At 45.2% G+C, this 115,343-nt stretch carries 88 protein-coding genes (1 of these 88 running past the window's edge); 68 read left to right on the top strand and 20 right to left on the bottom strand.

The window, feature by feature from the left end:
• From PCH02S_RS20850 to PCH02S_RS20705, 30 genes are all read left to right on the top strand, one after another.
• On the top strand, positions 1 to 4,870 hold the 3' portion of the coding sequence (locus PCH02S_RS20850) for a DUF4430 domain-containing protein (protein ID WP_127455876.1). It extends 1,109 nt beyond the left edge of the window; the window shows 4,870 of its 5,979 coding nt (coding positions 1,110-5,979); the start codon falls outside the window, past its left edge; the stop codon is at positions 4,868 to 4,870.
• Positions 4,871 to 5,095: 225 nt separating this feature from the next.
• The gene (locus PCH02S_RS20845) at positions 5,096 to 6,073 is read left to right on the top strand and encodes a sugar-binding protein (protein WP_127455875.1); all 978 of its coding nucleotides are present in this window, start codon (positions 5,096 to 5,098) and stop codon (positions 6,071 to 6,073) included.
• Positions 6,074 to 6,078: 5 nt separating this feature from the next.
• Positions 6,079 to 7,515, top strand: a complete 1,437-nt coding sequence (locus PCH02S_RS20840; protein ID WP_127455874.1) for a sensor histidine kinase — start codon at positions 6,079 to 6,081, stop codon at positions 7,513 to 7,515.
• A 22-nt stretch (positions 7,516 to 7,537) separates the two neighbouring features.
• The gene (locus PCH02S_RS20835; RefSeq protein WP_127455873.1) at positions 7,538 to 9,106 is read left to right on the top strand and encodes a response regulator; all 1,569 of its coding nucleotides are present in this window, start codon (positions 7,538 to 7,540) and stop codon (positions 9,104 to 9,106) included.
• Between the two features lie 215 nt (positions 9,107 to 9,321).
• Positions 9,322 to 10,437, top strand: coding sequence for a D-xylose ABC transporter substrate-binding protein (gene xylF / locus PCH02S_RS20830; RefSeq protein WP_218033170.1), 1,116 nt, complete (start codon positions 9,322 to 9,324; stop codon positions 10,435 to 10,437).
• Between the two features lie 84 nt (positions 10,438 to 10,521).
• Complete coding sequence (locus PCH02S_RS20825; protein ID WP_127455872.1) at positions 10,522 to 12,033, top strand: xylose ABC transporter ATP-binding protein; 1,512 nt, start codon at positions 10,522 to 10,524, stop codon at positions 12,031 to 12,033.
• An 83-nt stretch (positions 12,034 to 12,116) separates the two neighbouring features.
• Positions 12,117 to 13,232: a sugar ABC transporter permease gene (locus tag PCH02S_RS20820; protein WP_246069191.1), complete on the top strand. Its 1,116-nt coding sequence runs from the start codon at positions 12,117 to 12,119 to the stop codon at positions 13,230 to 13,232.
• A 401-nt stretch (positions 13,233 to 13,633) separates the two neighbouring features.
• On the top strand, positions 13,634 to 19,909 hold the full coding sequence (locus PCH02S_RS20815; RefSeq protein ID WP_127455870.1) for a glycoside hydrolase family 3 N-terminal domain-containing protein: 6,276 nt from the start codon (positions 13,634 to 13,636) through the stop codon (positions 19,907 to 19,909).
• 504 nt (positions 19,910 to 20,413) lie between these two features.
• Entirely contained in the window at positions 20,414 to 22,867 is a 2,454-nt protein-coding gene (locus tag PCH02S_RS20810) for an endo-1,4-beta-xylanase (RefSeq protein ID WP_127455869.1), read from the top strand.
• A 659-nt stretch (positions 22,868 to 23,526) separates the two neighbouring features.
• Positions 23,527 to 23,739, top strand: coding sequence for a hypothetical protein (locus tag PCH02S_RS20805; RefSeq protein ID WP_127455868.1), 213 nt, complete (start codon positions 23,527 to 23,529; stop codon positions 23,737 to 23,739).
• A 51-nt stretch (positions 23,740 to 23,790) separates the two neighbouring features.
• On the top strand, positions 23,791 to 30,099 hold the full coding sequence (locus PCH02S_RS20800; RefSeq protein WP_127455867.1) for a glycoside hydrolase family 9 protein: 6,309 nt from the start codon (positions 23,791 to 23,793) through the stop codon (positions 30,097 to 30,099).
• A gap of 137 nt (positions 30,100 to 30,236) precedes the next feature.
• Positions 30,237 to 30,461, top strand: a complete 225-nt coding sequence (locus PCH02S_RS20795) for a hypothetical protein (protein ID WP_127455866.1) — start codon at positions 30,237 to 30,239, stop codon at positions 30,459 to 30,461.
• Positions 30,462 to 30,771: 310 nt separating this feature from the next.
• A complete protein-coding gene (locus PCH02S_RS20790; protein ID WP_127455865.1) occupies positions 30,772 to 32,568 on the top strand; it encodes a sensor histidine kinase in 1,797 nt (598 codons plus the stop codon).
• Positions 32,540 to 34,138, top strand: coding sequence for a response regulator (locus PCH02S_RS20785; protein ID WP_164819652.1), 1,599 nt, complete (start codon positions 32,540 to 32,542; stop codon positions 34,136 to 34,138). Before PCH02S_RS20790 ends, PCH02S_RS20785 begins: the two co-directional genes overlap by 29 nt.
• 211 nt (positions 34,139 to 34,349) lie before the next feature.
• Entirely contained in the window at positions 34,350 to 35,246 is an 897-nt protein-coding gene (locus PCH02S_RS20780; protein WP_127455863.1) for a carbohydrate ABC transporter permease, read from the top strand.
• A 13-nt stretch (positions 35,247 to 35,259) separates the two neighbouring features.
• On the top strand, positions 35,260 to 36,090 hold the full coding sequence (locus PCH02S_RS20775) for a carbohydrate ABC transporter permease (RefSeq protein WP_127455862.1): 831 nt from the start codon (positions 35,260 to 35,262) through the stop codon (positions 36,088 to 36,090).
• 111 nt (positions 36,091 to 36,201) lie between these two features.
• The gene (locus PCH02S_RS20770; protein ID WP_127455861.1) at positions 36,202 to 37,530 is read left to right on the top strand and encodes an ABC transporter substrate-binding protein; all 1,329 of its coding nucleotides are present in this window, start codon (positions 36,202 to 36,204) and stop codon (positions 37,528 to 37,530) included.
• 88 nt (positions 37,531 to 37,618) lie between these two features.
• Positions 37,619 to 38,536, top strand: coding sequence for a dihydrodipicolinate synthase family protein (locus tag PCH02S_RS20765; protein WP_127455860.1), 918 nt, complete (start codon positions 37,619 to 37,621; stop codon positions 38,534 to 38,536).
• 37 nt (positions 38,537 to 38,573) lie between these two features.
• Positions 38,574 to 39,269, top strand: coding sequence for an N-acetylmannosamine-6-phosphate 2-epimerase (locus PCH02S_RS20760; RefSeq protein ID WP_127455900.1), 696 nt, complete (start codon positions 38,574 to 38,576; stop codon positions 39,267 to 39,269).
• Complete coding sequence (locus tag PCH02S_RS20755) at positions 39,266 to 40,246, top strand: ROK family protein (protein ID WP_127455859.1); 981 nt, start codon at positions 39,266 to 39,268, stop codon at positions 40,244 to 40,246. Before PCH02S_RS20760 ends, PCH02S_RS20755 begins: the two co-directional genes overlap by 4 nt.
• A complete protein-coding gene (locus PCH02S_RS20750) occupies positions 40,243 to 40,728 on the top strand; it encodes a YhcH/YjgK/YiaL family protein (RefSeq protein ID WP_127455858.1) in 486 nt (161 codons plus the stop codon). Before PCH02S_RS20755 ends, PCH02S_RS20750 begins: the two co-directional genes overlap by 4 nt.
• Positions 40,729 to 40,734: 6 nt before the next feature.
• Entirely contained in the window at positions 40,735 to 41,697 is a 963-nt protein-coding gene (locus PCH02S_RS20745) for an acetylxylan esterase (protein WP_127455857.1), read from the top strand.
• 24 nt (positions 41,698 to 41,721) lie between these two features.
• On the top strand, positions 41,722 to 42,810 hold the full coding sequence (locus tag PCH02S_RS20740) for a Gfo/Idh/MocA family protein (protein ID WP_127455856.1): 1,089 nt from the start codon (positions 41,722 to 41,724) through the stop codon (positions 42,808 to 42,810).
• 19 nt (positions 42,811 to 42,829) lie between these two features.
• On the top strand, positions 42,830 to 43,930 hold the full coding sequence (locus tag PCH02S_RS20735) for a Gfo/Idh/MocA family protein (protein ID WP_164819651.1): 1,101 nt from the start codon (positions 42,830 to 42,832) through the stop codon (positions 43,928 to 43,930).
• Positions 43,931 to 44,019: 89 nt separating this feature from the next.
• Complete coding sequence (locus PCH02S_RS20730) at positions 44,020 to 45,606, top strand: response regulator transcription factor (RefSeq protein WP_164819650.1); 1,587 nt, start codon at positions 44,020 to 44,022, stop codon at positions 45,604 to 45,606.
• Positions 45,606 to 48,284, top strand: a complete 2,679-nt coding sequence (locus tag PCH02S_RS20725; RefSeq protein ID WP_164819649.1) for a sensor histidine kinase — start codon at positions 45,606 to 45,608, stop codon at positions 48,282 to 48,284. Before PCH02S_RS20730 ends, PCH02S_RS20725 begins: the two co-directional genes overlap by 1 nt.
• Positions 48,285 to 48,416: 132 nt before the next feature.
• Positions 48,417 to 49,367 carry an ABC transporter permease gene (locus tag PCH02S_RS20720; RefSeq protein ID WP_127455852.1) on the top strand — a complete coding sequence of 317 codons (951 nt, stop codon included), beginning with the start codon at positions 48,417 to 48,419 and terminating at the stop codon, positions 49,365 to 49,367.
• A gap of 16 nt (positions 49,368 to 49,383) precedes the next feature.
• Positions 49,384 to 50,256 carry a carbohydrate ABC transporter permease gene (locus PCH02S_RS20715; protein WP_246069187.1) on the top strand — a complete coding sequence of 291 codons (873 nt, stop codon included), beginning with the start codon at positions 49,384 to 49,386 and terminating at the stop codon, positions 50,254 to 50,256.
• A gap of 39 nt (positions 50,257 to 50,295) precedes the next feature.
• The gene (locus tag PCH02S_RS20710) at positions 50,296 to 52,017 is read left to right on the top strand and encodes a type 2 periplasmic-binding domain-containing protein (protein ID WP_127455851.1); all 1,722 of its coding nucleotides are present in this window, start codon (positions 50,296 to 50,298) and stop codon (positions 52,015 to 52,017) included.
• A gap of 19 nt (positions 52,018 to 52,036) precedes the next feature.
• Positions 52,037 to 53,374, top strand: a complete 1,338-nt coding sequence (locus PCH02S_RS20705; protein WP_127455850.1) for a sialidase family protein — start codon at positions 52,037 to 52,039, stop codon at positions 53,372 to 53,374.
• Between the two features lie 57 nt (positions 53,375 to 53,431).
• Here the strand turns inward: PCH02S_RS20705 and PCH02S_RS20700 are convergent, their stop codons facing one another.
• The gene (locus PCH02S_RS20700) at positions 53,432 to 53,911 is read right to left on the bottom strand and encodes a TspO/MBR family protein (RefSeq protein WP_127455849.1); all 480 of its coding nucleotides are present in this window, start codon (positions 53,909 to 53,911) and stop codon (positions 53,432 to 53,434) included.
• A gap of 97 nt (positions 53,912 to 54,008) precedes the next feature.
• Here PCH02S_RS20700 and PCH02S_RS20695 point away from each other — a divergent pair, with 97 nt between their 5' ends.
• Positions 54,009 to 55,574, top strand: coding sequence for a glycoside hydrolase family 43 protein (locus PCH02S_RS20695; RefSeq protein WP_218033169.1), 1,566 nt, complete (start codon positions 54,009 to 54,011; stop codon positions 55,572 to 55,574).
• Between the two features lie 97 nt (positions 55,575 to 55,671).
• Entirely contained in the window at positions 55,672 to 56,235 is a 564-nt protein-coding gene (locus PCH02S_RS20690; RefSeq protein ID WP_127455897.1) for a beta-class carbonic anhydrase, read from the top strand.
• A 165-nt stretch (positions 56,236 to 56,400) separates the two neighbouring features.
• Here PCH02S_RS20690 and PCH02S_RS20685 read toward each other — a convergent pair whose 3' ends face one another.
• On the bottom strand, positions 56,401 to 57,126 hold the full coding sequence (locus PCH02S_RS20685; RefSeq protein ID WP_127455896.1) for a response regulator: 726 nt from the start codon (positions 57,124 to 57,126) through the stop codon (positions 56,401 to 56,403).
• The gene (locus tag PCH02S_RS20680) at positions 57,098 to 58,735 is read right to left on the bottom strand and encodes an ATP-binding protein (protein WP_127455848.1); all 1,638 of its coding nucleotides are present in this window, start codon (positions 58,733 to 58,735) and stop codon (positions 57,098 to 57,100) included. The genes PCH02S_RS20685 and PCH02S_RS20680 overlap by 29 nt, the downstream gene beginning before the upstream one ends.
• A gap of 228 nt (positions 58,736 to 58,963) precedes the next feature.
• On the opposite strand from PCH02S_RS20680, the gene PCH02S_RS20675 reads away from it, so the two are divergent.
• From PCH02S_RS20675 to PCH02S_RS20650, 6 genes are all read left to right on the top strand, one after another.
• Complete coding sequence (locus tag PCH02S_RS20675) at positions 58,964 to 60,040, top strand: Bug family tripartite tricarboxylate transporter substrate binding protein (RefSeq protein WP_127455847.1); 1,077 nt, start codon at positions 58,964 to 58,966, stop codon at positions 60,038 to 60,040.
• Between the two features lie 64 nt (positions 60,041 to 60,104).
• Positions 60,105 to 60,566, top strand: coding sequence for a tripartite tricarboxylate transporter TctB family protein (locus tag PCH02S_RS20670; protein WP_127455846.1), 462 nt, complete (start codon positions 60,105 to 60,107; stop codon positions 60,564 to 60,566).
• Position 60,567: 1 nt separating this feature from the next.
• The gene (locus tag PCH02S_RS20665; protein WP_127455845.1) at positions 60,568 to 62,094 is read left to right on the top strand and encodes a tripartite tricarboxylate transporter permease; all 1,527 of its coding nucleotides are present in this window, start codon (positions 60,568 to 60,570) and stop codon (positions 62,092 to 62,094) included.
• Between the two features lie 6 nt (positions 62,095 to 62,100).
• Entirely contained in the window at positions 62,101 to 63,537 is a 1,437-nt protein-coding gene (locus tag PCH02S_RS20660) for an NAD-dependent malic enzyme (protein WP_127455844.1), read from the top strand.
• A 31-nt stretch (positions 63,538 to 63,568) separates the two neighbouring features.
• Positions 63,569 to 63,811, top strand: coding sequence for an HPr family phosphocarrier protein (locus PCH02S_RS20655; RefSeq protein ID WP_127455843.1), 243 nt, complete (start codon positions 63,569 to 63,571; stop codon positions 63,809 to 63,811).
• A gap of 56 nt (positions 63,812 to 63,867) precedes the next feature.
• On the top strand, positions 63,868 to 64,002 hold the full coding sequence (locus PCH02S_RS20650) for a glycine betaine ABC transporter substrate-binding protein (RefSeq protein ID WP_307719943.1): 135 nt from the start codon (positions 63,868 to 63,870) through the stop codon (positions 64,000 to 64,002).
• A 150-nt stretch (positions 64,003 to 64,152) separates the two neighbouring features.
• Here PCH02S_RS20650 and PCH02S_RS37025 read toward each other — a convergent pair whose 3' ends face one another.
• Complete coding sequence (locus PCH02S_RS37025) at positions 64,153 to 64,341, bottom strand: YetF domain-containing protein (RefSeq protein WP_407670112.1); 189 nt, start codon at positions 64,339 to 64,341, stop codon at positions 64,153 to 64,155.
• Positions 64,342 to 64,478: 137 nt separating this feature from the next.
• Positions 64,479 to 64,943 (bottom strand): helix-turn-helix domain-containing protein, encoded by a 465-nt coding sequence (locus PCH02S_RS20640; protein WP_164819648.1) that lies wholly within the window; start codon positions 64,941 to 64,943, stop codon positions 64,479 to 64,481.
• A gap of 38 nt (positions 64,944 to 64,981) precedes the next feature.
• Here PCH02S_RS20640 and PCH02S_RS20635 point away from each other — a divergent pair, with 38 nt between their 5' ends.
• Complete coding sequence (locus PCH02S_RS20635; protein ID WP_246069186.1) at positions 64,982 to 65,701, top strand: zinc-binding dehydrogenase; 720 nt, start codon at positions 64,982 to 64,984, stop codon at positions 65,699 to 65,701.
• 383 nt (positions 65,702 to 66,084) lie between these two features.
• Here the strand turns inward: PCH02S_RS20635 and PCH02S_RS20630 are convergent, their stop codons facing one another.
• Positions 66,085 to 66,432 carry a winged helix-turn-helix transcriptional regulator gene (locus PCH02S_RS20630; protein ID WP_127455840.1) on the bottom strand — a complete coding sequence of 116 codons (348 nt, stop codon included), beginning with the start codon at positions 66,430 to 66,432 and terminating at the stop codon, positions 66,085 to 66,087.
• A 134-nt stretch (positions 66,433 to 66,566) separates the two neighbouring features.
• On the opposite strand from PCH02S_RS20630, the gene PCH02S_RS20625 reads away from it, so the two are divergent.
• Entirely contained in the window at positions 66,567 to 67,199 is a 633-nt protein-coding gene (locus tag PCH02S_RS20625) for an FMN-dependent NADH-azoreductase (protein ID WP_127455839.1), read from the top strand.
• Positions 67,200 to 67,676: 477 nt separating this feature from the next.
• Here the strand turns inward: PCH02S_RS20625 and PCH02S_RS20620 are convergent, their stop codons facing one another.
• A complete protein-coding gene (locus PCH02S_RS20620; protein ID WP_127455838.1) occupies positions 67,677 to 68,417 on the bottom strand; it encodes an SDR family oxidoreductase in 741 nt (246 codons plus the stop codon).
• 265 nt (positions 68,418 to 68,682) lie between these two features.
• On the opposite strand from PCH02S_RS20620, the gene PCH02S_RS20615 reads away from it, so the two are divergent.
• Entirely contained in the window at positions 68,683 to 70,440 is a 1,758-nt protein-coding gene (locus tag PCH02S_RS20615; protein WP_127455837.1) for a Rieske (2Fe-2S) protein, read from the top strand.
• A gap of 65 nt (positions 70,441 to 70,505) precedes the next feature.
• On the opposite strand, the gene pdxR is transcribed toward PCH02S_RS20615, so the two are convergent.
• A complete protein-coding gene (pdxR, locus tag PCH02S_RS20610; protein WP_127455836.1) occupies positions 70,506 to 71,942 on the bottom strand; it encodes a MocR-like pyridoxine biosynthesis transcription factor PdxR in 1,437 nt (478 codons plus the stop codon).
• Between the two features lie 235 nt (positions 71,943 to 72,177).
• Between pdxR and PCH02S_RS36745 the strand changes: the two genes are divergently transcribed.
• Complete coding sequence (locus PCH02S_RS36745) at positions 72,178 to 72,303, top strand: hypothetical protein (protein WP_268597060.1); 126 nt, start codon at positions 72,178 to 72,180, stop codon at positions 72,301 to 72,303.
• A 160-nt stretch (positions 72,304 to 72,463) separates the two neighbouring features.
• On the opposite strand, the gene PCH02S_RS20605 is transcribed toward PCH02S_RS36745, so the two are convergent.
• Positions 72,464 to 73,069, bottom strand: a complete 606-nt coding sequence (locus tag PCH02S_RS20605; protein WP_127455835.1) for a manganese efflux pump — start codon at positions 73,067 to 73,069, stop codon at positions 72,464 to 72,466.
• Positions 73,070 to 73,308: 239 nt separating this feature from the next.
• Here PCH02S_RS20605 and PCH02S_RS20600 point away from each other — a divergent pair, with 239 nt between their 5' ends.
• A complete protein-coding gene (locus tag PCH02S_RS20600) occupies positions 73,309 to 73,815 on the top strand; it encodes a DUF3189 family protein (protein WP_127455834.1) in 507 nt (168 codons plus the stop codon).
• Between the two features lie 53 nt (positions 73,816 to 73,868).
• On the opposite strand, the gene PCH02S_RS20595 is transcribed toward PCH02S_RS20600, so the two are convergent.
• Positions 73,869 to 74,048 carry an H-type small acid-soluble spore protein gene (locus PCH02S_RS20595; RefSeq protein WP_127455833.1) on the bottom strand — a complete coding sequence of 60 codons (180 nt, stop codon included), beginning with the start codon at positions 74,046 to 74,048 and terminating at the stop codon, positions 73,869 to 73,871.
• 149 nt (positions 74,049 to 74,197) lie between these two features.
• On the opposite strand from PCH02S_RS20595, the gene PCH02S_RS20590 reads away from it, so the two are divergent.
• On the top strand, positions 74,198 to 74,686 hold the full coding sequence (locus tag PCH02S_RS20590) for a PCYCGC motif-containing (lipo)protein (RefSeq protein ID WP_127455832.1): 489 nt from the start codon (positions 74,198 to 74,200) through the stop codon (positions 74,684 to 74,686).
• A 6-nt stretch (positions 74,687 to 74,692) separates the two neighbouring features.
• Here PCH02S_RS20590 and arsC read toward each other — a convergent pair whose 3' ends face one another.
• The 4 genes from arsC to PCH02S_RS20570 are packed head-to-tail and all read right to left on the bottom strand — an operon-like array spanning position 74,693 to position 77,113.
• The gene (gene arsC / locus PCH02S_RS20585) at positions 74,693 to 75,121 is read right to left on the bottom strand and encodes an arsenate reductase (thioredoxin) (protein ID WP_127455831.1); all 429 of its coding nucleotides are present in this window, start codon (positions 75,119 to 75,121) and stop codon (positions 74,693 to 74,695) included.
• Positions 75,100 to 76,506 carry an arsenic transporter gene (locus PCH02S_RS20580; RefSeq protein WP_127455830.1) on the bottom strand — a complete coding sequence of 469 codons (1,407 nt, stop codon included), beginning with the start codon at positions 76,504 to 76,506 and terminating at the stop codon, positions 75,100 to 75,102. Before PCH02S_RS20580 ends, arsC begins: the two co-directional genes overlap by 22 nt.
• A gap of 8 nt (positions 76,507 to 76,514) precedes the next feature.
• Complete coding sequence (locus PCH02S_RS20575; RefSeq protein WP_127455829.1) at positions 76,515 to 76,838, bottom strand: ArsR/SmtB family transcription factor; 324 nt, start codon at positions 76,836 to 76,838, stop codon at positions 76,515 to 76,517.
• Between the two features lie 14 nt (positions 76,839 to 76,852).
• A complete protein-coding gene (locus PCH02S_RS20570; protein ID WP_127455828.1) occupies positions 76,853 to 77,113 on the bottom strand; it encodes a low molecular weight phosphatase family protein in 261 nt (86 codons plus the stop codon).
• 187 nt (positions 77,114 to 77,300) lie between these two features.
• Between PCH02S_RS20570 and PCH02S_RS35790 the strand changes: the two genes are divergently transcribed.
• The 3 genes from PCH02S_RS35790 (at position 77,301) to PCH02S_RS20560 (ending at position 78,706) form a co-directional block, all read left to right on the top strand.
• A complete protein-coding gene (locus PCH02S_RS35790; RefSeq protein WP_164819647.1) occupies positions 77,301 to 77,474 on the top strand; it encodes a hypothetical protein in 174 nt (57 codons plus the stop codon).
• A 32-nt stretch (positions 77,475 to 77,506) separates the two neighbouring features.
• Positions 77,507 to 77,839 carry an ArsR/SmtB family transcription factor gene (locus PCH02S_RS20565; RefSeq protein WP_246069190.1) on the top strand — a complete coding sequence of 111 codons (333 nt, stop codon included), beginning with the start codon at positions 77,507 to 77,509 and terminating at the stop codon, positions 77,837 to 77,839.
• A gap of 69 nt (positions 77,840 to 77,908) precedes the next feature.
• Positions 77,909 to 78,706: an arsenite methyltransferase gene (locus tag PCH02S_RS20560; RefSeq protein WP_127455827.1), complete on the top strand. Its 798-nt coding sequence runs from the start codon at positions 77,909 to 77,911 to the stop codon at positions 78,704 to 78,706.
• 229 nt (positions 78,707 to 78,935) lie between these two features.
• Here the strand turns inward: PCH02S_RS20560 and PCH02S_RS20555 are convergent, their stop codons facing one another.
• A complete protein-coding gene (locus tag PCH02S_RS20555; RefSeq protein ID WP_127455826.1) occupies positions 78,936 to 79,655 on the bottom strand; it encodes a DUF421 domain-containing protein in 720 nt (239 codons plus the stop codon).
• Between the two features lie 298 nt (positions 79,656 to 79,953).
• On the opposite strand from PCH02S_RS20555, the gene PCH02S_RS20550 reads away from it, so the two are divergent.
• From PCH02S_RS20550 to PCH02S_RS20540, 3 genes are all read left to right on the top strand, one after another.
• On the top strand, positions 79,954 to 80,922 hold the full coding sequence (locus PCH02S_RS20550; protein WP_127455825.1) for an aldo/keto reductase: 969 nt from the start codon (positions 79,954 to 79,956) through the stop codon (positions 80,920 to 80,922).
• Between the two features lie 201 nt (positions 80,923 to 81,123).
• Complete coding sequence (locus PCH02S_RS20545) at positions 81,124 to 81,372, top strand: GNAT family N-acetyltransferase (RefSeq protein ID WP_127455824.1); 249 nt, start codon at positions 81,124 to 81,126, stop codon at positions 81,370 to 81,372.
• Positions 81,373 to 81,516: 144 nt separating this feature from the next.
• On the top strand, positions 81,517 to 82,185 hold the full coding sequence (locus PCH02S_RS20540; RefSeq protein ID WP_127455823.1) for a hypothetical protein: 669 nt from the start codon (positions 81,517 to 81,519) through the stop codon (positions 82,183 to 82,185).
• On the opposite strand, the gene PCH02S_RS37020 is transcribed toward PCH02S_RS20540, so the two are convergent.
• A complete protein-coding gene (locus PCH02S_RS37020) occupies positions 82,112 to 82,264 on the bottom strand; it encodes an IS3 family transposase (RefSeq protein WP_407670111.1) in 153 nt (50 codons plus the stop codon). The genes PCH02S_RS20540 and PCH02S_RS37020 overlap by 74 nt on opposite strands.
• Positions 82,265 to 82,272: 8 nt before the next feature.
• Entirely contained in the window at positions 82,273 to 82,806 is a 534-nt protein-coding gene (locus PCH02S_RS20535) for a GNAT family N-acetyltransferase (protein ID WP_127455822.1), read from the bottom strand.
• A gap of 403 nt (positions 82,807 to 83,209) precedes the next feature.
• Between PCH02S_RS20535 and PCH02S_RS20530 the strand changes: the two genes are divergently transcribed.
• On the top strand, positions 83,210 to 83,581 hold the full coding sequence (locus tag PCH02S_RS20530) for a winged helix-turn-helix transcriptional regulator (RefSeq protein ID WP_127455821.1): 372 nt from the start codon (positions 83,210 to 83,212) through the stop codon (positions 83,579 to 83,581).
• 48 nt (positions 83,582 to 83,629) lie between these two features.
• Here PCH02S_RS20530 and PCH02S_RS20525 read toward each other — a convergent pair whose 3' ends face one another.
• Entirely contained in the window at positions 83,630 to 84,700 is a 1,071-nt protein-coding gene (locus tag PCH02S_RS20525) for an SDR family oxidoreductase (RefSeq protein WP_127455820.1), read from the bottom strand.
• Positions 84,701 to 85,182: 482 nt separating this feature from the next.
• Here PCH02S_RS20525 and PCH02S_RS20520 point away from each other — a divergent pair, with 482 nt between their 5' ends.
• A complete protein-coding gene (locus tag PCH02S_RS20520) occupies positions 85,183 to 86,343 on the top strand; it encodes an FtsW/RodA/SpoVE family cell cycle protein (protein ID WP_164819646.1) in 1,161 nt (386 codons plus the stop codon).
• On the opposite strand, the gene PCH02S_RS20515 is transcribed toward PCH02S_RS20520, so the two are convergent.
• On the bottom strand, positions 86,301 to 87,020 hold the full coding sequence (locus tag PCH02S_RS20515) for a hypothetical protein (protein ID WP_127455818.1): 720 nt from the start codon (positions 87,018 to 87,020) through the stop codon (positions 86,301 to 86,303). The genes PCH02S_RS20520 and PCH02S_RS20515 overlap by 43 nt on opposite strands.
• A 262-nt stretch (positions 87,021 to 87,282) precedes the next feature.
• Here PCH02S_RS20515 and PCH02S_RS20510 point away from each other — a divergent pair, with 262 nt between their 5' ends.
• The 15 genes from PCH02S_RS20510 to PCH02S_RS20440 all read left to right on the top strand — a co-directional run bounded on the left by PCH02S_RS20510 (position 87,283) and on the right by PCH02S_RS20440 (position 111,561).
• Positions 87,283 to 88,230 (top strand): ABC transporter permease, encoded by a 948-nt coding sequence (locus tag PCH02S_RS20510; RefSeq protein ID WP_127455817.1) that lies wholly within the window; start codon positions 87,283 to 87,285, stop codon positions 88,228 to 88,230.
• A 13-nt stretch (positions 88,231 to 88,243) separates the two neighbouring features.
• Positions 88,244 to 89,113: a carbohydrate ABC transporter permease gene (locus PCH02S_RS20505; RefSeq protein ID WP_127455816.1), complete on the top strand. Its 870-nt coding sequence runs from the start codon at positions 88,244 to 88,246 to the stop codon at positions 89,111 to 89,113.
• A 71-nt stretch (positions 89,114 to 89,184) separates the two neighbouring features.
• A complete protein-coding gene (locus PCH02S_RS20500; protein WP_127455815.1) occupies positions 89,185 to 90,771 on the top strand; it encodes an extracellular solute-binding protein in 1,587 nt (528 codons plus the stop codon).
• A gap of 89 nt (positions 90,772 to 90,860) precedes the next feature.
• Positions 90,861 to 92,606, top strand: coding sequence for a sensor histidine kinase (locus tag PCH02S_RS20495; protein WP_127455814.1), 1,746 nt, complete (start codon positions 90,861 to 90,863; stop codon positions 92,604 to 92,606).
• Entirely contained in the window at positions 92,603 to 94,222 is a 1,620-nt protein-coding gene (locus tag PCH02S_RS20490) for a response regulator (RefSeq protein WP_246069185.1), read from the top strand. Before PCH02S_RS20495 ends, PCH02S_RS20490 begins: the two co-directional genes overlap by 4 nt.
• 100 nt (positions 94,223 to 94,322) lie before the next feature.
• Positions 94,323 to 96,539: an FAD-dependent oxidoreductase gene (locus PCH02S_RS20485; RefSeq protein ID WP_127455812.1), complete on the top strand. Its 2,217-nt coding sequence runs from the start codon at positions 94,323 to 94,325 to the stop codon at positions 96,537 to 96,539.
• 17 nt (positions 96,540 to 96,556) lie between these two features.
• Positions 96,557 to 97,774, top strand: coding sequence for a GDSL-type esterase/lipase family protein (locus PCH02S_RS20480; protein ID WP_127455811.1), 1,218 nt, complete (start codon positions 96,557 to 96,559; stop codon positions 97,772 to 97,774).
• Positions 97,775 to 97,969: 195 nt separating this feature from the next.
• Positions 97,970 to 102,967 (top strand): golvesin C-terminal-like domain-containing protein, encoded by a 4,998-nt coding sequence (locus PCH02S_RS20475; protein WP_127455810.1) that lies wholly within the window; start codon positions 97,970 to 97,972, stop codon positions 102,965 to 102,967.
• Between the two features lie 166 nt (positions 102,968 to 103,133).
• Positions 103,134 to 104,870, top strand: coding sequence for a sensor histidine kinase (locus tag PCH02S_RS20470; protein WP_127455809.1), 1,737 nt, complete (start codon positions 103,134 to 103,136; stop codon positions 104,868 to 104,870).
• Between the two features lie 2 nt (positions 104,871 to 104,872).
• On the top strand, positions 104,873 to 106,183 hold the full coding sequence (locus PCH02S_RS20465) for a response regulator transcription factor (RefSeq protein WP_127455808.1): 1,311 nt from the start codon (positions 104,873 to 104,875) through the stop codon (positions 106,181 to 106,183).
• Between the two features lie 135 nt (positions 106,184 to 106,318).
• Complete coding sequence (locus PCH02S_RS20460; RefSeq protein ID WP_127455807.1) at positions 106,319 to 108,037, top strand: extracellular solute-binding protein; 1,719 nt, start codon at positions 106,319 to 106,321, stop codon at positions 108,035 to 108,037.
• 87 nt (positions 108,038 to 108,124) lie between these two features.
• Positions 108,125 to 109,015, top strand: coding sequence for an ABC transporter permease (locus PCH02S_RS20455; protein WP_127455806.1), 891 nt, complete (start codon positions 108,125 to 108,127; stop codon positions 109,013 to 109,015).
• Between the two features lie 18 nt (positions 109,016 to 109,033).
• Entirely contained in the window at positions 109,034 to 109,924 is an 891-nt protein-coding gene (locus PCH02S_RS20450; protein WP_127455805.1) for a carbohydrate ABC transporter permease, read from the top strand.
• Positions 109,925 to 109,955: 31 nt separating this feature from the next.
• Positions 109,956 to 111,218 (top strand): Gfo/Idh/MocA family protein, encoded by a 1,263-nt coding sequence (locus tag PCH02S_RS20445; RefSeq protein WP_127455804.1) that lies wholly within the window; start codon positions 109,956 to 109,958, stop codon positions 111,216 to 111,218.
• Between the two features lie 106 nt (positions 111,219 to 111,324).
• Positions 111,325 to 111,561 (top strand): spore germination protein, encoded by a 237-nt coding sequence (locus tag PCH02S_RS20440; RefSeq protein WP_164819645.1) that lies wholly within the window; start codon positions 111,325 to 111,327, stop codon positions 111,559 to 111,561.
• A gap of 95 nt (positions 111,562 to 111,656) precedes the next feature.
• Here PCH02S_RS20440 and PCH02S_RS20435 read toward each other — a convergent pair whose 3' ends face one another.
• Positions 111,657 to 113,555 (bottom strand): TOMM precursor leader peptide-binding protein, encoded by a 1,899-nt coding sequence (locus PCH02S_RS20435; RefSeq protein ID WP_127455802.1) that lies wholly within the window; start codon positions 113,553 to 113,555, stop codon positions 111,657 to 111,659.
• A 172-nt stretch (positions 113,556 to 113,727) separates the two neighbouring features.
• Between PCH02S_RS20435 and PCH02S_RS20430 the strand changes: the two genes are divergently transcribed.
• Positions 113,728 to 115,284: a bacteriocin maturation protein gene (locus PCH02S_RS20430; RefSeq protein WP_127455801.1), complete on the top strand. Its 1,557-nt coding sequence runs from the start codon at positions 113,728 to 113,730 to the stop codon at positions 115,282 to 115,284.
• Positions 115,285 to 115,343 lie beyond the last annotated feature (59 nt).

Below are 115,343 nucleotides of genomic sequence, written 5' to 3'. Positions count from 1 at the left end.
TGGGGATGTCGTTCGAACTCAGTTCACGGTGTATGGTTTTGGAGCATCGCTGGGGGGCGACGAGTGGAGTCCGGGCTTTATACAAACAGCTAACAAGGATGCACTGACGGCTAGGATCGCAGAGATAAACAGTGATCCGAATAAAGCGGCGATTCTATCGAATGCAGTTGTTAAGTCCCTATATGATCAAGCGTATTCGCTGCTTACCAACATGGAAAGTAAGCAGGAAGACGTCGATAGTGCGCTAGCCAGTCTGAATGGTAATGTTAAACCCACATTAAAAGTGACCGGGTTGACGGATAAGCAAGAAGTATCCCAGGCAAATATTAGCTTTAACGTGGAAGCGACGGATAACACCTCATCTGTCATAACACCGGAAGTGAAGCTGAACGGAACTGTTATTTCGAAGACAGCTGGAGCGTACAATGCCGTTCTAAACTTGGGTGTAAACACAATCGCAATCACCGCCAAAGGTGTATTCGGAAATACGGCAGAGCAAATTTTCACCATAACGTACAAAGCTAGCGCTGCAAGCAATGCGAAAGAACAGTTGAATAAAAACCTGGCCTATATTCTAAAAACGGTAGATAAACCGAAGTTTGGAACAGGCGGGGGAGAATGGTCTGTCCTTTCATTGGCCAGAGCTAACTATTCTGTACCTGATGGCTATTATCAATCGTATTATGACAATGTAGTTAGTACAGTAAAAGATAAAATGATTGCCAATGCCGGCGTATTGGATAAATCAAAAGGTACAGAGCATTCAAGAGTCATCCTTGGGCTAACATCTATTGGAAAAGAACCTAAAGATGTAGGCGGCTATGATCTTTTACAGGCACTTTCGGATTATGATTATGTCATTAAACAGGGCATGAATGGTCCAATCTTCGCCCTTCTTGCATTCGATTCTAAAAACTATGCAATTCCTTCTGCCGCAGAAGGAAAAGTGCAAACAACAAGAGATAAACTAATTAAGTATTTGATAGATGGAGAATCAAATAAAGGCAACGCCGATCAAGGAGGCTGGGGGCTATCTCCCGGCGGTAAACCCGATGTCGATATTACCGGAATGACGATGCAAGCACTTGCTCCGTATGCTCAGTCTAATGAAGATGTAAAAGCAGCGATAGCTCGAGCTGTTAATTGGCTTTCCAAATCTCAAAATAGTGAAGGAAGCTATACAAGCTTCGGAAGTACAAGCAGCGAGAGCCTGTCACAGGTGGTAACCGCGTTATCGGCAGTCGGCATAGATTCAAGATCAGACACTAGATTTATTAAAAATGGTAATTCTGCTCTGGATGCTTTAATGTCATTTGCGGTAGCCGATGGCGGCTTTAAACATGTTAAAACAGGAAAAGTAGATGCTATGGCAACTGATCAAGGCACGTATGCACTTGTAGCCTATGATCGATTCGTAAATGGAAGCAACCGTCTTTATGATATGACGGATGTTGATACAGAAAAACCAACCATAACCGTAACCGGGCTAACGAATAACCAAGAAGTATCAGAGCCAAATCTTAGCTTTAGTGTTAGCGTAACAGATAACAGCGCTGAAGTTATAGCACCGGAAGTGAAGCTGAACGGAACAGTCACACCTAAGGTTGCCGATAAATACAGCGTTGTTCTTAACGTCGGAGCCAACACGATCACTGTTACAGCTACTGATTCCTCAGGGAATTCTGCTGAGCAATCGTTTACTATTACTTACAAAGTTAGTAGTGTAAGCAACCCGAAACAACTCTTAAATAAGAATTTAGCCTATATTGTGAAAACGGTAGATAAACCTGTTTTTGGAACGGGTGACGGGGATTGGTCCGTGCTTTCCTTGGCTAGAGCTAATTATTCCGTCCCAGAGGGCTATTACCAGTTTTATTACAATAATGTAGAACAAGAAGTAAAAGAGTTAATGGCTGAAAACTCAGGAGTTTTGGATAAATCCAAAGGAACAGAGCACTCAAGAGCCATTCTTGGACTAACATCTATTGGAAAAAATCCAAGAGAAGTTGCGGGCTATGATCTTACGCAGGCACTTTCGGACTATGATTATGTCATCAAGCAAGGCATAAATGGCCCTATATTTGCCCTCATTGCGTTTGATACCAAAAAATTGAATATTCCAGTCGTACCGGCAGGGAAAAATCAAGTTACAAGAAAAAATCTGATCGATTATATTTTAGAAAAAGAAGTAAGTAAAGGAACAGCGAATGCCGGCGGATGGGCGTTAATCCCAGGTAAAGCTGATGTCGATATAACGTCAATGGCGCTGCAATCTCTTGCACCTTATTATTCTACCCGACCAGATGTAAAAAGTGCTGGAGAGCGTGCAATTGCTTGGTTGGCAAAAACGCAGGGCAGCGATGGCGGATTTGGCGAAAGCAGCGAAAGTATCGCGCAAGTCATTACGGCGTTAACTGCATTAGGCATTGATCCAAACACCGACGAAAGGTTTATTAAAAACGGAAAATCTGCTTTAGATGCCTTAATGTCATTTGCAGCAGAAGATGGCGGCTTTAAGCATATTAAATCGGGAGCCGTCGATGGCATGGCAACGGATCAAGGCACATATGCCTTAGTAGCCTATGATCGATTCGTGAATGGAAACAATCGTCTGTATGATATGACGGATGTCGTCGATGTCCCTACTCCAGGCGATAATGAGCTCCCGTTACCGAGTGGTGATCAACCTAAAATTGTGATCCCGTCCGATAATAAAGACTACATCATCCCTGTAACGAGTGCAGATGCAAATAAAGAATTAACGATAGAAATTCCAAGTAATTCCAATTCGAAAATTCAAGTCAATTTGCCTTCGAACAGCAGCTTGCCACACATCGCGGCAGTTAAAGGCAACATCTCCATGGTCATCCCTAAGGGAGCCCAAATTGTTAGTGGGGATTCATCCGGACTGGAGTTAATCACAACCAATGATGCGGCAAGTTCTGCATTAAAAGATAAAATTAACACGATTATTGCGAACGGCAAGAAACTGGATACCGTTCATCAGGCTATCACGCTAGGCGGTACTAATCGAGTAGAGTTCAATCAATTCGTCACTTTGACTTTCACTGGCATGCAGGGCAAAGAAGCTGCCTTTATCGAGAATGGAACTCCGCATGCGATTCAGAAGTTTGCAAGTGATGAGGCAGGCCAAGCAAGTGGCAATAATGAATACGCCTACGACAGTGGGAACGATTTGATTGTCAAAACTAAGCATTTTACCGACTTTATCGCTTACGCTTCAAGCACGGTTGAAATACCGCCAATTGGTGGAGGCGGAGGCGGAGGAATTCCTCAACCGACGAAGCATGCTACCATTTCCGTTGATAAGCGTACGATCAGCAAGGGTGATGTTATCTCTGCAACGAGCGTAGAGCTTCAATCGGGAGATACGGCTTGGAGCTTGCTTAAGAGAGCATTAGATAGCCGCGGGATTAGCTATGAATATGAGTGGTCAGAGAAATATGACAGCGTATATGTGCAATCCATTGCAGGTGACGGCGAATTCGACCACGGCAGCAACAGCGGTTGGATGTACAATGTAAATGGCGACTATCCGAACTTTGGCGCAAGCAAATATACGCTTCAGGATGGCGACAGTCTGCAATGGCGTTATACGACTAATTTGGGAGAAGATCTAGGACAAAAATATACAGGCGATCCCGTACAAACAGGTAAATCATCGGATAAAAAGACGGTTATTGATGTTCCGGCAACGATTACCGAAAATTACAACGTAAATATCACTAAGGAATTAAAGGACAAAGAGCTTATTACGATTAACATTCCTAATGTGAAAGCCAAGGTCATTCTTAACTTGGATGAAGTGAAAGACAACATCCCAATGATCACCGCCATCAAAGGCGATATCACCGTTTCGATCAACAAGGGCACTGTTTTGAAGTCAGGGGAGCCTAGTGTTGAACTGCTAACCTCTTTGAATACGGATGACACAAATCTGCAGAATCTCGTCAAAGGCAGTTTAAAAAGCGCGAAAACGAAGATTGTGAAGCTGGCTTATGCTTTTGCCATGGGGAATGCGGATCAATCCGTCATTTTCGATAAGCCGCTTACTTTTGTCATCAAAGGTGCTAAAGATCAAAGTGTAGGATTTATCGAAGGGAATACCTTCACACCGATTGAGGTTTATGAGTCGGATGCCAAAGGTGCCGAGGCGACAAAAGGGAATGAAAAAATTACCTACGCATTTGTAAAAGACAAAGATCTAATTATTAAAACAAATCATTTCACGAATTTCGTTTCCTATTCCGTAAGTCAGCAGGAGACGGTGAAGCCGTTTGATCTGAAAAATCTGTATGCCGACACCCAGTTAATTTCAAATTGGGCAATGGAGGCCATTACAGAAGCATCTCAGAAAGCATTTATTGACGGCAGCAATGGTAAATTTAATCCTCAAGCCACTATTACAAGAGCAGAGTTCACTAAGATTCTAGTGAGCATCCTCGGAATAGATGTAAAGACAAGCAGCATCATTAACTTCAAAGACGTCTCTCAGAAGGATTGGTTCTATCCTTATGTGAATGCAGCGTATAAAGAAGGCTTTATTACAGGCTTCACGAACGATCAATTTAATCCGGACGAGAAGCTGACACGAGAGCAAATGGCGGTTATCATCGTCAAAGCGCTGGGCATTCAAGCCGGTGGGCAAACGCCAGCCATTGAAGATCTAGACCAAGTGTCCGATTGGGCGAAAGCTGATGTACAAACGATTATGGCACGTCAGCTTATGTCCGGGTGGGACAACCGTTTCCAACCTAGCAATGAGGTAACGAGGGAAATGGCAGCCGTTGTGGCTATGAGAGCTTACCACTATAAGAATGATGCTCAAAAAGAAACAACTCAGCCCTAACTGCTTAAAAAAGCGCTAATATGAAACAAAATAAACGGAGCGCCGCTGGTTTGCGGGCTCCGTTTTCTAATTAATTCTGAAGGGCGATTATTTTGCTTTTTTGTTTTTCTCAAAAACAAAGTCTTGACGTCGTATGTTACAAACATGCTAACAAATTTTTCCTGGTACCAATTGTATCCGCTTTCTTTTTCCGCTATGATAAATGGTAAGTTGAGAGGTGGAAACATGACGGATAAAAAGTGGCTGGTCAGCATCGCGCTAATCATATCGGTGTTCGGCTTCTTATTGATCCGCTTTGCTTCGGAGTCCAGCAAAATCCAGTATATTGTCGATGAACTGAAGGGGGAAAAGGAACAAGCCTTCAAGCGGCGGCATATCGTACTGATTGAGCAGGAGCAGGGGCATCCCTATTGGCAGCTGGTGGAGAAGGGGGCGACGGAGGCGGCGCAGGCCGACAATATCGCCATCGAATGCATCGGACCGGTACGTAACAGCATGGAGGAGCAGATTAAATTGCTGGAGAAAGCCATCGCTTCCAAGGTGGACGGGATCATCGTACAGGGGCTGAATGACAGCCTATTTACGCCCGTGATCAATAAGGCGGTGGAGCGGGGCATACCGGTGCTGACCATCGATACGGATGCTCCAACCAGCAAGCGGCTGGCTTATATCGGAACGGACAATGTAGAAGCGGGCCGGCGTCTCGGGGAAATCGTGGTGCAAACGACCGGCGGAACGGGCAAAATTGGCGTCATTGTCGGCAGCGAATCGGCTGAGAGCCAGCTGCAGCGATTAAGCGGGTTAAGAAGTGTCATCGACGAGTACAAAGGGCTGCAAATTGTGGATGTGCGGGCTTCCAACATCTCCATGATGGAGGCGATCCAGCAGGCGGCGGACATGCTGCAGCTGCATCCGGACATCGGCATGATGGTCGGAACAAGCGCTACGGACGCCTTCGGCATCCTCCAAGCGCAAAAGAGCTTGAAGCGGGATGATATCCGGATCGCCGGCTTTGACGATTTGCAGGAAACGCTGGATGCCATCCGCAAGGGCGAGATTGAAGCGACTGTCGTTCAGCAGCCGTACGGTATGGGGGAGATGTCCGTCCATCTGTTTAATGATTACTTCCAAGGCCGCACGCTTCCTTCCACACAGTTTACCAAGGTGGAGGTCATCGACAAAAGCCAATTGAAAGCGGAGTGATCCTCATGAGCATTCGTTCGAAATTGTTTATTTTTATCCCCCTGCTTGTGTTGCTGATGAGCTTTGTTTCCTATTTTTTGTTCGAAAGCGGCAAGAACGTCCAGGAAAGCTATTACCTGATGATGGACCGCATTCTGCTCTATAAGCAGGTTTCCAAAGAGAGCAAGGAGGTTATGCGGTACTTGAACCGGTACGTTATCCAGATCGATGAGGAGAGCTACCCGGATCTGAGGAAGCATTTGGAGGCGCTGAAAGGCTTGAGAGAGCAGTTGGCGAATATGGAAAAAAATGAAGTGAATGCGCTCCCGATTCTAAATTATCAGAATATGATCGATACGTTCCAGGAACAGACACGGAGCATGATCGGCGGTGAGGAGGGGGATTCCAACGCAAAAGCCGGGGCTTATCTGCAGGCGGAGCGGATCTCCCGTTATATTGGTGAGGACGGTCAGGCGCTAGTGGATTTGGAGCTGGAGCATTACCGGCCGGTTTACGAGAACATCATACTGACCACTGCCAAGATGAACAATCTTGGCGTGTATCTGGTTTTTACAGTCGCGCTGCTCAGTATTGTTTTCTCGCTATGGCTGTCAAGCAGCATTAGCGGTCCGATCCGTCGTCTCGTTCTTACGGCCAAGCAAATTTCCAAGGGCAAGCTGGATACGAAGGCTCCGGAGCTTTCGACAGGCGATGAAATCGGTATCCTGTGCCAAACCTTCAATCGCATGCTCGACAATATTCAGGAACTAATGGATAAAAACATGAAGGGGCTGGAGAAGGACCGGCTGGTGAAGGAGCTGGAGCTGAAAGCGCTGCAAAGCCAAATCAACCCGCATTTTCTGTTCAACACACTGAATGCGATCGCGAAGCTCGCCTACATTGAAGGAGCGGAGAAAACGAGCGATTTAACGGTATCCGTCTCGCGCCTGCTGCGCTACAACCTGCAGAAACTGGACCATCCGGTAACGCTTCGGGATGAGGTGCAGAATGCGCTGGAATATTTGGCGATTCAGAAGGCACGGTTCCGCGACCGGATCCAGTTTGTAACGGAGATTGACGAAAGGGCTATGGAGCAGATCGTTCCTTGTTTGACGCTGCAGCCAATTTTGGAAAATGCTCTCGTGCACGGCATCGAAGGTATGGAGGAAGGTGCGCTATTAAAGCTGGGCATCGCCTGCCGGGAAGGCCGGGTGCTCATCGAAATCGCCGATAACGGAGCCGGCATGAGCGAGGACATCAGAACCATGCTGCTTCAATCCATCGTGAAGGATGTTCCGCGGCCGCATAGAGGGAAGGAACAATCGACGGGGCTTGGGACGGTGAATGTCTTCAAGAGGCTGCAATTGTTTTACGACGGAATGCAGAGCATCGAGATTATCAGCGCTGAAGGAGAGGGTACGACAATCAGGTTTTATCTGCCGCTGTCTACAGGTGTGGCTTGAACCGGAAAAGGGGAAATGAACGATGTACAGATTGCTGATTGCCGATGATGAAGCTTTGGAGCGGGAGGGCCTCGAAATGATGGTCAGCCGCATGCTGCCGGGCCAGTTTGAGTTTATTCATGCGGAAAACGGGCGCAAGGCGATTCAAATGGCGGACGAGAAGCGCCCCGACTTTATTTTTATGGATATCAAAATGCCGGGAATACAGGGCTTGGAGGCCGTACGCGAGATTATGTCACGTCATCAGGAGGTGCGGATCATTCTGGTGACGGCTCACGATTATTTCGCTTACGCGAAGGAAGCGCTGTCGCTCGGTGTGAAGGATTACATCCTGAAGCCCGCCAAGCGCGATGAGCTGATAGAGGTGTTGCGTAAGCAGGCAGCCGAACTGGAGGAAGAGAAGCGCAGACGCGGGGAGGAGCTTGAGATTCGCGAGAAGCTGACCCGGCTGCTGCCGCTGGCGGAGAATGAGCTGACGATGATGCTGATGATGGACTGCATCCAGGAGTTTGATTTGCGGTATCTTGTGGAGCTGCTGAATATAAGCTGGGAGCAGGGCTATGCGATGGTGCTGTCCTTTCCTTTCGGAGAACGGAAGGATTGGGAACACCTGCAAAGCGTCCGAAAGGTCCTGCACGAAGATCTCAAGCAGTACGCCAAGCTGCAGCTTGCCTGCATGGTCTCTCCTATGATCGGCAACCGGATGGCGGTTTTCGTCCCGGTTCCGTCTTCTGGTGCGGGCTTTACAAACCGAGTGGATGCCCTTGTGTTTGGGGAACGGCTGCAGGCCTTCGCCGAACACCGATTCAAGCTGCCCCTGTCCATCGGGATCGGCACGGTCGGGGAAGGGATGGAGGGGCTTCGCCGCTCCTATCAGGAAGCGGCCGCCGCCTCGGCGGACTCCACGGATGTCGTACGCATTCGGCATTATGAAGATATTTGCCAGCGCGACGGTATGCCGGGTATCGCGCTCGATGAGGAAAGAAAGCTGCTGGACGCGCTGCAGCGGCAGCATAAGGAAGAAGCGCGTATCCGCTTCTTGGATGTGCTGGAACGTCTGATCGCCGGCTCCGGGGCTGACGACCGTGTATGCCGGGATGAGGTCGTTGGGTTATTGATCTCCTTGGCCCGGCAAATATCGCATCGGTCCCCGGCGGAAATCGTCTCCCACTTCGCCGGGGTGGCGGGGATGGCCTCTCTGCGCCAGGCCGCGGCAGAGCAGCTGGAGCGGATGCTCGAGGATATGACCGAGGAGCGGGAGCACCGCCAATTCCGCGTGATCGAGCGGGCGAAGTCGTATATCGGCGAGCACTACAAGTCCGATATCTCCATGGAGCAGACGGCGGAATACGTAAATCTGAGCCCGTATTATTTCAGCAAAACATTCAAGCTGCATACGGGGGAAACGTTCATCGATTACGTAACCCGGCTGCGGATTGATGAAGCCAAGCGGCTGCTGGAAAGTGAAGAGCTCAGCTTCAAAGAGATATGCTATATGGCCGGCTACAACGATCCGAACTATTTCAGCCGCATTTTCAAAAAAACGACGGGAGTCACGCCGACGGAATTCCGTCAGCATCTCAGCCCTTGAAGTCCTTGCTCCGGCAAGGACTTTTTTGCTTCTTCCACAAAATGGTGCTGGAAACTGAAAATATTTGAATCCGTTTTCATATTCGATCAAATGAATGCTGTTAAAGGACAAAGGAGTGCGGACCGCCGATGTAGCGAGTCCGCTTTTGGTGCTGATACAATAAATTGTGTAAGCGGAATCAATTCGTTTAACCAATTAGAGGGGGAAACCTGGACATGAACAAATGGTTGAAAAGATCGGGTTTTGGCATGGTGACGCTGGTGCTGGCCGCTTCCGTAGCGGGCTGCGGCATCGTATCGGACAACAGCAAGGAGACGAAGGGTGCGGCGGCATCACCTAGCCAGACCGCTGCAGGAGCTAAAAATAGCGGCAAGATCGTCATCGGCATGTCGATGGACACATTGAAGGAAGAGCGCTGGCAGAAAGACCGCGACATCTTTACGGAAAAAGTGAAAGAGCTCGGCGGGGAAGTCAAGGCGCTGGCGGCCAACGGAGATGACGCCACGCAGATGAGCCAGGCGGAGCAGTTGATTTCGCAGGGCGTTAACGTGTTGGTCGTTATTCCGCATAATGCGGAAGCGACGGCTCAGATTGTGGAAAAAGCCCACAAGGAGGGAATCAAGGTCATCTCCTACGACCGTCTGATCAAAAATTCCGATGTAGATTATTACATCTCCTTTGATAATGTTAGGGTTGGCGAAATGCAGGCTAAAGCGGTGACCGACAAAGTAGGGAAGGGCAATTTTGTCTACATCGGCGGTGCGGATACGGACAATAACGCCCACATGTTTAAAGAAGGAGCAATGAAAATCCTCAACCCGTTGAAGGAAAAGGGCGACATCAAGATCGTGTACGACCAGTTCTCCAAGGATTGGAAGCCTGAAGAGGCACTGAAAAATATGGAGAATGCGTTAACTGCCAACAACAACAACATCCAAGCGGTGGTTGCGGCTAACGACGGTACGGCGGGTGGAGTCATTCAGGCGCTTACGGCGCAAGGGCTGGCAGGTAAAGTCCCCGTATCCGGACAGGATGCCGATTTAGCGGCTGTTCAGCGCATCGCCCAAGGAACGCAAACGATGACGGTGTACAAACCGATTAAAGCGATCGCCACGAAGGCGGCGGAAATGGCTGTAGCGCTGGCGAAGCAAGGCCAAGTCGCAGATGCCGGGAAAAAGGTTAACAACGGAAAAATCGATGTTCCTTCCGTCCTGCTGGATCCGATCTCCGTTGACAAATCAAACCTGGCGGACACGGTCATCAAGGACGGCTTCCACAAGGTGGAGGATGTTTACAAGAACGTGCCGAAGGACCAATGGCCAAAGCAATAACGGGATTCGAATTCGGGGTAAGGCGCCGTCACCTGGCCGTCTTGCCCCTTCCTCAAAAGTAACGATCCGATAGGAGCTGGGAAGATGCACGTATTGGAAATGATCGATATCTCGAAGGAATTTCCCGGCGTCAAAGCCTTGAGCGGCGTAAATTTTAAGGTGCGTCAGGGAGAAATCCACGCGCTCTGCGGTGAGAACGGAGCAGGCAAATCTACTCTGATGAAGGTACTGAGTGGACTTTATCCAGCCGGCACATATACGGGTGAAATCCGGGTCAACGGCGTGAAGCAGGAGTTCCGTTCCATCGCCGATGCCGAGAAGGCCGGTATCGGCATCATCCATCAGGAGCTTGCGCTTGTGAAGGATATGACGATCGGGGAGAACATTTTTCTGGGGGCTGAGCCTACCAAGCGAGGTGTCATTCAATGGGATGATCTGTATTACAATGCCGCACTTTGGCTGAAGCGCGTCGGTCTCCATGTCAGACCGGATACGCGGGTCGGCTCGCTCGGCATCGGCCAGCAGCAGCTTGTCGAAATTGCCAAGGCGCTGTCCAAGCATACGAGGATCCTCATTCTGGATGAACCGACCGCCGCTCTGACGGAGAGCGAGGTCGAGATTCTGATGGGCATTCTCCATCAGCTCCGCGAGAATGGGGTTTCCTGCATTTACATTTCGCACAAAATGCCCGAGGTGTTCCGTCTTGCCGACAGCATTACGATTCTGCGGGACGGTCGGACTATAGCGACGCTGGACAGGTGCGACACGAATGACGATGAAGTCGTCTCTTTGATGGTGGGGCGCGAACTGACCGAGCGATACCCCCGCGTCGCGCACACCCCCAAGGAAACGGTGCTTGAAGTGAGCAACTATTCCGTTTGGCATAAGGAAAAAGCCGGCCACCGCGTCATCCGCAACGTCAGCTTCGCTTTGCGCAAGGGGGAGATCTTAGGGATCGCCGGCTTGATGGGAACGGGAAGGACGGAGCTCGTTACGAGCTTGTTCGGGGCCTATGAAGGAAGGGCCGAAGGGGAAGTGAAGATTGACGGCGAACCGGCGAGGATCCGCTCGGTAGCCGACGCCATCTCGGCCGGAATAGGGCTAGTGACCGAGGACCGCAAACGTCAGGGGCTCGTATTGTCTATGGACGTGAAAACCAACACGACCTTAGCTACGATGGATCGAGTATCCAGGTACGGCGTGATCAACGATAACGAAGAGATCAAGTGGGGCCAGAAGTATGTACAGGAATTAAAGACAAAGACGTCGTCGTTGGACACTCCGGTGGGCACCTTGTCCGGGGGCAACCAGCAAAAGGTCGTCATCGGAAAATGGCTCATGTCCAATCCGAAAATTTTGATCATGGACGAACCGACACGAGGGATCGATGTCGGAGCAAAGTATGAAATTTACAACCTGATGAACCGGCTGGTCGATCAGGGCGTGGCCATCATCATGATTTCCTCGGAGCTGCCGGAGATACTCGGGATGAGCGACAGGATACTTGTCATGAGCGAAGGACAATTCGTCCGCGAGCTGGATTATCGAGAAGCGACCCAGGAAAATATTATGCTGGCCGCTACAGGAGGGAAATAACGATGCAACCTGCCACACACACTACAGAAACGACGAGCTCCGTCAGCCCTAACCGGCCGGCATGGAAAAGCTTGTTCGGCAACATGGATGCGCGCGCTTATACGATGGTAGGCGCTTTGATTTTGATTTGGCTGCTTTTCGGTTTATTGAACGATACCTTTCTCACTCCTCGGAACTTGTCCAATCTGTTCACGCAGATGTCTGTAACCGCCATCCTCGCGATCGGCATGGTGCTTGTCATCGTCGCCGGCCATATCGATTTGTCGGTAGGCTCCATCGTCGGGCTGACCGGTGGGATCGCCGCCATACTCAGCAATTGGTGGGGCATGCCGGCAGGCGTCGTCATCTTGGGGACGCTGGTGGCCGGGGCGATTCTCGGTATCTTCCAAGGGTGGCTCGTCGCTTACAAGGCAGTGCCCGCCTTTATTGTCACGCTAGGGGGCATGCTCGTCTTTCGCGGGGCCTTGATGGGCGTGACGAAATCGACGACGATCTCGGTGTCCGATCCGGCTTTGGCGTTAATGGGCAACGCCTACTTCGCCAAAGGCTTCGGCTTGATTCTCGCCGTATTGGCCATCGCCGCCATCGTCTGGTCGACGTTCAGCAGGCGGAGATCCCAGCTTAAATACGGCTTCGGCGTGCAGCCTCTGGGAGTGGATATCTTGAAGGCGGCTGGTTATAGCCTGCTGGTGGTTTTGTTCGTGCTCGTCGTGAACAGCTACAAGGGCATCCCGTTTCCGATTATTTTCGTCATCGTGTTAGCCTTCTTGTTTTCCTTCATAGCTACGAGGACGACTTTCGGCAGGCACATATACGCACTTGGCGGCAACGTGGAGGCAGCGCGTCTGTCCGGCATCAATATCAAAAAGAAAACCATGACTGTCTTCATGTTCAGCGGTCTGCTGGCCGCTATCGCCTCGATCGTGCTGACATCCCGCTTATCCTCGGCCACCATCTCGGCGGGCAACATGGCGGAGATGGATGCGATCGCCGCCTGCGTCATCGGGGGGACCTCATTGATGGGAGGCTCGGGCAAGGTGTCTGGAGCGATCATCGGTGCCCTCGTGATGACATCTCTCGACAACGGCATGTCACTCATGGGGTTGGAATCGTTCTGGCAGTACGTCGTGAAGGGAAGCATTCTCGTATTCGCCGTATGGCTGGACATTTCAAATAGAAATAAAAAAGCGGCTAAATAAGAGCACCGCCCGTCATTTTCCGATGGCGGGTTTGGGCGTTGCCTTTTGCGTTACTGGGGTAGAGAGCGACATTTGCAAGATTATGTTGTATACAATGTTACTTTGACGCTGATACAATAGATCATGTAAGCGGAATCATTTTGTTTAACTAATAAGAGGGGGAAACCGGAAATGTAGTATGGTGGCAGAAGGCGGGCCTTGGGGCAATGGCAAGGCGCAATCTGAATAGGGGGATGTGTGCATGTGTTGATACGAAATGTATCCAAATCAAAGGAAAGTACTACTTGTGCCCCCCTTTTTGGAAATTACTTTCGAACTTGCATGTTTAGGAAAAAGGTAGGATAAGTTTTAGCTTGTAGGTAGCTATCATCGAATCAGTAGTCATAGGGGGAAAGGAAAAAATGCTGAAAAAGTGGAAACGGGTTATTTCTAGTACATTATGTGGTGCTATATGTGCAACACCACTATTAGCAGGGCTGGCTCCTCAAAGAAGTTATGCAGCTGAGCCTGCACCACAGACATTGCCGATTTATATGGATTCTGAGCACTATTCCTTTAAGGAAAGGGCAGCAGACATGATTTCAAAGATGTCTATTTCACAGAAGGCATCTCAAATGAACGGAAGCGCATCGCCATCAATCACCCTTTCCGACGGCAAAGTAATTCCTTCATATGGCTGGTGGAATGAGGCGCTGCACGGTGTATCCCGGTATCAGCTTAATGCTTCTGGTAACGCGACAACCATCAATAATGCAACTTCATATCCGATTGGGCTTTCCATGGGAAGTTCATGGGATCCAGAGCTTATGCACAAAGTAGCAACGGCTATTAGTGATGAAGCTCGTGAAACAGCTCCTGATAGTGACCGTATGTTAACCTTTTACTCACCAACAATTAATCTAGCTCGTGATACGCGTTGGGGACGCACGGATGAAACCTTTTCTGAAGATCCCTTGTTAACAGCTGGAATTGCCGGGCAGTTTGTAAATGGCCTGGAAGGTAAGAATATGGACGGTAGCCTAATTGATCCCAATGGGTACTTAAAGACTGTAAGTACCATAAAGCATTATACTGCGAATAATTCTGAAGTAAACCGTCTGAATGGCAGCTCTGATGTAACAGGTCGGGAGCTCAGAGAGTTCTATACTAAACCTTATAGAGAGATTATTAAAAATACGGATGTTACCTCTATCATGAGCTCTTATAATAGTGTTAATGGTACACCGGTTACATTAGACCGAAATTTAATGGAAACATTTCTTCGTCAAACCTTTGGGTTCTCCGGTTATGTAACAACGGACTGCGATAGTATAGCGATGGCTGTGTCACCATCCAGACAGAACTATATGTATCCCGGAATGACCAGGGCCATGACTACGCAAGAAGGATACGCATGGGCCGCAATGTTTGGTACGAATCTAGTATGTAATGCAGGCTATGCCGGCTCTAGCTATGGCGCAGAACTTCCTGGAGCAGCAGCAGCAAAACTTCCTACTCCTTCAGGCATATTCACAGAGAATGCGATAGATGTAGATATGCTTGATTTGTATACTACTCGAATGAAACTGGGCGAGTTTGATGATACGGTTAGAAATGCAGCAGGCATCATTCAATCATCGACAAACAAAGTTTCCTGGTATGATGATGCAATTGCTAGAAGAACTGCTTTAGGAAATGGAAGCTTGTGGACGTTTAATTCGGGTACCGGCGGTGACGGTAAGAACATAACTCAAGAAAGATCTGATATTGCTCGTCAAGCAGCAGCAGAATCCTTGATCTTGTTAAGAAACAATCCAGTCGCATCAAATGGTAACAAACCAGTGCTTCCAATCAATGTGCCTTCAACTGGTGAATTTAAAGTTGTCGTGTATGGTCTTAATGCTAACTACAATACAACGAATAACAGCTTTTTCTTAGGTGGTTATTCTTCAGGTTCCGGCGCTAGCGGCATCGCTAAAATGGTAAACCCTTACAACGGTATCAAAGCAGAAATTCAAAAAATCAATCCCAATGCTGTGGTTGACTGGAAAAAGGGCTTCACCAATACGGGTACAACTTATGCAGGTATGACGACACTTGATAATGCAGCGATTGATCTTGCATCAGGTTATGATTTAGCTATCGTTGCTCTTGGCACAGAACAAGCAACTGCTGCAGAGGATAGTGATCGAGGCGGCAATACAAACCCTAATAACACATTACCAGGAGCGCAGCTGGCGCTGGCTAATGCTGTTGCCGTCAAAAATCCTAAAACAGTCACCGTTATTGAAAGTACCAGCCCAGACGACCTATCAACTTTATCTGCAGATGTTCCTTCCCTGTTATGGAGTGGATACAACGGTCAAGTTAAGGGATTGGGACTAGCAGATGTTTTGCTAGGTAAATATAACCCGAGTGGGCGTACATCAACCCTTTGGTTCAAGAATGACCAATTCCCTAGCATAAGAAGTTACAGAATTACACCTGGACCTGATACCTATAAAACAGGTAATAATACAAGTGCATCCACAACGGTTACTTCCCCTGGTCGCACATATATGTATTATGATGGATCAAAAGGAGCTCCTCTCTACAGTTTTGGATATGGAATGAGCTATTCAAACTTCGCATATTCCAATATGACAGTAACAGGTTTAGGCGCAGGGAATTCTGTTGATGCTAACGATACGATCAATGTCTCTATGAATATTACGAATACAAGTGATAGAGACGGAAATGATATTGTAGAGCTTTATGCTTCAACACCAGACTCTACCCAAACAGGTGTTAATCAACGTCCTATCAAACGTCTTATTGGATTCAAGAAAGTAATGGTAAATGCAGGGCAAACAGTTCCAGTTACCATAACCGTTAAAGTGCCAGATTTACGTTTTTATGATGAAGCAGCAGGCAAATGGGTTATGGATACAGGGAGACACAATTTGCAGTTCAGCACATCGAGTGCAGATGCGGACATTAAACTTAACAAGGATATTTTTGTTACAGGCTCATTAGCTCCTAAGTTAAGTGTTGTAACAGCTAAACCTCGTCAGGACAGCGACGTGGCATTAGATATCCCAACTCGGGTATTCTTCGACAAAGGTAAGACTGTACTTCCACAAGTCACAGTGGCAATGAATGATGATTCGCTGTATGGATATATTGCCAAGGGTTCCAGCAAAGCTATGCCAGCTGGAATGACCGTCACCTATAGCAGCAATAGACCTGGGGTGGTCTCAGTAGCTGGCGACCAAATCACTACTGTCGCAGCTGGCGTCGCAACGATTACCGCAACCGTTAGTTACGCAGGAGAACAACGTTCAACTGACTTTATAGTCTATGTTAATCCTGCTACCACTCTTAAAGACCTCAAGATTAACGGGACTACAGTTAGCGGTTTTGATCCTTCCATAAATCAGTATAATGTAGTAGTTCCTTTCGAACAGAGTGCAACTCCAGTGGTAGCGGCTGCTTCTGCTAACGCTGATAGCGTTGTAACAATCGTGCAAGCAAATGGTATTCCTGGAACAGCAAATATTACAGTAACTGATTCAACATTTAGTAAGGTTTATACAGTTAACTTTGGTCGGCCACCGGTAAGTGCTGAGTTCAAAGGAGCAACAGCTTTAGATAGTCACTACTCCGTCGTACGACAAGATTCGAATTATTCTTTCGACACGAATAATGGAGTGACTATCAGAACAAAACAGGCAGCAGTAAATGCAGTTCAGAACTTAGTTATGCAGCCAGCGATTGGCGATTTCGTATCTCAGACTGCTATGAATTTTTCAGCCACTCCTACTGTTAACAATCAGCAAGGCGGGTTGATCTATTATCAAGATGACTCTAATTACGTAAAACTTGTTTATGAACGTTCTACGGGAACTACAAACCGAATTGCATTGTATAAAGTCGTCAATGGGACAGCAACCGTAGTTACGGGCAACACAAATTCAGCAGGAAACACAAAGATGTATTTACGTCTGATTAGAAGCAATGGAACGATTTCAGCACAATGGTCCGCTGACGGTGTCACTTGGTCTAATTACTCCGGAACAGCTGCAGTGAATTTCGCTGCGCCACAATTAGGCCTAATTGCAACTAATGGTAATGTAAGCGCGGATGCACTCAATGTATCTTTTGAATACTTGAGAATTGGAAGCCTTGATGCATTAAATCCTGTGGCGGATAAAATCCAAAAGGGTGGAGTAGATATTCCAGGGTTTGATCCGCGTATTACAACCTATGATGTAGTTGTACCAGAGGATGCATTGCCTGAAGATTACGAGTACTCAGTAGAGTGTGGAGATGGTTTAACGTGTGTCGTGAACCAAGCAACAACCATTCCAGGCAATGCCACTGCTGTTATAACAAGTCCTTTCGGCACAACAACATATAGCTTTAAGCTTAATTATCGGGCTGAAAGCTTCAACTTTGTTAATACAACCTCTGAGAATTTGTCAAACTTCTGGACAATTCTTAAACAAGATGCTGCTAATTACTCATTAGTACAAGGTAAGGGACTACGTCTTCCTACATTAACGGGGGATATCTATCAAACAAATGCCGCTTGGAATAACGTATTTACAGCCCCAGCCGGTGGTGATTGGGATATTGTTACTAAGGTTCACTATCCTGTAGCACCATCTGCAACCTATCAACAATTTGCGTTCTTAGCATGGCAGGATGAGGATAACTATGTTAAGCTGGATGCCGAAAACAACGGAAGTGGTATTCTAGTCCAATCTGGACGTGAAATCAATAAGGTATTCGCTTCATCTGGAACAAATGCTGTTAATGCCAATGGAGACGCTGCTTTAACCGTTTATCTAAGAATGGCCAAGACCGGAAATAGTTACCAGTGCTCATATTCGTTGGATGGTATTAATTATACTAATGTAGGTACAGCAATTAATTTAAGCCTTAACAATATCAAAATGGGACTATTCGCAACGAAGAACACAGCTAGTAGCCCAGTGATAGATACCTATGTAGAATATGTTCAGGTACTGAATACAAATGATGCACTACCGGTCACTCCAGCTCAAATGAAAATTAATGCTGCAACCAAAGTTTCTGAATATGTTAGAACGCTATTACCCGAAAGCGTACAATTTAGTGAAGGATCAAACACTGTACAACTCGTTAATAGCATCACTCCAACGTATACCATCAGCTACGGTTCAAGTGATGCGAGTATTCTCTCTGCAACAGGTAGTGTTACTCAATCTGTCTACACAAGAGAAATCACGTACACGTATACGATTTCTGATGGAACTAACAATGTAGTAAGTACTCCTATTCACTTAAGCGTACCTGGATCGGAAGGATCAGCACCTCAAGTTGGTGCAAAGGCCAGCATTAGTGGCCCTTCATCGCCAGTGGTTGTGGGTCAGTCGGTTAACCTTCCAATTGGCGTTACTGGATTGACTCATAATTTTAATATTCTAAGTGTGGAGTTAAAGTACGATCCGGCTATGATTGAGTTTGCTACTTCACTGAATAATGGTGTCAACGTCTTGCAAGCAGGTTCAGTTACTTCTACACGGAATGGACTCCAAGTTCTTGAGACAGCTGTGAAACCGGAAACTGGAGAAATCCTGATTATTATGGGAGTCACAGGCAAATTCTTAACAGGTGATGGGGAATTATTCGTTCTTCACGGCAAAGCCAAGGGTGATGCTGCTGCTGGGACTACAAATGTTGCTGTAACCAAGCAGGAAATCGTCGGTGACGAGAACCATTATTCATTACCCGACACATCTCAGGCTACGGTTAACATACAAGTTGTGCAGGCAGATAAGATGGCATTGATTGCTTCAGTTGCAGCTGCGCAAGCACTTCTTCAAGCAGCGGTTGAAGGAAATCAAGAGGGCCAATATCCAGCAGGTTCCAAAGCAATCTTACAAGCTGCAATTGATAGTGCATCAGTAGTGGTGCACAATGGAGCTTCGACACCATCTGACGTTGCTAATGCACTTGTTACATTGAATAATGCAGTTACAAGCTTCACTGGTTCGATTATCCATATCAATAAGGAGGCATTGAATACAGCAATTACAGATGCTCAGCAAGTGTTGAACTCTGCAGTGGAAGGATCAGCGCCGGGTGAATATCCAACGGGTACGAAGGCTGTACTTCAAGCTGCGATTGATGCTGCAATCGGTGTCCGTGATAGTATTACGGTAACGCAATCTGAGGTGAACTTAGCAGTGACGACATTAACGACAGCAGAGAGCACATTCAGAGCTAGCGTGAATTCAACGACTTCACCTTCTGTTGATTTAGAAGCATTAAATCAAGCGATTGCTGCAGCTCAAGCTAAGGTTTCTAAAGCTACAGTGGGCAACAAAATCGGTCAATATCCAGAAGTTGCAATCATGAACCTTCAAGCAGCTATTGATGCAGCGAACAACGTGAAGGTCAACAGTGGAACTACACAGTCGATGGTTGATGCAGCGGTAGTAACATTGAATGATGCTACAACAACATTCACAACGAAGATTGTGACTCTTGTACCTGGTGCTACCTCCATTACGATCCAGGATCTGTCGATACTTGCTAAATATTACGGTGTTAAGAAAGATCAACCTGATTGGGATAAGGTAGAGAAGGCTGATTTGTTCGATAATCATGAGATTACGATTCTTGAATTAGCAGCAGTAGCACGTATGATTGTAGCGAATTGGCTTCAGTAATAAACAATTGATGAAAGTGGAGTAAAGAGGGGGGCGCTTCTGCGCCCTCCTCTTCAGTTAATGAAGGGAACAGTAAATTTTTGGCGAGCGCAGAATAATGCTAGAAACTGTAAAAATATTGTGTTCGTTTTCATATTGGGTTAAATGAATGCTGATAGGGGGCAAAGGAATGCGGGCCGCCGCCATAGCAGCCCGCTTTTGACGCTGATACAATAAATGATGTAAGCGTAATCAATATGTTTAACCAATAGAGGGGGAAGGCAGAACATGAACAAATGGTAGACAAGATCATGAATTGAAAGTTATGGGGACATTTACTTGAAGGCACTTGGAGGATAACCAATGATAGCCACTGAATTGGAGGGGATATGCAGTTTATGATACAAAATGTATCAAGATGATAAGTGGTGCTATTTTTAGTCTTCTTTTGAGAGTTACTATCGGATGATAGGGTGAAGAAACAGATTGCAGTAATGAATTTCATATAGGAGGAAGGAAATCACGATGAGAAATAAGATAGTAGCATTATCACTTATGGTTACCATGCTGATGACTTTTTTAGTTCAGCCTGCTTCGGCAACCTATCAGCCTGAGCTTCCATCGCTTTACCAGACTTTTGAAAACTATTTTAAGTTCGGTTCATTTAATGGGATGAACAGCTTTTTTGGGGGCGGCGATCCGCAAAGCATGCTGCAGCACCACTATAACAGCTGGTCCCCGGCTAATGAATTAAAGCCGCAATCTCTGTTTGGCTCCAGCCAGTCGGCTGCAGCATATAACAGCGCTTTAAACGCAGCCTATTCCAGCGATGAAGAGCGTGCGGCTGCGATTGATAAGGCAAATAAGACCGCCATACTTGCCTCAACAACTTCTCAAGAGACTTTCTTGAACAATGTCAGGAATTTGAACAAAAACCGGGGGCCTAACGATCAGGTCAAGATCAAAGGTCATACGCTCCTTTGGCACAACCAGACGCCGGAAGCTTTCTTCCATGAAGGATTTTCAACCACTAAGCCCTGGGCAAGCAGGGAGGTTATGCTGGCTAGAATCGATTCCTATATCAAAGCTGTATTTGAAAAATTCTCCCCTTACAACGATGTCATCTACTCGTGGGATGTGGTCAACGAGGCTATTGATGACTATACAGGCTATATCCGTAATGAAAGCGATTACCAGGTCAGCAATTGGGGTCGCATTTTCAAAAAAACGGATCTGACCGGTGAAGACAGGCTCCTGGCAGAGAGTGAGTATATCAGGCAGGCTTTTGCATCAGCCTCGAAATACAACAAAGCATTGGGAGCAAACTGGACGTTTGTATACAATGACTTTTACGACGCCGATAAACCCTATGAGCCAAAGCGCAGCGCCACCATCACCATGTTGAAACCTATCTATCAGCAGATGAAGCAAGACGGTACAACCTTCGTCGTGGGTATGCAGAACAGGAACGCGGTTTCACTCGACCTGAACGTGTTTAAAGAGACCTTCAATAAGTTCGCCGCCATCTGCGATGAAATCCAATTTACCGAATCCGACACACGTTCCGATCTTGTGGCCAATCCGAATTATGATCCGAACGCACTGCCGTACTATTTGCCGGACGGCTCGAAGAATCCGAACTGGACGAAAACGAATTGGGATAACACGCCCAACGCACATGTGGCACTGGTTAGAAACGGCTGGACGGCTGCCATGGCGAATTTACCTGAAATCCAAAGGGAACAGGCTGATTGGCAGGCGGATCAATTCGATTTCCTGCTCGAGAACAGCAAGGGCAATGGCGGCAAGCTGAGCGTGTACGCCTTTGATGGAGTCAGCGATACAAGCACCTTCAACGCCAGAAAGGGTGCGCATATCTTCATGTCGGCCGACAGCAATGGAAATACGAACTACACGGCTAAGATGTCCTACTATGCGATGATAGGCAGCGTGGCCCGGATTGAATTGAAAAAGATGCTGAGTAATCTTCCTCAGGATTCCTCCAAGGATAAGTACACTCCTGATAGCTGGAACAAATTTGTTGCGGCCCGCAAAGCAGCCAATGATGTTCTGGGCGTAAGAATCTATGATATTAATGGCGTAAATAACGTGAAGGACGCCGCAAACGCTTTGACGGCAGCAGTACCTGTATTGAAACCGGGCGCTGTTCTTGAAGGCCCAGCGGAAGCTTCTAAAGAAGCAGCCTTTGATCTGAATTATGGCTTGAGCGGCATGGATCAAAATATTTATGCCCAGGACTTAACGTTTACTTATGATCCGAGTCAGTTGGAATACGTATCGGCCGAATCCGTGAAGCCGACTGAAGTTGTGATCGTTGACAAGACTCAGAAGCGAGGAGAAGTTCGGTTCCTTGTAGCAACAACTGGGAAAAACGCCCATCTTGACGGTAGTCTTCTGAAGCTTTCTTGGAAACCAAAATTCGACACGCAGGCTGCAGCAGCTACGATTTCCTTGTCCAAGGCTGTCGTTGCCAATGAAGTCGGCGTCGAAAAAGAACTGCAGAGCACGTCTTATACGGTTCAGCTGAACAGTGTGGTCGTTGATAAAACAGTCCTCAATACCTTAATCGCCGATGCACAAAGCAAGCATGACGCTGCCGTTGTGGGAACCCAGGTAGGTCAGTATCCGGTGGGCTCCAAAGCAACGCTGCAGGCAGCTATCAATCAGGCGAAGGCTGTAGCGAATAACGCTGCGGCAACCCAGTATCAGGTTGAGCAGGCCGTAATCGCGTTGAATGCAGCCCTGCAGACATTTAACGATGCAGTGATTCGCACGCAGCCTGGCGATACGAACGGCGACGGCCGTTATTCCGTGGGTGACCTGGCAATTGTTGCGGCAGCCTACGGCAAAACCTCCGCTGATCCGGACTGGTCCAGCTACAAGAATGCCGATTTGAATAACGACGGTAAGATCGACATCTTGGACCTTGCATCTTTGGCTAGAAAAATACTTAAATAAGTAGCACTCAGCAGCAATAGAGAGGGAGGCTCGCTTCCCTCTCTATGATTCATTTCTTTAGCAAATAGGGAATGTTAGAAGGGTAATGAGTTTGATGATGACCTAGGCAGAGCATATTGTTTGGTATCAGTAAGAGGTTAGCCATTGAATGGTTAGCCTCTTTTTAATGAGCCATAGTTGAGGATAGCTACATCTTGCGCCGAATTTGGGGTGTTCAATCCACGCAACCCAACGATTTCTCATACAACTCATAAACGGTGAGTAGATGCTCTGCAAGGCCTTTTTGAAATCCAATCTCGCAAGGAACGCACCTTCTATCACACCAACCTTAAGATGAATGCTTCAACCTAAACAGACAGATGCTGATGTTTAAATTTCGCCGTTAGACCCAGCGGAAGTCATGTGCGAATTTACCATGAATTAACTTGAAGTGCATGAATAGGTAGCATGAAAGGACTCATTTACTAAAGGTATAAAATAATGCTAGAAACTGAAAAAATATTGTATCCGTTTTCATATCGGATTAAATGAATGCTGATAGGGAGCAAAAGAATGCAGACTGCCGCTGTAGCGGGCTCGCCTTTAACGCTGATAGAATAGATCGTGTAAGCAGAATCATTTCGTTTAACTAATTAAAGGGGGAAACCGGAAATGAACCAATGGCGGGAAGCTCGGGTGAAGGCGACCCTGCCAAACAAGCGAAACAGGAAGCCAAAGTGAAAAAGATTCAAATCCTGAATGAAGGGAACCAAAGAGACTTCGCACAAGCCTCTTTCCTGAAGTTGTTCACGCATTTATTTGATGCAATGACAAGGCACAATCTGAATAGGGGGGATGTGTGCAAGTTTAGATACAAAATGTATCAGAATTAAAGGAGAGGGTAAGAGCAAGCAAGCGAATTAAATCAATGATGCTTAGAACTTTTGACTGCCCAGAATCTTATTTCAAAAAAATTTTTGAAAGGAAGTGCAGTTATCATTAACTCTTTAAAGAAAAAAATCGTGTCGATAGCTCTGAGCGCTAGCATGGTTTTAGGTTTAGCGCCTATCGGAGCCATTCCTCCCGTACAAGCTGCTGGCAGCTATGACAATAACTTCTCTATGGTTCTCAGCAGCTCAACCGACGCAAACAGATATCTCACAACGGCAAACTCTAATGCTTTCAACGTAGTTATGTACAACAACACCTATTCCGGTGTCTTCGGCGACCAGCACATGGGGGGAATCGAACTGTTCCTCCATGGGAATCGTATAGCTACCAATGGTGACATTCACTATATGCCCACTCCCGAGCAGTGGGACGCGACTCCAGCGCCTACCCGTGGTACCAAAATATTTGACATGACGACTAACAAAATCACCAGCCCGATGACTTTCAACGGAGCCACGGACGGAACTCTCAAGTATGATCTGATCGCTACCCCAGAGGAAGGCGGCGCATTGCTCTCAGTTGTACTTACCTCGGATTTACCAGCAAGCCTTGCTGGCAAGGCCAGGTTCAACATGGAGTTCATCCCCTCAAAATTTGAGAACAAGACATTTCAGGCCATCTCCGTAGAAAACGGACCTTATGACACCTTCGGAGTATTCCCGCTCCATCCACAGAGCACAATGTCAGAAGTTGAGCGTCCCAACTTTCCGACCCAGTCATGGTACGTACAAGATTGGAACACGGATAGGGGCAATTCTCAGCCGCTTCCGTTTGTCGAGGGATATGGCTTTACATTTGCCGCTGAGGACGAGCTGAATAATATCAGTATTACCTCTGATACCGGCAAACTCCAGCTGTATGACGCTCGCGACCGCGCGCAGAATGGTTGGTATGTGCTCAGTAACTTGATCACTGATGGCAAGAAAGGCGACACTGTTGCAAAATGGCATATTCGTCCCAAGGTAGTTCAGAACTGGGTGCGAGAGCCAAATATAGCTTTCAGCCAGGTTGGTTATTCTCCCAACCAGGAGAAGTTTGCAGTTATTGAATTAGACAAGTATGAAAATAATTATCCCTCGTCGGCGTCCCTGCTCCATGTAAACGCAGACGGTTCTAAGGAAGTGGTATACACTGCCAACGTATCTGCTCCCGTATCATGGCAACGGTATAAATATGTGAATTTTGACTTTACAAGCGAAATCAAGACTGGTATGTACGTCATAAAGTATGGCGATAAGGAAAGCGATGTATTCCCGATTGCGAACGACGTATATAATAAATCCTGGCAATCGGCTCTGAGTGGCTTCCTTGCGGTTCAAATGGACCATATCGAGGTTCGCGACGGCGACCGCATCTGGCATGGAGCAGCGCATATGGATGACGGTAGCATAGGACCTCTAGGTGCTTCCTGGTTTGACGGTATGAGCATGCCAGCAACGATGCCGGATTCAATCACTGCGAAAGGCATCAAACCGGGGCAGCATATTCCTGGATTGAATGTCGGCGGCTGGTATGACGCTGGTGATTTTGACCTTCAGGGTTCCAGAGAAATCGAAGTGCTTCAGGACCTTATTTTTGCGGCCGAGGCTTTCAACAATATGGACAACAGCGATACGTTATCTGTTAAGTGGGATGACAAAACAGGCGGTGTGGTACAGATGCACAAGCCTGACGGAATTCCTGATATTGTGCAGCAGGTTGCACATGGAATCAAGTATGTCCTTGCACAGATCGATAATCTCGGCGGCTACGGCGGAACAATGGAATTACGTACTCTGCGCCAGTACACTCATCTAGGCGATGTTTCTTCCGATACCGACGGTTATATATACGACTCCACCCTTGGTCCAAATGAAATCGTTGAGCGCAACGGTCTCGTATATTCTGGCAAACCTGACGATCGAGTATTATTGCTCGGCGGCGGCGGCGGAAACTTTACCAGCACTCTTACCAGCAACACCTCAGCGGATATCGCAGGAGCTGCATACTTACTGTATGATTATTATCCTGAGCTTGCGATCAAATCCCTGAACACTGCACTCGCCATATGGGACAAAGAAAGAGCATCCCAGCCGGCAAACTTGGGCACCGAATGGAATACGCTGGTTCAGCTGATGCTTGCGACCAAAAAGATGGGCGACAGCAGCAGGTTTGAATATTTTAAGAACCGTCTTTCATCACTAACATCCACTGCATTTAACTCAAACGGTATAAGTTCAAGATACAACTCCTTGTTCATCATGGATCTTATGGACGAGGCCTTTAGAACTCAGGTGGAAAATGCTGTAACTCAATACGCGGCCACGGTTAGTTATCCTACCATAACCAGCCCGTTCGGAGTGCAGTTTACCACAGGAGCAGGTTGGGGCGGATCACCGACCATAATTGGCTTTGGTCAGCGCCTGGCCATTATGTATAAATACTTCCCAACTATCGATTCCTTGAAAATGTATACTCTACGCTCTGCGAACTATATCCTGGGCAGACACCCTGCCAACAACAATTCGTGGGTGTCAGGTGTGGGCACGAAGTCCCAATTGAAACCCTATAACAGCAACCGTGCGGACCAGTCCTTCATTCCCGGTTCCATTCTGCCTGGTCACATCACTTTTGCGCCAGATTTCGTGGAATCACTTGGTGACTTTAACTTCCTGTGGTTTGAAAACGAGTCGATCATCAACTACCAGTCTAAGTGGATTTCTGTAGGTATGGCTGCGAGTATGATCGCCAATGAGTCTTCCACTGAGACTCAAGCACCAACCAAGGACTTCAAAAATAACTTCATGATGGGTATTAAGAAGACGAGTTCAACAGATGGATATCTGCAGACCCCAGGCTTCAACCTGTTCATGTATGATAACACCTTTGACGCTGCACTCGGCGACAAGAAGAATGCGGGCATCGAGCTTATCCAGTCCGGACGCCGTATCGCCACCAACGGCGACATCAGCCTGCTGAATGCTCCGGATAAGTCGGATAGTACTATCCCTCCAGTACGCAACAGCCGAACGGTTGACGATGTGAATAATACCCTCAGCGCGAGCTTGACTATTCCATCAGATTCAAAGGGCAACCCTGCGGTTAGTTACAACCTGAAGGCAGAACCCGAAGCTGGCGGTATCAAGCTTACGGTTAAGCTAGACAATCCTCTGCCAGCAGATCTTATAGGCAAAGCGGGCTTCAGCTTACAATTTGCTCCATCACAGTTCATCAGCAAGAGCTTCCAGGCTGATACTAACGGCGATGGCAATTATGATTCCTTCGGCGTATTCCCTCTCGTTCCTCAGGACGATATGGTGAGTGCTGAGAGAGCTAGGACCGAGGCAAGTGATAAAGACAACATGCAACCGCTGCCTTTTGCAACCGGCAAGAAGATGACCTTTGCCGCCGAGGATAAGGAAAACCGTATTCGCATTTCGTCGGACAACGGTGATCTCTCGCTCTACGACGGACGTAACAATACACAGGACGGCTGGTTTATACTTCGCACCATGATTCCAGCAAACGCCACCGAAATCACATGGCACATCAGCCCTGACGTTAAGCAGGATTGGACACGCAAACCCAATGTTGCTCACAGCCAGGTTGGATATGCGATGGATTTATCAAAGGCTGCTGTAATCGAACTTGATCCTAACTTCAACGCACCAACGACAGCCTATGTTGACCGTTTGAATATGAATGGCACCTATACGGAAGTATTCTCCGGTGAGCTTGGCGCACCTACTTCATTGGCACGTTATACTTATAGAAATTTTGACTTCTCCTCAGTCAAAGATCCTGGTATGTACGTAATCCGTTACGCTGGAGAACGCACTGATCCGTTCCCGATAAAAAAGAACGTTTATGACAGATCATGGCAGTCATCCCTCAGTGGCTTCCTCGCTGTCCATATGGATCATATGACTGTTCGCGAGAGTTACCGCATCTGGCATAATCAGACATTTAAAGACGACGCGCTTCAAGCTCCGCTCAATATGAAGTCGTTTGGTGGATGGAACATGGGAACTGTAACGGATTCTACCTATGCACCCTATGAGCATATTCCTGGATTGGCCGTTGGTGGATGGTACAATCCAAGCGGTTATGAACTTGATACTGCGAGCAACCTTAGTGTGATCCAGGATCTCGCTTTGGCATTTAAAGAGTTAGGTGTAGACTATGACACATTCACAATGGATAATGCATCTAGCTTCGTTGAGATGCACAGAATGGACGGAATTAATGATATTCAGCAGCAAGTGAAGCAGGGAATCCTGCAGATATTAGGCCAAATTGAAAATGTCGGCTTCGTATTCAAGGGTATGAAGGTTCCAACCCTAAAGCAATATTCACAGTCAGGTGACGCCTCGAAGGCTTCAGACGGATTCGTTTACGACAGTGCTCTCGCGTCGGACGCTAGATATGGCTTAAAATCTGGCAGGCTGGACGACAGACTTGCTTTTGTCGGTACCAAGAACGTGGAAATGCAGTATGACGCAGCAGGCGCACTAGCATCGGCAGCCTATGCTCTCAAAGGTTTTGACGACGCACTTGCCGCTCGCTGCCTGGCAACAGCGGAAAACATCTGGAATAAAGAGACCCTTGTCACTAGCGGAACGCAGGTTGCTGCTGAGTGGAGGGCCGCTGTGCAGCTCCTGATCGCCACCAATGGCAACAAGGAAACATATAAACAGTTCATTAAGGAAGTTTCGGCACTTGAGCTGAGTACTTCAAACTTCGGAATGGACGGCTGGAAAGCAGCGCGTGTCCTTACTTATATGGATCAAGGGTTCAAGAAGGAATTTAAGCAAGCCCTAACAAATTATATCCCTGTATTGGACAGCGAGATCTCGAACCCGTTTGGCGTGCCGGTAACTGGCGGCAATGTCAGCGTTCTCAACATGGGCGTTAGCATGAGCATCCTGAACAAGTATTTTCCTGAGATTGTGAGCGAGAAATATACGCTCAGCGCAGCGAACTATATCTTGGGCACACATATGTATAACGACACCTCTTGGGTGTCTGGAGTGGGCACCAAGTCGTCGAAACACGGGTATGGCAGCAACCGTGCCGACCGTTACTTCATCGCAGGTGGTATCGTTGCCGGTTCTGCCAACGTTCTGTCGGACTTCCCTGAAGCCGTTGACGATTACAACTATCTGCCAGACGAAACAGGTTACAGTATCGAAACCGCTGCCAAATGGATTGTAGTTGGAAAAGCAGCCGACACAATTTCAACTGCTCCAGTAGTTGATCTAACTAAACCTAGAGTAAACATATCGGCAGCAAGCCATGTACAGCCTGAAAGTAGCTTTATTGTAAAAATCAGTATGGATAATGTGTCACAAAGCGTTTATGCTCAGGATATTTCACTTGGATATGACCCTAATATCTTCGAGTATGTATCTGTGGAAGGTGCAAATGACAAAATCATGGTAGTAGACTCTAGAACCACTCCCGGCGCTGTAAGAATTATTTCTGCGGCCACAAATGGTTTGACTACGCCAAGCGCGGAAATACTCAACGTCACCTTCAAGGCAAAAACAAATGCTTCCGGAAGTATTGCAGTTACCCAAGCGGTCCTTGGTACTATGCCTGATGGAATAGAAATTGAGGCGGTATTGAGCAGTAAAACAATTGTAGTAGGCACTACATCTGAAGTTGATAAGGCTCAACTTGTAGCATCTATAAGTAGCGCAGAGACCCTTTATGCCAATGCGGTAGTAGGCACACAGACTGGCCAATACCCGCAATCAGCCAAGGATATCTTTAAGACAGCTATAGATGCAGCAAAAGCTGTGAATGACAACACCAGTGCAACACAGGCACAGGTAGACAGTCAAGTAATCGCTTTGAATAATTCGAAAAATATCTTCCTTTCTTCAGTGATAACTGGACAAAGTGTTGATAAGACAGCCCTAGGAGTTGCTATTACTAATGCTGAAAGCCTTTATGCAGAGGCAGTAGTTGGAACACAGCTTGGACAATATCCGCAGGAAGCAAAAGATATCTTCGGTGTGGCTATAGATGCGGCCAAGTCAGTGTACAATAACTATAATGCAACACAATCCCAGGTAGACAGCTCCGTTGCGGCACTGAATAGTGCAGTGATTGTCTTTATGAACAAAGTAGCTTATGCAGACATAAACAATGACGGAATCATCAGCATAGGAGACCTTGCGATTGTAGCTTACTATTATGGAAAGGATTCTACCGACATCGATTGGGAGAAGGCTAAGGGGTCAGATGTGAATAGGGACAACAAAGTAGATATTTATGACCTTTCTTATGTTGCGTATAATTTACTGGATAATAAATAACTAAATAGTAAATTTGAGCTCCAATAATAAGAATGAAGTTATTCTTGTTATTGGGGCTAACTTTTTATTACTATTCACAGTCTCAGCATCTCTTTATGGATATGGATGAGGAGTCCGGGTTCGAAGACGAGTTTAAGATGATAAAGATACTATCTCGCGTATTGAAGAGTGGGCAGAGAAGTGGCGTGTGGAATAACTTTTTGACGCTAACGGAAACAGGTCAGATGTCCATTTTGAATAAAGCTTTGGGGACCTACATGCCAAATACATGGTATCGGGTGAAAGCAATCATCGATCAAACTGGGCAAAAAGCGGACGTATTGCTTAACGATGTGCAGGTCGTAACCGGGGGCGCCGGATGACTTCGTCATCTGGGGGGACTACTTCTACATGGAAGCGCTGATGCGGCTTGTTCATGATGTGCCAGGGTACTGGTACGAAAGAGATTTAGAGTAATGAAGAGGCTGTCCCAAAAGTCATAGAAATGACTTCTGGGACAGCCTCTCATTTCTTTATATATGTCAATGGTCTAAATTGTGCCTTTGCGCATAGTGTGGTAGACTTCACCTAAAAGTTGCTCTTCGTTTTCGTTCTCAAATTGGAGAATGGAGGAGAAGGGCAGATAAATTTTAAGCAGAGTGGGGTCGCGCCATGCAATGGGTGAAAAAATCAATGCAACGCTGGAATTCTATTCACAACCAGATTCTTTTTTTCATTCTATTGTTTCTCATTATTCCCCTATTTATTAGCGCTTTCTGGATCGATAAGCCTCTGGAGCGCGTGATTGAGAATAAAATCGGCAATGCGACTTCTGAAGCTTTGTACCAAATCGATTTCAACATTGAGTTATTGCTGCAGGATATGCTGAAATCAGCGGTAGATATCTCAACGAACCCCAATATCACCTCCCTGCTGAAACAGCCGAATTCCGTTACGTATTATGAAAAGCTGCGGCTTGCAGATAATGCAATGAATAAGCTTTATTCTTCTTATTTTTCGGAAAGTTATGTAACTTTGCTTGATATGCACGGCAATTGGTTAAGCAACAAAATTGTCCAACAAGATTTATATGACGAGTATATTCAATCGGACTGGTATAAAGAGATGTTAAAAGAACCATTTGGCATTAGCTGGATGGCGAATGACAGCCGCAATTATATTTATTATGACAAGAGTCAGCTCGTTACGCTGATTAAAACCATTACAGATGTGCAAACCAATCAAAACATCGGGATCGAGCTTTTTAGCGTAAGTGAAAGCGATTTTCGCAAGTACATGTCGAAATTGGACGGCAATGTCATGATCATGGACCAACAGGGGAAGATCATTTCCAGCTCCATGAAAGCGGGTATGGATCCCATAGAGGTTTTACCAGAAGATGTCTCCAAAATATGGGACTCCTCCAAAGGGCAGCTGATTGTGGAAAAAAATCATCAGAAATGGATTGCCAGCTATGACACCATTGGGTTAACCGGCTGGAAATTAATACAGTTTATTCCTTACGATACGGTGTTTAAAGAAATATTTGATTTACGCAGAACGAATATGATCACGGTAGGGATCATTGTCATCGTGTTTATGCTCCTCGCGTTCAGCATATCTTACCGAGTATCCAAGCCGGTTAAACTTTTAAATAAGCGAATGAAAGAAATAGAGAAAAACGACTTTAACAGCTCCTTGGCGCTTTCGGGTCCCAATGAAATTGCTACGCTGATCGATACCTATAACCACATGGCCAGACAAATCCGGGACCTGCTTCAAAGGCTGAAGGAGGAATATGTGCAGAAAGAAGAAATGCGTTTTCGAGCGCTTCAGGCGCAGATTAACCCGCATTTTATTTTGAATACGTTGAACAATATCAAATGGATGGCATACATCCGCAATGACCGGGAAGTTGGGGAGATGTTGTCCAGCCTGGGAAGTATGATGGAAGCGAGTATTGGAAGAGGAGAAACGTTGATTTCGCTTAAAGAGGAAATGGACTATGTTCAGCATTATATTACTCTAATGAAATTGAGATATAACGATAAATTGAGTGTCGAATTTCATATTCCCGAGCCGTTAATGAAGCAGGAAGCCATCAAATTTATGCTTCAGCCCATTATAGAGAATAGCATTCACCATGGCATTGAGCCGATGGAAGGGAGAGGGGTTATTACCATTAAGGCTGTGGCCGACCAAGAGCATAATCAAATGATTTTAACCGTGACAGACAATGGTACAGGGATCCAGCCGGACAAAATTGATGATATCAATCTGATCTTGTTGCAAGGATATGGACAAGGACATGGTGCATCGCAAAGTATAGGTATCAGGAATGTGCATGAGCGCATCCGGCTTCAATACGGGGAAGGGTACGGTTTGCATATTCAAAGTAAGGCGAATGAGACGACGGTCGCGTTCAAATTGCCGCTCAAAACGATCGAAGAAGGGAATGCTTATGCCTCTGAAAGTACTGCTCGTAGATGACGAATTTTTGGTTCGATTAGGTATAAAATCATTGATTGACTGGGAGCAGCATCAGCTGACCTATGTCGGGGATGCACAGGATGGTTTGGAAGCGTTGGAGATTATCGAAAAGACGAGGCCTGATATCGTACTGACCGACATTGTCATGCCTAGAATGAACGGTATTGAGCTGATTGAGAAAGTGAAGAGCGAGTATCCGGATACGCATATCATTGTGCTCAGTTCTCATAATGATTATGAATATGTGCGGAAAGCGATGAAATTGGGTGTAGAGGACTATATTTTGAAAGCGTCATTAAAACCTGAAGAGCTTTTGCAAATGCTGCTCGAGGTATCGAAGAAAATTTCATCAAGCCGGGAGGTTCGGCAGCGCCAAATCGAAACAAAGCCTGCGGTGGAAATGAGTGAAAATGGAGGTTCGCGGCGGCTGAAGCAGTGGATTTTTCAGGGGAATGCTACGGCGGAAGATTCGCATGTTACGGAAAAAGATAGCGCATTCTTCCTGAATGGGTATGTTTTTGTACTGATAACCATTCATCGTGATCAGCGTCGAACGGATAGCTCGGACAAGATGAAGTTCATGAATCTTATTTCCTTACAGCTGGACAAGAGCACAGAGGGCATATTTCAAGATGTGAATGAGGAAGAAATCGTCCTGCTTTTTCCCAAAAAGGCGGGAGTGCATACAGTTGACGAAGCGATCAGGTTCGGCAAGGAGATCATGGAGGCCGCAAGAAGATTTATTAATCTATCTCTTAGCATAGGGATCAGTGAAGGGTCTCAAGGCATAGAGAGTCTGCCAGACGTATACTCGAGGGCGAAACGCGCACTCCAAAATTATTTTTATGAAGGAAAAGAAAAGGTTTATTTCTATGGGGAGCACTTGGAGAATATTCCGGCGGGGAATGTGATACCGCAAGAGGATGAGACGGTCTTGAAAGTCGAATTGGACCGTATGAACGCGGCGGAGATCAAGCAAGTATTGGACAGAATCTTCGAACGGATGGAAATGTGGAAGGGTCCTGTCGAGAAGTGTATCCAATTGTGTTTACATCTGCTGCATACGATTCAGAACGGCCTAAAACCTTATCAGGAAGACCTGTTCAAAGAGCTTGAGCAGGAGGAGCCCCTATATAAACAAGTCCTTAAGTTTGATGAATTGAGCAAGGCGAAGCAATGGTTCGAACAACTCATTGATGACTGCTGCGGTCAGGGGAAAGCATTTGGGAGAGGAAACTTCCGGGAAGATATTCAACAACTCATTCTTTACATGAAATCCAATTATACAGAGGACATCTCTTTGAGGCATGCTGCTGAACGAGTCAGAATGAGTGAAAATTATTTGAGTTATTTGTTTAAAAAAGAAACGCAGGTCGGTTTTTCGGAATATCTCAATCAAATTCGTATAGGAAAAGCAGCGGAATTATTGCTTGAATCCAAGCTGCCTGTGTATGCGATTGCAGAAAAGGTAGGCTATGAGAACTTCAATTATTTTGGCCGAATCTTTAAGAAAACGATGGGTGTAAGCCCTCAACAATACCGTGTAAAATTCAAATCCTCCTTATCCTAAGGGGGATTTGTTGTTTTTGTTTGCTCATTCGTAAAAAAGTGAACAATGATCGTGGAAAAGTGAACAGCCGTAAAAACTCCTTATTTTTATGAACAAAACCGATAGATACGTTCCTGTTTTATAAAGTTTCCGTAAACTATAATCATTTCTGTAAGCGCTATACAAAAAGAAAAACAACTAGAATAACAGATTATGATTTGGAGGGGTGAAGATGACGACCAGAGTTGCTAAGGCGTCGCAGCGGTCTATTCGAGGTGAATTTTGGGGGCTCTTTTTTATTGCTCCATTCGCCATTTTGTTTCTTATTTTTGAGATTTACCCGATTGTAAATGCCTTCTATCTTAGTTTTTTTGATTACGGACTAGGGCAGAAGGAATGGATTGGGCTTGGGAACTATGCGGAATTGATGTCAGATCGCGTCTTTTTACGCTCCATTGCCAACACATTCGGTTTTGTTGTCGGCACGGTGCCATTGACATTTATTTTCGCCATATTTGCGGCTGTGCTCATTTATGGCAAACATAAGCATATTGCCTCTTTCTTCAGAGGTGCGTTTTACTTGCCGATCATCACTTCTCAAGTTATTCTTTCCTTGATTTGGGCTTGGATCTATAGCCCTGTGAACGGGATTGCCAACTATGCCTTATCCTTGTTCGGAGCAAAGCCCGTCATGTGGCTCTCTGATGAGCGCGTAGCCTTATTAGCGCTGATTCTAGTCGTTGTGACCTTTAACGTGGGACAACCTATTATTTTACTATTGGCTGCTTTGGGTAACATATCTCCTGAGTACTATGAGGCCGCGGATATCGATGGGGCTTCAGCGCCAAGAAAGTTCTGGCACATTACGCTGCCGCTCTTGAAACCGACATCGTTGTATATTTTGGTCATGTCAACGATTTGGGCGTTTCAAACCTTTGTTGTTGTACAAATGCTAACGGGCGGCGGACCCAACTACGCCACTTCCACGATTATGTTTTTGTTATATGAAACCGCATTCGTGTATGGGAAGCTTGGCGCAGCCTCTGCAATGGGCATCATTATTACTGTCTTGATTTCGATTGTTGCCGTTGTTCAGTTTAAGCTCATGAAGTCAGATATTCAATACTAAGGGAGGAGTACTCATGGCTAAATCATCTTATTTGATCATGAAGGTATTGGGGAATATCCTTCTGTATGTGTCTGCCGCATTGTTTATTTTTCCGCTCTATTGGATGGTTACCGGCGCTTTTAAGAACCAGTCTTCCAGTGTGAAAATCCCACCTGACTGGATCCCTGCAAAAATAACCATGGCGAACTTCTCCAATCTGATCAATGACGGCTCCATCTTTTATTGGTTATATAATAGCGGTTTCGTTTCTGTTATTGCCACTGTTGGCGTTGTTCTCATTGCATCAATGGCTGGTTACGCTTTAACCAAGCGGAAATTCAAAGGCTCCGAATTTTTCTTTAGCGCCGTCTTAATTGCCATGTTCATTCCCAGACAAATTACCCTTGTCCCTTTATTTACGATGATGCGGGACCTTGGTCTGGTGAACAATTTGGCAAGCGCCATTTTGCCGGTGTTGACCATCCCGTTTGCGGTATTCATGATGAAGCAATTCAGCGAATCCGTGCCGACCGAGCTGCTGGAAGCCGGAAGAATCGATGGCTGCTCTGAAATCGGATTGTTTTTTAAACTGTTCTTTCCGATTATTAAACCTGCCATTGGCGCGCTTGCGATCTTTACATTTACGTATGTCTGGAACGATTACCTCTGGCAGCTGATTATGCTCAGCGATAAAACCAAGATGACGATAAATGTGGGTATTTCAACACTCGTTTCGGAATATGTGGCCAATTATGGGCTTCAAATGGCTGCCGCATCCCTTGGTTTTATACCGGTATTCATTATTTTTATCAGTTTTCAGAAATATTTCGTGAAAGGCATCACACTTGGCGGTGTAAAGGGTTAAATTACAAATTGCCCCTAGGATACTACTGTAGGAGGTGAGCCTTCGCCCAACTGAGTAAGAGAATTGTTTTATGGTTTCCGATTTGATGAATGAAAAATTGGAGGGGTTTACATGAAAAAGCTTGCCATTACTTTGTTGTCATCTGCGTTAGTTCTAACCGCTGCCGCGGGATGCGCCAAAACAGACGAGAAAAAAAATGCGGGCAATGCGCCGGCAGCGACAACGGGTTCGAAAGAGAAAGTTGAGCTCACTTGGTGGGTAGATGCACGCGGAGATGTGAAGCAAGTCTATGATGACATCAAAGCAGGATTTGAAAAAGCGAATCCAAATGTGAAAATTAACATGGTTGTAACGCCGGACGACAAAATCAATGAACGAATCAGCGTCGCCGCCAATACGAACGAAGTTCCTGACATTCAACAAGGTTCATTCTTCTGGCCATTGTCTTATGCCAAAAAAGGCCTGCTGGTTCCGCTTGACGATATGATCGACAAACAAGATTTCGAAGAAAAAACATTGAAGTCCGTTTCGGTTGATAACAAGGTCTTTATTTATCCAAACAGCACGGTTGCTATCGGTTTATTAGTGAATAAAGATTTATTCAAAGAAAAAGGCGCGCTGGATCTGCTACCTCAAAATATGCAGCCGTGGTCTTCCGAACAATTTCTAAAAGCAGCAAAGGCAGTGACGGACCCGTCGAAGCAAACGTACGGTTACGGGCTTTACGCAGGGGATTCCGGCGGTGACCAAGGAACTCATTCGATTTTATGGGGTTTTGGCGCAAAAACATGGAATGATGATGATACGAAGGCAACTCTGAACTCTCCGGAAGGCGTGAAAGGGCTTGAATTCTTGACCAAGCTGACAGATGAGGGCGTGGTTCCGCCAGGCGCGGCCGGCCTAAAAGCGACTGCGGTATTCAACGATATGTTCGTTCAAGGCAAGCTTGGCATGGCGTTTGGCAATATCGGGAATTTACCGACGTTGAATAAAGCGTTTGCTGAAGGTAATGCCAAGAAATTTGATGTCGATATCGTTCCTTTCCCTTCAGTGGACGGAAAATCTTCCAACACCGTATTGTTTGGTTATGGAACCTGGATGTGGAATACCAAAAATGAAGTGAAAATGAAATGGGCCAAAGAGTTTGTGAAATTTGCGAACAACCCGGAAAACATGGGCAAGATGACCCAAGCGGAATCCGTCATTGTAGCGCGTAAATCGCTTGCGAAAAGCTACGAGGCTGGCACAATGAAAAGCAAAACCATCGAATTGTTCAAATACGCCGGAGACATCGGTGTGTCCGTACCAGGGTACCCGCAAACTCGCGCCGCCTTCTACCCTGAGGTTCAGGCCGCATTGACGAAGGCCAAAACGGCTCAGCAAGCATTGGACGACTGGGTGAAGAAGTCAAACGATATTATTGCAGCTTCGTCGAAATAGATCTTTAAATAAGTGAAAATACGTTTCCGGGGTTCGAATCACCGGAAACGTATTTTATTCAAGACCAAATCAAAGGAGAATGAACAATATGAAAACTTATGATTTAGATCGCTTCAAAGGTATAACGGTAGCTATGTATTCTTGCTATGACGAGAAAGGCGAAGTGAGCAAAGAGGCAGCTAAAAAATTAGCACGTCACTATGCCAATATTGGCGTGAATGGTTTATACGTGGGAGGCAGTTCCGGGGAAGGAATGCTTCAAAACGTCGAGGAACGGAAGCAAACGCTTGAGGCGGTTATGGAGGAAGTTGGCCAAGAAATGACGATCATCGCGCATGTTGGCGCACCTTCCACTAGAGATAGCGTCGAGCTATCCAAACATGCTGAGCAAGTAGGCGCTCATGCGATATCGGCTGTACCGTCGATTTATTACCGTTTGTCACCGCAAAGCGTTGAACATCACTGGCAACAAATGATAGACAGCACATCGCTGCCGTTCATTATTTATCATATTCCTCAGACGACAGGGTTTCAATTGTCGAAAGCTTTACTTACGAAAATGGCAGCCCAAGACAAAGTCATCGGTGTGAAAATATCGGCGGAAAGCACCTTTGAATTACAGCAGTTTAAAGCGGCTGGTGGAGATGATTTCCTGGTCTTTAACGGTCCGGACGAGCAGTATTTGGCAGGCCGCAGCATTGGCGCGGACGGCGGTATCGGCGGCACATACGGCGTTATGCCAGAGTTATTTATGAAAATCGAACAGTGTTATGTCGAGGGGAAAGCGGAAGAAGCCCGCAAATGGCAGTTTATTGTAAATGATCTGATTGCGGAACTGCTGTCCTTCCCGTCCTTGTATGGTGCGTGCAAAGAGATTCTGAAGCTGCGCGGTTTGAACACCGGCGAAGCGAGATTGCCGTTCTTGCCGGTTCCAGAGTCGGAAATGGGCCGTTTAGAAGCAATCAACGAGAAAATGATGGCGTATATCAACCAAGCTCAAGTCTAATACATTTAAGGGAAAGGGAGGATGACACATGAGTAGAATGAGCAGCATTTTTCCTGAAAAAGGGTTAATTGTTTCCTGTCAGGCACTTGCCGACGAACCTCTGCACGGCGGCGACACGATGACGAAAATGGCAAGAGCCGCGGTGCAATCCGGAGCGATTGGCATTCGCACGAACGGTGTATTTGATATTCTTTGCATCAAACAAGAAGTTAATGTGCCTGTGATCGGACTTATTAAACGAGATATTCCGGGTTCGGCTATTTTTATTACCCCGACCCTTACCGAAGTGAAAGCCATCGTATCGGCTGGAGCGGATATTGTCGCTTTGGATGTCACGGACCGCGAGGGACGGCTGGAGGCTGTGAAGCCCTTGATTGCTTATGCCCACGAGCATGGAGTGGCTGTTATGGCGGATGTTTCCACGCTGGAGGAAGGGTTGGCCGCAGAGAAACTGGGCGTAGATTTCATCGGAACGACACTTTCGGGTTACACGCCTTACAGCCGGCAGCAAGATGAGCCTGATTTCGAATTGTTGGCTCAATTGTGCGCGTCTGTCCAGGTTCCCGTCGTTGCGGAAGGCCGCATTTGGTCACCGGAGGATGCCGCCAAGGCGATGCAAACCGGAGTCCCCTACGTTGTCGTGGGAAGCGCGATTACCCGTCCGCAGCTGATTACTTCGAGATATGTGAATGCCGTGCGTAATAGCCTGGATTCGGGGGAAGTGAAGCGATGAATGCCGGATGGTATGACGCTCAATCCGCTTATGCGATCGGTGTGGACATAGGCGGTACCAAAATCAATGCAGGCATCGTCAGTAGGTCGGGAGAGGTCCTTTATTCGGTTAGCCTCAGCACCTTAGCGGGGCAAACGCATACGGGCAATCGGGCAATGGAGGCCGTTGAAAATTTGCTCCAGAAAGTGGTGCTGGAGCGGCCCGACATTCGAATACGGGGCATCGGGATCGGAAGCGCCGGGCAGATTGAATGGGCGAGCGGTCAAATTCGATTTTCCTCCGATCTTATACCGGGTTATCAAGGTACGGAGCTTAAGAAGATCATGCAGGAAAGATTTCATCTGCCCGTACACGTCGACAACGATGTGAATGTACTCGCACTCACGGAAAAGCGGTTTGGTGCTGGAAAGGGAATCGATAACTTTATATGCCTTGCTCTCGGAACCGGAGTAGGAGGAGCTATCGTAGTTGAAGGCCGCTTAGTGCATGGCGCTTGGGGCGGAGCTGGTGAAATTGGCCATATGTCCGTTAATTTTCAAGGTCCGTTCTGCATATGCGGTGGGCGTGGTTGTCTGGAGCAATACGCATCCGGGACCAGTATCGCCAGAAGGATGAAAGAGAAGCTGGTGACAGAGGGGCTTTCTGTGGAGGATGTGGATACGCGCGAAGTTTTTGCCCGTTGGCATGCTGGCGAACCGCTTGCTAGTAGGATTATGGAAGAAACAATAGCCGCTCTAGGCACAGCTATTGCCTCGTTGATTCACACGTTTAATCCGGGGCTGATCGTCATCGGCGGCGGCGTTGCAGAAGCGGGTGAGCTTCTGTTTGACCGGCTGCGTCAAGAAGTGCGCAGTCGAACAATGGCTTCTATGTTGGATGCCGTTCGTATCGAGCCGGCCTATAAAGGCAATTGGAGCGGCATGATCGGCGCGGCTTTGCAAATCTGGGAATACGCAGACGAAGAGGTGCAGCTATGATTATAGGAAATAAGGAAAATTGGAGCAAGGAACGGCAGTTTGTCCATCCGGTGCTTAGGAAAATCATAGATGAGGTACAAGGCGTGGATTTCTCCAAAATTGGGAATGGCAGATATACGTTACAAGGCGACGATATTTACTATACGGTCATGGAACTGGATGCAAGGGACGTGCAAGAAACCCGGGCAGAGAAGCACAACACGTATATCGACATTCACTTATTGTTAGACGGCATAGAAACGATCGGTTGGGCGGGAGAATCGGCTGACCTTACTGTGGTTGAAAGCAGCAAAGAAAATGATTATAGCTTGTACGATAACGCTGCCGGGGAACAGTATCTGGAGCTTACGCCAGGCATGTACGCTGTCTTTTATCCGCATGATGTTCATAGGCCAGGCCTAATGGGAAAAGACGCCCCTGCTCCTTCCCGCATTCGGAAAGCTGTCGTGAAAGTCAATAAAGACCTTTTCATAGGAGGATAGTCCAGGATGCCTGTCGTTGATTTATCGTTAGAGCAGTTGAAAACCTATGAAGGGCGTAATCCGAGGCCAATGGATTTTGACGCCTATTGGGATCAAGCGCTTCAAGAGATGCAGGCCGTTGATCCTTGCGTGGAACTCATTCCCGCTGAATTTCAAGTGCCTTCCGCTGAATGTTTTCACTTGTATTTTACAGGTGTAAACGGAGCGCGTATTTACGCTAAATATGTACGGCCCAAAACGGCGGGTGGACAGCATCCGGCTGTCCTGCAGTTTCATGGCTATTCCGGCTGCAGCGGGGACTGGTCGGAGATGTTGGCCTACACAGCGCTCGGCTGCTCAACCGCATGGCTTGATGTTCGGGGCCAAGGCGGGCTATCCGAAGATACAGGCGGTGTCGTCGGCAATACTTTGCGAGGCCATATCATTCGCGGATTGCAAGATCATGACCCGCACAAGCTGTTCTTCCGTCATGTGTTTCTGGATACGGCGCAACTAGCCGCCATCGTCATGAACTTTCCGGAGGTGGATGCGGGCCGGGTTGGCGTTACCGGTTGGTCGCAAGGAGGCGCACTGGCGATTGCTTGTGCGGCGCTTGAGCCGAGAATTCGCAAAGTGGCTTCGGTCTACCCCTTTTTGAGCGATTACAAGAGAGTTTGGGAAATGGACCTAGCGAGGGATGCGTATTGGGAGCTTCAGAATTTCTTCCGTTATTTCGATCCCCAGCATCTTCGAGAGGAAGAGTGGTTTACCAAACTGGGATATATCGATATACAACATTTAGCACCGCGAATTCAAGCGGACGCATTAATTGGTGTTGGTCTGAGGGATACGGTTTGTCCGCCATCCTCCCAATTTGCTGCCATCAATAAGATGAAAACATCGGTCAAACTTGAAATTTATCCGGATTTCAGTCATGAACCGATTCCAGGCTTGAAGGATCAGATTCTGCAATTTATGGCCCGTTTGTAGAACAGGGCAGAGGAGCATAACGAGATGAAGAGCGTGCGTTTTGGGGTAGTGGGCAGTGGGTATTTCGGCGGGGAGCTGGCCAGGACGTTAAATCGGCTTGAAGGCTCAAGCGTCGTTGCCGTTCATGGGGGCAGCCGAGCCGCGCTGTTGGCGGAGGAGCTGCATTGTGAAGCGATGGAAAGCCTGGAAGACTTGGTACAGCGGGATGATATCGATGCGATTATCGTGGCATCCCCAAGCCATGCTCACAAAGAACCGGTTATGCTGGCAGCCCAACATGGGAAGCATGTGTTTTGTGAAAAACCGATTGCTCTTACATTGAGCGATTGTGAAGAAATGGTCAAGGCATGCAAGTCGGCGGGTGTGGTATTTATGGCCGGACATATCATGCATTTTATGAACGGCGTCAACCAAGTCAAAGCTTGGATTGCCAGTGGCGAGATTGGCCGACCGCTTGTCTGCCATGCTGAACGGACCGGCTGGGAGGATAGGCAAGCCAGTGTCAGCTGGAAGAAAAACAATGCCACCTCAGGCGGGCATCTATTTCACCACATCCATGAGCTGGATTTCTTGCAAGCCATCATGGGACCGGCGGTATCGGTTTGCATGGCAGGGGGCAATCTGGCGCATCAGGGAGAAGGCTTCGGCGATGAGGAAGACGTCCTGCTTCTGACATTGTTGTTCGCAGACGGTACGCTCGGAACGATGCAATACGGCTCGGGATTTCGCTGGGGCGAGCATTTCGTCAAGATCAACGGAACTGAAGGAGCGATCCTGCTGGATTTGAAGCAATCGAAAGTTGAACTGTATCAGAACGGACGTATCACCAGCCGTCATCTGAATGATTCCGCCGAAGAAGATATGGAACGCGCGCAGTCCTATCAAAACGTCGACGGCGCTGTCGCTTATGGAACAGCCGCTTCCAGGATGCCGAGCTGGTTAGCTGCTCTGATCGAAAAGGAAATGTCCGCATTCCGGAATGCCGTAAATGGAATACCTGTAGGTGAAAATGTGCAAATGCTGTTTGACGGGACAGCCGCCACAACGTCCATTGCTACCGCTGAAGCCGCTATGGCTTCTCTGCGTGAGAAGAAGTGGATCAGCGTATCATGAAGCGAAGGAGCGGGAGACAATGACTTCTTTGGGATTCGGCGTTATCGGATGTGGTAATTTCGGAGGCGAGTTCGCTAGAATTTTGAATGGGCTCGAAGGTACGAGAACGGTTGCTGTAGTTGGAGGAGCGGATGATAGCGCCAAGCTGCTATCGGAAGAGCTCCAGTGTGCCACGGCTGCAAGTGTTGAAGCGCTGGTCGCACGCGATGATGTGGATGCCGTCATTGTGGCCAGTCCGAATCATCTTCACAAACAACATGTCATTCTAGCGGCGCAGCATGGCAAGCACGTGTTTTGTGAGAAGCCGATCGCTTTATCCTTGGCCGACTGTGAGGACATGATTGCGGCTTGCCGGAGAGCTTCTGTCCACATGATGGCCGGACATATCCTTCATTTTATGAGCGGCGTGCAGCAAGTGAAGCGATTGATCGAACAGGGTGCCATTGGGAAGCCGATCGTTTCTCACGCGGAGCGAACGGGCTGGCAGGATAAACAAGCCGGCTCCAGTTGGAAGCAGAATCCTGCACAGACCGGAGGGTATTTATTTCATTTTATCCACGAGCTAGATCTTGTTCAAACGCTTCTTGGACCTGCGGCATCCGTTGTTTTGGCGGGATCGTGGATAGATCCTGCCCTTCATGCTTCCAGTAATCCGGATCATCTGCTGCTGACTATGGAATTCTCCAACGGAGCTTTAGGTACGATGCAGTACGGCTCCGGATTCAGACAGGGAGGGCACTTTGTCAAAATCAACGGAACGGAAGGCGCTGTGTTCGTCAACTTTAAACGGTCCGAAATCGTCGTGAAAAGCGGTAATCACATCACATCGTTTGGCATCAACGGGAGCCCGGATGAAGATGAGGACCGTGTTCATGATTATAGGCGGGCAGAAGGGAAAGTCGTGTTCACAAGCCCTCAAACTCGTCCACCGCTTTTCTTAAGGAAGCCGATGGAAGCGGAAATGGCGTGCTTTCGCGATGCCATCGCAGGCAAGCCTGTGGCTCAGGCGTATCTCTCGCTCTTCGACGGGACGTCAGCCCGTTCTTCGATTGCAACCGCAGAGGCTGCTATGGTCTCGCTTAGGAAGCAATCGTGGAAACAAGTAGGAACATATAAGTAAGCAATATCCAGGAGAACCGCATGCGCCTAAGCAGAAATGGCTTGTGCGGTTTTTCTATTAGAGGTATACAGTTGGATGGAGGTGGGTCCATGTATAAGGTTCTTATTGTGGATGATGAAAAAAACATCAGGGAACGATTAGTCACTTTGTTTCCATGGAAGGAAGCGGGATTCGAGGTTATCGGTTCAGCCTGTGATGGCCGGGAAGCCCTTGAACAAATGGAGCAGCACAATCCCCATGTGGTGTTGACGGATATCCGGATGCCGGAAATGAACGGTCTGGAGCTTGCCCAAAAGGTCCAAGAAACGTATCCAAACACGAAAGTACTTGTCCTTTCCGCCTACGATGATTTCAAATACGCCCAAGATGCCATTCGGTTCGGTGTAAAGGGTTATTTATTGAAGCCTGTGATGAAAGAAGAAATTATGGGGGTTATGCATAATCTGGCCATTGAGTTGAAGAAAGATGAAGACATAGCCGATAGTCAAAAGACGGGAATTCCGGACGTACAGGAAGAAGCGATGCTTATCGACCTGATCAAAGGGGAACATGTACGACAGTACGACGAACCCTGGCTTCAGGAGTATATGCGGGTCATCGTTTGTTCGTTCGGCAGATGGTTTGAAAAAGACTTAAGTTTATCGATTAGGCATTATATTGCTGAATGGACGATGGATTATTGGAAGGATAGCCAGACTCCCGTCTTATATTATGGTAACCAATTGGTTCTTTTTGCACATCATCCCCGGCCAATCAGCAAATATGATCTGAAAGACCAGCTTGAACATTATTCGGATTTGCTCAAAGCATCGCTCAGATCCGTCTTTGGGAAAGAATGCGTGCTGTCCATCAGCGTCGGCAATTTGATTAAGGATCCTAGCGAGATCCACTCTTCCTTTAATCAAGCCGTTTATGCTTTGAGTTATCAATTTAACAATCAACAGCATGCGATCTTTTTTTACCAGGAATTGTTGGCTGAAGAGCTTGGCGAATATGCCAAAGAGAACGAACAAGAGCAACTAAGCCTTGTCATGGACAAATTGATTCAATCCGTTCTTGCCCGTGAAAATGAGGAATCCGCTTCCCGTCTTCGGGGCTTCTTTGATGTCGTGGAACAAGGGAAACGAATGAATATAGAAGAAGTCCGAATAACCTTTTCAGAGATCATTTTATCGCTTTCTTTGAAAGCCAAAGACAAAGGACTTGCGTTGCCGACTTTGGATAAGAAGCAGGCGCTTGCCTATATTTATACCGCTCCATCCCTCGGTGAATTGAAAATTTGGCTGAAACAAACGATCGAAAAGCTGTCTATCTCGCCTATCGAGCAAAATGCTGAAAATCGTTACGTACATACAGCCAAGCAATACGTGCATAAGCATTACGCCGCTAAGATTACGCTGGAGGATATGGCGGGGCAATTATTTATTCATCCGTCGTATTTCAGTTCCATTTTCAAAAAAGAAACCGGTCATAATTTTATTGATTATGTGAATGAAGTCAGGGTCCGCAAATCCGTAGAATTGCTAAAGCACAAAGAGTATAAGATCAAGGAAATTTCTGCGATGGTCGGCATTCATAATCATTCTTATTTCAATAAGGTTTTTAAAAAAGTGATGGGCGTCAAACCTCTTGTATTTCGGTCCAACCCTACTTACAACCAAAGCGGAGGCTCATGATGTTTCGGAAAATGAGGGGATTCCAGAGGATTTCATTTCGAAATTTTCTGATGCTGTTTTCTTTAAGCGCCATGCTTATTCTATTATTGCTGCTGAGCAGCGTTTTTTTCTTTAAAATCAAAAACTTTATTGAAGAAAAAAAGCAGTTTGTCATCAGTACCCGAATGAACCAGATTTCCTATGAGTTAAATACGAGCCTTAGCAACATGTACGCGATGGTCAATCATTTAACGACGAATGAGCGGATTGCCGACTATATGCAGCAAATGGGTGAGACGAATACAAACGCCATCACAAAATATCAACTTTCCATGGATTTCGAGAAATATTTGTACAACATCCGGCAAGAAAATGAAATCATCGATTCCATCGTTGTCATCACATCCCAAAATCAATTCAGTTCCGATCACACTTACTTGGACTTCAATCTGAACGGGATTCAGGTGAAAAGCGAGTTAGCCAAAGAACATTATCTGGTCCTCCAAGGGAAAGCTGCTGCAAGCCTCATCCCGCCTTCTGATCCTGATCATCCCAAAGGAGTGTCGCATGCACTGGACGAGTTGAATAAACGGGCGTTTTTTGCCGCCAATCTGATAGGGAAAGACGGGGCCAATAACGGGGTTATCTTAATCCTGTTGAACCCTCAGTATGTGAAGGACGCTGTACCTTACAACGAGAACATCCTGCTGTTCGACGCTAATCGCGATTTGATTTTCCGCGGGTCTGAAGTGGATTTATCTGTTCGTGTGGAAACTCATGATACGACCATTCCTTTTAATCATATGCAGCTGGTCTATGTTGAACGGATGGACGTTTACCGGCAGCAGCTCCTTTTCATGGCCAAATTAACGGCAGCTACTTGTCTGCTGGCGTTACTTGTTGCGTTCGTTTCTTCCAGGTTCATTTCAAGCAAAATCCTGAAACCCGTTTATGAAGTCATCCAATTATTTAAGATGTACGAGTTTGCCAAAGATAGAGGGTCGAATGAAAGCAAATTCGTGACGGACATCGGTCGATTCAATCTGCGAGACCGGTTTTTGCTTTATTTTATCATTACGATACTGCTGCCTCTTCTAGTCTATATGGTTATCTTTTACTGGAATTCCTCCAACATCGTGGTTGACGATTTAAAAAAGAGCCATGATTCCTTATTTGCGAAAACAGCCAGTTATCTAGAGCATGATATCAATCAAAAAGAGGTGCTGATGGCTCGGATTTCATTGGATACGGCCGTACAGCATGAGATCCTGGCAAAAGATATGAAAACGCTCGAAAAAGAGCTGCTTTATGATAATCATGATTTAGGGCTGAATCGCGATGTCATTCGTATCTACGACCGATCCAACACGCTGATATTTTCAAATCGATATAAACAAACCGGAGAGTTGGACTTTGGCTTTTACAATCAAATGAAAGGGTCCGGCAGAAAAATAAGTTATCATCTGACCAAGGATGACTTCGGCAATGCTTCCATCGTCTTGGGAATGCCGATCATCTCGCTGGAGAAATATCCGGAAATTGTAGGCTATATGACAGTGGATTTAGATAGTGGGTACCTTTCCAATCTGTATGGGGAATTCAAGCAGAACGGCAGTGAAATGTTTATCGTTGACAAGGACAACCGGATTGTATCCCATCCTATTGCGGCACAAATCGGGAAAGTGCTGGATTCGCCAATTGGGTCCTACAGCGGGAATTATTACGACTTCGCCAAGGAGATAGGCGGTGTTTCTTGGACGTTTATTTCCAGGTATAACGAATCAGACGTAGAAGACCAGGTTATCGACTTATTTGTAAGCAATTCGTATCTGTTCTTTCTGATTTTCCTTCTCATGCTGTTGTTTTCTTTCTATATGTCGCAGCGCATGCTCAAACCCCTAGGCAGGCTGAATCAAATGTTGAATGAATATGAACTGGGGGAAAGCCACCGAATTGTTTTGGATCGTGTTTCCGGTATTGACGAAGTGGACCTGCTCAGCCGAAATTTTAATCAGATGGTCAGACGAATCGATGATCTGGTCGTCGAAACGCTTGTAGCAGACAAAGAAAGAATCAAACTGGAATATGAGAAAAAGGAAATTCAATTGATCGCTTTGCAGTCGCAAATCAATCCGCACTTTTTGTACAATACTTTGGATAATCTCATCTATCTTGTTGAGACGAAAGAAGTGGACAGAGCCGTCGAAATGATTAATTCGATCTCCAGACTATTTCGTTATATCACGAACCGGGAACAAATGATGGGAATGAAAGATGAAATCATATATGCCAAAACCTATATACACATCATGTCCTGCAGGTACGATAATTTTCAATGCGTGTGGCATGTGGATGATGCGATCCTGGAATGCGGCGCTTTAAAGCTGATTCTGCAGCCAATTATCGAGAATGCCATCCATCACGGAGCAAGGCAAACCAGAAAACAGGTAACGATTGAAATTTCCTGTATGCTGCAAGAGGGTACTATTCGTATGACCGTTACGGACAATGCGTTAGGCATGCGGCAGGACCAACTATCGGAAGTTCGCGAGCGGCTTGCGGATCCCGGCGTGAAGAAGGCTGGCATTTATAATGTCCATGCACGAATTAAATTGCATTTCGGAGAAGCCTATGGACTGGACATCGACAGCCGTTATGGAGAGGGTACGAAGGTGACCATCCTACTTCCAGCAAAATAGTAAAAGCAGACTAAACATATTGAGATTGTGGTACAAGATCTATAGATCGTGTCACTAATCGAAGCTGCTTTTTTCTATAATCGAATGTGTAAGCGTTACCAATATATCGTAGAAAGGAGAGGCGGCTTAACCATGGAAATCACCCTTCAGCATGCTGACGCTCCATCGGTACGCAAAAAAAATGAAATCTGGCTTAGAGCCAAGAAGATGAAGATGCTCTACCTCATGATGCTGCTTCCGATGATTTTGTTATTCGTTTTTCATTACATTCCGATCTATGGCATTGTGATCGCTTTCAAAAAGTTTTCGCCCGGTTTAGGCATCTGGAAAAGTCCATGGAATGATTTTGCGCATTTCAAAAGCTTGTTACACGATTCCCTTTTTATTCGCGCTCTAAAAAATACGCTCATTATCAGCGGGTTAAAGTTGGTCGTAGCTTTTCCGGCTCCCATTATGCTGGCCGTGCTGTTAAACGAAGTCAAACAGGTGTGGTTTAAAAAGGTAGCGCAGTCCGTTTCGTATTTGCCGCATTTTATGTCTTGGGTCATCTTAGCGTCCATGGTGGGCGAGGTGCTTTCTCCTCAACGGGGGATCATCAACTACGTCATCCATTCGCTCGGGGGAACGCCGATCAATTTTTTAGCGGATACTCATTATTTTATTCCCATGCTGATCTTGACGGATGTGTGGAAAGAGATTGGTTGGGGGGCCATCATTTATTTGGCAGCTATTTCTTCGATCAATCCGGATCTTTATGAAGCGGCAGATGTCGACGGGGCGGGACGATTCAAGAAGATGCTGCACATTACAATCCCGTCGCTCATTCCGATGATCGTGATCTTGTTTATCCTGGGCCTGGGCAACATTTTGAATGGGGGCTTTGATCAGATTCTAAATCTGTATAACCCAGTCGTTTATGAGGTCGCTGACATCATTGATACCTACGTATACCGGAAGGGTCTGGAACAGTTTCAATTGGATTATGCGACAGCCGTCGGTTTATTCAAAAATGTCGTGGGCGTGATTCTCATTGTGGGAGCGAATGCCATCATCCGCAAACGAAGCGAACATGGCATTTGGTAAGAAGGAGGAGCACGGAATGCTCAAAACGCGATTGTCCATTTTTGACACGCTAAATATGTTAGGGATCAGCTTATTTTCCCTCGCAGTCTTATACCCGTTCTGGCAAACATTCGTTCTGTCCTTCTCGGACGCGAATGGCGCCTCAACACTTGGTATTCATCTGTGGCCGGAACAATGGGTAACGGTTGCTTATCAGTTCGTTTTTAGCTATCAAAACATTACGTCCGCCTATCTGAATACGATCCTTCGAACCGTTATCGGTACGACGCTCATCGTTTTTTTTACCTTGCTGGTCGCTTATCCGTTATCCAAAAAAGATTTGCCTTTTCGTAATTACTTCACAGCCTTTTTCCTTATCGCCATGTTTTTCTCAGGGGGAATGATCCCCACTTACTTATTGATTAAAAGTTTAGGTCTCCTTGATAACCGTCTTGCGCTCATTTTACCCGGAGCGGTTAATGTGTTCTCGATTATCATCATGCGCAATTATTTGATGACGCTCGATAAAGGGCTTGAGGAGTCGGCGTTGATCGATGGAGCCGGTTATTTCAAGATTTTGACCAAGATTATCATCCCCTTGTCCAAACCGGTCATTGCGACAGTTGCGCTGTGGGCGGCAGTGGGGCACTGGAACGCATGGTTTGATGCGATGATCTATATTCGCGACCCTTCCAAAACGGTTCTGCAGATGATTGTCAGGCAGATGATCGTTGCACTGGATTTGTCACAGACACAATTCGGGGGTGGCGGGTCGACAAATACCAATTTATTGCTGAGCAATGTTCGTGCAGCGACGGTTATGATGTCGATTGGTCCAATTATTCTCATTTACCCGTTCGCGCAGAAATATTTCATCAAGGGCATTATGATCGGCTCTTTGAAAGGTTAATCACCGGTCGTGAACACAAATAAAGGGGAGGCAATTTGTATGCAAATTCGATTCAAAATTTTATTTTCGGCGGTGCTTGCTGGATCGCTAGTGATCGGATCGGTAGGGTGCAGTCAGCAAGAAGCATCCGGTGTCAGCATGGCAGGCCAGGCGCAAGGGAATACAGCTACGGGGCTGCCTGCGCCGGGGGACTTCTCCAAGCCGCTTGATTTAAGGCTGACAGGATCTTTTACAAGAGGGAAGATTGAGGACGGGAACTGGGTACAGAAGAAATTGGAAGAAAAGTACAACATCAAGATCAGCAATGTGAAGGTGGATACGTTTAACAAAGACCAGGTGCAGTTGCTGGTCGCATCTGGAGATTTGCCGGATACGTTTTCCTTTACGGTGCAGTCCCTGTCGGCGTTGGAATTTTACGAAAACGGACTGACGAGAACGATTCCGAAAGAGATGCTGAAGAAATACGCGCCCCTTTATTCCAAAATGCTCGATGAAAATGTTCCGGGCTGGGATATGAATTTGGCGCCGGGCAAAAAAGACGAATATTTGGCTCTCGTCGGGTATCAGGGACATACCAAAAACTTAATTTGGGCGCCAACCTTCCGGTTCGATTGGCTTGAGAAACTGGGGATTCAACCTCCGGGCGAGATAAAACCTATTGGCACAAGTGGAGGCTTGGAACGAATCTACTTCACGGATAAGGCCTATACGCTGGAGCAGACGGAAGAAATCTTAAAGGCTTTCGCCCAGAAGGACCCGGACAGTAACGGGAAAAACGATACTTATGGCATGCTGCCGTTCAACAACTCGTTTACGGCCTGGGGCAGCACGCTGCTCGGGGCTTACGGGGCAGCAAGCGGCTACAACCTGGAGGAGAACGGCAAGCTGACGGCCGCTGAAATTTCCGATAAATACAAAGAGTTCTTGAAGATGATGGCGAGATGGAACAAAGAAGGCTTGATTGATCCAGAGTGGACGACAATCGATGTGAACAAGAGCTGGGAGAAATTCAAGCTGGGCAAAACCGGCTATTATCCGGCGCAGCCTGCTTATGTCGGGATGGATGCTTGGACGAAGGGGCGCGCTCCGGCAAACATTATAGAGAAGGACCCCGCTGTTAAATTACTCGTAACCGCGCCCGAGATCGGTCCGAACGGACAGCAAGGGGAAGGCGCCTTCACTCCAGTGAACAGGCTGGGCGATGCTTTCTACGTTTCCAAGAAAGTGACGGATGAGCAGCTGGTGCGTATTCTGCAAATTTTCGATTACATCAACTTTGATGACGATTCCCGCTGGACACTTTACGGAGATGTCGGCACCCATTCCACATGGCAGGGCACTCCGGAGAAATCGGAGATTAAAGTCAAACCGGAGTACCCGGAGAACGAAGGGAGTATGGGCTTCTGGGCATATAACTTCAGGTCGTACGATGACAGAAGAGCGTCCTATCAGACCTCCGAAGCAACAACGAAGTTGAAAAATGATTTCTTCGGCAAACCGGACGTATTGAAGAAGATGGAAATCAGGCCTTACAAATGGGATTTGATGAACCAAACGAAATATGCGGATCTGAACAAACAATACAGCGGTCAACTGAATACGATCGTGAATGAGTTCCGTTTGAAAGCCATTGCCGGACAAATCGATATCGATAAGGAATGGGATAAATACGTTCAGAATTATTTGAACAGCGGTGGTAAAGAAATGTTGGCCGAACTTGACAAGTCGCCGAAAGTCGCCGATTTACTGAATCAAAAATAAAAAACAGGACGTGAATCTCATGAAAAAAAGCGAAGCGATTTCTTTATTTTATCCGGGGTTAGCTGGATCGGCGACCTATCGAATCCCATCCATGATCACGACTTCAAGAGGAACAATTATTGCCGGCATCGATGCACGTATAAGCAACAGCCTGGATAATCCCAACAAAATCAATACAACAATAAGACGTAGTGTAGATCATGGAGTGACATGGGATGATGTGCAAGAGCTTGTGTCCTATCCGGGAGAAGGACGGGACGGGGCGGCAGCGATCGACACCGCTCTGCTCGAGGACGAGGTGACAGGAACGATTTGGATGCTGTTTTCACATACACCTGGGGGAATTGGTCTAAGGTCCTCCGAGATAGGAACGGGGTTTAGCGAGAACGCCGAAAGACTGCTATTTGACAGCAGTGGGAGGGCCTATCGACTGCTTCCGAACGGTTATGTGGCCAATAGCCAAGGAGAGATGACCCTTTTTACAGTTGATGAAGAAGGAAATGTTCATGTTGACGGGGAGACAAAGGGCAATATTTTTCTGAAAAAAGGGATAGATCCCGATGAAACGTTATTAGAAGCGAGAACATCTTTTTTGCAAATCATTAAAAGTGAGGATGACGGTCTGACATGGTCGAGGCCGATCGAATTAAATCCTGCGGTGAAAGAGGCCTGGATGGCATTTATTGGGGCAGGGCCCGGAAGAGGTATTCAGATCAAGCATGGTAATTACAAAGGAAGGCTTGTTTTTCCGATTTACTTTTCGAATCACCATGGAAAAATGTCATGCGCCGTTATTTTCAGCGATGATCATGGGAAAAGCTGGCGCAGAGGCGCCTCCCCGAATGATGGAAGGATGTTCATCGGGCAACCGCTGATGGCAGAGACACTAAGCACGGAGGGTGCGGACCTGACCGAATCCCAGGTGATTGAACTTCCGGATGGCGGGCTGCGCGTATATATGAGAAATCACGCCGGTCTGCATCGAACCGCTGTGGCCATGAGCCTGGATGGCGGCGAGACCTGGAGCGATACGAAGTATGATCAGGCGTTATTGGACCCCGTTTGCCAATCCAGCGTAATTACCTATCCGGACATGGGTGACGGGAAAACAAGAGTTTTGTTTGCTAATCCAGCGGATCCCCACAAGCGGAGAAACGGGACGATCCGTTTGAGCGAAGATGGGGGAAGCACCTGGAAGTATGCCAAAGAGGTCGATGAATATACGTTTTCGTATAGCTGTTTAACGGTTTTGGCTAATGGGGACATTGCACTGCTGTATGAAAGCGATTTTTCTGAAACCAGAGAAATGACCATCAAATTTACAACGTTTTCACTGGATTGGCTCGCGTCATCCTGAGATCCGTATATATTCAAAAGCCCTTGATAAGATCAAGGGCTTTTTCAACTGAATATTTTAATATACACGGTTAACATCCTTATTTAACTGGTAGATGGACCAGGCCAGTAGAGCAGCAAAGCAGGACCACAATAAGTAAGGTACCAGCAACCACGCAGCAAGTTTGGAATAAGGAAGCGTGAAATATATCAACAGAAATGAAGTGAAGGCTACAACAACCGTATCAAGGAAAGCCAAACGCAAGTTTTTTAGGTTAAACTCGATAAAGGTAAAGGCTTGATTAGCGATATAGTTGATCAATAAAGTTACGAAATAGGCGAGGGAGGCTTCCTGAAACCCATTTGTTTTCGTATAAACAATGGCTATCGATAGTGAAATTAGAGCATATATAATGCTCCACACAATCCCGAATAGTTTAGGGGGAGGGCTCCAAGCTGGTTTATTAAGACTAGTATAATAATTAATATCGGTAGGAAATAAAACAGCGGAGAGCGAAAATAATGCATATGCAAGGATAAATACAGTAATAAACATCATAAGAAGCACCTCCATAAAGTCGTCCAAGCTTAATACTATAGTATTTACAAATCCTGAAAAGGATAACCTGTTGAGCAAAAGAAATGGAGTGAAGTCTGTGAAATCAGCATTGGAGCTATCTTCAAAGAACGGTCTCTGGGGTGATCAAAGTGATGGTACGTACATCAATCCTATCCTGCCGGGAGATTTTAGTGACCCTGATGTTATCCGAGTTGGCAGTGATTTCTATTGTATTTCCTCAACCTTGCATTTTTCTCCTGGGATGGTTATTTTGCACTCTAAAGACCTGGTGAATTGGGTGATTATTGGACATGTCGTCGATGATCTCACGCAAATAAGCCCAGAATTGAATTATGATAAAATGAATAGGTACGGCAGAGGCGTTTGGGCGGGCGCAATACGATACTACAAAGATAAGTTCTGGGTCTACTTTTGTACGCCGGACGAAGGATTTTTCATGAGTTCATCGATTCGACCTGAAGGCCCTTGGGAGCCTCTGCAGCATATATGGCAGATCGAAGGCTGGGATGATTGCTGCCCATTTTGGGATGAAGATGGACAGGGCTATCTAGCTGCCACAAATTTCAGCAATGAATACAAGATGCATTTATTTCAGATAAATGAAGAAGGAAACCAGATAAAGAAGGATACTGATTTCGTTTTCCATCAATATAAGGGCAGTGAAGCAACGAAGATTTACAAAATAGAAGGTTTATATTACTTTTTCCACAGTGAGGTTCGGCATCAGGCAGGAAAAGATCTTAGAGTCGTGATGATGCTCAGATCTGCACATATCCATGGTCCATACGAGGAGAAAGAACTCATTCATTCTCATGGTGAGGCACTGGATCGAGAGCCTAATCAGGGAGGTTTGCTGCAAACGGAGGACGGGACATGGTATTTCATCTCACATCAGGGGACTGGCGGGTATTATGAAGGGAGAACCTTGCATTTGCTTCCAGTCACTTGGGTGGAAGGCTGGCCAATCATCGGGGAGGATATCGATGGGGATGGCATTGGAGAAATGGTATGGGGAGGCAAAAAGCCAATACAAGGTTACGCCTTGATCACTCCAAGTACGAGCGTGAACTTTACTAACGCAAGGTTAGAACCTCAATGGGAATGGAATCATCAACCTAGAGATGGCAAATGGTCTTTGACGGAAAGACAGGGTTATCTCCGATTGCATGCTTGCGTGCCTCTAGAGGTTGGGAACTTTTTTACAGTCTGCAACATAGTTACGCAACGAAGCTTGAGAACGGTAAATAATGTAGTCGTCACTAAGATAGATCTATCCGGAATGGAAGATGGGCAGGAGGCAGGCTTATGCCATTTTGGAACGAGGTATTGTACGATTAGTATTAAACAAGAGGGAATAGTTAGAACAATCCAATACAACGATACAGGTATTCAAACGATGGGATCGCGAATCAGTCAGTGTGACCTATGGTTAAGATCTTGTTGGGGGTTAGACGGAATCAACACCTTCTCTTATAGTCTCGATGGTAAAAATTTCATCGATTTCGACGAACGCTATCAACTCAACTGGGGCGATTATCGGGGAGATCGAATCGGCTTATTTAGCTTTAACAATAAAGTGGAAAATGGATATTTGGACATTGAGTGGTTCCACTATCGATATGCAGGCCCTCAGGGGCGATGAATTGCAGCTGGAATATTTCATTTAGTTGCATGTTGAGGGTGCTTTGCAAATTATGATAAGATTGTTAGATATCAAAAGAGAAATTGAGGTGAGTAGCTTGGAGAGACTTTATAGTATGTTAGACTTTAACTCCGAGTTCGTAGAAAAGAAGGAATTTGAAAAATATAAAACAGCTAGGTACAAAGAGAAAAAGATGGTTGTTATCACTTGTATGGACTCTAGACTTACGGAGCTCCTACCCCGAGCATTAAATATTAAGGATGGGAATTCCAAAATCATTAAAGATGCTGGAGCGATTGTTTTGCACCCATTCGGCAGCGTTATGCGTAGCGTAATTGTCGCTATCTATGAATTAAATGCAGACGAAGTGTTTGTGGTCGGGCATCATGATTGTGGGATGAGCTGTATTGACCCTGGGGAAACGATAAATAAAATGAAGGAGAACGGGATATCTTCCGAAATTATCGACACCCTCGAAAGTTCCGGCATTAATTTGCAAAAGTGGCTGCACGGTTTTGATAGTGTTGAAGATTCCGTCAAAGGAAGCGTGCAAACGGTCAAAAACCATCCCCTTCTGCCAAGAAACATTCCAGTTCATGGCCTTGTAATCGATCCGGAAACAGGAAAGTTAGATTTAATAATTGACGGTTATAAACAGTGAGAAAATATACCTGGCAAGCGGTGACGGGCTCTTTTGCGGAAAAGGCATTGCGCAAGGGTGAACGGTTGTTTGAAGTGGAATGACAGCAATGATGATTAGAAACGATAAATGATAAGAACCCGCAACTTCACTTAGTTGCGGGTTCGTTAGTTAAAGCTTTGCAAATCAACAGTCGAAGGGAGTTTTCTTACGATAGACTCTCTCGGGGCGCCCTACGACCCCATAAGTCAAATCTGCGAATACTTCGCCCGAAGAGACCAAATGCTCTAAATAACGTCGTCCTGTCGAACGGCTGACACCAATTTCTTTGGCAATTTGATCTGCGGACATTCCGTGCTCCGCGGCAGAAATCGCTTGCACAATTTTCACTAGTGTTAATTTATCAATGCCTTTGGGAAGATAGGAATTATCAGTACGAGAATCTTTCTTACCTGCCCCCGAAATGAGTCGATCAACATCACTTTGATTAATAGAGCCACTCTGATTAAGACGATTCAGCTCATTGTGAAAGTCCATATATCGCAAGAGCGTTTCCTGCAATCTGTTAAATATTAGGGGTTTCATAATATAATCGAACGCTCCGCTTCGAACGGCTTCTCTTATGGCTTCAACCTCTTTGGCCGCTGTGATCATAATAACGTCGGTATCCCGATAATATTGACGAATATAAGATAGCATGTCCAGTCCATTGGAGCCAGGAAAGTAAACATCCAGTAGAACTAAATTTGGCTTTAAGATATCCAGTTGTTCCTTGGCCTGAATCTCATCAGTAGCGATTCCGACAACGTGAAAGCCGTCTACTTTCTCTATAAACCTTCGGTTGATTTCAGCAATTTTCACATCATCTTCGATAATTAAAACTTCAATTGTGGGGTGTTGGGATTCCAGGATCACGATAAGGACTCCTTTCTGTGGATGTCGGGTGCTTTGGTATGGCGACTGTGAAAATCGTGCCGCATTCCGGGTTATTATGGAAAGTGATATATCCATTAAGCTTGCGTACAGCATGCTGTACTAATGCTAGTCCAATGCCTCTATTCTCACCTGCTTTCGTTGAAAATCCTTTCTCAAACACGGCGTTACCCAATTCGTCGGGAATACCAATTCCGCTATCCTCACATTCGATTATCAAATCCTCACCGAGATCGGTTAAAAATAATTTCACATACGGCATAGTCTGTACTTCCACTGCTAATACTGCTTCCATCGCGTTGTCGATTAAGTTGCCAATAATCGTGATCAATAGATTACGATCGATTTCCTCAGGGATATCTCGGAAAGAGCTCTCGCGATCAATTTCAAAAGTTAGTTTTAATTCCTGCGCATGATTGAATTTGCCAATTAACAACCCCCCGATCATGGGATCAGGTATTTCAGTCATGATGAACTGAACCCAATTCTGGTGCACATCGGATTCTTTGGAGATGAGATCGACAGCCTCTTGATAGGATTCCAGCTGAATGAGTCCGGATATGACATATAACTTGTTAGAGAATTCATGTGTCTGAGCCCGAAGGGCTTCTGCGAAACGTTTTACTTGGGATAGTTCCTCAGCCAATCGGTAAAGCTCGGATTTACTTCGAAAGCTTGAAACGGCACCTGTGACACCGTGTTTTCGGCTTACAATCGGCACGCGATTGACGATGACATCATGATCACCAATGAGCATTTCATGGTCGAAATCGGCTTCTCCTGTACGTACCACCTCGGTCAAGCGGGTGTTCGGAATCACATCCTCAATATGTCTGCCGGTGATTTTTGCACTTAGCGGCAGCTGCATAAGCTGCAAGGCATAGCGGTTCACCATCGTGATGAAGCCATCACGATTTATGGCGATAATTCCTTCGCGAATCGTCTGCAGAATCGCCTGTTTTTCCGTATATAACTCGCCGATTTCCTTGGGCTCAAGTCCATGGATAGAGCTCCGGACGTTACGCGCGATAAGGATTGAACCGATTAGACCGAAAATCAGGACGATAAGGGAAATTACCTCAATGCGCGATTGATAGGTGTAAGTAATAGAATCAATATCTTCCGTAAGAAATCCGACCGATACAATCCCGATTACTTGGTTTTGCTCATCAAAGATAGGCGCCTTACCGCGAAGTGAAGGTCCAAGGGAGCCGATGGCTTTGGAAATAATGGATTGCCCTTCCAAGACAGGACCGTTGTCGCCGCCAACCATTTCTTTCCCGATTCGTTCAGGAAGTGGATGAGAGAAGCGAATCCCTTCGCGATTCCTGACAACGATATATTCGGCATCGATTTTTTCTCGAATCGTTTCAGCAATAGGTTGGATGGTCCTAGATGGGTCAGAAGTTTGAAATGCATGGCGAATGTCAGGCATATTAGCAACAGTTTCAGCAACCTTCAAGGCGCGTGTTCCAATCTGATCTTCAAGTGCCGTGGTCATGATGTAATAAAATATACTGCCTAAAGAGATTATGACGATAGAAAGAAACGAACAAATGATTAATATAAGCTTGGTCTGAAGCCTCATCTTCCTCGCAGGCCTCCTATTTTTGTTTAAATTGTATCATAAAGCGTTATTATTTTGACCGTTATAGGGTAACCAGATCCGTGAACAATATGAACAAAATGGTCAAAACGCTTTTATTACAACTAATCGCCATAAACTTCCCTACCGCTACCTGTAGATGTTATTCTGAAAGCGCTTCAAAGGAAGCGTATACATGACAATTTATTACTTATAACGGAGGGGTTTCATTTGATAAAACAGCTATTATCAGTTTCTTGGAAAGTTACAGCTATTAGCATACTTGCGGTAAGTTTGGCGGCTTGTGGCAACAGCACAGTTAAACCGGCAGCAACAACTTCAGGTTCAACTGATAAATCAAAGGAGACGACAGCTCCTGCAGCTGCAAAATCCAACTATCCTGAAAAAGCGCTGAGCATTATCGCTCCATCAGGCGCAGGCGGCGGCTGGGATATGACAGCCCGTACGATCGCTAAAGTATTAACGGAAACAAAAGCTGTGGATAAACCTGTTTCAGTTGAAAATAAACCGGGTGGCGGCGGTACCGTTTTCATGGCAGAATACGCTACCAAAGATGTGAAAGATAACTACAAGCTGTTCGTCAGCTCGCCTCCAATCCTGATTAATCATCTGAAAAAAGAAGGAAACACACCTTACGGTTACAAGGATACGACGCCGCTAGCCCAATTGACCAAAGATTATGGCGCTGTCGCGGTAGCAGCAAATTCGAAATATAAAGATCTGAAATCCTTACTCGATGATATGAAAGCTGATCCTACCAAGATTACGGTTGCAGGAGGCTCCGCACCTGGCTCCATGGATCATCTGGTTTCGATTCTACCGGCGTTCAAATACGGTATTGACCCCAAAAAAGTGAAATACGTATCCTATGACGGTGGCGGTGAAGCCGTAACGGCATTGTTAGGCGGAAATGCTGATGTGTTGGGTACAGATGCTTCTTCGTTAGATCAATATGTGAAAGCCGGGAAAATCCGTATTCTTGCTATTGCCGCACCTTCCCGTCTTGGCGGCAGCTTGAAAGATATCCCGACGATGAAAGAACAGGGTGTTGATGCCGAGTTTCTCATTTGGCGCGGTTTCTTTGGACCGAAGGACATGACCGCTGACGCAAAAAGATTTTGGGAAGACAGCATTAAGAAAATGGTAGAGTCCGATGCCTGGAAAAAAGAAATGCAAGCAAATAGCTGGGAAACGGATTATAAGAAAGCAGACGATTTCAAAACATTCTTAGGGCAGCAAGAAGCACAACTGAAAGACATGCTAACAGCGCTTGGTATGCAGAAATAAGTGCTGAAGAGACAAGGGAGAAGACGACCTCTTCTCCTTGCTACTTAGGGTAGGAGGCAGAGAAATGAATACTACTTTTGATCGTTATGCAGGCATCGTGTTTTGTGCCATTGGCCTTGCATTTATGATAGGTTCTTTGGGCATTTCAACAAGTGCTTATGGCAGTAATGTAGGCGCAAATATTTTTCCAATGATTTTGGGGGCATTGTTGTCTTTGATGAGTTTCCGTCTTATTTATGAGACTTTCCGTAAGCAACGTACGGAGAAGAGCAAGGAAAATTTGGACTATAAACGATTTATCATTATTTTCATCGCAGCTGTCTTGTATGCGTATTTCCTTGAAGATATTGGATTCGTAATCTCTACGTTTTTGTTCCTGATGATCGGTTTCCAAACGATGCATAAGGGAAGAGTGTGGGTTTCCTTAGTTATTGCTGGTAGTTTCTCCTATGGTGTTTATTATTTGTATGTACATCTGCTGGATGGTTCGCTTCCCGGATTTCCAACATGGTTAGGGGGGGCATAGGATGAGCACGTTGGAATATGTGTTTCATGGTTTAGGTACTGCGATGCAGTGGCACAATGTTGTATTTGTATTTCTCGGTGTCTTGATCGGTACGGTAGTTGGAGTACTCCCTGGTATCGGTCCGATGAGCGGTGTAGCCCTCTTGATACCGATCACGGCAACGATGACAGGTGGCTTAGCTCCGGAAGAAGCGGCTACAAGCTCAATCATTTTGCTAGCAGGGGTGTATTACGGGGCGATGTACGGAGGTTCGACGACGTCGATCCTGTTGAACACGCCAGGAGAATCGTCTTCTGTCGTCACAACTCTGGATGGCTATCAAATGGCTAAACAGGGTAGAGCAGGGGCTGCGCTTGCGATTTCGGCAATCGGTTCCTTTGCGGCCGGCATTATTTCACTGATCGGTCTAATTTTCCTGGCCCGTCCTTTATCTGCGGTAGCCATTAAGTTCGGACCAGCCGAATATTTCTCACTTATGGTGCTCGGATTACTCGCAATCAGCGGGCTTGCAGGTAAATCGATGGTGAAAGCGCTCATGATGACGGCCTTCGGACTCTTACTGGCAACGATTGGTATCGATAACGTGTCTGGCGTGGAACGATTCACGTTCGGCATTCCCGAGTTATATCAAGGCTTGGAGTTCTTGACTGTTGCAGTTGGTACATTTGCTGTAGGTGAAGTATTTAAAACAATTCTTCAACGTGAAGGAAACGACGGCGAGATTGCAAAAATTAATCGGATCATGCCGACGAAGCAAGATATGAAAGACAGTGCGGCACCTATTGCACGTGGTTCTGTCCTCGGATTTTTCATCGGCCTGCTTCCTGGAGCGGGAGCTATCCTTGCCTCTTTCTTTGCTTATATTGTAGAGAAAAAGATTAGCAAAAATCCAGAGAAGTTCGGAAAGGGAGCCATCGAGGGAGTGGCGTCGCCGGAAGCTGCGAATAACGCTGCTTCAGGCGGTGCAATGATTCCGCTTTTGACGCTGGGCATCCCGTCTTCGGGTACGACGGCCATTCTGATGGGTGCTTTTATCATGTACAATGTTCAACCAGGTCCTTTGTTATTCCAGGATCATCCACAACTGGCATGGGGCGTTATTGCAAGTATGTTTGTCGGAAACCTTATGCTCCTAATTCTTAATATGCCTCTTGTTAAAGTGTTTGCCAAAGTAATTGAAACACCTGCGAAGTATTTAATTCCGTTAATTATCGTTTTTTCCGTGTTTGGGGTGTATGCCGTTCAATATTCAACGTTTGATTTGCTGCTCATTATGGGTTGCGGGCTTGTGGGTTATTTCTTGTCCAAAAACGATTACCCTTTAGCACCACTCGTACTAGGTCTTATTCTGGGTCCAATGATGGAAAACAATATGCGCAGAGCGCTTACCATTTCAAACGGCGATTTCATGATCTTTTTGCAAAAACCGGTTTCACTGGTATTTCTCATTATCGGTTTGATTTGGATCACGATCCCGCTGATCCTTAAACTAAAAGGTAAAAATGTGCTTGTGAACGAGGAAGGGTAACTGCATATGAAAAATACAATGGGTGGCAAAAGTATTATTTTACGTCTGGAACTGCTGACAGAGCAGATTCACTTCGGTCAATTGATCACGATGATTACGGAAAACGGTGGGGATGTCATCGCGATTGATGTCATTCAAACAGGAGCGAATTGGACGGTTCGAGACATTACGGTAACAGCATTAGAGCAAACCCAGTTGGACAAAATTGTAGCCAGGATGAAGGATCTCTCCGGTGTGAGACTCATACATGTCTCAGATCGCACATTTTTACTTCATCTCGGCGGCAAAATCGAAATGAAGCCCAAATCGCCCATCCAGAACAGGGATGATTTATCGCGAGTGTACACACCGGATGTCGCCAGAGTCTGTATGGCAATTCATGAAAATGAGGATAACGCCTACAAGTTGACGATCAAGCGGAATACAGTCGCTGTTATCTCTGATGGCAGCGCCGTTCTAGGACTCGGTAACATCGGGCCTTATGCGGCAATGCCTGTTATGGAAGGCAAGGCGATGCTATTCAAGCAGTTTGCTGATGTTGATGCGTTTCCCATTTGTTTGAGCACGCAAAGTACCGATGAAATCGTCACAAGCATCAAGCACATGGCTCCAGGTTTTGGCGGTATAAATTTAGAGGACATTTCTTCGCCTCGATGCTTTGAGATTGAAGAACGGCTCCGGAATGAACTGGATATTCCCGTTTTTCATGACGACCAACATGGCACGGCCGTCGTATTATATGCAGGGCTCATTAACGCTTTGAGAGTAGTCGGCAAACAGATTAATGAGGCTAAAGTTGTCGTATGCGGAGTTGGCGCAGCGGGGATTGCTTGCTCCAACATTTTGCTCGCAGCAGGTGTGAAAGAGTTAATCGGAGTTGACCGGGAAGGCGCGTTGCTACGTACGAAAGAGTACGCTAACCCGATATGGAAGGAGTACGCGAAACGAACGAACCCTAACCTGCGATCAGGTTCCCTGCATGAAGTCATCGAAGGAGCAGATGTGTTCATTGGCTTGTCAGCTGGGGGCTTACTGAAAAGGGGAGATGTGGAACGAATGGCGGCAAATCCTGTCGTGTTCGTCATGGCGAATCCAACGCCTGAAATTCATCCGGATGAAATCGAAGATATCGCCGGTGTCATTGCAACAGGGCGGTCGGATTTTCCGAATCAAATTAACAACGTACTTTGCTTTCCAGGTATTTTTCGAGCGGCCTTGGATTGCCAAGCATCTACAATCAATGAAGAGATGAAGCTAGCTGCCTCCTCAGCGATTGCTTCCGTAGTAACGCAGCAAGAACTAAACAAGCTTTATATCATTCCAAGTGTGTTTAATCAAGAAGTCGTTAGACGTATTCGGGAAGCTGTCATTCATGCAGCTATTCAAACTGGTGTGGCAAGGCGGATCCCCCGTGAGTTTCGCCAGGTAGATAAATCTGTCTGAGCAACGACGAAACTAGATTGGAGAGGTTGGCATGGGTGGTCTGGAAACAAAAGCCATTATAGAAATCAATCAAGCAGCGAATCAATTCCAATCCAGTATTGTCATTCAGGTTGGCATGAGATTTATTGATGTGAAAAGCATTCTTGGTCTGAGTGTTACGCTGTTCAACAATCAAACGTACAAGCTTGATATTCAAGGTCCTGATGAAGAAGAGGCAAAAGAAGTCCTAACAAGGATCTTTGACAAACACGGTCTTAAGATAACTTTAAGATAAGCGCATGAAAATTTTAATTAGTTTCATCTGATGGAAGTGCTGACGCAATTGTAGCAGTGTGGTTTCCAACAACGCATAAAGATTACTTTGATAAATTCGCCGGCAAATTTGAAGATTTGGGACCGAACTTGAACGGTACGAAGCTAGGATTAGTTGTTCCAACGTACATGAAATATCGAATCGATCGCTGATTTGAATACAAAATAATGAAGTACAAGAAGAGCCGGTGATGAACTGGCTCTTCTTGTACTTCGCTTTTCCTATGAATATTATTATTCGATTCAGAAAAGAGAGTATCTGCCTCCGAACTCTGGATGTTTTGGAGTGATAAATTAGGAAAATTAATCATCATAAATTTTTCGAAGTCGCCCATGGTTATAGGTCCTGGCATGTGGCATTAACTCATATCCCAGCTCGCCATTGGCTTCAATAGTCCCTGATTTGACATCATTAATACGACTGATACCTGCCATTCGCAAACGTTTCTCTAAATCTTCGGTACTTGGTGTTTTTGTCTTGCCATGCGGAATTTAAGGGACAAGGTGATCGTATAGAAACTGATCATGTAATCCTCCGCGGATGATCCCTTCTCTTTCATAACCATTTCAGGAATATTTAATGACCTGACACAATATGGAGCAAGATTTGGGATGGAGGGGGATAAATTCTAATTTTTTTCAAATCCCAAAAAATTTCGATATTCTCTTGGCGTTAACCCATATACTTTTTTAAAAGACTTAGTAAAATGCGGGTAATCCGTGTAGCCGACAAGCTCAGGAATCTCATATGCTTTATATTCTGGATTGGATAATAATTGTTTAGCTATCTCCATTCGGTATTGAATTAAATAGTGTGAAAAAGATATCCCAACGCTTTGCTTAAATATGTGGCTAAGGTATCCCACAGAGAGATTGACATGGTCTGCAACTATTTGCAGAGACAATTCATTATTCTTAAAATTATTCTCTATATAGCTCATAGCTCGTTTTATATTGTAATGTGCGCTAAAATTCCGGTTTTCCCGGATTGCTTGAATCAATGAAGAGATATAAGAGTTATTGTAAAGTTTTAATTCATTGATAGTAACTATTGTATTTTGAATGTTTTGTTTATCTACTTCAGGAAAATTCATTCCTCCATAATTTTGAAGCTGGACGAACACCTGTTGCATTGCGGTACGTCTGGGGCGCTTTTGCCGAATATGTGTGCTGCACGCCGTTCTCCCTTAAGGTGCTCCCGAAGGAACTTCCGCTAATCGAAGGTTCCTTGATCGAAGTGCTTCCCGGTATCATTCACGCTGCCGAACTCGGAGATATCTCTCCTAATAAAAACGTACTAATAACAGGGCAAGGCGTAAGCGGGCTCGTCATGACGCAAGTGGTGAGTATGTTTAGTCCGAAAAATTTGGTCGTTACCGATATATTCGATGAGAAATTAGCTCTCGCTCGAAAATATGGGGCAACTCATACGTATAAGATGCCGCATGAACATGCGAGCACAATGGATATTGTCGGTGCTGACTTCCCGGATGGTTTCGATGTTGTCATCCCTTGCCTGCTGGAAGGTGACGGTATGGTAGATGCGATCAATGCTGCAGCACAGAATGGGCGTATCGTCATGTATGGCTGTATCGGCACTTGCCATGCCCCTGTCGATTTTTTTAAAGTTCATAAAAAGCGTTTGGACATCTTCTCTACGGAGCCGAAGCGGGATATCGACAACAGGCGATACTTCGACGAGGGATTACGCCTCGTATTGGACGGTTTGGTAAATACGGAAGAAATGATCACACACGTCGTTCCGCTGGCCGAAGTGGCACGCGCCTTTCAGCTCAGAAATGAGCATAAGGGAGATACGATTCACGTCATGATTGACTGCGAAGTGAAATAAACAATAACGTTCTGAATTAAAAAGGCGTGCACTCATTGAGAGTGCACGCTTTTCTAATTTCTTCCTAAATGGGGAAACCATTTATTCGTATAGACGGAAGCAGTAGGGACCAGTTGAACTAGAGTTCCATTTGTAATGTCGTCATGGCCCTTTATTCTAAAATTATCTAAAATTGTAAAGGCATTTACTTTCAAAATAAACTCACAAAATGGTTCAGTACTGGTCAACTTTACATAAATCGAATTACAATCCAGCTCACGGAGAATAGGCTATCCCTCAGTCATTTTAATGACTGAGGGATAGCCCTTCATTTTTTTGTAACAAATAGAAACCGTTCTTTAGTAAAAAGGAGAGCTAAATAACATTACCAGCGTGTAACGGAGCTATTGTTCATCATTCTCCTTTTTGAGCTGCTTTCGCTCGACATGGGCCGCTCCCCATTGATGTAAGGATTCCAGAATCGGAGACAGGCTCTTGCCGTATTCCGTGATGGAGTATTCCACTTTCGGAGGGATCTGCGGATAAATAACGCGTTTAACGAGATCTTCCTCCTCCAATTCGCGTAGATGGAGCGTAAGCATTCTTTGCGTGATACCGGGCAGCAATCTTCTAAGCTCATTGAACCGCAGTGGTTTGCCTTGAAGCAAATGATAAAGGATAATCGGCTTCCACTTGCCTACGATTGAATCCAGCGCCGCAACGAATTGACATTGGACAGGGTTCTTTTGCATTCGTTGACCTCCGTTACAGTACCTTTTTTAATACTATACCACATTATTGTGCCTACTTTAAATAAGTAAGTGCATATTGTATGATCAATTCAGGAAGTGTACTCAATCTGATTACAGAAAGGAAGTTTTGATTTATGGCAACTGTATTGTACATCACCGCACATCCCCTTGATCCTGAGGAATCTTTTAGCCTCGCGGTAGGCAAAGAATTTATTGAAGCATACCGTGAAGCTAACCCAACAGATGAAGTTGTTCATTTGGATCTATACAAAGAGAATATTCCGCAATTCGATGCAGATGTTTTGCGTGGTTGGGAAAAGCTTCGGTCGGGTTTGTCTTTTAATCAACTGTCCGAAGCTGAGCAATCCAAAGTAGCTCGTCTTGACGCGATTGTCGATCAATACGTGGCAGCAGATAAGTATGTGTATGTTTCCCCCATGTGGAATTTCTCGATCCCGCCGGTTTTGAAAGCATACACGGATGCGACATCAATTCCGGGCAAGACGTTTAAATATACCAAGAATGGACCTGAAGGTTTGTTGTCCGGTAAGAAAGCCTTGCACATTCAAGCTAGCGGTTCCGTTTATTCGGAAGGTCCTCTTGCTGAAGTTGAAATGGGATATACCTATCTGAAAAAGATTTTGCAGTTCTATGGGATTCAATCTATGGAGGCCATTTTTGTTGAAGGAACGGCATCATCCGAGCGAGCTCCAGCCATTAAAGAAAAGGCTATTGCTCATGCTAAGGAAGTTGCCAAACGTTTCTAATAAGGGGTTTGACATCATTCTTGGATTCTCAAAACTTTAATAGGTGACTTTGACTAGACACACGATACTGATCACAGGTCAGACAGCGGCGGAACGGAAGAAGCATTTCCAGAGGTGCAGGTCAGCGCACCTGACGGACGTCTTCTGCATTGGACGGACGATTTGCTAGAAGAGCTCGGGGGATTTCCGAACCGCTCAATTTCACTGAAGCAGTATCGTAGGCAGCAGTTTTATATAGTGTTAAACTCTGGTTTTTTATTTCTCAGATTTTAAACCTAAATTAAAGGGTATGCTGCCTCATAGCATGGATTCGAAAAAAAGCGCCTACTAGTTCCTGATAACTTAGGGGCATAAACCTCCGGCTGATATCGATAAAAAATAACTATATAAAAAAAGCTTAAAGCCTCTACTACATCGAGGATTTAAGCTTTTTTGGCCATTCATTGCTATCCTGCGTAAAGGTAGAGGCTTAGGATATTAGAACTCCTGCGCAGTGGGACGCAGAACGATTTCGTTGATATCGACTTCCATCGGCTGCTCGATGGCAAAGGCGATGGCTCGCGCCACAGCGCTAGCGGGGATGGCGATTTTGTAGAAATCCAACACGGCCGATTGTGATGTGCCCGTAGTACTGAACTTTAGGTCGCTTTCCACAGCCCCGGGTTCGATAGACGTTACTCGTACCTTATCACCGACTTCATGACGCAGACCTTCTGAAATCGCGCGCACCGCAAATTTCGTGCCCGAATAGACGGTACCACCGGGAGAAAAGACCTTAACCCCGGCAACCGAGCTAATGTTGATGATATGGCCGCTTTTTTGTGCAAGGAAGCCAGGAAGAGTGGCTGCGATCCCGTACAGAACTCCCCTGAGATTGATGTCGATCATCGCATCCCACTCGTCGGTGTTCACTTCAGCCATGGGCCGAATTGGCATAAGGCCGGCATTGTTGACAAGTACGTCAAGTTTGCCGAAATCCGAAATGATTGCATCTACAACAGACTTGAACTGCAACTTATCGACCACATCCAGCACATAGGCGTTTGATTTGCCTCCAGCGGCCTTTATCTGTTCAACCACCTGGTCGAGCTTGTCCTTTCGGCGCGCAGCAACAGCGACAATCGCTCCCTGGGATGCAAGAAGGCGTGCGGTCTCTGCTCCAAGACCAGTACCGCCACCAGTGATGAGTACTACCTTGTTCTTAATACCTCCGCTCATGCCATATCTCCTCTATTTATCAAATAAAATGTCTAACAAATATAAGTTACTCAACGAATGCTAGGATTATTAGCATGCCCACATTTACAATTTTTTCTAGTTGGGTCCACATTCAGAAAGCCTGATTCAAAAGATGTGAAGCTTTATTTCCATCAGACAGAGACACTAAGGTATAATAAAAAATAAATAGAAGAAAGAGAGTGTTGACCAAATACGACTGTTGTAATTTTGGAGTGCAGCTTGAACAATAAAGGAGGCTGTATCGATGAATGTCCGTTTAAACTGGATTTCAGCAGGTGAATTGGAAGCGCTTAAGCTAGCGGGCAAAAAGGTTATTCGAGGTGGTATCGCTGTCTTTTATCATGAGGAGCAAGTATATGCCGTTGACAACCGGTGCCCGCATTTAGGGTTCCCTCTGCATATGGGGAGCTTGTGCGACGGGATTTTGACGTGCCATTGGCATCATGCCCGGTTTGATGTCTGCAGCGGCGGTACGCTTGATCCGTGGGCAGACGATGTTCCATCTTATGAAGTACGCGTCGATGACGGCGAAGTATGGGTAAATCCGGTTTCAAGAAGGGTAGAAGGTGCGGAAAAATATAAGCATAGACTGAAAGAAGGACTCGAGCAAAATATCGGCATCGTTATTGCGAAAGCGGTTGTCGGACTGATCGAAGCTGGGGTACCGGAGCGGGACATCGCCCGCATTGGCATTGAATTTGGAACGACATATGGAACGGGCTGGAACGCTGGACTTACGATACTCACAGCGATGACGCAAATCGTTAATAAGCTTGACAAAAATGGGAAAATACTCGCTTTATACCAAGGCCTTGTTCATGTTGCTCGAGGCAGCTCGGGCAGAGGAACCCGCCATTTGCTTTCGCCGCTGCCATCGACTGAGGTGCCGTTGGAACGGTTGACAGCGTGGTATCGCAGCTGCATCGAGGTGCGGGATACGCAGGGCGCTGAGAAAGTGCTAATGACCGCCATTATGAAAGGCGTTAACACGAAGCAGCTTTCGGACATGATGCTTGCCTCCGCAACAGATCACTTTTATTTGGATGGCGGCCACGTGTTTGATTTCCATAACAAAGCTTTTGAAGCGCTGGAGTGGGCGGATGTGTCACAAAGGGAACGGATTTTAACTTCGCTCGTCCCAATGATGGCTAGTCCGACACGAAGCGAGGAGCTGCACCAGTGGCAAGCACCGATTAACCTCGTAGAGCCGATCAAGCAAGCGATCACTGAGCTGGAGGATAGTGCGAAGTTGGCTGCTGGGGCAAGGCAGAAGTCAACTCTTGCTGTGGAAATGGAACAACAATTGCTCCAGCAGTTATTGAGCGATACGCCGGAGCAGACGATCACTCTGCTGCGCGACCTGTTGATGGCGGGAACGGTTCCGGCACAGTTGGCACAGATCGTTGCTTTGGCCGCCGCGGAACGGATCGTTCATTTCCATACGCAGAATGATTTTCGCGATTGGATTGCAGTACTTCACACGTTCACCTATGCTCACGCCGTGCATGAGAGGCTGCTGCAATCGGATGAACCGCTGCTGCAGCGGGCGATTTTTCATGGAGCTGTCAGCGTATATCTGGACCGCTTCTTAAACGTGCCGACAGCCGCTCGGCCGAAGCCGTCTGGCTCCGCAGCCCCAGCCGATCATCAGGAGATGCTCGATTTGCTCGATCTGCGCCAACAGGTTGGACCAGCTGCGCAATGGGTTGTGGATTACATTCATGGTAGTGGCGATCCAGGAGCACTTCTTAATACGCTTGGCCATGCGTTGCTGCGAGAGGATGCTGAATTCCATTCTTTCCAAATGTATGAAGCCTCAATGGCCGAATACAATCACTGGCAATCGGTGACAGGCTCTTTTGCGGATAAGGCCAAAGAAACGATGCTGCTCGCCTGTACGCGTTATCTGGCCGCACATGCGCCAACCGCGCGCGAGCTCCCGCATACGGCCAAAATTGCTTGGAGACTGCATAAAGGTGAACGGTTGTTTGAAGAGGATTGACAGAAGATACGACGGCAGCCGGCACTGATCGGCTGCCGTTGTCCTCTAACAGAGATAATGTGCCCTCATTCACTCAACTCACGTATTGCGCTTGCAAATCTGGCTATCCCCAGTTTAATCTCCTCGGGCTTCGTTCTGGCGAATGTAAACCGCACGTAACCGGAATCTGAACCATAAACACTCCCGGGTACAAAGATAATTCCTTTCTTAATGCATTCTTCCAACAATTTAGCGTCCGGAATATTCGGGATCAATTTGCACCAAAAATGCAACCCCCCTTCTGGCGCCGCGTATTCGACTAGGCCTGAAAGCTCCTGCTCCAGTGCTTCGATAAGTAAATCCCGTTTAAATTGAAGTTGGATACGCAATCGCTCCAAATGGGGATCTAAATAAGAGGACTGTAAAAATTGCCCCGCTACTAGTTGCGGAATGATGCTTAATCCAAAATCCATCTGTTGTCTGGCATCGGCTAGTCGCTCCACAATGGAACGAGGCGCTACCATCCAGCCTATCCGTAAGCCGGAGGCTGCGATCTTGGAAAATGAGCCTATGTATAAAATTGAACCCATACTATCCATTGATTTGAGTGGCAAAGGAGGGGAACCCTCATAAGAGGTTAAGCTGTATGGATCATCTTCCACAACAGGAAGTCCTAATTCACTAATAATTTCAAGAAGACGTTTGCGCCTTTCTTCACTTAGTACCGTTCCCGTTGGGTTCTGGTAGCTCGGATTCAAGAACACCATCTTAATTCGATGTTTTTTGTATAAAGCGCGAATATCTTCTGGTTCTATGCCATGATTGTCGACCGGAAGTCGGAACAAACGAAGCCCAGCCGATTGAAACATAGGCAGCGAATAGCAGTAGGAAGGATCTTCAATAGCCACTGCATCACCAGGTGACAGCAGACATTGCGTGATTAAATATAACGATTGCTGGGATCCCGATGTGATAAGAATGGAGGATTCCGTTGTTCGAATGCTTCGATAATTGTTCAGAAATTCTACTAAAGCCTCTCTTAATAGAGTTGAACCCTGAGGGTTATCGTAACCCATATAGGACGTATATGCGTTTCTACTCATTAATGTAGCTATTTCATCTGTGGGTGCTAAATCTGCCGATAGTTCAGGACTCGCAAAATCAATCAGCGATGGATTTTGGGCTAACGCTTCGCGGATCCTTCGCAAAAAGGGCAGGTTCGGAAGAAAGCTTCCTCCTTCGGCAAACCGACTCCAGTTCGGAGTGTGCTTTGGAGTGGCTCCCCATTTGGACGTACTTACCTGAGTCCCGCTGCCAGTGCGGCTTTCGATAATCCCAAGGGATCGAAGTTCGGCGAAGGCAGAAATGACGGTGCTGCGGTTCACTTCAAATTGTTCAGCAAGCTTCCGCTCAGATGGCAGAAAACTGCCTGGAGGAAATTCCCCATATGAAATTCTTTGCTCTAGATGGTCGGCAATTTGCTCGTAAAGAGCTTTTTTACTATTGCGATCAGGTTTCCACATCTTAATATCCCCTTGAATATTCAATCAAACCGCACAAATTTTACATTTATAATACCATTTATCTACGGAAAATAATCGAATTTTTTGTCTTTATCAGTTAGCATTCTGTGAACAAGGGCGGTTAGTGGATGGCGTAAAAAATGAGTGATTGGTTGGTTACATTCTCCCATTTCGATTTTATGATAGTAATCAGAATGATGGATCATGTCATAAAAGTTGAAAGGAGATGGAGCATATGGCAGCTTTGATATCTTTTATTTTGCTTTGTAGTGCGATTATTGCAAGTCCTTTGCTTGTCGCCATAGGAGGCGCATTTCTCATCCGTAAAGATGAACTTGATAATGCGAATGGTAAATTTTAAAGTAGCTGTAAAAAGGATTAACTAATTTGTCCAATGGGTGGATTCGATAAAAAACAGTTCATTGAAACCTTTTCTAATTCTCTCTAATAGCTTTGATCGTACAAGGCCCTCATTTATGGGGGCCTTGTATCTATTGGTTTATTCCCACGAGGCAAATTCATCAGACAACAATTTCGTAAATACCAATGCCAATTAAAATAAGACCTCCTATTGCATTTGAGTACCGGCCAAACCATGTTTGAGCGATTTGTTTTCCAACACGGACACCTAATGCAACGGTAAGTAGTGAAAACACTCCGATCGATAAAGTTGTTCCCAAAGCGGATACTCCAGTAACACCAGCCCCAAATCCACTAGCTATACAGTTCAGAGCGAGAGCTAGCCCAAGCGTCCAAGATTCTGTCCACGAAATAATATTATCACCATTACGGTCCACCCTAGCAGGATTCTTAAGTAAGTTGGCCAATTCGCTTGATGTTTCAGTTGGTCCAATCGCGTTCATTTCTTTTATGTTTGTTTTTATGCTCCATAAACCAATGATGATAATCATGCTTCCACCAATCCAGTTTGCAAAAGCAGGCGGTATATAATTAGCAACGAGATGCCCAAATGTTATTGAAGCGTAGGCAGATATTATCGACAGAATTGCAATAAGCAGATTGGAACTAAAGGGAATTTTGGTGGAGCGAGCACCAAATGAAAAGCCTATTCCAAGATTATCTAAATTTGCTGCGAGACCGATACCCAAAATGCTGAGCCAATGCATCTATCTCTCCTCCAAACCGGACTTGAATGATAATTAAAGATATGCGGTGTTCTCTTTATAGGTTCCTGCCTATAGTTTGTTGAAATTTTCGGTTGGGGCGCAGTTTCTGAGGGAATGATAAGTCAGTGAAAATCTAAAAGGAGGTAGTCTACACATGGATTTATCCTGGCACTTGAGGGATTTATTGAAATAAATGGCGAGCTTGGTTATTAATAATGAAAAAGAGAGGTGGGTTCATCTTGATATATATTTATAATGATTTCGGGGGCACACATACGACAGCTTTGGCTGCAGCGTATCATCTCAAGAAATTGGACGAAACTCGCAAGCCCACGGAAAATGAAATATTGAATACGCATAATTTCAATAAATTGGTGTACCAGGACAGAGGAAAGCTATACTTTCACGGCAAGGATGAGGATGGCAATAAGGTCTATACAATGGGGAGAGGCAGATCTAAAATCCTGGTTCCCGGCATTTTTAATGTGTTTGATATGTTGATGGAAAATGAGCTTCTCAATGAAAAAATAATTTTATCCAATACGTCTCCAACTGTGCCTTTTTCGATGACATGTGGTGGGATGCTGTCACGATGGCTAAAGATTGATTTTTTAGGCGTACCTTTATTAGTAATAGGGGCTAAACAAGCGTATCAAGACATTATTAATCTTGTTCATTATACAAAACAAACGGCACATTCCTCTAAAACACAGATAATTATGTTAGAAAATAAAAATTTCAAATAAAAAGCCTAGCATATATCCGCTAGGCTGATCTAACCATTAGACAAGTTTCAATTCTAATGCTCAATTAAATTGATTAGAGGGACTTCTTGCTCCAGTTCTGGCTCTTCTAGCGTGTAGACCATGGCCGTCTCATTTTTTTCATCAACCGTTTGGATGTAAATAGGAACTTCATTATAGGTCACATGCGCCATTTCTGGGGATGAGACGATTTCTAATGCTCTGGATTTGTTCACTTCATTGATCTCCTTAAGGTAAATGTACAGACCATTTTAGCATGTGCTCAAATCGTTTGAATTATTAGGCAACCTCTACCTTAATGAAGTGTGACTTTTATTTTGCCTATGATATATTAGTTATGACTAATACTATCGAGGTGACAATATTGAAATATAAATTTATGATTCTAATTACTGCTGTCTCACTAACACTTTCGGCTTGTGGATCTAGACAAGAAGTTTCTAACGAGGAACATTCCGAAAGCCAAGCGCATGTGCATAATGATAAGCAAGAGAAAACGGTATCCTCAGACGTTTTGCCGACTTTTCTTAGTTCACAGAGGGAAGAAATTCAAATGGTCTATCAAATAGCGGGTAAATCTACAGATATTATAAAATGGATACCCTGCTACTGTGGCTGTGGAGAAAGTTCGGGCCATACAAGTAATATGAACTGCTTTATTAAAGAGGTTAAATCAGATGGTTCTGTCGTTTGGGATGATCACGGAACCCGATGTGGTGTGTGTTTACAAATTGCAGTTGAGGCTGTCAAAATGAAACAGGAAGGCAAATCCCTTAAAGAAATTAGAACCATTATTGATAACACCTACAAGAAGGGCTATGCTAAACCAACCGATACCCCTTTGCCTGTATAACGGCGTTTACTTGCCTTCTTTCAGAAATTGTTCAATCCGGCTCTTAATGGATTCACGAACTTCACGGAATGTAGCTGTTATTTCTTTTTCCGTACCAGTTGCTTTGGCAGGATCGTCAAACCCCCAGTGCCATCTTTGAGCCTTATCATTACGGACAACAGGGCAGTGCTCGTCAGCATGGCCGCACAATGTAATAATATAATCAGCGCGGCCAAGAAGCTCGGTATCAATGACATCAGATGTATGGTTTGAGATGTTGATACCATCTTCATTCATCGTTGCTACTGCGCGTGGATTTAATCCGTGCGCTTCCAAGCCCGCACTCTTCACTTCGTATTTATCCCCGCCTAAGACTTTCAAATACCCATCAGCGATTTGGCTGCGGCAAGAGTTTCCTGTGCAAAGAAAATATACTAACGGTTTTTTGTTCTCCATGGTTTCATTTCTCCTTTTGTTTTTATGATTAACGCGGCGACCACCACAATGACTGCAATCGCAACAATTAACAACCAAATATTCACGCTAGTTGTATGAATAACGTGAAGCGATAAATATAGCCCTATAAGAGTTATCAAAAGCGTTGGGACGGTAAGAATAATACCTGTCTTAAAATAATTGCCCCACGTGATTTTTACACCTTTCGTAGATAAAACATGCAGCCATAAAAGGGTTGCGAGTGACCCAATCGGTGTTATTTTAGGTCCCAGATCACTTCCGACAACGTTGGCGTAAACCAATGCTTCTCGAATTATTCCGTCTGTATTCGTACCTTTAATAGCTAGCGCATCGATCATAACAGTGGGCATGTTATTCATGATGGAAGACAAAATAGCAGACAAGAAGCCCATTCCCACTGTTGCTACAAATAATCCTTGTCCTGCTAAGTCCTCAATCACATTTCCCAGGGCATCGGTGAGACCGACGTTTTTCAGACCATAAACGACGACATACATGCCGATAGAGAATATGACGACAGCCCAAGGAGCATCTTTAATTACTCGTTTTGTTTCGATCACTTTACTGGATCTAGCCATTAAAATGAAGATCAGTGCTACGATGCCTGCGATAATGGAAAAAGGAATTTTAATAAATCCGCTGCTTACATATGCGACGAGAAGGACAGCAAGGATAACCCATGACATTTTGAATAGCTTAAGATCTTTGATGGCATTTGAAGGTGGCTTTAATTGTTTCATATCGTAACTCGTAGGAATGTCCTTTTTGAAGAAAACGTACAGGACCACCAGACTTGCGGCTAATGAAAATAAGCTCGTGACAATCATGCGGCTTGCATAAGTGACAAAATCGATGCCGAAGAAGTCGGCAGACACGATGTTCACTAAGTTACTGACAATCAAAGGCAAGGAAGTCGTGTCTGCAATGAAACCACTTGCCATGATGAAGGGCAAAATCATTTTATTCGGCAGCTTCAACGCTCGAACCATCGCTAATACAATTGGCGTGAGAATTAATGCTGCACCATCATTTGCGAAAAATGCAGCAACTGCCGCACCTAATAAAATGACGTACACAAACATGAGCCGTCCGTTTCCTTTAGCAATCCTCGCCATATGCAAGGCAGCCCATTCAAAAAATCCGATATTGTCTAGGATTAAGGAAATGAGAATAATTGCGACAAAAGCGAGTGTGGCATTCCAAACGATGGAAGTAACCGTTAATACATCGTGGAAAGACACGACATGGAAGATAAGAGCCAGGACAGCGCCCGCAGAAGCGGACCATCCAATGTTAAGACTCTTAGGCTGCCAAATAACAAAAGTTAACGTGATAAGAAAAATAAGTACCGCAATGTAAATCATGGTTCCTCCTAGTCACAACAATTTAAATCTGCACAGGATATCGCATTCACTTTTTCTTTTTGGGATGGAAGGAACTGAAAAAACTCATGCAGATAGGGCTTATCCTCAATGTTTAGCGAATAAAAAACCCATTGGCCCTTTTTAGCCTCTTTAACTAAACCGCCGGCCTTCAGTTTTCGCATGTGCTGGCTCACATTGGGCTGACTGGTTTGCAAGAGTTCAACAAGCTCATACACACATAACTCACGTTCTTTGAGCAGAGAAAGAATCGTTAATCTCATTTTGTCCCCCAGCAGCTTACACGCATCAGATAATTGTTCAATATCGGGCAAAATTATACGCTCCTTTATATCGGCACATTCAAGCATTTTAATAGTTCAATCACTTTCTTCTGTATTTCGTTACGTGCATACCGAACTGCCTGGATGTCATTTGCAAGTGGATCTTCGATGTCCCAATCCACACTCGTTATGCCAAAGGGTACAATGGGACAACGTTCCGCAATTTGCTGGCAGAGCTTAACGATGACATTCGATGAGATGAAATACTTCATATCGAACGATTTTGGATACACAAGAAGTAAATGACGAACCGGTTTTTTCATCATTATCTCAGCTTCCAACTTCATATGTAAATGATTATATAATTATTCAGTTATATATAAAAGTTAAGGTTTTGTAAATTGTATACCGAGATAGTTAAATCAAAATAAATTGATTTAATTCTTGAATTTTCCAAATAATATGTGTTATGATCAATTCATCAAATAAATTTGATTTAAGGAGGCAGCTGCGATGTTGAACTCTTACAGTATGGAGAAACTCATGCAGTTTCAACAACATAAAATCGAAGCGCAAGCTCGTCATGCTTGGAAGTGGGACAATATCAAAGAAAGTAAGCCGGATAAGCTGCAATTTCCAATGATAGTTCCGCAGACCAATTTGGACTGCTGTCCAGCTTGTTGCTAAAGGAGGAATTACAACTGATTAAAGTGCTTCCTATTTCTTCGAGTGATGAGAGTCAAGTTGATTTTTTGAAATACGAACTCCAGTTTAAAGCTTTAGCAGATCAGAAACGCTTGCAAATCATGTATGAGCTTACTCAAGAAGGTAGTGTCTGCGTTTGTGATTTGGTTGACATAGTTAACATGCCTCAGTCCAAATTATCGTACCATCTGAAGATATTACTTGATGCTAATCTGATCACGAAAGAAACCAGAGGAACTTGGAGTTATTATGAATTAAACCATGCAGAGGTTAACCGATTGCTTTCACCAGAATTATGCTGTATTTTCCGAAAAAGCGAAAATCAATCAAGCGGATGTTGCTCATAGCCCACGTAGGTGGGTTTTTAAATCAAGTATTAATCAATATTTCTTGATATAGCAAGGGAGAGATGACTCATGAGTCAGGTTCAAAATGATGAGGTACGTCAACATGTTCGCAATCGCTATAAACAGATTGCTGTTGAGAGCAATCCTAATGCAAGTTGTTGCTCCTCCACTTCACCAACAACAAGCTGTTGTAACACTCCAGATGAGGTTTCCTCCAAATTAGGTTACTCCAATGAAGAACTGAATGTTGTTCCAAATGGTGCAAATCTCGGTTTGGGATGTGGAAATCCTCAAGCAATAGCGTCGCTAAAATCGGGAGAAGTTGTTCTAGATTTGGGGAGTGGCGCCGGTTTTGATGTTTTTTTAGCTTCTAGACAAGTTGGAGAAACGGGTAAAGTTTATGGAGTCGATATGACGCCGGAAATGGTTAGTCGTGCACGTCAAAATGCTCAAAGTCATGGATATGAAAATGTTGAGTTTCGTCTCGGTGAAATTGAGCATCTGCCGATCGTGAATGATTCCATTGATGTTATTATTTCAAACTGTGTTATTAATTTGTCACCGGATAAAGAGCAAGTATTCAGTGAAGCTTTCCGTGTTTTAAAACCAGGCGGTCGCTTGGCTATTTCTGATGTAGTAATGACTTCCGAACTTCCAGAAGAGTTAAAAAGTGATCTTCATTCACTTGCTAGCTGCGTATCAGGTGCCTCTACAATTGATGAAGTTATGGTGTACCTGCAAAGAAGCGGATTTCAAAACATTGTGGTTGAACCTAAAGATGAGTCTCGGGAATTTATTAAGGATTGGGTGCCGGGGGCTGACGTAGAAAACTATATTCAGTCGGCAATAATCAAAGCAATTAAGTAGGGGGAGTAAGGGGACTTAAGCTTAAAGGCATACTTGCTTATATTTTTAGGAATTAGCCTAATGGAGGTTTATGCGATTAGTTTGGCTCTCAACAGTTTTTGATAACAAACACATTATCTTTATGTGTTGTGCTGTTTGTTATCACTTTAATTTTACGGTATCGGTAACAACTTGGGAAGACAGCTAATCAAATGAGATCGGCTGTCTTTCCGGTTGTTGAGAGTTTATTTTACTCCCTATTGATTGGATTTTTAATTTTATCCATGTATAAATCGAAATATAATTTGCCGTCAGTCCCCTTTACGGCGTAGCATACTTCTCTTAGAGTCAATTTTCTTTTTTTTAATTCATTATTTATCCAAGATTCGGAGATCTGATTTTGTTCTAAATTTTCTTGAACCATTATACCATCCATGATCAGTTCAACTGGAAATGTCGTTTTCGTCTCTTTTTGTCCATTAAATCTGGGTAGATCCTTCATTAGAACCTGGCGAAATTCAGGTTTTTTTAATACGGATAATCTTCCATTTAACTCAAGAACCGCGAATTCAACTTCCTGAATATCAAAAATATCCTTCTCTCGTAATTCTTGATTCAAAGTATCCAATGTAAGATACATTTTTTTAAGATTATCTTCAAGAATTTTTCCATTTTCAATAACAATTGTGGGCCGGCCAGACAGCCATTTCCTTGACTTCCTGCTTTTTAATGAGATGAATGTGACGATAAATGCAATACCACTGAATAACAATAGGGAGGCTAAAAGATTCCAATGATTTAATTTTGTGTTAAATGCCAAATTTCCAGTAATTGCTCCTAATGTTATTGCAGCTACAAAATCATGAAAAGTCATTTGTGAGATTGTTTGTTTTCCCAATATCCTAGCAACGATCATAAGAATAATAAATGCCGCAATCGTTCTTATTATAACTTGAATGAATTCCTCCATATACCTCCTCCTATAAGAATAAATTCCCCAATTTTCCCATGAATTATTTCATTTATTTATATTGTTTTTTTTGTCGTCATTCACTCAGATTCTTTCTGCTCCAGCACAAATTTCAAATGGTTATGGCTACGGGGTAAAAATAGTTGAAACACCGAATGGTGTGACGCGCTGTAACCCTTCACTGTACGACGGGCAAATTAGTTAAGTTAAAGTAACTAAGTAACAATAATATCACTACTTTTTGGAACATGGGATATGGTGTATTCTAAAATCGATTATAAATGAAGGAGGCTATCCTATGCAGTATAATAACTTGTCAAAAACAAGTCTTAAAGTTTCCAAGATAAGTCTGGGAACCATGATGTTCGGAGGGCAAACAACCGAAGCTGATAGTCTTAAAATCATGGATTACTCATTTGAGCATGGCATTAATTTTTTTGATACTGCAAACTCGTATAATCAGGGTGAAAGCGAAAAGATCGTCGGCAAAGGTCTCAAAGGGAGGCGTGATGAGATTATTCTTGCGACAAAGGTACGCGGTTCTATGGGGAAAAACCCTAATAACGCTGGATTAAGTCGCCGAAATATTCTATCTGCTGTTGATGCTAGTTTATTGAGATTGGATACTGATTATATCGACATCTACTATATGCATGCGCCTGACAACGAAACAAGCATCGAAGAATCACTTGAAACGATGTCATCTTTGGTAAAAGCGGGGAAAATTCGATATATTGGTGTCAGCAACTATGCCGCTTGGCAAGTCGCTGATATGTTGTCTATCTGCGACAAACGCAATTATATCGCTCCCATAATCACTCAGAATGTCTATAACCCTATCACCCGCGGCATAGAAACAGAACTCGTTCCTTTTTTAAAAGCGCATGACATGGGCATGGTCATCTATAACCCTATTGCCGGGGGGTTACTGGCCGGTAAACATAAGCCGGGTCAACCTGCGGAAAATACTCGATTTGCCAATAATGAAACCTACTTTAACAGGTACTGGTCAGATGAGAATTTTGCCGCAGTAGACAAGCTTACTCAAATTGCTGCGGAATGTGGATTGAGTATCCTGGAACTTGCGATGAAGTGGTGCGCCGCGCAAGAATCCGTGACGAGTATCATTTCTGGAGTAAGCCGATTAGCCCAAATCGAGCAAAATATTAAGTCGATTGAGGGGCAACCGCTGGATGCCGAGACTCTGTTGAAATGCGAAGACGTATGGCGTTCATTAGCAGGAACACGTTTCGGATACAACCGGTAAGTAACCAGAATTTAAATAGTACTGAAAGAATAAGGCGGGATCGGATGATCTTGCCTTATTTCTATTCTCGTAGGGCCGATCGCCTCTGACTATCGCTTCAAGTAATATCTAGTGTTGATAAATATGATCTTTTGATATGATATTCGACGATTCAGCTGCCATTTGCTCACCTAACGGGCAGGGCGGTTGCCCTTCTTTATTATGGAGTCTGATAAGCTCGCTGGATTTGTTTTAGTTAGGAAAATCACAGAAGGTGAATCGCCTAAAGTTTCAGTTGCTGAGTTTTTCATACTAAGAAAGTACCGAGGACAAGGAATTGGTAAAAAAGTAGCGCATAAACTTTTTGAGATGTTTAAAGGCAATTGGAGCGTTTCTTGGTTGGAAAAAAATTTGCCTGCAAAGACATTTTGGACAAAGGTTATCATGGAATATTCTAACGGGGAACTATAGTTGAACATTCAACAAGAACAAGGCTGCCGACAATGTACGGCAGCCTTTCGTTCACCTAACTGGCAGATTAATTGAACAACTCAAGTGTTTACAAATCCAACTGAATATTGGTACAATTCTTGAAAACCTTGGGGGTACATAAATATGAAAAGAATTGGTTGCTATCATGCACATTATTCAAATATTGAACACGTTGAAAAAGCTCTGAGTATTTTTGACGTAGAATTAATTCATTTTGTAGATCCAGGTCTTGACCGTTTAAAAATGGATGCTGATTTCACAAAAGAAATTGTTGAAAAGAAAGTTATTGAAACACTTGATTGGATAACAAAATGCCATGTAGATGCTATTTTAATTACATGTACCTTTTTTACGGCAATATTTAATGAAGAAGTTCATCATTATCCAATCCCTATAATAAAAATTGATGAGCCTTTGTTCGAAGATATCTGTAAAATGAATCTGCCCATAATAGTGGCATTTACGAACCCTAACACTGTTAATGGAACAATGAATCAATTATTATCCTACTCCAAAATGAAGGGTAAAGAGATTGAAGTTGAGCCTTTCCTATTGGAGAATACATTTGAATTAATTATGCAAGGGAAAAAAAGTGAATACATACAATCTGTATCAATGGGATTGATAAATATTATTGAAGAAAACCCAATGAAGAATGTAGTGGCAGCTCAGCTTTCTATGGTACCAGCAGCACAACTTATCGAAAAACAGAGAACTATTACCATTGGGAATCATCTCGATTCCTTATCCAGCTACATGAAGAAAATTTTAGCCCTCGAACCAAAAAACTAAAACGATATCGTTGAGCTCGGTACTGTACCGGGCTCATGCCTTTTAGTTTTGATTTGATACGTTTCTGTTTTCTTTGCACAGTTTGAATCACGAATTGCAATTCAGATAAACCTCGGCCTGCCAATCAGATTTTAACATTCCCATATAGTATGTATCATAATATTGGCCATTACAAAATGCATGCTCTCTCAATTTTCCCTCGACGACAAAACCAATTTTTTTGTACAGCGCAATCGCATGTTCATTTAACCCTCTTGTAGTTAAATAGATTTTATGTAACCGGAGTTGGTTAAAGCCTATTTTAATCATCGCTTTCATCGCTTCTTTTCCGTACCCTTGTCCGCGAGCCTCTGGGGCTAGAAGGATTCCGATACCGGCTCTGCCGTGTTCATGTTCGATATCCTTGAGGAAAACCCAGCCAATAAGTTTATTTTCTTCGTTCTCAATTGCTAGCAGAAGATCTCCGTTTTGTCTTTTCCTCATAACTTGCTGTTCAATTTGTTCGTAGGCTTGTGGAACTCTGCCAACCAACAGGATGGAAACCGGATCATTGGACCATTGATGAAGCTCTTTAATATCTTCTGTTTCGAAAGGACGCAGGCTGACTCTTTGACCAGTCATTCTCAATTCCTCCTTAGTGTGAACTTCCTATAACGTAGGCAAGCATATTTTACCATAAATTCATTACGGGAACGTTAGTACAATACGAACAGCGCGGCAACCCACATGTATATCACCGAATGATTCGATTGGGGAAATATGGATTGAAAAGTTGTCAGTACTTATAAATGAATTATTATTACAAGACTACTTTAGCTAATTAGAAGTCCTTCAGATAAAGGTGTATCCACGCTGCGCGCTTAGCGGCTTCTCGGACTGCCCGAGGCATTTCGTGGATATTATCCCAACCTCGTAACTGATCAGTTAGCAGGAAAGGGAGACTAATGCCTCGAATTCATTAAAAAAAAGGTGTGGACATTAAGATCGACGATGATTCCGCAGGTTGCAGGGGGGATTTTCGATTATGCAAGAGCCCGATAAAATTTATAACACTGCGGTAGAAGCCACTCTTGAAGTGATCGGAGGCAAGTGGAAGCCGGTTATTCTATTCCATCTAACGTTTGGAAAAAGGCGTAATGGCGAACTGAAGCGCCTGATGCCTGCCATAACGCAGAAGGTGCTGACTCAGCAGCTAGGAGAATTAGTAGATGATGGAATCGTGTTCCGTATTTCTTATAACCAAGTGCCGCCAAAGGTCGAGTATGAGTTAACGGACTACGGCTGGAGCCTGAAAGAAATCCTTCATCTTATGTGCAGATGGGGAGATACGCATATCGAAAAGGTATACGGCGATAGAGGAACTGTCTTATTTGAACCGCCGCAAACGGACGAATAGGATAAATAAAAAAACGGTCCCTATTAATAAGGAACCGGTATCCTCAATTTATGGAATGATCTTGCGTTGACGGAATTGTTCAAAGATGTCCATAAACATCTTTTCCGTATCGACGAATTCGTGGAAGCCGTAACGGCGAGATTTTGAGCTGTCCGAGAAAAAGTCGTAATCCCAAGAGAACACGAAGTCCCCGAACCGCCAGGAAGAAACGTCCTCATAGGTATTCCTCATTAAATCATATTTCTCCACCATGGAGTTCCATAGAGCTTCCTTGTCAGCCATGACTACCTCTAAAGCCATCGGTAACGGAGGGGCGGTCTCGATTTCGAAAAATTCCGCGATTTTCGGCCAAAGCTCATTCCATCTAAACAAGTCGCCGTTCGTAATGTTAAATGCCTGATTCGCGCAACGTTCATCGGTTGCCGCCCAGACTGTTGCGCGAGCCAGTAAGTTTGCATCGGTCATTTCTAGCAGGCTGTTATACGCACCAGGCTTCCCTGGAAAACGAAGCGGCAGACCCAGTTCCTTTGACATGGAAGCATAGATCGCAATAACCATCGCGAGGTTCATCGGATTTCCCAATGCAAACCCACTAACGACTGACGGACGAAGGGCCGACCAGGTCCACTCAGTTCCCGGCTGACGTTTTTCAAGGAATTGCTGTTGGTCGATATTGAATTCGGGAGGCATATGGTTGGCATCCGTCTCCCGCGCCGGTGTTTTAAATGGACCGAGATGTGCGCCGTACACTTTATAGCCTTGCATTAGACTGATATGCGCAAGGTTTGGGGCAATCGGTTCGATCACATTGACCACATTTACAAGCATGGCTAAATTAGGCGGAACCAGTTCGGCCCATGTAGGGCGATCTTGATAAGCAGCATAGAAGATATGTGTGACCGAGGTTAGATTGCCCAGCTTCGCCAAGGTATCCTCTTCATTTAGAAGGTCTGCCGCCACATATCGTAACCGATCGCTGTTCACACCGCCACGTCTCGAAACACCAATGATATTCCATTCAGGGAGTGTTATCAGGTAATCGATCAGATTCCGTCCGATCACTCCGTTCGCTCCAACGACAAGAGCGGTTTTACTTGCTTTCATTTCATCTGGTTTCATAAGGCATTCCTCCTTCTCTTATAGCGTTTATTATGAGTGGGAGGAGAACCGAAGAAAAGTACGCACTTTCAATTCACATAGTTACTTGAAAGTAATAATTAGGAAATAAAACAGGGATTTATTATCGGGACAGGTATAAAAGAACTGTTCCATTGTCCAACTGGCAATAGCTTGGACAATTTTAAAAGGTGCTTTGCCGATTTCGGGAAGCTAATAGAGAACATTAATAGAGGAGCCTGCTTTGCGGCTGCTCTTTTTTCATATGAAGTAATTTACTGCAGCAAAAATTCTAAAACTCCACACTGGGAAATTTAAGGAAAATTTAATAAATACCCCACTTTTTTATTAAACAGTTTATCTTATATTTAATGAGCTTACTTAACGTATCCAGAAATAGGTGGTTCATTATTGAGAATTTTCTCGGAGGAACGCAATTAGGTTTCATGTTGAAAAGAATAATTAAAGGGCTGGATGTCATTATTTTGTTGCTGTTGTTCATCTTAATGATCATTAGTATATTCTGCATCTATAGCGCAACACAGACTCAACCAGACTATTCCCAATCCTATATTAAAATGATGTATTATTACGGGTTTGGGTTTATTGTCTTATTTATAATGTTGTTTTTTAACTACAAACTCTTATTGCGCTTTTCGCCGATGTACTATTTCATTGGGGTGGGACTGCTGGTTTTATTGTTTTTTAAAGGGGATACGATCAACAATGCTCAGGGGTGGTTCATTCTTCCTGGTGGGATTGGCTTTCAACCAGCAGAGTTTTGTAAGCTCATTTTAATCTTGTTTTTATCGTATTTTCTATCTAAAAGAAAAGTCGAGACGCTTAGCGTGTTCAAGGAAATACTTCCAATGGGTATTATTACATTAGTTCCTTTTCTCTTAGTTCTCATGCAACCAGACCTCGGTAACTCCATTGCGTATTTGGTTATTTTTATTGTGGTTTGTTGGTTTGGGCACATGAACTACAAGCATGCTTGGATAGGTCTAGTCATTATGATAATCGTAAGCGGAAGCTCCATCTGGAGCTATATCCAATACCATGCGGAAATAAAAGAATTCATGGCCTCCAAACATAAAGAGTACTGGTTGGATAGGATAGATGCCGTCCTTTTACCAGAACTAGCTTCTGAAAAAGCAACCTATCACATGAAAAAATCGGTTACAGCAATCGGATCAGGCTCCCTAGAGGGAGATGGCTATCTTCATGGGACTTCAGTCCAGAGTGGTCAGGTTCCATATACCTATGCAGATTCCATATTCGTTGTAATAGGCGAAGAATTTGGATTTATAGGAGCATCGGTGCTACTCTTCCTTTATTTTGTTCTCATTTATCGAATGATTACTATCGCACTAAGCATTCGCAGCCAAACAGGCATTTACATCATTGGTGGGATTTCCGCTATGTTTTTGTTTCAAGTTTTCGAAAACATTGGGATGCTGATTGGTATTATGCCGATTACGGGAATTACCCTTCCTTTTATCAGCTATGGAGGCACTTCGCTGTTGATTAACATGGTGTCGATAGGCTTTGTTCTAAGTATAAAAATCTATGATGACATAGATATTGATGATATTGACGTTTCCTATGATCGCAAGCCATATTCCATGGTCCAAACCGGCATCTGATCGCCTGGATTCATCACATTGTACACATTGCCAGACCAGGGTGTGCCGCAGATGTGCAGATAGGCGTAAGGTGTGCCATCGAACATCACCCAGGCGCCTGCATCTCTGACAGTATTGGGCAATCCGGCATTCTTGGCGTCAAAAGGCCAAATGATCATCCAGTGCGGACCAATCGGGATTGGCGGGCTTGTTGTATCAAACGGATCAGTGTTGCTATGCTGCGTGGCACCGCACAGCATATAGATGAGGCCAGGAGCCATATTCGTGGGTTGCGTCTTCTTGGCCTTGAGATCCATGATCCATTGCAGTCCCATTGGATCGGCGCACATCGGGGGATTGCCGATCTGGTTCTCATCCCCGGGAAAGCATATCCAATGGTTGGTGCCTTGGCGCAAGATGATTAGTTTTCCATCCTCACGCATTTCCGCAACGGTTGCATCTTTGGTGATGTGCCGTGGGCCAGAGAGCATTGCCCTCGCTATCTTAATGGCGAGGGCTTGTTCCTGTTTCGATGTAGGGACCGATTGTCCAGGCGGCATCATGGCAATTGCGCTGTTGCTGTAGGATCCAGACGCTCCTTCTTTAAGTGGAGCATGAGGGGTGGAACTAATTTTTACTTCCTTCGCTGCTTTCGTTTGGGACCCCGCTACGGATGACTTTTTCCTTCTTTTTGCCATTTCTTTCTCCTCCCATTTAGAAACATAAACCGTGAAACGACCTATCAGCATTCTATGCTGTCATTTCTTAAGAAATGTAGGGTATGAAAATCCAACTTAGTTTTCGTGCGACTCGCTCACTCTGTCCGTTTTTGGACGCCGATGTATTGGAATTTTTCAAGGACCTACTACTTAATATCTTGTAAGAAATTCTTGAAATTGCAGAAATTTATCCGTTGGAGGGGTGCTATTATACAAATATAAATAAAGACGAGGTGATGATATGCAAGCGAAAATGACAGCGGACGCCATTCCCCTCCCCAGAAAGCGGAATTCATGGATAAGAACGATACAGAAGTACAAAGTGTTGTATGCTCTCTTATTCCCGGCATTAGTTTACTTTGCCGTATTCAAATATATTCCCATGGCGGGAATCATAATTGCCTTTAAAAACTATAATCTAGCCTTGGGACTATGGGACAGTCCATGGGTGGGATTGAAGAATTTCAAGGATTTTATCAATGGCGTTTATTTCTGGGACATCATGAGAAATACGATTATCATATCGCTGTATAAGCTATTATTCGGTTTCTCCGCTCCCATCGTACTTGCCCTGCTTCTCAATGAAGTGTATACCCAATGGTTTAAAAAAATCGTACAAACGATCACGTACTTGCCCCATTTTCTATCATGGGTCATTGTTTATGGACTGATGGTGGCCTTATTAGCCCCAGGAGATGGCCTTTTTAATATGATTTTGAAGGAAAATGGGGTTGGACCCATCTCTTTTCTAACGGAACCTGCCTGGGGCAGAGTGTTGATCATCTTATCTGAAATATGGAAGGATATTGGCTGGGGAGCAATATTGTATCTCGCCGCATTAGCAGGAATTGATCCAAGCTTATATGAAGCAGCTCGAATGGATGGCGCTTCCAAGTGGAGACAGCTATGGCATGTCACGTTACCCGGCATTCGAGGCGTTATTATTCTGATGCTGATCCTTAAATTAAGCCATATTCTGGATGCTGGTTTTGATCAAATTTTCATGTTTGCTAACAGCTTTAACCAAGAAAAAATCGACATTATCGACACATGGGTATACCGTGAAGGGTTAGAGCGCCTGAAGATTGGCTTGGCTACTGCTGTGGGATTGTTTAAAGCGATCATCGGATTTGCTTTAGTTTTGGCTGCGAACAAGCTGGCAAAGAAATTCGATGGGCAAATTTGGTGAGGTGGTTTTTACAATGATCAACATGACAGTCGGGGAAAAAGTATGGCAAGCAGCCGTTTATATGATTCTTATTGCACTATCCCTACTCTGCTTACTCCCCTTTTTATACGTGGTTGCTGTTTCAGTGACGCCAGAATCGGAAGTGTTAAGAAGAGGAATTGTGATTATACCTGAATCCTTTACTTTTCTAGCCTACAAAGAGGTATTCATTTCTCACGGCATAGGGCAGGCGTATAAAATCACATTGTTTAGAACGATTGTAGGTACGGCTCTAAATGTGTTTTTTACGATCATAGCGGCTTATCCGTTATCCAAAAAATATTTGCCAGGACGCAGCACGTTTTTAATATTCATTGTGTTTACCATGATGTTTGGTGGAGGGTTAATTCCGACGTATTTGTTAATCCGCTCTCTGGGATTGCTAAACAGTCCATGGGTATTAATTATTCCACATCTTATTAGTGCATTTAATCTGGTGATCATTAAAGGCTTTTTCGAGCAATTGCCTGCTGAAATCGAGGAATCGGCAAGGGTTGACGGCGCAAGTGAACTTCAGTCGTTATGGAGAATCATTTTACCCTTGTCCTTGCCCGTTCTTGCCACGATCTCCCTATTTTATGCCGTAGGGCATTGGAACAGTTATTTCGATGCGATTGTTTACTTGAATGATTCGAACTTAATGCCGCTGCAAGTTGTCTTGCGTAACATTTTGCTTAACATCGCAACACAAAGTTCTGAATCGATGGCTAATGCCGGAACGGTTAGCAAGTTCGCTGTGCAAATGGCTGCTGTTGTTGTGACGACGGTTCCGATCTTGATCGTTTATCCATTTATGCAAAAGCATTTTACGAAGGGTGTACTCTTAGGATCGATTAAAGGTTAAAAAGCAATTCCTACCTAGGTTGTTAAGGAAACAGCGTGATATTATATATACAAGTAAAAGGAGAGGTCAATATGCAACTTAAAAAGGTTTCATTTACGGTTCTGGCTGCAATCGTAGGGCTGGGAGCGCTATTGTCAGCATGTACGGACAAAGAAGGAATTAAGCCAGGAGCTTCGAGCAGCTCTCAATCCGAGTCTAACAAGTTCGCGACCAAAATGAAAATTACGATGTTTAACCAAGGTACTTTCAATGCTGCCGCACCGATACCTCCACGTGAGGAAGATATTCAACGTCAAATGTTGGAGAAGGCGGTGAACATCGATTTGGATATGATGGTTCCTCAAGCCGGGCAAGCGACAACCAAACTGAATACGCTCATTGCGGGCGGGGATATTCCCGATTTGCTTTTCTTGAAGAGTCGAGCTGATCTCGCGCAATATTATGATCAAGGTGTTCTTGCGGATTTGACGCCATACTTGGATCAATTTCCTGAATTGCAGAAGCGTTTCGGTAAAGACTCCTGGGATGCGACGTCATATCTAGGAAAAACTATTGGCGTTCCGGGTTATGATAATGTAAACGGTATCAGTCGAAGCTTCTTTATCCGCAACGATTGGCTGAAAAAGCTGAATATGAAAGTGCCGACAACCCCAGACGAGCTATTCGAAGTCATGAAAGCCTTTACGGAGAAAGATCCGGATGGAAACGGCAAAAACGATACGTACGGATTCATAGGCGGTATGAATAAAGAAGGCAATCTGCAAACCTACGGCTTCGATAGCTTGATGTGGATGTTTGGCGTTAATCCGCCTTCCGCCATTGAAGTGAAAGACAATAAACCCGTATTCCTTTTTATCGATCCCAAAATGAAAGAAGCGCTCGCTTACATCAATAAAATGATGACAGCGAAAGTTGTCGACCCCGACTGGGTGACGATGACTACACCAGATTTGTTAGACCAAAAGTTATATAAAGGTAAAGTTGGCTTCATGATCAGAGATGCCCGCAGATTGGAACCTGATTATCAGCAGAAGATGAAAGAAATCGGCGGAGAGATACCGGAATGGATCGTCATTCCTCCAATGAAAGGGCCCTACGGTGATCAAATCGTGGAGAGAAAATCGTTCCAAGGCAATTCATGGGCTATTTCCAAGAAAGCGGACAAGGACAAAATCATTCGGATCTTGTCTATGCTGGAATATCTCTTTACGGACAAAGAAGCCTATCCGAATTTTGCCTACGGAATTAAAGGGATTCATTGGGATATCGTAGACGGCAAGATCAAAAATAAAACCTCTGAATTATCCAAAGAAATGAAAGAAAAGTACCTATGGGTCGATCATTATAGAATGCCGCGCCGAGGCGATGATGCCGAGTACTTCAGCTTCCAGAATCCGAAGACGACAGAGGCGTTCACGAACAATCAGCAATATGTAGGTCTTACTTTACCCGGAAATTTATTGACTGCCGACCCTAGCGATACCTTGGCAGCTGACCGCACACGTTTCATTAATGAAAGCTTAGTGAAATTTATGTCGGGCAAAGACCCTCTAACCAACTGGGATAATTTCCTCAAAACATTGGATACCAAGTTTGATATGCAAAAATATAAGGATACAGCAGTTAAGCAATTTAAAGAAGCAGGCTTAATCAAGTAAATAAACAAAGAGAGTGGCGATAAACAGCCCCTCTCTTTGTCGTCCTATGCTATGCTTAGTTTAATCTGGATTTAAAAGGAAGATGGCCGATGCGACGTAGAATCAGCTTGCCTTTAAAACTATTTTTAATTGTGTTTGCATTTGTATTAAGCTGCATCATCTTGATAAGTCAATTGTCCTATCGCTATGTTCAAAAGGAAATAAGAACCAACGATATTTATTACACGAACCAAATATTGGACAAAGTTGACCAGTATTTGACGGTTAATTTTTCTTCGTTCCAGACAATCTTGTTCTCGGTTGAAACATCAGTGAAAGCAAACATTGACAATACGGAAGTGATTAAAAAGCAATTAAGAGAGTTATATGAACTAAACAGTAATTATGTGAGTAACATTTACTTGATCAAAAGTGATTTATCCATTCTAGGTGGAAGTATGGCTACGCGGATTTTTGATGAACCTTTATCGGACAGAGAACCTTTGTTTGATGCGGCCGACAAGAACCGAAGAACTACATTTGTCAGTGATCCTTATAAATCTAAGTATTCCGGCTGGACCGTTACGATGGTTCGATATCTGAACGGCTCTCCTTCTCCTCTGGCCATTGCGGTCGATTTGGATCTAAATGCCATTGAAGAAACCTTGTTCAAGATTAATAAAAAAGAACAAATGAATCTCGCTCTGATCACCTCATCGGGCAAAATTATTGCTGGATTTTCGGAAAATAGAGGTCCCCTGAGTATTCAAGATCATACGTTTTCAATTGGGGAAACGTCGGCGGAACAAATTCTCGATACGTCGGGAACAAGCCTTCAACTGCATACAAAAGAGGGCTTACCAGTCTCTATTCTGAAGAAACCGACGGAGAAATTCAATTGGTCCATCATTTCGATTAACGATGAATCTCGTCTGGAAGCTGCGCTGTCCAGATTGGAGGCCTATTACATCGTGCTTCTAGTTGCAGGTTTTCTCTTAAGTTTGTTCATTTCTTTTTTTATTGCCAAATATATCAGGAATCCGCTCTATACGCTCAAAACAAAAATGAAGCGGGTAGAGCAAGGCGATCTGACAACGAGAGTTACCATCAAGCGAAACGATGAATTCGGTGACCTTTCCCGTGCTTTCGACCGAATGCTGCAGCAAATTGTGGAACTGATTCGGCGAGGAGAGCTTCATAATGAACTTGAGCGAAAGCTGGAAATCCAAGTGCTGCAATCTCAAATAAACCCTCATTTTCTTTATAATACGCTTGGAGCTATCAGCAATGTCATACACCTCGGACAAATAGAAAAAGTAGATGTGGTGATCGGGTCTCTCATTTCAATATTGGAATACGGGATCGCCGATGCTTCGGAGAAGGTTTCATTACGTCAGGAGTTGCAAAATGTATCGGACTATATCGCGATTCAGAACATCCGTTATAACAGGCATTTTCAGTTAATTGAGCATATTGAAGATGGGTTAATGGACTTTCCGGTTTTTCGAATGCTGCTGCAGCCTATTGTAGAGAATAGTATCTTCCATGGCTATAACGGTGGAGGAATCGAAGGTTCGATTACGATTCATGCTTACAGGAAAGGCAACATCGTCATGATAGAGGTCATTGATCAAGGCGAGGGAATTCCAGCAGATAAAACCAAGCATATTTTAACGGCAGAACCGAGTGATCTGGAAGTAAAAAGGAAAAGAATCGGGTTAAACAATATTCATGGTCGAATAAGACTTCACTATGGGGAGCAGTTCGGGCTCCAAATCATAAGCATCCCGAAGGAAACAACCTGTGTCCGTGCCGTATTCCCGGTAGATTTATTTAAAGGAGATGTATGTGGGTGAGAGACTACACTTGCTTCATCGTTGACGATGAAGATCTAATCATTCAACGATTGGAACTTTTTTTTAGAGAGCTCTCTCCTAAGGAACGCCGATTCCAGTTAGTGGGAAAAGCGATGAATGGGCAGCAGGGGATAGAGGAAATCTTGAAGTTAAAACCGGATATTGTAATAACCGATATCGTGATGCCGCGAATGGATGGGATATCCATGATTGAGCAATTAAAGCCGGAGCTGCCTCATACCCAATACATTCTTTTGACCGCCTATTCATCTTTCGAGTACGCACAGCGAGCTATTCATGCCAATGTATTGGATTACATTGTCAAGGTTCCGTTAAATGAAGCAATTTTGCATCGAGCTTTGAATAAGGCAGCTGGAATTTTGGATGAGGTGAAGAGAAAAGAAGAAGAATTTCAATCTTTAAACATTTCCGTTCTTGAAAATAAATATAGAGTCCGCAAACAGTTTTTTAACGAACTGGTCAGAGGCGAAATACCTTCTCATCGGGCATCGGATTTCGCCAATCGTATGCAGTTTCATTTCTTTCAAGCCAACTATTGCTGCTTTATTGTTGAAATGAATCAGTATGAAAGTTTTCGAAATGAATATTCTGCGGTTGACCAAAACATCTTGAAATATGCAATTACGAATGTCATCGAAGAAACGCTGATGAATTGCGGCACTGGTGTAGCTACGGATCTATCCGATAATCGGTTTATTGGTTTTCTTTCCTGGGAAAATAATCGTAGTGAGATGGATACGGAATATGCTTGCCAGCTATTAGGAGGGCAGATCGTTTCCCATTTGCATCAGTATTTGAATCAAAAGGTATCTGTAGCTTTTGGCAGTCCGCATCGAGGTTGGGAGACCATTAAACAAGCCTACACGGAAGCTCAAAATGTAAGTGAGGATTTCTATTATCATGCAGATAAAGTAGTCAAAACGCCTACACATCGGTTCCATTATCGTAATGATAGTAGAGATGACTTTCAGCAGAAACTGGCTGATTTTCTTGCATGGGTGCACAGACAGGTTGCCAAGGAGGAGCTGGAGAAAGAATTTGCTGATTTAAACCAATGTGCTACGGATCATAAAATCCATAAGTCCATCATGGCTCCTATGCTTCGAGACTTCTACAGAGACATTATTGCGAAATTTAGATCAGGGAGCACGCAGAACAAGGATGTAGCGGAGTTTCCCATGGAATTTATGGCATTTCGGGAGCAACTAGCCTATATTAGCGACTTTACATACGAATATGTACACGCTGGTCAACTCTTGCACCGGGCAGAAATTATGGGAGCCATGCGATTTATTGAGAAAAACCTGAAACAGCGTTTAACGTTAGAGGCTATTGCCGAGGAAGTGAATTTAGCTCCGTCGTATTTTAGCAGTCTTTTCAAAAAAACAATGAACGAAGGCGTTATTAGTTACATCAACCGCAAAAAAATACAATTGGCTCTCGAGTTGTTACATGTTCAGGATTATTCATTAATGGAATTGTGCGAGGAAGTAGGCATTGTCAATGAAGGGTATTTTTGCAAACTGTTTAAAGAATATACGGGTGATACACCTAAGCAATATCGGATAAAAATAACACGGTATGAATCCAAATGAGTTTGCAAAAAAATGTATGAATTTTTCGCGAAATCATGTAAAAAAACAGGGTTTAAAAGAACTACCATGATAGATGTATCTTATCATGGAGGTTATCAAAATGGAGCTAATTAAAGCGGATGTAACCGTCGTTGGCGGAGGAATTGCTGGGCTGTGCGCCGCCATTGCTGCCGCTCGTCAAGGGCTGCAAGTTGCACTTATCAATGATCGACCGGTTCTTGGGGGAAATGCCAGCAGCGAGGTTAGGGTTCATATCAACGGGTCGGCCTATCTCGGCAAAAGTCCATCCTATTATGCGCGTGAGGGCGGGTTAGTGGAAGAGCTCAAGTTGAAAATTTTCCACTATAATCCGCTATATAACAAAAAGCTTATGCTTTCGCTTTCGGATACGGTCTTGTTGGATATGGTCTATGATGAACCTAACATTTCTCTATTTCTGAATACATGCGTGCATGAAACGGGAATGGTGAACGGCAGAATTAAGTGGGTTGAAGGCTTGCAACTGGCTTCTGAAAGGAAATTCCGTTTTGAAAGCCGAACCTACATCAATTGCTCTGGAGACGGGGTTGTCGGATATCAAGCAGGTGCTCTCTTTCGATGGGGAAGAGAAGCGAAGCATGAATACAAGGAGGACTTGGCTCCTGAAGTGGCGGATCACTACACCATGGGAGACACGATCCTTTTCCAAGCACGCGATGTAGAGTATCACGTTCCGTACAAGAGGCCTGGCTTTGCGTATGATATTACGAAGTTGCCCTTTTTTGATAGTATCAGAAAAGGCTTGAACCATCGGGCTTTTCCTAGAAAAATCAACGGACTCGGCGGATTATGGTGGCTGGAATACGGCGGGCACATGGATGTTATTACAAACAATGAAGACATTGCATTAGAGCTGCGGAAATTGGTTTACGGAATTTGGGATTATATCAAAAATAGCGGTGAATTTGATGATGTAGACAATCTCATCTTGGATTATGTATGCCCGATTCCGGGAAAACGGGAATCCAGGCGATTTATTGGGAAATACATGTTATCTCAAAACGATCTTACAGCGAAGCCGCATTTCGAAGATGCTGTATCCGTTGGGGGCTGGTATATGGATTTACATGCTGCCAAGGGCATCTACGATGAGGGACCGGCTACAGCGTGGAATTTCGTGCCTGGCTTGTACAATATTCCGTTCCGGAGTTTATTTTCGCAAAATATACCTAACCTCATGTTCGCTGGCCGCAATATAAGTGCTACCCATGTTGCTTTCGGATCGACAAGGGTAATGGCAACCTGCGGTTGCATGGGGCAGGCAGTTGGAACCGCGGCTGTGTTATGCTTGAAATATGAGGTAGACCCCGCAGACATCGTCCGAGCTCATATGGGAGAGCTGCAGGGGCTGCTGCTTCGAGACGGACAAACGATAGTAGGGCTTAAAGAGGAGTTAGATCCTTATTTCGCTGATGGATTACATATTCGTTCCTCGTCTCAGCGCAGCTATGACAATGTTCATCCAACCGAAGCGATTCCCTTGGACCAAGGATTATGTTTGGTCTTGCCGATTCAGACATCCGAGGCGGAAAGCGTACGGGTCAAAATTAAAAACAGTTCCGAACATTCGCTAACGCTGCATGTGAAGTTGTTTGGTGGAGAACGGAAGGAAAACTATATTCCGACTAGCCCGTTGAAAGACTACAGCTTGGCTATTGCAGCTGGTCATGACGATTGGATTACGTTGAACTTGGGCTGTGCGAAGCCGGCGGACGACAAAATCTACATTGTACTTGAAGGAACAGAGAGGCTTGCCGTATACGGTAATGAAGAGAAACTTACTGGAGCGGTCAGCTTTCATTATAGGCCGGAAGAGCCGTCTAGGCTGAAGAAATTCAACAAGAACATTTGCTTTAAGGACCTGCTGCCATACCAAAATATGTATAATCCCGAGAATGTCGTCAATGGCTACTCCAGACCTTATGGTCTGCCGAACGGCTGGATTTCCAAATGTACGGAGGAGCAGGAGTGGTTGGAATTCAGTTTTGCAAGTACTAAAAATCTGGAGGAAATCCATCTTGTTTTCAATTCACAGCTGGACTTAGAGCATTTTGACGACCCGATTGAGTCCCTTATCCAAGACTATGATGTGACCTTAACCTTAGAAGACGGAACCGAGAGGAAAATCAGTATCCGTGGAAATTATCTCACGTTGAATAAACATAAAGTGGATGCGAATTGTGTCTCCCGAATCCGATTCGATTTCCGTGCTACATACGGTACGCCTTATTATGAAGTGTTTGCTGTTAAATTGTATGCTCCTAAAAATGATCAGTGAGGCCAGGTGAAGTCGCGATGCAGGAATTATTCCCTCGAAAAGGGTTGCCTAATGTCATTCAGAAGTTGGCAAATGGAGAAGCGGTAACAATCGTCTATTTTGGCGGCAGTAATACGCGTTCTGAAGGATATAGAGTCATGACGGCGGATTGGCTTCGGGGACAATATCCCAAAGCAGATATCCGCTCTGTGAATGCAGGCATTGACGGAACTGGATCGGATTTGGCCTGCGCCCGTTTGGAGACGGATGTGCTTCGTCATCAACCTGATCTCGTATTTGTGGAGTTTGTCGGTAACGATGGCGGAGTACCCGAGTCCAAGGCGCGAATTGAAGGAATTGTCCGTCAAATTCGCAAGCGGAGCCGATTTATAGATATCCTGTTTGTTTATACGTTGAAGGAGCGAGATGTAGCAGGATTTCAGTCTGGGGAGTACCAAAAGGGAGCTCTTATGCAAGAAGAAGTGGCCGATTATTACGGTATTCCTTCGATTCATCTGGGTGTAGCGGTCAGTCAATTGGTGTCGGAGGGAAAGTTAATGTTCACTTCAAGGTCAGGAGAGTCAGGAGATTCCATTCCCGGGGTCATTGTTTTTACGCATGACGCGATCCATCCGATCATTCCCGAGGGGCACCGGATTTACACAGATACGATTACTCGGTCATTTGAGCGGATTCGTGCACTCGGGGTTCTTTCGGGCAGTGTTGAACATAACCTGCCTCAGAACCCTCTGGTCCCAGCCAATCCATGGGAGTACGCCGCAATGCTGTCGCTGGATGGCCATGCCCATTTATCGGCAGGATGGTCCTTCGTGACTCCTGATGATTTTGCGCTGGCTCGCAAGTACGATTGGTTATTTCCCGGACTTTGGCGAGCAGTCGATCCTGGAGAGGCTATCACGGTGCAGTTCCAAGGCACACACATTGGACTGTTCGATATCGGAGGACCTGATTCCGGCAGGTTGAAGGTGACGGTAGATAGAGGGGAACCCTTCCTTGTCGACAGATTTACACCGTATAACGACCATAATCGGAATCAGTATGTTTTCTTGCCGGAGCTTCCGAATGGGAACCATACGGTTCGCTTTGAAATCGATAATGAGAAGACAGACAAAGCGGCTGTGTTTGAAGCATCTGGCAATGAACGAAGTAGAGAGCATGTTCAGCAACATCTGGATTGGTACAACCAAACGGTGATCCAGCTTGGGAAATTGTTGGTGGTGCAGCCGCCGGTATAACCTCGAAAGACCTACATGGCATCTGACGGCTGTTGAGCAGCCTAATGCTATGTAGTTTTTTTTACTTAAAATCTTATAAGAAATTCTTGAAATCAAAGAAATTTCAGGGTGATGTGGCCTGTTATGATAAAAAGACGGAGGTGATTACTTTTTTGAAAGCGCAATCAATTTAAGAGAGAGGATGTGAGTGATCTGGTGAAAAGGAAACTGTTTTTCTTTATTTTCATCATGGCGTTGATCGTTCCTTTAAGTTTAGTTGGAATAAGGAGCGCTAATGCGGAGACCTTACCGTACAAGACAATTATCATCGATGACGGGAGTATCACAATTGATGGTGTTATGACTCCTGATGCAGATAATGAGAGCAATGGATACTCGGCTCCGAATTGGACTACAAGTACAGGGGTGAAGGGGTACGATAATTCCAGTTCCAAATATACAAGTACAGCAGGCAGAACCATATCGTGGAATCCGCGATTGGAAGCAGGAACAGCGAGAATATCATTTTACAAGCTTGATTGGGCGGATAAAGCGGATAGCAATGTGAAAATCGAAATTGTGCATAATGGTATGACAGATGTTCAATTTATAGATCTTAGGCCTTCATTCGGAGCTCCAGCAGGATGGGTTGACCTGGGAGAGTACTATTTTTCCGGGACAGGTGAAGAATTCGTTAAATTGACCCGGTCTACCGGCAGCTCTAGCACGATACTTACGCGCGCGGATGCGGTTAAGTTTGAGGGGAATATTCAGCAGAGAGAGCCTCATAAGACAATCATTATTGATGATGGAAGTATCACAATTGATGGAGTCGTCACCACTGATGTGGATAACAAGACTAACGGATACTCAGCTCCCTATTGGAGCACGAGTACAGGAGTGAAGGGGTATAATAATTCCAGTTCCAGTTATACGGATGCCGTGGGAAGAAGCATCACATGGAATCCGCGATTGGAAGCAGGAACGGCGAGAATATCGTTCAACAAGCTTAATTGGGCGGATAAAGCAGATAGTAATGTAAAAATCGAAATTGTGCACAATGGGATTACGGATGTCATGTTTATGGATCTCAGGCCCTCATCTGGCCCAGCTGTTGGATGGGTTGATTTGGGGGAGTATGTTTTTAGCGGTAATGATACCGAATTTGTCAGACTGACTCGAACGCAGCCTACGACGGGAACCATCATTACGCGGGCAGATAGCGTCAAGTTCGAAGGGAATATTCGGCAGCAAGCTCCACCGTTGCCCCCGCTGCGCAGCCGCACATTGGCGAATCTCAGTTATACGGAAAAAGGCAGCATCGAGAATGCAAACTATAAGGCGACTTTCTATGAAGCTGCTTGGGATGGAGGCAAATCCATTGTTCGTGATCTATTCTACAAGGACACGGATACAGGGAATTGGGTGGCAATCAATCATGTGGCAGAAAGACTTGAAGAACAATGGGTTTTGTTGGACGGGAATGCAGGGAGTCGAACCAATTACTACGATACGATGAACAAAAGGTGGATTACATTCGATGGGATCAATTTTCCTGATAGCCATACTGCCGTATTAACCGATTCTTTGCATGGAAGCGATTACGGTTTACAAGTGAACTGGTCCCTGTCTGGGGACAGACCTGATGTTTCCTTTTCTTTTACTCCACGACGGAATGGGAATTATGTCATTGGTTATCAATCTTTCACAACAGAGTTAGCCTCTGGAGTTAATGAAGTGTTAAATGGCTTCAGATCACATGCCAAAATGGTAGGATCGGTTGAATCAACAAGTTTGAGGGAGCTAAGCGCTCCGATGAGTTTGGTTGAGAAGAACGACGGAGCGGGGGACGCTTTGTCCTATGGGATATTTGTACCGTCGGAGGAGCTCCACGTCGAGTTTGAACCGACAGGAGGCGTTACCCAACAACGGCTTGGCATGAGTCTTGTCAACAACGAAGGCACTGTGCAGCCGATTCTTTATGCGCCGCAACTAGGGACTTACTCGCAGATGACCGCGGAAAGCACGTATCAGTTCCATATGGGGCTAATTGCTCAAAACAGCAGTCTGTATAAGGCCTACGAAGATATTCTCCGCAGTGAATACGGTTATTCAGCATACAGGGAAAATGTCGCAGATCAGTCACTTACAGATGCGATGTTCAATATGATCGATTTGCTCAAGATCGAACCGCAAGGGGATGACTCTGTTAATTACGTTCCGTCGCCCAGCGGCTGGTGGAAGCGAGCAAAGGGCTTCATTGATATCGAGAACGAGGATAGCGTTCGAACAACATCGAATGCGGCTCTTCTAGGGGCCTACTATCTGACGGGGGACAATCAGCTTTACGATACGAGGGCATTACCGTCCATCGAGTACGGTGTCTCGCGAAATGGGATTGGTTGGTCGCCAACGCAGAAGCCGATATACGGCGTGCCGTCATTATGGAAAATGGCAACCTTGCCATTCGATGTTTCAAGCGTAGCCGCTGTCAATCAAATGCTGGGCACTTCGGCAGGAATTGGGGCGTTGGGGCAGGAAGAGTACCTTGTGCGAGATCCTGATCAGAAAGATCGGGGGCCGGTCATTCAACCTCTTATGATGTATCGGATGACGGGGGATACACAGTATTTACAGGCTGCCAAGGATGCAGCTGACAGCTATATCGCTCAAAATATCGATACACCTGCATCTGTAAACGTAAGTAAAAATGAGTTTATTTATTATTATGGCAAGCTGTGGATGGAGATCCTGGAGCTTTACGAAGAAACGAAGGATCCCAAATACTTGAATGCCGCGTACAAGGAAGCGAAGCAGTACGTTACCATGTTCGTTGCTCGTCCGGTTCCTGAAGGCACCGTTACGATACCGCAGCCGGAGACGTATAATTACGCGGAATCGTTCCATTGGCCGGAAAGTGGTAAATACGCATATCCTAGGAGCAAGCTCCCTGAAGATGTAGCTGGGGGCGTACAAGCGGACAGTTGGCTTGTTTCACCCAACGGGTTGACATTTGAAGCGGGAAGTACAACCGGCTATTATCGGATGAATGCTCAGGAGGCTCCATTCATGCTGAGATTATCGCTCTATACAGGCGATAAACTGCTGCAGGATATCGCTCATAATGCGGTCATCGGACGATATTCCAGCTATCCGGGTTATTACTATAAGGGCTTCGCTGTTAGCCAACTGGAGCCTGATTTTCCTTTGAAAGGACCAAGCGGGGCTACATCCATCTATTATCACCATATGCCAGCGCAGCTGGGGCAAACAATGGATTATCTGATCAGTGAACAATCGCTGAAATCAAATGGGAGTATCGCCTTCCCGTCCGTATTTGAAACTAATTTTTTATGGTTCAAATATCATCTTTATGGCAATAAACCAGGTCAATTTTACGGCAATTCGAACGTGTGGCTCTGGATGCCCAAAGGAATTATCCAGACTAACCATCCTCAATTGAACTGGATAACGGGAGAAAGCGGAAATAAATTCTACATCAGTTTAAGCAATGAATCCCAGGTTGAGGTACAGACTCCAATCGAATTGAATGCACAAATGGTCGGGTTCAACCCAGCACAAGTTTATAACGTAACCATCATTCGCGATAACGGGACACCCGTGCAAGCCGTTATGAGTGACGGAATCATACAGGCCACAGTTTCAAGCAAGGGAATAACAGCTATCATTGTGGAGGGGCTAGACATTGATGTGCCGTTGCACCGGGTTAGAACGGCCGATACATCGGATGCAAGTTATTTCTTCGACGTCCACAGTCCTATAGATGCTGTTAAGGGCATGCTAATCGTCAAGCCTGACGAAACGTCCTACGATGCTTATGTGGAGGCGAAAACGACAAAGCCAGCGACAATCCATTACTCTTTGGATGGCGGTGTCACGTACACGACCGTTCCAGATACGATTTATCCGATGGAATGGTCGATACGGGTAAATGATTTATCCCAAACTTTCACTTATTATGTGGAATCCGACGGCAAACAGACCCGCAAGCGGACGTTATATCTGCCTGATCAGGTAGGGGCAACGCCAGTCCAACCGGCTTGGCAGCAAGGGTCATCCATCATTGTGGATAATACGGAGGCTGATTTGGAAGGCGTCTGGATACGAGATACAACGGCCAATGACTACTATTACGATAACTATGTATATGCCAAATCGACAGCGGGTACAGCAACAAGCAAAATTGCCTGGCGACCAGATCTTCCTGAAAGTGTCACCTATAGCGTGTATTACAAGCTGCCGCAAATAACAGTCTCAAGCGAAAATTGGGCAACCAATGCCTTATTTACTGTTCATTATAGCGGAGGCTCTGAGACGGTTACCGTTGATGAGTCAAAGGCCGATGGAACGTGGGTGTTCCTTGGCGCCTATCCTTTTGCATCAGGGGATAGCGGGTATGTCGAACTAACCAATAAGGCCAACAAGTCACGGGTAATTGCAGATGCCATGATGTGGGTGGACCCTAATAAGACGCTCCTATTAGAGTCGGTGGTCATCAAGTCGAATAGGGACGAATTGCAAATGACTCAAGCTGCTCAACTGAGTGTAGCCGGTTATTTGGACAACGGACTGATCGGTGATCTGAGCCATGCCAATGTGCAGTATTTCGTTGATAGAACGGATCTAGCTGAAATTGACAGCAATGGCGTGTTGACCCTTCGAAGCCTAGATGGAGTCACAGACCACATCACGGTGTGGGCCACAGTTACGTTGAATGGAGTGACCTTAACAACACCAACTTTGGCTGTAACGATTAAGGATCTGACGGTTATCGTCGACAGCACGGATACGACGGGATTATACACGACGGAAGGGTCTTGGAGCCAAAGTAATTTAGCTGGCTACAAAATTGGTGTTAAATCACGTTATTCTACCGTTCAAGGATCATCGGCCACTTGGAAAGCCCAGCTACCAGAAGGGAGATATACGGTCTCCATCTACAAGATCGTCCATACAACGGCAAACGATAATCATGTCAAAGTGGAAGTGAAGCATCAGTCCGTTACCGAGGTCACGTATATCGATGCGACAGTCGGCTCGTCGGGGTGGGTTAATCTTGGAACGTTCGACTTTACAGGAGACGGCAGCGAGTATGTTCGTTTAACTAGGGAGACTCCAACTACGGTAGATCCGCCAACCCTTCCTGCTGATATGATTTATACGAGGGTTGATGCAGTCAAGTTTGAACGGTAATCCTTCAGCTCACCAATTAAATAAAAAACCGAAAGTATGAGTAGGTATCTCTCAGACTTTCGGTTTTTTTGTTAACAACACAATTTCGACTGCCTGTTGATAGATACATAAAAACGTATGATAATGTAAGACATACATTTCTTAACAATAAGGCTGGGGGTATGAAATGAAGCTGCAGGCTGCTGGCAGATCCAGATGGCTCGTCTATCAGAAGATTGTGATCGTGTTTATCGTGTTGCTTATTCCTTTGGTCGTCATGAATATAGGGGTGAATTACAAAGGGCTAGCTTTTGTTAAGGAGGAAATATCCGAATCGGCGGTGGCCGGCGCGTCCTTTTATTCGAAGCAGATCGACAATGAGTTATATTTTATTCGGAACCAGCAGCTGCTGTTCATGAACAACCGCGATCTGCAGAAGCTCAGTTTCGTAGGCGGCACAATTGAGAATTTTGAAGAGGTCCAACTAATCGATCAAGTAAAAGACAGCTTGCTTACGCTGCAAAGCTCAAGCAATTATGTGGTCGATGCAGGGGTGTATATTAAGTCGGTGGGCAAAATCATATCCATGATGAACGGTGTTGAGAGTACGCCGAATGAGACATTCAGGATGATCTCGACGTTAATGGAAACCACCCCAAAGCCGTCTTTCTATAGACTGGGAGATCGCATGTTATTTATTGAAAGCGAAAACAATTCAGGCATAATGTCTTATATTGAAATTTCTAAAAGCAAGTTATTGGCGGCCTTGAACCAAATTGCGGCGTTATACCAGAAGTCAGCAGTACTGCTGGGAGAAGAGAAACTGGGAAGTATACTCGCTACCACAAAAGACACGGATGTTATCCCTACGGTGCTGTCGCTGGTCGAGGAACAGAGTGAACGTAATGCGAACAAACCCATCATTCAGAAAATAAATGGCACAAGCTATTTCATCACGCACAGTCAAGTCAGTTCATTAAATTTGTCGCTGGTGATGTATGTCAATCAGAATGAACTTACAAGCAAGCTGAGCCAGTTTACTACCTGGTTTTATGCGATTTTTGCTATCACCATTACGGTGCTTCTTCTTTATTCTTTCTCGATCCACTTCATGATTCATAAGCCGCTTTCTAAGCTGACCAAGGCGTTTCAAATGATTGAAACGGATAATTTGAATTTGAGTATTGAGTCAAAGCGCAAAGATGAGTTCCATTATTTATTTAACAGTTTTAACCGGATGGCGAATCGATTGAAGCGCTCCATAGAGGAAAATTATGAACAGAAAATCGCTCTCCAGCATTCTGAATTGAAACAGCTGCAATCGCAGATTAACCCGCATTTTCTATATAACAGTTTCTTTAATATTTACATGATGTGTAAAACGGGGGACTCGGATACCGCTGCTGAGCTTTCACAGAAGCTTGGGAGTTATTATCAGTACATCACGAGGAGCGGGTCCGATGAGGTGCCTTTATTTAAGGAGTATCGACATGCGCTTGATTATTGCGAAATTCAGTGTATCCGGTTTTCGAATCGCATTCGCTATGAATATGTAGAAATGACGCATCCCGTACAGTCGGTACTGGTACCTCGACTGATTATTCAACCCATTGTAGAGAATGTATTTGAGCATGCCTTTGAAGACGGAACGATGCAGGGAATCGTCTACCTCAATGTTGATTACCGGGAGCAAGGCATACGTGTTACGGTGGAAGATAACGGGAAGTCGCTAACAGATGATAAGCTTGAGCAATTGCGCACAAAACTTGCGAGCAGTGCGGAGCAAAAAGAGAAGACGGGAATGACGAATGTAAACGTCAGACTTCAACTGAAATATGGGGCGGGCAGCGGTGTATTCGTCTCCCGCAGCCAACACGGAGGCTTACGAGTAGATCTAATAATAAACTTTATCAAGGAGAGGTAATCATGTACCGACTGCTTATTGTGGATGACGAGCCGGCTATTGTTAATGGTCTGGCACTGCTTTTTCAGGAAAAAGCAGATTTCGAACTTGAGGTTTGCAAAGCTTATTCAGCGAGAGAAGCACTTGAAATTGCTAGAAAAACGAAGCTGGATGTCGTGGTTAGCGATATTCGAATGCCCCAAAAGAGCGGTCTTCAGTTAATGGACGATATCGTGTATTATTGGCCTTCTTGCCGAATTATTTTGCTGACGGGTTACAGTGAATTCGACTATGTCTACGAAGCCATTCGTAAGAATGTGGAGAATTATATTCTGAAGACAGAAGGGATCGACCCTATCTTTGAGGCTGTTAAGAGAGCAATCGATAAATTAGAGCAGGAGAATCGCCATCATATGTTGGAGGAAAAAGCGCTGATGCATGCTCAATTCGCTGAGCCACTGCTCAAAAAAGAAATGCTGGAAGCTTTGCTGCTAGGTGAGCCGGTGACTTTGCTTCTTGCAAATGCTCGATACGCAGAGGTGGAATTTCGTATACAGATAGAACAGCCAGCCTTTTTTATAGCAGGACAAATTAACCGTCTGGAGGAGCAATCTCCCGCACATAAATCGAAGCTGCTGCAAGCGGTGCAACAGACTTTCGACACGCATCTGCCGGTTTCGATTCAGGGAGAACAAACCATTTATGATGCAAACACGCTGGTTTGGCTGCTTCAACCCCATCATGAATTAATAGCCCGGTTCACGGTAGAGGATCATGAAGTGGATTGGCAGGGCATTGTTGGATATATGAAAAGTATTCTGGAAGCGGTGCAGAATGACTGTGAAGAAAATTTGGATGTTTCCGTCTCGTTTGCGGTATCAGGCAATCTAGTAGATGAGTGGGATGATCTTCATGAGCAAGTAGAGGCTGCCCGCACGAATATTCTCAAGAGATTTCAGCTGGGACAAGAGATGGTTGTTCTTGATCTGGGCATGAAGGCGGAGATGATGTCCTCTCAAATGCTGCTGATTGAACAAATTCATCACTATATCCAGAATCAGCTTTCGGGAGATTTATCGCTTACGGCCATTGCCGCAGAGGTGCACTTTAATCCCTCCTATTTATCCCGCTATTATAAACAAATTACAGGCCGCAATCTGATGGAGTATATTCAATCGATCAAGCTGGAATCAGCAATTGCGATGATGGCCAATCCGCAGATGAAATTGAACGAGATCGCATCCAAGTTAGGTTTCGATTCGCCTTCTTATTTCACGACGTTTTTCAAGAAAATGACGGGAACTTCACCGCAAGAATTTCGCAATTTACAATAAGTGAAACAAGAAGTAAATAAAGTGAAAGCAATGTAAAAGAATTGAAATTGTTTGCTTTCTCCGTTTACCTTTACAATAAAAACGTAGGGAAACAAATGAAAACCTATTGCGAATTAAAGGGGGAAAGCGTTTACTATGACAAGTAATCAAAAAGTGAAGCTGCTTCTGACAGGAGGGATGGCCCTCTCGCTGTTGACCGCTTGCAGCAATCAAGTTGGCGACAAACCGAGTTCTCCTGCGCAAGCGACAGCTGGCACAAGTACGGGTTCTGCGCAAGATCCATTAGGCAAGTATGCTGAACCCGTAACGGTTACACAAGTACTTGGATTCAACCCGCCGGAAGATCCAAGAACACTGCAAGGGATTACACCTGATAAGAACGCTTATTTTAAAGATTTGAAAGAGATGACGAATATTGAGGTTAAATATAAATGGACCGTTCCTTCAAGTCAGTTTGAGCAGAAGTTTGCTCTATCTATGGCTTCAGGAGATCTGCCCGACATTCTGGAACTCGATCAGAAAAATTATGAGAAGTTAAAGAAACAGGGCATGCTTGCTGATTTGACGGAAGCTTACAAACAATACGCATCTCCTGCGCTCAAAAAGTATATGGAGTCCGACGGCGGATTCGCCATGAAAACGTTCAGCTCAGAAGGCAAGCAGCTGGGTATTCCTGCTTTCGAAGATCCCTTCCTGTCAACGCAGCTGCTTTGGATTCGGAAGGACTGGTTGGACAATTTGAAGCTTCAGCCACCCAAATCGATTGATGAACTAGAGAAAGTCGCTGAAGCTTTTGTTAAAGGCGACCCGGACAAGAATGGGAAAAACGATACCTATGGCATCGCGATGCAAAAGAACTTTTTCTTCTGGGGATTTGATGTTAGAGGTTTATTTAATGGCTTCGGGGCTTACCCTTCTGTCGGCGATAATCAGTCCGCTTGGATCAAAGGCGCAGATGGCAAGTTAGTCCCGGGACTTATTCAACCTGAAGTGAAGAATGCACTGGCTAGGATGCAGTCATGGTATCAGAAGGGCATTTTCGATAAAGAGTTTGCGCTGAAGGATGAGAATAAAGCGGTTGAAGATATCACGGCTGGCAAAGTAGGGATATCTTACGGCGAATGGTGGTACCCGAACTGGCCGCTTAACTTGAATGTGGACAAAGATCCAAATGCAAACTGGATCGCGCTTCAAATCCCTTCGCTGGATGGAAAGCCTGGGAAGTCGCTTGTTCCTACACTGCGCAGCAATAAAGTATTTGCTGTCAATAAGAATGCGAAAAATCCGGAAGCTGCTATTAAAATGATCAATTTCTACATTGAAATGGGCAAAAAGAAATACATCGAGAAAAATAAAGCGGAGAATGGTTATGTTTATAACTGGTTTAATCCGAGGATCTACAATCCGGCTCAGATCGATACGATCTACACCGAAGTCAACAAGGCGCTCGATGCCAAACAAAATGAGATTGCGCTCGATGACGAAAATTACAAAAACGTAGCCGACGTCTTCAAAGCAACGCAGGACTTCCTCGCTAACAATACGACGAATGCAAGCAAAGGCGTAAATTGGGGGCAGTACTACAGTCGTGCAGCCAAAGAAGGCGGCTGGGGGCTGACGCGTCAGATTCGCGAAAATAAAGCGTTCGTTAACAACGAGTTTTACAGTGTTCCTACCCCGACGCAAGTCGAAAAAGGCGGCCAGTTGGATAAGTTAATGTCGGAATCATTTACGAAGATTGTGTTAGGCGGTTCGCTGGACGAGTTCGATAAGTTTGTAGCCAGTTGGAAGACGCTGGGCGGAGACCAAATTACGAAAGAAGTTAATGAGTGGTATAACACTGTTAAAAAATAAAGGAGTTGATATTGCGGGGGAAGTTACGGGTTAATAACTTCTCCCGCTCTATTTCTACACACTTAGGAAAAGGAGGAGCATTCTACAATGCGAACATTACGCAGAGATTTCCCGCTGCATCTCATGCTAGTGCCGGGAGTTATCTTGACGCTTATATATGCTTATGGTCCAATGGCGGGCATCATCATGGCTTTTCAAAATTTTGAACCGTTATCTGGATTCTTCAAATCGAAATGGGTCGGATTTGACAACTTTACCTATGTGTTTCATTTACCGGATTTCAATCAAGTTCTATGGAACACCCTTCTGATCTCTATATTCAAAATGATTTTATTTCTGCTTGTGCCTCTTATCCTTGCGCTGCTGTTGAATGAGATTACGAAGAAATGGTTTGCGGGCTTGATTCAATCGAGCATATTTTTGCCCTTCTTTCTTTCATGGACAGTACTGGGGGGCGTTATTATTGAACTGTTCTCCTTAAATGGACCCGTTAACGGTTTGATATCGTTGATGGGCTTAAAGCCAATCTTGTTTATGCTCAACAACGATTGGTTCAGAGGGATCATCATAGGCTCAGATGTCTGGAAAGGAATGGGCTATAACATGATCATCATGTTGGCTGCTATCACTGGCATTAACATGAGTCTATACGAAGCGGCTGAAGTGGACGGAGGAGGAAAATGGAAGCAAATGCTTCACATTACGCTGCCGGGTTTGGCGCCGATGCTCATTTTACTCGGCGTATTGAGTTTAGGAAATATTTTAAATGCTGGTTTCGAGCAAATTTTACTCATGTATAACCCGACTGTGTACCAGGGATCGGATATTATCGATACGTTCGTCTATCGGCTTGGGATGTTCAGCCAGCAATTCGGGCCTGCAGCAGCTGTCGGATTGTTTAAATCTATCATTTCTTTAGGATTGGTTTCTATTTCCTACTATGCTGCCTACAAATACAACAATTACAGAATATTTTAGACGGTTGGAGGATGTATTGTGGTCTATAAGCAATCGTTAAGCAGGAAGCTTTTTGTCGTGTTCAATGTGCTGTTGCTAACTCTCATCACCGTATTAGGTATTATACCTTTTATACATTTGCTTTCTGTTTCGCTTAGTTCGAATACCGCAGCAATGGCTGGCGAAGTGAAGCTTTGGCCTGTCGGCTTTTCTTGGGATGCGTATGTCTATCTGGGAGAAAAGGTGGAATTTTTCCGGTCCCTGTGGGTATCCGTGAAGCGGGTTGCGCTAGGCAGCGTAGTGAATATGCTGCTTGTGTTCATTACGGCGTATCCTCTTTCCAAATCGCAAGATCAGTTTGCTTGGCGAACGCCTTATGTTTGGTTTTTCGCTGTGACCATGTTTTTTGGCGGAGGACTTATCCCGACGTATATCATTGTGAAGAATACAGGAATTATGGATTCGATCTGGGCGCTTATTTTACCAGGCGCATTAAATGTATGGAATATGATTCTCATGCTGAACTTTTTCAGAACGATTCCCAAAGAAATGGAAGAAGCGGCAACGATTGACGGAGCCGGCCATTGGAAGATGCTGTGGCAGATTTACTTGCCCGTTTCGCTCCCTTCCATCGCTACGATCGGGTTGTTTACCATTGTTGGACATTGGAACGCTTGGTTCGACGGCATCCTATATATGAATTCGCCTGAAAATTACCCGCTGCAAACGTATCTTTCTACCTTGATTACAGCGATGAGTTCGCAGATGACAGCCGTTTCTGCCGAGCAATTGAAAGCCATGGAAAATCTCAGCGAGAAGACGCTTCGGACAGCACAAATTTTTATGGGAGCATTGCCGATTATGGTTGTCTATCCTTTTGCCCAAAAATATTTCGTTAAAGGCATGACGGTCGGCAGCGTTAAAGAGTAAACGAATAATCGTTCAAGGGAGACAGTAGCAGATGAAAAAAGTGAAAGTTGCGCTAATTGGAGCAGGTTTAAGAGGAGTTAATTATCTGGAATACGCCTTGCAGCATCCTCATGAGCTTGAGGTTACCGCTGTAGCTGAACCTAATCAGGAGCGCAGAGAGAATTTTAAAACAAGGCATGGTTTACAGGAAGACCTGTGTTTTGCGAGCTGGGATGATCTATTTGCTGCGCCAAAGCTTGCGGATGCTGTATTGATCTGTACGCAGGATAAACAGCACTATGAACCAACGATTAAAGCTCTGAGGGCAGGTTATCATGTTCTTTTGGAAAAGCCGATGTCACCCGATGCGCAGGAATGCGTGTTGATGGGAGAGATCGCCGCTCAATCAAACCGCGTTTTTTCCATTTGTCATGTGTTAAGATATACGAATTTCTTTGCGACTATCAAAGGGTTGTTAGAAAACGGTTCCATCGGGGACCTTATGTCGATTGCCCATAATGAAAATGTGGGCTACTGGCATCAAGCACATAGCTTTGTACGAGGCAATTGGCGCAGAAAAGAGGACTCCAGCCCGATGATTCTGGCCAAATCGTGCCATGACTTGGACATCCTGCTATGGTTGGCAGGCTCGGATTGCGTACGCGTATCTTCCTTCGGTTCTTTATCCCATTTTACTTCCGATCAAGCGCCGAAGGGGGCACCGCTTCGCTGTCTGGATGGCTGCCCGGTTGCGGACGACTGTCTCTACTATGCGCCAAAACAGTATTTGACGGATAATACGCATTGGCCTACGTCTGCAATTAGCGATGATCTCAGCTATGAGGCTCGCTTGAAAGCGCTGCAGGAAGGGCCTTATGGCCGCTGCGTGTATCATTGCGATAATGATGTCGTTGACCATCAGTTGGTGAATTTAGAATTCGCAAGCGGCGCAACAGCGGCATTCACGATGAGTGCGTTCACCAGGGACGTTAGCCGAACCATTAAGCTTATGGGCACAAAAGGCGAAATTCGCGGTTCGCTGGAGAAGCAAGAAATCAAAGTCATTCATTTCGGCAGCGGGAAGGTGGAGCGAATTACCTTCGAGGATGCCGGGGGCCATGTTGGACACGGCGGCGGTGACACGGGTTTGATCAAAGATTTCCTCAAGCTGGTTCGAGAGGACGGCAACAGCCAAGGACTTACGTCAGCCTATCATTCTGTACAAAGCCATATGATGGCATTTGCCGCTGAGCAGGCACGAGTGGAACACAGTGTTATTGATCTGAAGGCTTTTGTCGAGTCAATAAAGGCTTAATGACCGATTATGCAAAATAGGTATTGGATAGGTTCACACAACCAAGCAAAATGGTCAAGTTCACATATACTAAGGACAAGATGAAGATTAAGGGGCTGAGATGTTGATGCGGAAACAATCTATAATCGGTGCCTTAAATATCGACACGAATTCAGGAACCATCATCAACGGCGATATGATTAATATTTCGCCGACTGAAATATCCAGAAGTTTCAGAGGTTCAGGCATTGACGTTACGGGTGACAATGCCACGACGGTTTCATTTATTAACATAACCATGATTTTTGGTTCAACTCCAATTGACAATAGTTCAACCAAGCTCAAAAGAAAAGTATCAAAATGAAAGTGAGAAAAACCTTAAGAAGGGCTGCCTTGTGGCAGTCCTTTGTTTGTATGCATTCGGCTGTCGCGAGAGGCAAAATTTCACGTCCTATCATCCTATAGAAATGGATGCGGATGCGGATTGAGCTGCCTGATCTTCAAGGGCTTTTTCGCATATCCAAGCTCCACAGGCACTTGAAGGACTCTCTTCAGCCCCGTCAAGCGTTGCAAATGATGCCCGAATGTCATTGGCAGCATTCCCGGAATCAAGACTTTAACGCAATGCAACCCGTTCCGCAGTATTTCGGGCGACGACTGATCCACCACGATCACATCGAGGTTCAAGCGGCGAAATACCTCGATCATGTCCTTCAAATCATCGGTCAGATCCGCATGGCTAGCCTTACGCTTGAACTCCTCGTTAAACGTTCTGAGCGGACGCTGTCCGTCCAGCAAAAATCGCAGCCGATCCTCGGCTTGCGGCAAACCGTACAGCAGGGCATGATCCTCCATTTGCAAAACGAGATAAGGATCGTCCAGCATTTGTTTGACATGTGCCAGGTTGGCCTCGAATCTCTCTTGCAGGAAGAGCAATCTGCCGGCCAATTCGTGAATGGCGCTTTTCGCAGCCCGCACGGGATCCAAATGGGCTCCTGCTGCGCAGATAAGATTCATCTTCCCGGGGGTGATGCTTTTCGCGAGTGCCCAAATGCTCGGAATCCCGTTCTCCATCGTCATGTTAAACAAATGCACGTCGTATCCAGCGACTGCGCGCAGCCTTTCGAGCATGAGCAGCAGTTCCTGATCATGAGCGGAATAGGGGTCCAGGCGAGGGATTGGCAACTGTGCATACCAGGTCATCAGGAACGAGTCGCGCTCCGCCACTTCCAAAATCCCATGTAGGATCGCTTCCTCCAAGCTTCCGCCTAACGCACACCCGTTGGAGCCTTCCTGGACAAATCCGCCGCCGAATCCCGAGCTGTAATAAGCGAGACTCTCCGGAACAAGGATCGGGCAGTCCCGAACTAGCGAATAACCCCATACCCAATCGATCGGGAGGTCGGGATCAAACGGTTCGAACGTAAAATCAGGCAGCGCGTACTGTTTCTTCGAATATAACCCAACCGTGAATGGATCAAGCGCTTGATCCGCAATATGGTTGAAGCATTCGTAGATTACGGTACGTTTACCGCGGGGGGTTATCCCGCAGAGTCGTTCCAAGCCTTCCAAGATCGCGGTCAATGCGCTCTCCGCATAAGAAAAGCTGCGCCCTCCCGTTATTTCATCTCCCATGAGAAATGATGGCAGATTAACCCCCACCCCGGCAAACGGGGACTCAAGGTCAAGCATCTTGGCATTAAAAACGCCGGTTCGCGAGTCTAGATAATCCTTAGCCAAATGTAGCTTCAGGTCATCCATTGGACGGCTGCGGTAACTGTCTGCGCTTGTCTTAAGTCTCGGCTTGAGCGAAATGTTGGACGCCGCCGATGAATCATCGGGCAAGCTGCCGCACACCTCACAGAGCGGGTCAGGCAGAATGAAATGGAGCGAGTTATTCAGAGTTAACAGGTTAACGATATACATATGCTGCTCCGTGTGGGCCGGGCTGCCCTGCAGCACTCGCTCAATCTCTGCAATCAGCAAGTGAGCTGTTTGCCGGATTCCAGAAGGGGAAGAGCTGACGTGCTGCATATCCCCAGGCGACGCCGTGAAACGTCGGTTATCCGCACACTGGGAGCATCCTGGCATGCTCGGACGAACGAGCGGACCGACGATGCCCTCATCCCTTGAAAGAAAGCCTCGCAACCAAGGGATGCCGGCCTGCTGTAGAACTTCTTCAGCCTCGAAGTATCCGGAGGAAGGCCAGTCATCGTGCAGCACGACCGCCATTTTCGCCGCTTTCGGTATATCGGAAGTGAAATCTGGCTGCCGAACGACCTCATAACGGTCCAATAGTTCTCCGTAAACGCAGTCGGCCAATAAACCTTCCCCGACAACGGATAGGATAGCATGCATGCCCGTTCACCTCCTCTCACGTTGAGTTGCTTACCACTTTCTTTAAGATGATTTCAGTATATCTGTGTGAGAATGAATATATGTGCGATTTGGATCATGTGGGACAAGTAGCTGTACATAAAATTACTAGTGAAGGGTTGGAACAGATCGGGCAATAGAAAGGAGGAATAAAATGACAAATTTCAGGCCCAAGGTATTGGCGATCGGCTCTGGTCCATTTTTGATTTCGCTCATTTCTGCGCTGCTAGCATCTGGAATGCCCAAGATTCATGTATTAGTCTCTGGCTCAATGCCGACGGATCGGCAACGGATGTTAAATCTGGCGGCTCATACGCGTAAAATAGACCCCGAGATAACCATAGAGGAAGTTGTTCTTGAGAAGGAAGGAGATCATGGTTGGCGAGAAGCACTGAGGCCGTTTGATGCCATATTGTATGTAACACAGGAGGGGAATATCGAGGAACTGCGATTTCTTCAATCTATTTGCAGGGAGGAGAGGAAGCTGTATCTTCCCGGAGCAGGTCTGCAGCAGGTGGGACTTGTGGGTCCGCTTGTGCATCCCGACGATGAGGGAGGCTGGGAGTCAGCGTTTCGCAGCATTCACGAGTCAGCGATTTATAAAGACGCTCAGCGGCATACCTTTACTTCTACTGCAGGAGCGATGTTAGCGAATGTGATCGTGTTTCACTTATTACAAAAGATGACAGGAGCGCTCGATGCGGAACAAAGCAATCAATTCTTCCTGCTTAATCTCGAGACATTGGAAGGAAAATGGCATTCGTTCATGCCTCATCCACTGGTCAGCGGACGTGCCGCAGCCCAGTGGATTCACGATTTCGAGCTGCAGCTTGAACGGAAATCAAACCAAAGTGAGGGCGGATTGCTTCCTTACTTTGGCCGGCTGACATCGGCGGAATCAGGGATTTTCCATCTTTGGGAGGAAGGAGACTTGAAGCAGCTGCCGCTTGCTCAGTGTCGTGTTCAGGCCGTCGATCCGCTATCGGGAGGGCCTGCCAGGCTTCTGACAGACATCATTTGTGCAGATATGACGCATGAGGGAGCCAGGCGGGAAGCAGGGCTGGCCGGGATTGAAGCATATGTGTCTCGTATGGCCGGTCTGCTCGTTCAGGATGAACTTATTGGCGTTGGAGCAGGGGAAACATTTGCAGAAGGGATTGGCCGTGGGCTGCAAAAGAGCTTGGCCGAGCTGCTGGACAAGCGACAGGCCCATCAATTGCCATCTGTCTCTCGAGTACACTTGTCTACAATCGAAGATAAACACTGTCGATTTTATTTACAGGCTTTGACAACGATGACGGGAGCGCCAATGATTGGTTTAGGCGAAGAAGTATGTGGATTCCCTGTGATGTGGGTCGGCACAATTGATCGTTGGTATGGCTGTGTTGGCTTGAATGCAACCCTGGCATTGCGGGGGGCATTACAACAGGCTTTGATGGAGGCACAAAACAAACTTGCTTGCCCCACATCAAACGTATTGGAGGTACCGGCTGTACAGCTAGCCGAACAGTTGCCTTTCATGGTTGAAGTCCCTGCCTGTGAACTAACATCAAACACCGATATTCTTCAGTCCGCTGTACAGGTTTTGGAACGGAACCGTAAGCAACTCTTGGTTTTGGATCTGGCCGTAAAACCGTTTTTGAAAGAAGAATTAGCCGGTGTGTTCGGTATATTGCTTAGGAACAACGGGAAAAAACGGCCCCGAATTTAATTTCGCGGCCGTTTTTTCTTGTTGTTTATTGTGTTGGACTAAGAAATTACCATACGAAA

This window comes from Paenibacillus chondroitinus NBRC 15376 (genome assembly GCF_004000765.1).
GTDB classification, from domain to species: Bacteria; Bacillota; Bacilli; order Paenibacillales; family NBRC-103111; genus Paenibacillus_E; species Paenibacillus_E chondroitinus.
The sequence above is the reverse complement of the archived record's forward strand: the minus strand, read 5'-3'. Positions and strand labels throughout refer to the sequence as shown.

Excerpts from the sequence above, each read along its gene's own strand:
- PCH02S_RS20845 (WP_127455875.1), top strand. The coding sequence starts at position 5,096 with ATGACGGATAAAAAGTGGCTGGTCAGCATCGCGCTAATCATATCGGTG.
- PCH02S_RS20840 (WP_127455874.1), top strand. The coding sequence starts at position 6,079 with ATGAGCATTCGTTCGAAATTGTTTATTTTTATCCCCCTGCTTGTGTTG.
- PCH02S_RS20835 (WP_127455873.1), top strand. The coding sequence starts at position 7,538 with ATGTACAGATTGCTGATTGCCGATGATGAAGCTTTGGAGCGGGAGGGC.
- xylF (WP_218033170.1), top strand. The coding sequence starts at position 9,322 with ATGAACAAATGGTTGAAAAGATCGGGTTTTGGCATGGTGACGCTGGTG.
- PCH02S_RS20825 (WP_127455872.1), top strand. The coding sequence starts at position 10,522 with ATGCACGTATTGGAAATGATCGATATCTCGAAGGAATTTCCCGGCGTC.
- PCH02S_RS20820 (WP_246069191.1), top strand. The coding sequence starts at position 12,117 with ATGGATGCGCGCGCTTATACGATGGTAGGCGCTTTGATTTTGATTTGG.
- PCH02S_RS20815 (WP_127455870.1), top strand. The coding sequence starts at position 13,634 with ATGCTGAAAAAGTGGAAACGGGTTATTTCTAGTACATTATGTGGTGCT.
- PCH02S_RS20810 (WP_127455869.1), top strand. The coding sequence starts at position 20,414 with ATGAGAAATAAGATAGTAGCATTATCACTTATGGTTACCATGCTGATG.
- PCH02S_RS20805 (WP_127455868.1), top strand. The coding sequence starts at position 23,527 with ATGGCGGGAAGCTCGGGTGAAGGCGACCCTGCCAAACAAGCGAAACAG.
- PCH02S_RS20795 (WP_127455866.1), top strand. The coding sequence starts at position 30,237 with ATGATAAAGATACTATCTCGCGTATTGAAGAGTGGGCAGAGAAGTGGC.
- PCH02S_RS20790 (WP_127455865.1), top strand. The coding sequence starts at position 30,772 with ATGCAACGCTGGAATTCTATTCACAACCAGATTCTTTTTTTCATTCTA.
- PCH02S_RS20785 (WP_164819652.1), top strand. The coding sequence starts at position 32,540 with ATGCCTCTGAAAGTACTGCTCGTAGATGACGAATTTTTGGTTCGATTA.
- PCH02S_RS20780 (WP_127455863.1), top strand. The coding sequence starts at position 34,350 with ATGACGACCAGAGTTGCTAAGGCGTCGCAGCGGTCTATTCGAGGTGAA.
- PCH02S_RS20775 (WP_127455862.1), top strand. The coding sequence starts at position 35,260 with ATGGCTAAATCATCTTATTTGATCATGAAGGTATTGGGGAATATCCTT.
- PCH02S_RS20770 (WP_127455861.1), top strand. The coding sequence starts at position 36,202 with ATGAAAAAGCTTGCCATTACTTTGTTGTCATCTGCGTTAGTTCTAACC.
- PCH02S_RS20765 (WP_127455860.1), top strand. The coding sequence starts at position 37,619 with ATGAAAACTTATGATTTAGATCGCTTCAAAGGTATAACGGTAGCTATG.
- PCH02S_RS20760 (WP_127455900.1), top strand. The coding sequence starts at position 38,574 with ATGAGCAGCATTTTTCCTGAAAAAGGGTTAATTGTTTCCTGTCAGGCA.
- PCH02S_RS20755 (WP_127455859.1), top strand. The coding sequence starts at position 39,266 with ATGAATGCCGGATGGTATGACGCTCAATCCGCTTATGCGATCGGTGTG.
- PCH02S_RS20750 (WP_127455858.1), top strand. The coding sequence starts at position 40,243 with ATGATTATAGGAAATAAGGAAAATTGGAGCAAGGAACGGCAGTTTGTC.
- PCH02S_RS20745 (WP_127455857.1), top strand. The coding sequence starts at position 40,735 with ATGCCTGTCGTTGATTTATCGTTAGAGCAGTTGAAAACCTATGAAGGG.
- PCH02S_RS20740 (WP_127455856.1), top strand. The coding sequence starts at position 41,722 with ATGAAGAGCGTGCGTTTTGGGGTAGTGGGCAGTGGGTATTTCGGCGGG.
- PCH02S_RS20735 (WP_164819651.1), top strand. The coding sequence starts at position 42,830 with ATGACTTCTTTGGGATTCGGCGTTATCGGATGTGGTAATTTCGGAGGC.
- PCH02S_RS20730 (WP_164819650.1), top strand. The coding sequence starts at position 44,020 with ATGTATAAGGTTCTTATTGTGGATGATGAAAAAAACATCAGGGAACGA.
- PCH02S_RS20725 (WP_164819649.1), top strand. The coding sequence starts at position 45,606 with ATGTTTCGGAAAATGAGGGGATTCCAGAGGATTTCATTTCGAAATTTT.
- PCH02S_RS20720 (WP_127455852.1), top strand. The coding sequence starts at position 48,417 with ATGGAAATCACCCTTCAGCATGCTGACGCTCCATCGGTACGCAAAAAA.
- PCH02S_RS20715 (WP_246069187.1), top strand. The coding sequence starts at position 49,384 with ATGCTCAAAACGCGATTGTCCATTTTTGACACGCTAAATATGTTAGGG.
- PCH02S_RS20710 (WP_127455851.1), top strand. The coding sequence starts at position 50,296 with ATGCAAATTCGATTCAAAATTTTATTTTCGGCGGTGCTTGCTGGATCG.
- PCH02S_RS20705 (WP_127455850.1), top strand. The coding sequence starts at position 52,037 with ATGAAAAAAAGCGAAGCGATTTCTTTATTTTATCCGGGGTTAGCTGGA.
- PCH02S_RS20700 (WP_127455849.1), bottom strand. The coding sequence starts at position 53,911 with ATGATGTTTATTACTGTATTTATCCTTGCATATGCATTATTTTCGCTC.
- PCH02S_RS20680 (WP_127455848.1), bottom strand. The coding sequence starts at position 58,735 with ATGAGGCTTCAGACCAAGCTTATATTAATCATTTGTTCGTTTCTTTCT.
- PCH02S_RS20670 (WP_127455846.1), top strand. The coding sequence starts at position 60,105 with ATGAATACTACTTTTGATCGTTATGCAGGCATCGTGTTTTGTGCCATT.
- PCH02S_RS20665 (WP_127455845.1), top strand. The coding sequence starts at position 60,568 with ATGAGCACGTTGGAATATGTGTTTCATGGTTTAGGTACTGCGATGCAG.
- PCH02S_RS20660 (WP_127455844.1), top strand. The coding sequence starts at position 62,101 with ATGAAAAATACAATGGGTGGCAAAAGTATTATTTTACGTCTGGAACTG.
- PCH02S_RS20655 (WP_127455843.1), top strand. The coding sequence starts at position 63,569 with ATGGGTGGTCTGGAAACAAAAGCCATTATAGAAATCAATCAAGCAGCG.
- PCH02S_RS20640 (WP_164819648.1), bottom strand. The coding sequence starts at position 64,943 with ATGAATTTTCCTGAAGTAGATAAACAAAACATTCAAAATACAATAGTT.
- PCH02S_RS20630 (WP_127455840.1), bottom strand. The coding sequence starts at position 66,432 with ATGCAAAAGAACCCTGTCCAATGTCAATTCGTTGCGGCGCTGGATTCA.
- PCH02S_RS20625 (WP_127455839.1), top strand. The coding sequence starts at position 66,567 with ATGGCAACTGTATTGTACATCACCGCACATCCCCTTGATCCTGAGGAA.
- PCH02S_RS20620 (WP_127455838.1), bottom strand. The coding sequence starts at position 68,417 with ATGAGCGGAGGTATTAAGAACAAGGTAGTACTCATCACTGGTGGCGGT.
- PCH02S_RS20615 (WP_127455837.1), top strand. The coding sequence starts at position 68,683 with ATGAATGTCCGTTTAAACTGGATTTCAGCAGGTGAATTGGAAGCGCTT.
- pdxR (WP_127455836.1), bottom strand. The coding sequence starts at position 71,942 with ATGTGGAAACCTGATCGCAATAGTAAAAAAGCTCTTTACGAGCAAATT.
- PCH02S_RS36745 (WP_268597060.1), top strand. The coding sequence starts at position 72,178 with ATGGCAGCTTTGATATCTTTTATTTTGCTTTGTAGTGCGATTATTGCA.
- PCH02S_RS20605 (WP_127455835.1), bottom strand. The coding sequence starts at position 73,069 with ATGCATTGGCTCAGCATTTTGGGTATCGGTCTCGCAGCAAATTTAGAT.
- arsC (WP_127455831.1), bottom strand. The coding sequence starts at position 75,121 with ATGGAGAACAAAAAACCGTTAGTATATTTTCTTTGCACAGGAAACTCT.
- PCH02S_RS20580 (WP_127455830.1), bottom strand. The coding sequence starts at position 76,506 with ATGATTTACATTGCGGTACTTATTTTTCTTATCACGTTAACTTTTGTT.
- PCH02S_RS20570 (WP_127455828.1), bottom strand. The coding sequence starts at position 77,113 with ATGATGAAAAAACCGGTTCGTCATTTACTTCTTGTGTATCCAAAATCG.
- PCH02S_RS35790 (WP_164819647.1), top strand. The coding sequence starts at position 77,301 with ATGTTGAACTCTTACAGTATGGAGAAACTCATGCAGTTTCAACAACAT.
- PCH02S_RS20560 (WP_127455827.1), top strand. The coding sequence starts at position 77,909 with ATGAGTCAGGTTCAAAATGATGAGGTACGTCAACATGTTCGCAATCGC.
- PCH02S_RS20555 (WP_127455826.1), bottom strand. The coding sequence starts at position 79,655 with ATGGAGGAATTCATTCAAGTTATAATAAGAACGATTGCGGCATTTATT.
- PCH02S_RS20550 (WP_127455825.1), top strand. The coding sequence starts at position 79,954 with ATGCAGTATAATAACTTGTCAAAAACAAGTCTTAAAGTTTCCAAGATA.
- PCH02S_RS20545 (WP_127455824.1), top strand. The coding sequence starts at position 81,124 with ATGGAGTCTGATAAGCTCGCTGGATTTGTTTTAGTTAGGAAAATCACA.
- PCH02S_RS20540 (WP_127455823.1), top strand. The coding sequence starts at position 81,517 with ATGAAAAGAATTGGTTGCTATCATGCACATTATTCAAATATTGAACAC.
- PCH02S_RS20535 (WP_127455822.1), bottom strand. The coding sequence starts at position 82,806 with ATGACTGGTCAAAGAGTCAGCCTGCGTCCTTTCGAAACAGAAGATATT.
- PCH02S_RS20530 (WP_127455821.1), top strand. The coding sequence starts at position 83,210 with ATGCAAGAGCCCGATAAAATTTATAACACTGCGGTAGAAGCCACTCTT.
- PCH02S_RS20525 (WP_127455820.1), bottom strand. The coding sequence starts at position 84,700 with ATGAAACCAGATGAAATGAAAGCAAGTAAAACCGCTCTTGTCGTTGGA.
- PCH02S_RS20515 (WP_127455818.1), bottom strand. The coding sequence starts at position 87,020 with ATGGCAAAAAGAAGGAAAAAGTCATCCGTAGCGGGGTCCCAAACGAAA.
- PCH02S_RS20510 (WP_127455817.1), top strand. The coding sequence starts at position 87,283 with ATGCAAGCGAAAATGACAGCGGACGCCATTCCCCTCCCCAGAAAGCGG.
- PCH02S_RS20505 (WP_127455816.1), top strand. The coding sequence starts at position 88,244 with ATGATCAACATGACAGTCGGGGAAAAAGTATGGCAAGCAGCCGTTTAT.
- PCH02S_RS20500 (WP_127455815.1), top strand. The coding sequence starts at position 89,185 with ATGCAACTTAAAAAGGTTTCATTTACGGTTCTGGCTGCAATCGTAGGG.
- PCH02S_RS20495 (WP_127455814.1), top strand. The coding sequence starts at position 90,861 with ATGCGACGTAGAATCAGCTTGCCTTTAAAACTATTTTTAATTGTGTTT.
- PCH02S_RS20485 (WP_127455812.1), top strand. The coding sequence starts at position 94,323 with ATGGAGCTAATTAAAGCGGATGTAACCGTCGTTGGCGGAGGAATTGCT.
- PCH02S_RS20480 (WP_127455811.1), top strand. The coding sequence starts at position 96,557 with ATGCAGGAATTATTCCCTCGAAAAGGGTTGCCTAATGTCATTCAGAAG.
- PCH02S_RS20470 (WP_127455809.1), top strand. The coding sequence starts at position 103,134 with ATGAAGCTGCAGGCTGCTGGCAGATCCAGATGGCTCGTCTATCAGAAG.
- PCH02S_RS20465 (WP_127455808.1), top strand. The coding sequence starts at position 104,873 with ATGTACCGACTGCTTATTGTGGATGACGAGCCGGCTATTGTTAATGGT.
- PCH02S_RS20460 (WP_127455807.1), top strand. The coding sequence starts at position 106,319 with ATGACAAGTAATCAAAAAGTGAAGCTGCTTCTGACAGGAGGGATGGCC.
- PCH02S_RS20455 (WP_127455806.1), top strand. The coding sequence starts at position 108,125 with ATGCGAACATTACGCAGAGATTTCCCGCTGCATCTCATGCTAGTGCCG.
- PCH02S_RS20445 (WP_127455804.1), top strand. The coding sequence starts at position 109,956 with ATGAAAAAAGTGAAAGTTGCGCTAATTGGAGCAGGTTTAAGAGGAGTT.
- PCH02S_RS20440 (WP_164819645.1), top strand. The coding sequence starts at position 111,325 with ATGCGGAAACAATCTATAATCGGTGCCTTAAATATCGACACGAATTCA.
- PCH02S_RS20435 (WP_127455802.1), bottom strand. The coding sequence starts at position 113,555 with ATGCATGCTATCCTATCCGTTGTCGGGGAAGGTTTATTGGCCGACTGC.
- PCH02S_RS20430 (WP_127455801.1), top strand. The coding sequence starts at position 113,728 with ATGACAAATTTCAGGCCCAAGGTATTGGCGATCGGCTCTGGTCCATTT.